General features: G+C 63.5%; 108 protein-coding genes (2 of these 108 only partly in view). 30 read left to right on the plus strand and 78 right to left on the minus strand.

The features are described from left to right. A protein-coding gene (locus tag D9V28_RS13290) for a Rossmann-fold NAD(P)-binding domain-containing protein (protein ID WP_229728123.1) crosses the window boundary here: on the plus strand, positions 1–57 show its end. Its footprint begins 531 nt before the window's first position; the window shows 57 of its 588 coding nt (coding positions 532–588); its start codon lies beyond the left edge, outside the window; its stop codon occupies positions 55–57. A gap of 130 nt (positions 58–187) precedes the next feature. Beyond that, on the plus strand, positions 188–616 hold the full coding sequence (locus D9V28_RS13295; RefSeq protein WP_121660241.1) for a VOC family protein: 429 nt from the start codon (positions 188–190) through the stop codon (positions 614–616). 105 nt (positions 617–721) lie between these two features. On the opposite strand, the gene D9V28_RS13300 is transcribed toward D9V28_RS13295, so the two are convergent. Together D9V28_RS13300 and D9V28_RS13305 are read right to left on the minus strand one after the other, a co-directional pair. Then, entirely contained in the window at positions 722–1,180 is a 459-nt protein-coding gene (locus D9V28_RS13300) for a PaaI family thioesterase (RefSeq protein WP_121660242.1), read from the minus strand. Continuing rightward, positions 1,177–2,067 (minus strand): LLM class flavin-dependent oxidoreductase, encoded by an 891-nt coding sequence (locus D9V28_RS13305; protein ID WP_121660243.1) that lies wholly within the window; start codon positions 2,065–2,067, stop codon positions 1,177–1,179. The genes D9V28_RS13300 and D9V28_RS13305 overlap by 4 nt, the downstream gene beginning before the upstream one ends. Positions 2,068–2,182: 115 nt before the next feature. Between D9V28_RS13305 and D9V28_RS13310 the strand changes: the two genes are divergently transcribed. Next, positions 2,183–3,289, plus strand: a complete 1,107-nt coding sequence (locus D9V28_RS13310; RefSeq protein WP_121660244.1) for a M4 family metallopeptidase — start codon at positions 2,183–2,185, stop codon at positions 3,287–3,289. A 10-nt stretch (positions 3,290–3,299) separates the two neighbouring features. Next, positions 3,300–3,644 carry a protealysin inhibitor emfourin gene (locus tag D9V28_RS13315; RefSeq protein WP_121660245.1) on the plus strand — a complete coding sequence of 115 codons (345 nt, stop codon included), beginning with the start codon at positions 3,300–3,302 and terminating at the stop codon, positions 3,642–3,644. Here the strand turns inward: D9V28_RS13315 and D9V28_RS13320 are convergent, their stop codons facing one another. From D9V28_RS13320 to D9V28_RS13330, 3 genes are read right to left on the minus strand one after another with little or no spacing between them, the layout of a single operon-like run. Beyond that, positions 3,645–5,063 (minus strand): MFS transporter, encoded by a 1,419-nt coding sequence (locus D9V28_RS13320; protein WP_121660246.1) that lies wholly within the window; start codon positions 5,061–5,063, stop codon positions 3,645–3,647. Positions 5,064–5,109: 46 nt separating this feature from the next. Then, positions 5,110–6,150, minus strand: coding sequence for an LLM class flavin-dependent oxidoreductase (locus D9V28_RS13325; RefSeq protein WP_229728122.1), 1,041 nt, complete (start codon positions 6,148–6,150; stop codon positions 5,110–5,112). Between the two features lie 53 nt (positions 6,151–6,203). Next, complete coding sequence (locus D9V28_RS13330; RefSeq protein ID WP_121660248.1) at positions 6,204–6,683, minus strand: Lrp/AsnC family transcriptional regulator; 480 nt, start codon at positions 6,681–6,683, stop codon at positions 6,204–6,206. A gap of 159 nt (positions 6,684–6,842) precedes the next feature. Between D9V28_RS13330 and D9V28_RS13335 the strand changes: the two genes are divergently transcribed. Next, complete coding sequence (locus D9V28_RS13335) at positions 6,843–7,238, plus strand: DUF1304 domain-containing protein (RefSeq protein ID WP_121660249.1); 396 nt, start codon at positions 6,843–6,845, stop codon at positions 7,236–7,238. Between the two features lie 52 nt (positions 7,239–7,290). On the opposite strand, the gene D9V28_RS13340 is transcribed toward D9V28_RS13335, so the two are convergent. The 3 genes from D9V28_RS13340 to D9V28_RS13350 all read right to left on the minus strand — a co-directional run bounded on the left by D9V28_RS13340 (position 7,291) and on the right by D9V28_RS13350 (position 9,748). Beyond that, positions 7,291–7,818, minus strand: a complete 528-nt coding sequence (locus tag D9V28_RS13340) for an adenine phosphoribosyltransferase (RefSeq protein WP_121660250.1) — start codon at positions 7,816–7,818, stop codon at positions 7,291–7,293. 4 nt (positions 7,819–7,822) lie between these two features. Beyond that, positions 7,823–8,197, minus strand: coding sequence for an FKBP-type peptidyl-prolyl cis-trans isomerase (locus D9V28_RS13345; RefSeq protein ID WP_121660251.1), 375 nt, complete (start codon positions 8,195–8,197; stop codon positions 7,823–7,825). A gap of 264 nt (positions 8,198–8,461) precedes the next feature. Then, positions 8,462–9,748 carry a PrsW family intramembrane metalloprotease gene (locus D9V28_RS13350; protein WP_121660252.1) on the minus strand — a complete coding sequence of 429 codons (1,287 nt, stop codon included), beginning with the start codon at positions 9,746–9,748 and terminating at the stop codon, positions 8,462–8,464. A 70-nt stretch (positions 9,749–9,818) separates the two neighbouring features. Between D9V28_RS13350 and D9V28_RS13355 the strand changes: the two genes are divergently transcribed. Further along, positions 9,819–10,712: a fumarylacetoacetate hydrolase family protein gene (locus tag D9V28_RS13355; RefSeq protein WP_121660253.1), complete on the plus strand. Its 894-nt coding sequence runs from the start codon at positions 9,819–9,821 to the stop codon at positions 10,710–10,712. 18 nt (positions 10,713–10,730) lie between these two features. On the opposite strand, the gene D9V28_RS13360 is transcribed toward D9V28_RS13355, so the two are convergent. The 4 genes from D9V28_RS13360 to D9V28_RS13375 all read right to left on the minus strand — a co-directional run bounded on the left by D9V28_RS13360 (position 10,731) and on the right by D9V28_RS13375 (position 15,403). Continuing rightward, positions 10,731–11,267, minus strand: a complete 537-nt coding sequence (locus D9V28_RS13360) for a hypothetical protein (protein WP_229728120.1) — start codon at positions 11,265–11,267, stop codon at positions 10,731–10,733. A 27-nt stretch (positions 11,268–11,294) separates the two neighbouring features. Beyond that, entirely contained in the window at positions 11,295–12,848 is a 1,554-nt protein-coding gene (locus D9V28_RS13365; protein WP_121660254.1) for an aspartate ammonia-lyase, read from the minus strand. A gap of 103 nt (positions 12,849–12,951) precedes the next feature. Next, on the minus strand, positions 12,952–13,845 hold the full coding sequence (locus D9V28_RS13370) for a phosphodiesterase (RefSeq protein ID WP_121660255.1): 894 nt from the start codon (positions 13,843–13,845) through the stop codon (positions 12,952–12,954). Between the two features lie 121 nt (positions 13,846–13,966). Next, entirely contained in the window at positions 13,967–15,403 is a 1,437-nt protein-coding gene (locus D9V28_RS13375; RefSeq protein ID WP_121660256.1) for an NCS2 family permease, read from the minus strand. A gap of 193 nt (positions 15,404–15,596) precedes the next feature. Here D9V28_RS13375 and D9V28_RS13380 point away from each other — a divergent pair, with 193 nt between their 5' ends. Continuing rightward, positions 15,597–16,874, plus strand: a complete 1,278-nt coding sequence (locus tag D9V28_RS13380; protein WP_121660257.1) for a uracil-xanthine permease family protein — start codon at positions 15,597–15,599, stop codon at positions 16,872–16,874. A 90-nt stretch (positions 16,875–16,964) separates the two neighbouring features. On the opposite strand, the gene D9V28_RS13385 is transcribed toward D9V28_RS13380, so the two are convergent. The 4 genes from D9V28_RS13385 to D9V28_RS13400 all read right to left on the minus strand — a co-directional run bounded on the left by D9V28_RS13385 (position 16,965) and on the right by D9V28_RS13400 (position 21,415). Next, positions 16,965–17,285 (minus strand): peptidase, encoded by a 321-nt coding sequence (locus tag D9V28_RS13385; protein WP_121660420.1) that lies wholly within the window; start codon positions 17,283–17,285, stop codon positions 16,965–16,967. Positions 17,286–17,293: 8 nt separating this feature from the next. Further along, positions 17,294–18,469: an inorganic phosphate transporter gene (locus D9V28_RS13390; protein WP_121660419.1), complete on the minus strand. Its 1,176-nt coding sequence runs from the start codon at positions 18,467–18,469 to the stop codon at positions 17,294–17,296. Between the two features lie 180 nt (positions 18,470–18,649). Next, the gene (locus D9V28_RS13395) at positions 18,650–20,557 is read right to left on the minus strand and encodes a DUF2207 domain-containing protein (RefSeq protein ID WP_121660258.1); all 1,908 of its coding nucleotides are present in this window, start codon (positions 20,555–20,557) and stop codon (positions 18,650–18,652) included. 18 nt (positions 20,558–20,575) lie between these two features. After that, the gene (locus D9V28_RS13400) at positions 20,576–21,415 is read right to left on the minus strand and encodes an aldo/keto reductase (RefSeq protein ID WP_121660259.1); all 840 of its coding nucleotides are present in this window, start codon (positions 21,413–21,415) and stop codon (positions 20,576–20,578) included. Positions 21,416–21,446: 31 nt separating this feature from the next. Between D9V28_RS13400 and D9V28_RS13405 the strand changes: the two genes are divergently transcribed. Then, positions 21,447–23,564 (plus strand): S9 family peptidase, encoded by a 2,118-nt coding sequence (locus tag D9V28_RS13405; RefSeq protein ID WP_121660260.1) that lies wholly within the window; start codon positions 21,447–21,449, stop codon positions 23,562–23,564. 57 nt (positions 23,565–23,621) lie between these two features. Here the strand turns inward: D9V28_RS13405 and D9V28_RS13410 are convergent, their stop codons facing one another. After that, complete coding sequence (locus D9V28_RS13410) at positions 23,622–24,650, minus strand: 6-phosphofructokinase (protein WP_121660261.1); 1,029 nt, start codon at positions 24,648–24,650, stop codon at positions 23,622–23,624. Between the two features lie 162 nt (positions 24,651–24,812). Here D9V28_RS13410 and D9V28_RS13415 point away from each other — a divergent pair, with 162 nt between their 5' ends. Together D9V28_RS13415 and D9V28_RS13420 are read left to right on the plus strand one after the other, a co-directional pair. After that, complete coding sequence (locus D9V28_RS13415; protein ID WP_121660262.1) at positions 24,813–25,082, plus strand: mycoredoxin; 270 nt, start codon at positions 24,813–24,815, stop codon at positions 25,080–25,082. Between the two features lie 147 nt (positions 25,083–25,229). Next, entirely contained in the window at positions 25,230–25,577 is a 348-nt protein-coding gene (locus D9V28_RS13420) for a hypothetical protein (RefSeq protein ID WP_121660263.1), read from the plus strand. Between the two features lie 36 nt (positions 25,578–25,613). Here the strand turns inward: D9V28_RS13420 and D9V28_RS13425 are convergent, their stop codons facing one another. The 5 genes from D9V28_RS13425 to D9V28_RS13445 form a co-directional block, all read right to left on the minus strand. Further along, positions 25,614–25,967, minus strand: a complete 354-nt coding sequence (locus D9V28_RS13425; protein ID WP_121660264.1) for a DUF6804 family protein — start codon at positions 25,965–25,967, stop codon at positions 25,614–25,616. A 2-nt stretch (positions 25,968–25,969) separates the two neighbouring features. Continuing rightward, on the minus strand, positions 25,970–28,168 hold the full coding sequence (locus D9V28_RS13430) for a DEAD/DEAH box helicase (protein WP_121660265.1): 2,199 nt from the start codon (positions 28,166–28,168) through the stop codon (positions 25,970–25,972). A 145-nt stretch (positions 28,169–28,313) separates the two neighbouring features. Beyond that, positions 28,314–30,611, minus strand: a complete 2,298-nt coding sequence (locus D9V28_RS13435; RefSeq protein WP_121660266.1) for a heavy metal translocating P-type ATPase — start codon at positions 30,609–30,611, stop codon at positions 28,314–28,316. 11 nt (positions 30,612–30,622) lie between these two features. After that, a complete protein-coding gene (locus D9V28_RS13440; protein WP_121660267.1) occupies positions 30,623–31,510 on the minus strand; it encodes a glycerophosphodiester phosphodiesterase in 888 nt (295 codons plus the stop codon). Positions 31,511–31,567: 57 nt separating this feature from the next. Next, complete coding sequence (locus D9V28_RS13445) at positions 31,568–32,599, minus strand: helix-turn-helix transcriptional regulator (protein WP_121660268.1); 1,032 nt, start codon at positions 32,597–32,599, stop codon at positions 31,568–31,570. Between the two features lie 61 nt (positions 32,600–32,660). On the opposite strand from D9V28_RS13445, the gene D9V28_RS13450 reads away from it, so the two are divergent. Further along, complete coding sequence (locus D9V28_RS13450; protein WP_220700508.1) at positions 32,661–33,692, plus strand: ATP-binding cassette domain-containing protein; 1,032 nt, start codon at positions 32,661–32,663, stop codon at positions 33,690–33,692. Beyond that, complete coding sequence (locus D9V28_RS13455) at positions 33,689–34,483, plus strand: ABC transporter permease (RefSeq protein WP_121660269.1); 795 nt, start codon at positions 33,689–33,691, stop codon at positions 34,481–34,483. The genes D9V28_RS13450 and D9V28_RS13455 overlap by 4 nt, the downstream gene beginning before the upstream one ends. A gap of 99 nt (positions 34,484–34,582) precedes the next feature. Here the strand turns inward: D9V28_RS13455 and D9V28_RS13460 are convergent, their stop codons facing one another. From D9V28_RS13460 to D9V28_RS13480, 5 genes are all read right to left on the minus strand, one after another. Beyond that, the gene (locus D9V28_RS13460) at positions 34,583–35,443 is read right to left on the minus strand and encodes an aldehyde dehydrogenase family protein (protein ID WP_121660270.1); all 861 of its coding nucleotides are present in this window, start codon (positions 35,441–35,443) and stop codon (positions 34,583–34,585) included. Then, positions 35,440–37,011, minus strand: coding sequence for an aldehyde dehydrogenase family protein (locus tag D9V28_RS13465; protein ID WP_121660422.1), 1,572 nt, complete (start codon positions 37,009–37,011; stop codon positions 35,440–35,442). Before D9V28_RS13465 ends, D9V28_RS13460 begins: the two co-directional genes overlap by 4 nt. A gap of 8 nt (positions 37,012–37,019) precedes the next feature. Next, a complete protein-coding gene (gene deoC, locus D9V28_RS13470; protein ID WP_308472613.1) occupies positions 37,020–37,982 on the minus strand; it encodes a deoxyribose-phosphate aldolase in 963 nt (320 codons plus the stop codon). Between the two features lie 107 nt (positions 37,983–38,089). Then, complete coding sequence (locus D9V28_RS13475; protein WP_229728115.1) at positions 38,090–39,085, minus strand: sugar-binding transcriptional regulator; 996 nt, start codon at positions 39,083–39,085, stop codon at positions 38,090–38,092. 99 nt (positions 39,086–39,184) lie between these two features. Continuing rightward, positions 39,185–40,393, minus strand: coding sequence for an MFS transporter (locus D9V28_RS13480; protein ID WP_121660273.1), 1,209 nt, complete (start codon positions 40,391–40,393; stop codon positions 39,185–39,187). 74 nt (positions 40,394–40,467) lie between these two features. Between D9V28_RS13480 and D9V28_RS13485 the strand changes: the two genes are divergently transcribed. Next, positions 40,468–41,145 carry a maleylpyruvate isomerase family mycothiol-dependent enzyme gene (locus D9V28_RS13485; RefSeq protein ID WP_121660274.1) on the plus strand — a complete coding sequence of 226 codons (678 nt, stop codon included), beginning with the start codon at positions 40,468–40,470 and terminating at the stop codon, positions 41,143–41,145. A gap of 54 nt (positions 41,146–41,199) precedes the next feature. Here the strand turns inward: D9V28_RS13485 and D9V28_RS13490 are convergent, their stop codons facing one another. From D9V28_RS13490 to truB, 4 genes are read right to left on the minus strand one after another with little or no spacing between them, the layout of a single operon-like run. Beyond that, positions 41,200–42,129 carry a bifunctional riboflavin kinase/FAD synthetase gene (locus D9V28_RS13490; RefSeq protein ID WP_121660275.1) on the minus strand — a complete coding sequence of 310 codons (930 nt, stop codon included), beginning with the start codon at positions 42,127–42,129 and terminating at the stop codon, positions 41,200–41,202. Beyond that, positions 42,126–42,605, minus strand: coding sequence for a hypothetical protein (locus D9V28_RS13495; protein ID WP_121660276.1), 480 nt, complete (start codon positions 42,603–42,605; stop codon positions 42,126–42,128). Before D9V28_RS13495 ends, D9V28_RS13490 begins: the two co-directional genes overlap by 4 nt. A gap of 43 nt (positions 42,606–42,648) precedes the next feature. Next, the gene (locus D9V28_RS13500; RefSeq protein ID WP_121660277.1) at positions 42,649–43,017 is read right to left on the minus strand and encodes a hypothetical protein; all 369 of its coding nucleotides are present in this window, start codon (positions 43,015–43,017) and stop codon (positions 42,649–42,651) included. Next, a complete protein-coding gene (truB, locus tag D9V28_RS13505) occupies positions 43,014–43,964 on the minus strand; it encodes a tRNA pseudouridine(55) synthase TruB (protein ID WP_121660278.1) in 951 nt (316 codons plus the stop codon). The genes D9V28_RS13500 and truB overlap by 4 nt, the downstream gene beginning before the upstream one ends. Positions 43,965–43,995: 31 nt before the next feature. Between truB and D9V28_RS13510 the strand changes: the two genes are divergently transcribed. Then, positions 43,996–45,009, plus strand: coding sequence for a ketopantoate reductase family protein (locus D9V28_RS13510; RefSeq protein WP_121660279.1), 1,014 nt, complete (start codon positions 43,996–43,998; stop codon positions 45,007–45,009). Positions 45,010–45,012: 3 nt separating this feature from the next. Here the strand turns inward: D9V28_RS13510 and D9V28_RS13515 are convergent, their stop codons facing one another. Further along, the gene (locus tag D9V28_RS13515; RefSeq protein WP_121660280.1) at positions 45,013–45,687 is read right to left on the minus strand and encodes a nucleoside/nucleotide kinase family protein; all 675 of its coding nucleotides are present in this window, start codon (positions 45,685–45,687) and stop codon (positions 45,013–45,015) included. Positions 45,688–45,730: 43 nt separating this feature from the next. On the opposite strand from D9V28_RS13515, the gene D9V28_RS13520 reads away from it, so the two are divergent. Continuing rightward, positions 45,731–46,606 (plus strand): HhH-GPD family protein, encoded by an 876-nt coding sequence (locus D9V28_RS13520; protein ID WP_121660281.1) that lies wholly within the window; start codon positions 45,731–45,733, stop codon positions 46,604–46,606. Positions 46,607–46,641: 35 nt separating this feature from the next. Here D9V28_RS13520 and rbfA read toward each other — a convergent pair whose 3' ends face one another. From rbfA to D9V28_RS13560, 8 genes are all read right to left on the minus strand, one after another. Continuing rightward, positions 46,642–47,079, minus strand: a complete 438-nt coding sequence (rbfA, locus tag D9V28_RS13525) for a 30S ribosome-binding factor RbfA (RefSeq protein ID WP_121660282.1) — start codon at positions 47,077–47,079, stop codon at positions 46,642–46,644. Positions 47,080–47,182: 103 nt separating this feature from the next. Further along, complete coding sequence (infB, locus tag D9V28_RS13530) at positions 47,183–49,972, minus strand: translation initiation factor IF-2 (protein ID WP_121660283.1); 2,790 nt, start codon at positions 49,970–49,972, stop codon at positions 47,183–47,185. A gap of 83 nt (positions 49,973–50,055) precedes the next feature. Then, positions 50,056–50,316 carry a YlxR family protein gene (locus D9V28_RS13535; protein ID WP_121660284.1) on the minus strand — a complete coding sequence of 87 codons (261 nt, stop codon included), beginning with the start codon at positions 50,314–50,316 and terminating at the stop codon, positions 50,056–50,058. 40 nt (positions 50,317–50,356) lie between these two features. Beyond that, positions 50,357–51,343: a transcription termination factor NusA gene (gene nusA / locus D9V28_RS13540; RefSeq protein ID WP_121660285.1), complete on the minus strand. Its 987-nt coding sequence runs from the start codon at positions 51,341–51,343 to the stop codon at positions 50,357–50,359. A 193-nt stretch (positions 51,344–51,536) separates the two neighbouring features. Further along, positions 51,537–53,303 carry a proline--tRNA ligase gene (locus D9V28_RS13545; RefSeq protein ID WP_121660286.1) on the minus strand — a complete coding sequence of 589 codons (1,767 nt, stop codon included), beginning with the start codon at positions 53,301–53,303 and terminating at the stop codon, positions 51,537–51,539. Positions 53,304–53,346: 43 nt separating this feature from the next. Beyond that, a complete protein-coding gene (gene ispG / locus D9V28_RS13550; protein ID WP_183086538.1) occupies positions 53,347–54,501 on the minus strand; it encodes a flavodoxin-dependent (E)-4-hydroxy-3-methylbut-2-enyl-diphosphate synthase in 1,155 nt (384 codons plus the stop codon). Between the two features lie 68 nt (positions 54,502–54,569). After that, on the minus strand, positions 54,570–55,211 hold the full coding sequence (locus D9V28_RS13555) for a CoA transferase subunit B (protein WP_183086539.1): 642 nt from the start codon (positions 55,209–55,211) through the stop codon (positions 54,570–54,572). A gap of 3 nt (positions 55,212–55,214) precedes the next feature. Then, complete coding sequence (locus D9V28_RS13560) at positions 55,215–55,994, minus strand: CoA transferase subunit A (protein ID WP_121660288.1); 780 nt, start codon at positions 55,992–55,994, stop codon at positions 55,215–55,217. A 270-nt stretch (positions 55,995–56,264) separates the two neighbouring features. Between D9V28_RS13560 and D9V28_RS13565 the strand changes: the two genes are divergently transcribed. Further along, positions 56,265–57,449 (plus strand): acetyl-CoA C-acetyltransferase, encoded by a 1,185-nt coding sequence (locus D9V28_RS13565; protein WP_121660289.1) that lies wholly within the window; start codon positions 56,265–56,267, stop codon positions 57,447–57,449. Between the two features lie 30 nt (positions 57,450–57,479). On the opposite strand, the gene D9V28_RS13570 is transcribed toward D9V28_RS13565, so the two are convergent. The 4 genes from D9V28_RS13570 to D9V28_RS13585 all read right to left on the minus strand — a co-directional run bounded on the left by D9V28_RS13570 (position 57,480) and on the right by D9V28_RS13585 (position 63,931). Then, on the minus strand, positions 57,480–58,055 hold the full coding sequence (locus tag D9V28_RS13570; RefSeq protein ID WP_220700509.1) for a P-loop NTPase family protein: 576 nt from the start codon (positions 58,053–58,055) through the stop codon (positions 57,480–57,482). A 274-nt stretch (positions 58,056–58,329) separates the two neighbouring features. Then, positions 58,330–60,963 carry an HNH endonuclease signature motif containing protein gene (locus D9V28_RS13575; protein ID WP_183086540.1) on the minus strand — a complete coding sequence of 878 codons (2,634 nt, stop codon included), beginning with the start codon at positions 60,961–60,963 and terminating at the stop codon, positions 58,330–58,332. Positions 60,964–61,059: 96 nt separating this feature from the next. Next, positions 61,060–61,605: a hypothetical protein gene (locus tag D9V28_RS13580; protein ID WP_147441015.1), complete on the minus strand. Its 546-nt coding sequence runs from the start codon at positions 61,603–61,605 to the stop codon at positions 61,060–61,062. Positions 61,606–61,879: 274 nt separating this feature from the next. Continuing rightward, the gene (locus tag D9V28_RS13585; protein WP_229728105.1) at positions 61,880–63,931 is read right to left on the minus strand and encodes a prolyl oligopeptidase family serine peptidase; all 2,052 of its coding nucleotides are present in this window, start codon (positions 63,929–63,931) and stop codon (positions 61,880–61,882) included. A gap of 79 nt (positions 63,932–64,010) precedes the next feature. Between D9V28_RS13585 and D9V28_RS13590 the strand changes: the two genes are divergently transcribed. The 3 genes from D9V28_RS13590 to D9V28_RS13600 all read left to right on the plus strand — a co-directional run bounded on the left by D9V28_RS13590 (position 64,011) and on the right by D9V28_RS13600 (position 66,252). Continuing rightward, complete coding sequence (locus tag D9V28_RS13590) at positions 64,011–65,399, plus strand: pyridoxal phosphate-dependent decarboxylase family protein (RefSeq protein ID WP_121660293.1); 1,389 nt, start codon at positions 64,011–64,013, stop codon at positions 65,397–65,399. Positions 65,400–65,408: 9 nt separating this feature from the next. Further along, a complete protein-coding gene (locus D9V28_RS13595; RefSeq protein ID WP_121660294.1) occupies positions 65,409–65,876 on the plus strand; it encodes an NUDIX hydrolase in 468 nt (155 codons plus the stop codon). Positions 65,877–65,979: 103 nt separating this feature from the next. Beyond that, positions 65,980–66,252: a DUF2277 domain-containing protein gene (locus D9V28_RS13600; protein ID WP_121660295.1), complete on the plus strand. Its 273-nt coding sequence runs from the start codon at positions 65,980–65,982 to the stop codon at positions 66,250–66,252. Positions 66,253–66,375: 123 nt separating this feature from the next. On the opposite strand, the gene D9V28_RS13605 is transcribed toward D9V28_RS13600, so the two are convergent. From D9V28_RS13605 to D9V28_RS13620, 4 genes are all read right to left on the minus strand, one after another. Further along, the gene (locus D9V28_RS13605) at positions 66,376–66,687 is read right to left on the minus strand and encodes an SHOCT domain-containing protein (protein WP_121660296.1); all 312 of its coding nucleotides are present in this window, start codon (positions 66,685–66,687) and stop codon (positions 66,376–66,378) included. A gap of 129 nt (positions 66,688–66,816) precedes the next feature. Next, positions 66,817–67,485, minus strand: coding sequence for a response regulator transcription factor (locus tag D9V28_RS13610; protein WP_220700510.1), 669 nt, complete (start codon positions 67,483–67,485; stop codon positions 66,817–66,819). Further along, on the minus strand, positions 67,482–68,738 hold the full coding sequence (locus tag D9V28_RS13615; RefSeq protein ID WP_121660297.1) for a sensor histidine kinase: 1,257 nt from the start codon (positions 68,736–68,738) through the stop codon (positions 67,482–67,484). The genes D9V28_RS13610 and D9V28_RS13615 overlap by 4 nt, the downstream gene beginning before the upstream one ends. A 111-nt stretch (positions 68,739–68,849) precedes the next feature. Further along, positions 68,850–70,178: a M50 family metallopeptidase gene (locus D9V28_RS13620; RefSeq protein ID WP_121660298.1), complete on the minus strand. Its 1,329-nt coding sequence runs from the start codon at positions 70,176–70,178 to the stop codon at positions 68,850–68,852. Between the two features lie 105 nt (positions 70,179–70,283). On the opposite strand from D9V28_RS13620, the gene D9V28_RS13625 reads away from it, so the two are divergent. Next, entirely contained in the window at positions 70,284–71,810 is a 1,527-nt protein-coding gene (locus D9V28_RS13625) for a Mur ligase family protein (protein WP_229728102.1), read from the plus strand. 32 nt (positions 71,811–71,842) lie between these two features. On the opposite strand, the gene dxr is transcribed toward D9V28_RS13625, so the two are convergent. Together dxr and D9V28_RS13635 are read right to left on the minus strand one after the other, a co-directional pair. After that, the gene (dxr, locus tag D9V28_RS13630; RefSeq protein ID WP_121660300.1) at positions 71,843–72,928 is read right to left on the minus strand and encodes a 1-deoxy-D-xylulose-5-phosphate reductoisomerase; all 1,086 of its coding nucleotides are present in this window, start codon (positions 72,926–72,928) and stop codon (positions 71,843–71,845) included. 47 nt (positions 72,929–72,975) lie between these two features. Continuing rightward, complete coding sequence (locus tag D9V28_RS13635; RefSeq protein WP_121660301.1) at positions 72,976–73,944, minus strand: FKBP-type peptidyl-prolyl cis-trans isomerase; 969 nt, start codon at positions 73,942–73,944, stop codon at positions 72,976–72,978. Between the two features lie 221 nt (positions 73,945–74,165). Between D9V28_RS13635 and D9V28_RS13640 the strand changes: the two genes are divergently transcribed. Then, a complete protein-coding gene (locus D9V28_RS13640) occupies positions 74,166–74,876 on the plus strand; it encodes a lysophospholipid acyltransferase family protein (RefSeq protein ID WP_121660302.1) in 711 nt (236 codons plus the stop codon). An 18-nt stretch (positions 74,877–74,894) separates the two neighbouring features. On the opposite strand, the gene D9V28_RS13645 is transcribed toward D9V28_RS13640, so the two are convergent. Further along, the gene (locus D9V28_RS13645; protein WP_121660303.1) at positions 74,895–75,365 is read right to left on the minus strand and encodes an OsmC family protein; all 471 of its coding nucleotides are present in this window, start codon (positions 75,363–75,365) and stop codon (positions 74,895–74,897) included. 37 nt (positions 75,366–75,402) lie between these two features. On the opposite strand from D9V28_RS13645, the gene D9V28_RS13650 reads away from it, so the two are divergent. Both D9V28_RS13650 and ald read left to right on the plus strand, forming a co-directional pair. Next, positions 75,403–76,416 (plus strand): asparaginase, encoded by a 1,014-nt coding sequence (locus tag D9V28_RS13650; RefSeq protein WP_121660304.1) that lies wholly within the window; start codon positions 75,403–75,405, stop codon positions 76,414–76,416. A gap of 128 nt (positions 76,417–76,544) precedes the next feature. Then, complete coding sequence (ald, locus tag D9V28_RS13655) at positions 76,545–77,663, plus strand: alanine dehydrogenase (RefSeq protein WP_121660305.1); 1,119 nt, start codon at positions 76,545–76,547, stop codon at positions 77,661–77,663. An 11-nt stretch (positions 77,664–77,674) separates the two neighbouring features. Here the strand turns inward: ald and D9V28_RS13660 are convergent, their stop codons facing one another. From D9V28_RS13660 to D9V28_RS13685, 6 genes are all read right to left on the minus strand, one after another. Beyond that, positions 77,675–80,668 carry an FtsK/SpoIIIE domain-containing protein gene (locus tag D9V28_RS13660; protein WP_121660306.1) on the minus strand — a complete coding sequence of 998 codons (2,994 nt, stop codon included), beginning with the start codon at positions 80,666–80,668 and terminating at the stop codon, positions 77,675–77,677. Positions 80,669–80,759: 91 nt separating this feature from the next. After that, entirely contained in the window at positions 80,760–81,557 is a 798-nt protein-coding gene (locus D9V28_RS13665) for a PP2C family protein-serine/threonine phosphatase (protein ID WP_229728101.1), read from the minus strand. Between the two features lie 88 nt (positions 81,558–81,645). Beyond that, positions 81,646–82,794, minus strand: a complete 1,149-nt coding sequence (locus D9V28_RS13670) for a DUF4192 domain-containing protein (RefSeq protein WP_121660307.1) — start codon at positions 82,792–82,794, stop codon at positions 81,646–81,648. 92 nt (positions 82,795–82,886) lie between these two features. Continuing rightward, complete coding sequence (locus D9V28_RS13675) at positions 82,887–84,866, minus strand: ABC transporter ATP-binding protein (RefSeq protein WP_121660308.1); 1,980 nt, start codon at positions 84,864–84,866, stop codon at positions 82,887–82,889. Further along, positions 84,863–86,596: an ABC transporter ATP-binding protein gene (locus D9V28_RS13680; protein ID WP_121660309.1), complete on the minus strand. Its 1,734-nt coding sequence runs from the start codon at positions 86,594–86,596 to the stop codon at positions 84,863–84,865. Before D9V28_RS13680 ends, D9V28_RS13675 begins: the two co-directional genes overlap by 4 nt. 88 nt (positions 86,597–86,684) lie before the next feature. Beyond that, positions 86,685–87,668 (minus strand): aldo/keto reductase, encoded by a 984-nt coding sequence (locus tag D9V28_RS13685; protein WP_121660310.1) that lies wholly within the window; start codon positions 87,666–87,668, stop codon positions 86,685–86,687. Positions 87,669–87,779: 111 nt separating this feature from the next. Here D9V28_RS13685 and D9V28_RS13690 point away from each other — a divergent pair, with 111 nt between their 5' ends. Both D9V28_RS13690 and D9V28_RS13695 read left to right on the plus strand, forming a co-directional pair. Next, a complete protein-coding gene (locus tag D9V28_RS13690; RefSeq protein WP_121660427.1) occupies positions 87,780–88,346 on the plus strand; it encodes a methylated-DNA--[protein]-cysteine S-methyltransferase in 567 nt (188 codons plus the stop codon). Between the two features lie 20 nt (positions 88,347–88,366). After that, positions 88,367–88,969 (plus strand): DNA-3-methyladenine glycosylase I, encoded by a 603-nt coding sequence (locus tag D9V28_RS13695; protein WP_371870011.1) that lies wholly within the window; start codon positions 88,367–88,369, stop codon positions 88,967–88,969. 21 nt (positions 88,970–88,990) lie between these two features. Here the strand turns inward: D9V28_RS13695 and D9V28_RS13700 are convergent, their stop codons facing one another. From D9V28_RS13700 to D9V28_RS13765, 14 genes are all read right to left on the minus strand, one after another. Then, on the minus strand, positions 88,991–89,746 hold the full coding sequence (locus D9V28_RS13700) for a YaaA family protein (protein ID WP_121660311.1): 756 nt from the start codon (positions 89,744–89,746) through the stop codon (positions 88,991–88,993). A 29-nt stretch (positions 89,747–89,775) separates the two neighbouring features. Continuing rightward, positions 89,776–90,039: a F0F1 ATP synthase subunit epsilon gene (locus D9V28_RS13705; protein ID WP_121660312.1), complete on the minus strand. Its 264-nt coding sequence runs from the start codon at positions 90,037–90,039 to the stop codon at positions 89,776–89,778. 2 nt (positions 90,040–90,041) lie between these two features. Continuing rightward, a complete protein-coding gene (gene atpD / locus D9V28_RS13710; RefSeq protein WP_121660313.1) occupies positions 90,042–91,505 on the minus strand; it encodes a F0F1 ATP synthase subunit beta in 1,464 nt (487 codons plus the stop codon). An 18-nt stretch (positions 91,506–91,523) separates the two neighbouring features. After that, the gene (locus tag D9V28_RS13715; RefSeq protein ID WP_121660314.1) at positions 91,524–92,423 is read right to left on the minus strand and encodes a F0F1 ATP synthase subunit gamma; all 900 of its coding nucleotides are present in this window, start codon (positions 92,421–92,423) and stop codon (positions 91,524–91,526) included. A 3-nt stretch (positions 92,424–92,426) separates the two neighbouring features. Beyond that, the gene (atpA, locus tag D9V28_RS13720) at positions 92,427–94,064 is read right to left on the minus strand and encodes a F0F1 ATP synthase subunit alpha (RefSeq protein ID WP_121660315.1); all 1,638 of its coding nucleotides are present in this window, start codon (positions 94,062–94,064) and stop codon (positions 92,427–92,429) included. Positions 94,065–94,115: 51 nt separating this feature from the next. Continuing rightward, positions 94,116–94,904 (minus strand): F0F1 ATP synthase subunit delta, encoded by a 789-nt coding sequence (locus D9V28_RS13725; protein ID WP_121660316.1) that lies wholly within the window; start codon positions 94,902–94,904, stop codon positions 94,116–94,118. Further along, positions 94,904–95,467, minus strand: coding sequence for a F0F1 ATP synthase subunit B (locus D9V28_RS13730; RefSeq protein ID WP_121660317.1), 564 nt, complete (start codon positions 95,465–95,467; stop codon positions 94,904–94,906). Before D9V28_RS13730 ends, D9V28_RS13725 begins: the two co-directional genes overlap by 1 nt. Before the next feature lie 13 nt (positions 95,468–95,480). After that, the gene (atpE, locus tag D9V28_RS13735) at positions 95,481–95,708 is read right to left on the minus strand and encodes an ATP synthase F0 subunit C (RefSeq protein WP_121660318.1); all 228 of its coding nucleotides are present in this window, start codon (positions 95,706–95,708) and stop codon (positions 95,481–95,483) included. Positions 95,709–95,758: 50 nt separating this feature from the next. After that, positions 95,759–96,580, minus strand: coding sequence for a F0F1 ATP synthase subunit A (gene atpB, locus D9V28_RS13740; protein WP_229728097.1), 822 nt, complete (start codon positions 96,578–96,580; stop codon positions 95,759–95,761). 164 nt (positions 96,581–96,744) lie between these two features. Next, on the minus strand, positions 96,745–97,191 hold the full coding sequence (locus D9V28_RS13745) for a Cg1360 family ATP-synthase-associated protein (protein WP_121660320.1): 447 nt from the start codon (positions 97,189–97,191) through the stop codon (positions 96,745–96,747). After that, positions 97,188–98,465, minus strand: coding sequence for an MraY family glycosyltransferase (locus D9V28_RS13750; protein WP_121660321.1), 1,278 nt, complete (start codon positions 98,463–98,465; stop codon positions 97,188–97,190). Before D9V28_RS13750 ends, D9V28_RS13745 begins: the two co-directional genes overlap by 4 nt. Continuing rightward, positions 98,462–99,148 (minus strand): L-threonylcarbamoyladenylate synthase, encoded by a 687-nt coding sequence (locus D9V28_RS13755; protein ID WP_121660322.1) that lies wholly within the window; start codon positions 99,146–99,148, stop codon positions 98,462–98,464. The genes D9V28_RS13750 and D9V28_RS13755 overlap by 4 nt, the downstream gene beginning before the upstream one ends. A gap of 103 nt (positions 99,149–99,251) precedes the next feature. Further along, positions 99,252–100,037 carry an ABC transporter permease gene (locus D9V28_RS13760; RefSeq protein ID WP_121660323.1) on the minus strand — a complete coding sequence of 262 codons (786 nt, stop codon included), beginning with the start codon at positions 100,035–100,037 and terminating at the stop codon, positions 99,252–99,254. After that, on the minus strand, positions 100,034–100,921 hold the full coding sequence (locus D9V28_RS13765; protein ID WP_121660324.1) for an ATP-binding cassette domain-containing protein: 888 nt from the start codon (positions 100,919–100,921) through the stop codon (positions 100,034–100,036). The genes D9V28_RS13760 and D9V28_RS13765 overlap by 4 nt, the downstream gene beginning before the upstream one ends. A gap of 96 nt (positions 100,922–101,017) precedes the next feature. Between D9V28_RS13765 and D9V28_RS13770 the strand changes: the two genes are divergently transcribed. Beyond that, a complete protein-coding gene (locus D9V28_RS13770) occupies positions 101,018–101,962 on the plus strand; it encodes a TetR/AcrR family transcriptional regulator (protein ID WP_121660325.1) in 945 nt (314 codons plus the stop codon). On the opposite strand, the gene prmC is transcribed toward D9V28_RS13770, so the two are convergent. Next, positions 101,959–102,834, minus strand: a complete 876-nt coding sequence (gene prmC, locus D9V28_RS13775; protein ID WP_121660326.1) for a peptide chain release factor N(5)-glutamine methyltransferase — start codon at positions 102,832–102,834, stop codon at positions 101,959–101,961. The genes D9V28_RS13770 and prmC overlap by 4 nt on opposite strands. 166 nt (positions 102,835–103,000) lie before the next feature. On the opposite strand from prmC, the gene cysK reads away from it, so the two are divergent. Together cysK and epsC are read left to right on the plus strand one after the other, a co-directional pair. Further along, on the plus strand, positions 103,001–103,939 hold the full coding sequence (gene cysK / locus D9V28_RS13780; protein WP_229728095.1) for a cysteine synthase A: 939 nt from the start codon (positions 103,001–103,003) through the stop codon (positions 103,937–103,939). A gap of 5 nt (positions 103,940–103,944) precedes the next feature. Next, positions 103,945–104,514: a serine O-acetyltransferase EpsC gene (epsC, locus tag D9V28_RS13785; RefSeq protein WP_121660328.1), complete on the plus strand. Its 570-nt coding sequence runs from the start codon at positions 103,945–103,947 to the stop codon at positions 104,512–104,514. Between the two features lie 162 nt (positions 104,515–104,676). Here the strand turns inward: epsC and prfA are convergent, their stop codons facing one another. Both prfA and rho read right to left on the minus strand, forming a co-directional pair. After that, a complete protein-coding gene (prfA, locus tag D9V28_RS13790) occupies positions 104,677–105,756 on the minus strand; it encodes a peptide chain release factor 1 (protein ID WP_121660329.1) in 1,080 nt (359 codons plus the stop codon). Between the two features lie 117 nt (positions 105,757–105,873). Then, complete coding sequence (gene rho, locus D9V28_RS13795; protein ID WP_229728093.1) at positions 105,874–108,105, minus strand: transcription termination factor Rho; 2,232 nt, start codon at positions 108,103–108,105, stop codon at positions 105,874–105,876. A gap of 324 nt (positions 108,106–108,429) precedes the next feature. On the opposite strand from rho, the gene D9V28_RS13800 reads away from it, so the two are divergent. Then, positions 108,430–108,675 carry a hypothetical protein gene (locus D9V28_RS13800; protein ID WP_121660331.1) on the plus strand — a complete coding sequence of 82 codons (246 nt, stop codon included), beginning with the start codon at positions 108,430–108,432 and terminating at the stop codon, positions 108,673–108,675. Beyond that, positions 108,672–109,664 (plus strand): SRPBCC family protein, encoded by a 993-nt coding sequence (locus D9V28_RS13805; RefSeq protein ID WP_229728091.1) that lies wholly within the window; start codon positions 108,672–108,674, stop codon positions 109,662–109,664. Before D9V28_RS13800 ends, D9V28_RS13805 begins: the two co-directional genes overlap by 4 nt. Before the next feature lie 45 nt (positions 109,665–109,709). Here D9V28_RS13805 and thrB read toward each other — a convergent pair whose 3' ends face one another. The 4 genes in view from thrB to lysA are tightly spaced (at most 3 nt apart) and all read right to left on the minus strand, a layout consistent with a single transcriptional unit that may run on beyond the window. Further along, a complete protein-coding gene (thrB, locus tag D9V28_RS13810; RefSeq protein WP_121660332.1) occupies positions 109,710–110,621 on the minus strand; it encodes a homoserine kinase in 912 nt (303 codons plus the stop codon). Further along, positions 110,618–111,700, minus strand: a complete 1,083-nt coding sequence (gene thrC / locus D9V28_RS13815; RefSeq protein WP_121660333.1) for a threonine synthase — start codon at positions 111,698–111,700, stop codon at positions 110,618–110,620. The genes thrB and thrC overlap by 4 nt, the downstream gene beginning before the upstream one ends. Before the next feature lie 3 nt (positions 111,701–111,703). Beyond that, entirely contained in the window at positions 111,704–113,014 is a 1,311-nt protein-coding gene (locus D9V28_RS13820) for a homoserine dehydrogenase (protein WP_121660334.1), read from the minus strand. After that, positions 113,011–114,282, minus strand: partial view of a diaminopimelate decarboxylase gene (gene lysA / locus D9V28_RS13825; RefSeq protein ID WP_121660335.1) — the 3' portion only. Its footprint extends 129 nt past the window's final position; only the last 1,272 of its 1,401 coding nucleotides appear in the window; the start codon falls outside the window, past its right edge; its stop codon occupies positions 113,011–113,013. The genes D9V28_RS13820 and lysA overlap by 4 nt, the downstream gene beginning before the upstream one ends.

Raw genomic sequence — 114,282 nt, forward strand, 5'->3', positions numbered from 1 at the left:
ACGACGCCAACGAGCCTGCGCGCATGGGTGCGGGACGAGCTCATCCCGATGCTCTAGCCACCCCGACAGCCTCTGCCCCGACACCGCACGCAGCGACCGGCCGCTGTCTCCCACTGGCCCACAACCGCCGGTCAGTACAGCGGAATGTGGTCTTCCCGTACATTCCCACCGATGGCATGCTGACAACATGGACCCCCGTCTGCACTTCCTCACCATCGCCACAGCCGATCTCGACGCGGCCCGCAGCTTCTACAGCGAGGCCCTCGGCTGGGAACCGCTCGTCGACGTACCGAACGAGATCATCTTCTTCCAGGTCGGGCCTGGCCTCGCGCTTGGCCTGTACGACGCTCGCGCGTTCAATGACGATCTCCACCGCCCAGGAACGGCGCAGCCGTCAGGCCTCACCCTGTCGCACAACGTTGACAGCCCCGCTCTCGTCGACGAAACGATCGAGTCCCTCCTGAGCGCTGGCGCGACACCCCTCACCACACCGCAGTTCGCTGCATTCGGTGGCTACCACGGCCACGTCACAGACCCGAACGGCGTCATCTGGGAGATCGCGCACAACCCGGCCTGGAGTATCGACGAGACAGGCGCCGTTCTTCTCGGCGAGTGAGGGAAATTACTTCAAACGGATGCCATCACTCGCGTTCACCTGGACCACTCCCCTCAAGCCGACTAGCGCGACCCAGACGAACGACCGGCGCCCCGAGCGAACGACCTATGCCGACCGCTCGAACACCAGCAGGCTCGACGTCGCCGTCGCGAGAACGCGACCGTCGACATCCGTCAGCGCAGCCGACGCGAAAGCGGCGCGCCGTCCGAACGAGATGAGGTTCGCCTCAGCGCGCACCAGACCCGTGTCGACACTCATCGGCCGGTGATACGAGGTCTTGAGCTCAAGCATCGTGTACCCCTGCGTTGGCGAAAGCCGGGTGTGCACAGCGGTGCCGCAGGCTGAGTCGAGCAGCGCAGCAGCGAACCCGCCGTGCACAGAGCCGATCGGATTGAGAACGTGCGGGCCAGGTGTGCCCTCAAACACAGCACTCCCCCTGCCCACCTCAACGAGAGCGAACCCGAGTGTTTCGCAGATCGACGGCATCTGCCCCGCAGCAAGCATGGCCTGCAACTGCTCAAGTCCGTTCAGACCGGCGGACTCGGGTGCGTCGAGAATATTCATCCCCTCAGCTTAGGCAACAGCGCTGCGACCTCATCGAGCACCGACTCGTCCCCGGCATAGATGCCGTTCGCCCGCGGCCAGTGGGTGAGCACCTCGGTGAACCCAAGCTCGGCGGCCCGGCCGACGGTGTCTTCGAAGCGTGCGACACTGTCAAGCGCGAAAGAGCCGCCCGAGTCGATCATCAGGTATCTCTCCACAGACAATGGGTCGGTGCCGACCGACCACGCGGCATCCTCAAATCGGGAACCGAGCGACGCCACCGATTTCCACCAGTTGTCACCCACCTCACCGTCGACGCCAGTGGTCACCCAGCCTGCGCCGTACTCCGCAGCGACGCGCATGCCCTTCGGCCCGTTCGCGGCGACCACGAACGGCACCCTCGGTTGCTGTGCCGGCTCGCCGACCATGCGAGCACCCACCGCCGTGTACCAGTCCCCAGAGAAGCTGACACCGCCGCTTCCCGGCAGCTCAAACCGCAGCAAGGCGTCAAGATCAGAAACGAATTCCGCGAACCTGTCGTGCCGCTCACGCGGAGTCAGCTCGGCGTCGCCAAGCACGAACGCGTCGAAACCGGTGCCACCAGCACCGATGCCGAGCACGAACCGGCCGCCGGAGATCTCGTCGACCGTTGCAATATCCTTCGCAAACGGCACGGGATGCCGGAAGTTCGGCGAGGCGACAATCGTGCCAAGTCGAATGTGATTTGTGACAACGGATGCCGCGGTGAGCGTTGGTATTGTCGCCTGCCACGGCTCATCGGCGAGGCTTCGCCAGGAGAGGTGGTCATAGGTCCACGCCGAGTCGAACCCCAACTCTTCAGCGCCCTGCCACTTTCGCTTCGCCTCTGGCCACTGGTCCTGGGGAAGGATGATGATTCCACAACGCATGACCGCAGTCTAGGGAACGCCAGCCGCTGCTCGTTGCGCCTCTGGGTGGCGCCGGAACTCGAAAACGCCTGTCAAGGGTGACCCGGATGTCGGCGGCCAGTGCCACACTTTCGCCATGAGCACGCACACCGACTTGGGCACCGCCAGCGCACGCTGCTTCATCGTGCCTCCGTATCTTCTCGACCACATAGCCAATCTCAACAACCCGCGACTCGAACACGCGTCGAATGCCGCCAAGCGGGCCCTCACCTCCGGGCCCCCGTTCCGCTCGGTACGAAGGGGAGAGCCCGCTCCCCCGCAGCGAACTATGCGTTCGGGCGGCGAGGCTGCACAGCGGCAGGGCGAGCCTGGCCAACCGACCCGCTTCATTTCGGATGCCGGAAATACGGAGGAGCTGCCGGGCCGCCTGGTGCGGTCAGAGGGTGAACCGGCGACGGGTGATGAGACCGTCACAGAGGCGTACGACGGGCTTGGCGACACATACGCGCTCTTCTGGGAGGCCTTCACTCGGGACTCCATCGACGGCAACGGCATTCCGCTTGCCGCCACGGTCCACTTCGGTGAGGCGTACGACAACGCGTTCTGGGACGGCACCCAGATGGTGTTCGGTGACGGTGATGGCCAGATCTTCGTGGGCTTCACCAACTCGTTGAGCGTCATCGGCCACGAACTTGCCCACGGGGTCACCCAGTACACCGCAAACCTGGTCTACTCCGGCCAGCCAGGTGCACTGAACGAATCAGTCTCCGATGTGTTCGGTGCGCTCGTCGAGCAGCATTCCCGAGGCCAGAGCGCGAACGAGGCCAGCTGGCTCATCGGCGAGGGCATCTTCTCCGACGAGGTCGAGGGCCAGGCGCTCCGGTCGATGAAGGCACCGGGAACCGCATACGACGATGACGTCCTCGGCAAAGACCCTCAGCCCGCAGACATGAGCGGGTACATCGAAACCGACGACGACAATGGCGGGGTTCACCTCAATTCAGGCATCCCCAACCGCGCGTTCTACCTTGCCGCCACCGCCATCGGCGGCAACGCCTGGGAGGCGCCCGGGCAGATCTGGTACGAGACACTCACCACCGAGATCAAGGCGAACACAGACTTCCGCCAGTTCGCCGAGGCGACGATCACCGTGGCGTCACGCCTCTTCGGCAACGAGTCCCGCGAAACCGAAGCCGTGCGTTCCGGCTGGCAAACTGTAGGAGTCATCGCGCAACCGGAGTAGCATTCCCGGCATGAAGGTGACCGTGACCCGAAGCGGCGGCTTTGCCGGGCTGTCGACGCGCTGGGAAGTCCGCGTCGACGAACAACCCGACGAGGACTCGTGGCTTCTGCTGCTGCGCGACCTGCCCTGGGACGCACAGCGGCAGGTGCCACCGCAGCCCGACCGCTACATCTACCGCATTCGGTGCGAGCCGGTTCCGGCTGCGCGGCCGGAGCCGAGGGAGGCGGTCATCCCCGAGCAGTCGCTCACCGGCGGCTGGCGTGAGCTTGTCGATCGTGTCCGCCACCTCGACACGACGCCCGAGCGCCCCACACCGTCGAGCCGCACCAGGAAGCGCGGTTCGACGGGCTTCTGATCAGGCCGACTGGTCGGCGAGAGGAGCAAACTCCTCGAGCGCCTTGCCTCGCTTGTCGGCGAGCGTGAGCGCTGCACCGGCCGCGACCAGGAAGAACGCGGCAAACACGCTGAACAAGAGCACGCTTCCACCGATGCCTGTGAGGATCGGCACGAGCAGCGGCGCGATAATCGACGCGATGCGGCCGATGCCTGCTGCCCACCCCGACCCGGTCGCACGCAGTTCGGTCGGATACAGCTCCGGCGTCACTGCGTACAGGGCACCCCACGCTCCAAGGTTGAAGAATGAGAGCAGCATGCCAGCTCCGATCACCTGCCACTCGAGTTCAGCCATGCCGAACGCAACCGCAGACAACGCCGAGCCGGTGAGGAAAACGGCCAGGGTTTTGTTCCGCCCCCACTTCTCAACGAGGTAGGCCGCCACGAGGTAGCCCGGCAATTGCGCAAGCGTGATGATGAGCGTGTACTCGAAGGACTTCACAAGCGAGAAACCGGATGCCACGAGGAGCGACGGGAGCCACACGAACGCTCCGTAGTAGGAGAAGTTGACGCAGAACCAGACCACCCAGAGGGCGAGAGTCTGCGTGCGGTGCGAAGCCGCCCAGAGCGCGGCGACCTGCTGTCGTGCGGTCAGGCGAGGGTGTGCGGCCGGAACGGCCGAGGACACGTTCCCCGTGCGGGAATCGGCCGCCTCATCAACCTGAGCGGTTTCGCTGACGGGAGCGACAGCATCCGCTCGCCCCGCAGACTCCTCAAACAACCGCACCGTCGCTTCGGCCTCGGCGGTGCGCCCACGTGCCTCGAGGAAGCGAACGGACTCGGGCATGGCGAATCGCACGATCACCGCGTAGATCGCCGGCACGGCACCGATGGCCAGGGCCCAGCGCCACCCGTTGTCGCTCAGGGGCACGATGAAGTACCCGATCAGGGCAGCGACGGTCCAGCCGACCGCCCAGAACGCCTCGAGCAGCACGATGACGCGTCCGCGGATGCGTGGCGGCGCGAACTCCGACATGTACGTCGACGCGACCGGAAGCTCGGCGCCCAGGCCGAGCCCGACGATGAAGCGCAACACGATGAGCACGCCGAGCGACCACGACAGGGCGGCCGCTCCGGTTGCGATGCCGAACACCAGCAGCGTGATCGCGAAGACCTGGCGGCGGCCGAGCCGGTCGGCCAGCAGTCCGCCGAGGCTGGCGCCCACGGCCATGCCGACGAACCCAGCCGACGCGATCCAGCTCAGCTCGGTGCTTCCGAGCTGCCAGGTGACGGCGAGCTGCGCCAGGACGAACGAGATGAGTCCGACGTCCATGGCGTCCAGCGCCCAACCGACGCCGGAACCGACGAGGAGTTTCCTGTGCTTCTTCGTGAATGGCAGGGCGTCAAGTCTCGCCAGCCGCGAGCTCTGAGGTAACGTCATCTGCCTATTCTGGCGGGTTCAGCACGCTCGAGTGATCAGGTTGCGATCAGGACGGAAGCAACTGCTCGGCAAGCAACCGCAACGTCTGCACTCGGCCGGGCGTCTCGGACAAGCTCTCGGCCTCGTACGCTGACGCCCCTGGCGACACCATGACCTCGTCGACGTCGAAACGCTTCGCGAGTTCACGCACGCGCTCAGCCGCTGCCACAGGTTCGTCGATGATCCATGAGCCGAGCGAACCGGCGATGAACTCGTCCTGCAGCGGTGTCATTGTGGTGTTCGCGGCTTCCTCGACGGTGGCAAGCCTGCCGAGCTTTTCGTTGCTGCGCAGTCGCGCCATGTGCTGCAGGTTCGGGAGAGCAAGCGAATACGCTTCGGATGCCGTCGGTGCGGCCACGACGTTTGCTGTCACGAAGGTGCGTGGTGCTGAAAGGAACTCAGACGGCCGGAACTGCCCACGGTAGATCTCGAGGGCACGTTCGGCGCCGTGTCCTGCGAAGTGGTGTGCGAACACGTAAGGAAGTCCGAGCGAAGCGGCGAGCGCCGCCGAGTAGTCGCTCGACCCGAGCAGCCACACGTCGGGGGTGCTCGTTGCCGCAGGCGTCGCGCGCAGTTCGTACTCGGTTCCGCTGGTCAGCCTGACCGTCGCACCCTCGTCGCCGAGCAGCGCGACAATGTCGCTGACGTAATTCGGAAACTGGTTGACATCGCTCGTCGCACCCGACCGGTTGAGCACGGCCGTGACGACCGGGTCGCTCCCAGGGGCCCGGCCAATGCCGAGGTCGATACGGCCGGGAGCGCTCGCCTCGAGCAGCGCGAACTGCTCGGCCACAACGAGCGGGGCGTGGTTCGGGAGCATGACGCCACCGGAACCGACACGGATGTTGTCGGTGTGTGCTGCGAGGATCCCGATGATGACAGCGGGGTTCGTCGACGCCACTGACGGCATGTTGTGGTGTTCGGCCACCCAGTAACGGGTGTAGCCGAGGGCATCAGCCGCCTTGGCCAGGTCAACCGATGCGGCAAGCGCATTGGCGGAGGACTGCCGTGAGCGCACGGGCACGAGATCAAGTACAGAGAGTTTCACAAACACAACCTTTCGAGAGGTCCAAGGCGTCGGACGCCTCTCGCATTCCCGAACTAGGCGAGAAGTTGCTGCCAGCCCGTTCCTGCGGCGTGCTCGAAGACGAGGTTGGTTTCCGTGTGTGCGACGGCGGGGTGACCTGTGAGGTACTGCACCACAAACTCCCGCAGGTCAGCCGTACTTCGTGCCGCGACGTGCATCAGGTAGTCGTCCCTGCCGCCCATGTGGAACATCGAGAGCACGCCAGGCCAGGTCGGCGCTTCCTTTCGGAACTTCTGGATGTCGGCACGGTTGTGCTGGGCGAGCTGCACGGCGATGAGGGCCTGCAGCGGTGCGCCGAGAACGGCCAAATCGATGTCTGCGTGATAGCCGGTGATGTGTCCTGACTGGTGCAGGCGGCGCAGCCGCAGAGACACCGTCGATTCGGCCAGGCCGAGATCCGCCGCGAGCTGAGACCCGGAGGCCCGGGCGTTGCTGGAGAGCGCACGCAGGAGTGCACGATCCGTGCTGTCGAGTTGTGGTTTCTTCGATTCCATGGCGTGTTCCCCGTCGGCGCGTGCATGATCTTCGGTTTTTGTGCGCTTTGTTCATACTACTTCCCGGAACCGTGTACCCGCGCCGCACCAACGGGTCCAGCGGTTCCACCTGCAACCGAACGCTGGCCACCGGGACAACACGGGCAATAGGCTCACCCCATGGTCATCCTCATCACGATCGCCGCCACACTCTCAGCCGCGGTCCACGTGCTCATCTTCTATTGGGAATCCCTCGCGTGGACGCGTCCCGCCGTGTGGAAGCGTTTCGGCCTGGCGAGTGCTGAGGAGGCCCAGACGACGAGAGTGCTCGCCTATAACCAGGGCTTCTACAACCTGTTCCTCGGCATCGGTGCCCTGATCGGGTCGATCATGTACGGCATCGGCTGGACAGACGCCGGTTTCGCGCTGGGGATTTTCGCCGTTGGATGCATGCTTGCCGCCGCTATCGTGCTTGCGACAAGCGGCAAGGGCCGACTGCGCGCAGCCTTCGTGCAGGGGTTCTTTCCCCTTCTCACGGTCGTTCTCTACCTCGCCAGCTGGAGCATCGAGCATTAAACCGATTTCGCCCCGTCCGGAACACCCAAACGGGGCGAAATTGACAGGGAGTTTAAGCGCGTTCAGCGACGATCGAGTAGACATCGTATGCACCGAGGCGCTCTCGACCGCCGAGTCCGTCGAGCTCGAGGACGAGCCCGATGCCTGCGACCGAATAGCCTGAGCGCTCGACCAGCCGAGCTGCGGCCGACGAGCTTCCACCCGTTGCGAGCACGTCGTCAACGATGAGCACCCGGCTGCCCTGGGCCAGCTGGCCCGGCCGGATTTCAAGCGTGGCGGTTCCGTATTCGAGGGCGTAGTCCTCGGCGAGCACCTCGCCGGGCAGTTTGCCTGCCTTACGCACGGCAACAAGCGGAACATGCTCGGCGTATGCAATGGCCGCCGCCAGGAGGAACCCTCGAGCCTCGACGCCGACGACCGCATCAAACCGGCCATGAAATCGTGCTGCCAGGTCATCGATAACCGCTGTGAAGGCATCCGCGTCCGCGAAGACAGGCGTCAGGTCACGAAACACGATCCCCGACTTCGGAAAGTCGGGGATCGTGTCACTCAGCTCAAGAACGAGCTCTGAGACGTTCAATTTTCTACTTCACGCCCAGGAGGTCGATGACGAAGATGAGGGTCTGGCCGCTGAGCGGGTGTCCGCTGCCCGCTGGCCCGTATGCAAGCGCGGGCGGGCAGGTGATCTTGCGACGTCCGCCGACCTTCATGCCGGGGATACCCTCTTGCCAGCCACGGATGAGGTTGGAGAGCGGGAAGTTGATCGGCTCGCCGCGGCTCCATGACGAGTCGAACTCGTCACCGGTGTCGTAGCTGACGCCGAGGTAGTGCACGTTGACGGTGGAGGATGCCTGTGCTTCGTCTCCCTCACCGACGGTGATGTCGACGACCTCGAGTTCCGACGGTGCTGGACCCTCTGGGGCGTCGATTTCGGGCTTGGTGTTCTGCGATTGGGTCATGTGACAATACAACCGCCTTCATGAGCGCGCGTCAAAAGTGAGCGTCCGGTGCGGTATCCTTCCTCCGCCACGTAACGACTGCTCGATCGCCCAGGAAACGGGAGCCTGTCCCACCGAAAAACTCTTGCATTCCGGGCGGAGCGGGTGCATCCTGATAACGAGTAACTCATCGCCCAGTCGACTTGCCGGCATTGCCGCAGCACCGGGCGATGAGTTCTTAACGTGGGGCCGAGAATAGTTCGGCGACGGCTGCAGCGAAGAACGTCAGGGACCGAGCAGCACCTGGCGATCGTTCGCAACAGCCGCGAGCAGCTCCTGCTCAGTCTCGCGGTGAACGAGGTCATTGCGTCCGGTGATGATGCGTTGGCGGGTGAACGCGAGACGCGTGGCATCCTGTGCAAATTGTTTCATAACGCCGGCCTTATTGCCCGGAAGGGTGCGCGCCCAAGAAATCGCCTGGCGACGCCCGGACCACGATGCAAGCATCTGCACCTCGGCCGGGACGAACCACCCGGCGGCGGCGTATTCGCTCAGCCGAGCATGGGTCAGCCGGATCTCGTGCCTGCGGACGAGAATCGTCATGACGATGAGGGCGACGAAGATCGGCACCTGGATCAGGCCGTAGTACAGCGCGTACGACTCGAGCGAAGAGATGAAGAAGAGCGATCCGTTCCACAGTGCGTGCAGCAGGATGGCTCCGATCAGCCCAAGGCTGAACCAGCCGATCAGTCCCCTGCCGTTCCGGAGGGCGGCAACGCCGATCGCGAGACCAATGAGTGCCGTGAACGTGACGTGGGCGAACGGCGCGAGGATGGCGCGCATGAAGAAGGTCGCGGAGAGTTCGCCAATTCCACCTTCGACGAGGGCGATGGCGAAGTACTGGATGTTCTCGGTGAAGGCGAAGCCAGCCGCGACGATCGCCGCGTAGACGAGACCGTCAACCGGCCCTGTGAAGTGTTTTCGCGTCGCGAAGAAGAGAATGAGCACGCCGATACCCTTCGCGGTCTCCTCGACGATCGGCGCCTGAAGAGCTGCCTGGAGGAACGTCGCAGTGCTCTCCCCCGTCGTTGCGATTGCGGCGATTTCGATGGTGAGTCCCACGAGAAGCGCGATGGCGATGGAGGCGGCGGCGCCCCAGAGGAAACCAAAAAGCAGGGCGAGCCGGGGTTCAGGCTCCCACCTGTCGATCCACCGAACCGCTGCGAGCACGACGCCGAGCGGGAGAAGCGCGATGAGAAAGCCGACGAGCGTTGCTGCTGGTCCAAGGAAAAGCACAAAGTAACCGAGCACACACAGCAGCACGAGCGACAGAAGAGCGACGCCGATGATGCCGAGGATGGCCCCGGTGGGCGTCCGTGACACGGGCTGAGTCCAGACCGGCTGCACCCAGGCGTGCGGGGCGACCGGCTGAGTGTAGACGGGCTGACCGAAGCCTGCCGGGTTCGAGTACGCGGCGCCCGTATAGACCTGGAGCGGCTGATGGACGCCGTGCCCGCCTGAAGCGCTGTTGTGCGGAGTGGACGGATAACCACCAGGAAACTCGTTCGCCATTGGAATAGCGTACTGGTTCCTGCATCAGCACTGCGCCCGCTCTGGCTGCACCGTCGGCTAGCCTGAAGGAGTGAGATTTGCACACCTGATCGATGACGCCCACCCGACCGCTCCCGGCATCTCCCCCGCTCGTCTTGCGGTGGTTTTTGGCGAAGGGGCCGTCTTCCTCGATGAAATCCTCGACGACGCGCCTGCCGACCTGCAGGAGCTGCTCGAACGGGGTGACGACGAGCTGGCCCGTGTGACGGCGCTGTCGCAGGCAGCGGTTGCGCAGGGCGTCGAACCAACGCCGCTGTCACAGCTCACTCATGCGTCTGCGGTGCTTCGCCCGCCGCAGATCATTGCCATCGGACTCAACTATTCAGCGCACTCCTCCGAGTTGAACGTCAAAGCCGACGCCGCTCCCACCGTGTTCTCGCTCTGGCCAAACTCGCTCGCCGGTCACGGTGGCACAACCGCCTGGCCCCGGTCGCTCAGCGAATCAATTGACTACGAAGCCGAATTGGGCGTCATCATCGGCAAGCCCGCGAAGGACGTCTCCGAAGCGGATGCCCTCGATTACGTTTTCGGGTACACGGTCGTCAACGACATCACAGCGCGTGACATCCAGTTCTCGGAGACGCAGTGGAGCAGGTGCAAGTCTTTCGACGGCTTCACCCCCACAGGCCCCACAGTTGTGACTCGGGATGAAATCGCTGATCCGCAGGCGCTGCACGTCACAACCATGCTCGACGGGCACCTGATGCAGGACTCGACGACCGGTTTGATGGTGCGCAGCGTGGCCAAGCTCATCGCGCACCTGTCTCGCTCGGCGACACTGCTGCCTGGCACCCTGATCTCAACGGGAAGCCCAGGCGGAGCGGGTTACTCGCGTGAGCCGCAGGTCTTCCTGCGGGACTGGTCGACGGTGACGGTTGCGGTTGAGGGCGTCGGTTCGCTCACCACTCACTGCCGGATGAGCTAACGGGGCCTTTCCCTGGACCTATCCGGTCATCGGTGTGGTGACCATGTCGACGGAGCCGAAGGGGAACGGGTAGACGAACGTGCCGGTGCCATCCCACTCGGTGATCGGCAGCATCGCGAACCACACCTGGCTGATAACGACGCATGCCACGACGGTGGCCATGACGAGGAGGGCTGCGCGATCGAGGATTCGGCGCGCTGAGTGCTCGTCTTCGGCCGTGCGGAGCACGCGACCGAGCGCGAAGAGCACGATTCCGGCCACCGCGAGGTAGACAACGACGCTGGGGCGGAGAGTGAGCTGCACGCACAACGGCGCCGCATCCACAGCGGCCCCGCTCGCGTCGAGGAACCCACCGTCAGAGTTGACGCCGCCAGGGCAGAAGCCGGAACTCGCCGACGCGAGCACCGAGTACCCGAGGAGGGCGCCGACCGCGACGATCAATAACCGACGGACCCGCGCCACAATCGCCGCTCCCGGGAGCGAACCGGCCTCGCGGTTCTGGTCCGAACGGCTGGGTGCCACGACGAGCGGCCTGGCCGCCTGACGATCACTCATCGTGCCAGTATGTTGGCTGCCGGACGCTCAGTCCAGGTTCGATCCCTCAACCGACGTCGTCACTTCGTCGCCGACCGCGTGCGGTCGTTCTGCTCCATCGATGATGGGAATCGCTGTCGTCGCTGCCTCAAGTCCGGAGAGCCGGGCTGGGGAAAGCTGGCGAGTGACTTCCTCGCGCGTCATCAGTTCGGACTCAACGACGAGGTCGGCAATGTTCCTCCGCGTCAGGAGGGCTGTCTTCGCCAGAGCGGCTGCCGCCGAGTACCCGATGAACGGCGTCAGGGCTGTGATCACACCAACCGAGGAGCCCACCATGGTCTCGAGTCGTTCCAGGTTGGCCGTGATGCCGTCGATGCAGTTGACGCGCAGGGTGTGGCACGCCTGAGTCATCCAGGTGATGCTCTGCAGCAGCGAATGGGCGATCACCGGTTCGAAGGCGTTGAGCTGGAGCTGCCCGGCCTCCGCTGCCATCGTCACAGTCATGTCTGCACCCACAACCGAGAAGGCGACCTGGTTGACGACCTCGGGGATCACCGGGTTTACCTTGCCTGGCATGATGCTTGACCCAGCCTGCACCGGCGGGAGGTTGATCTCGCCGAAGCCCGCTTGCGGTCCGCTCGACAACAGCCGGAGGTCGTTGCAGATTTTGGAGAGCTTGATGGCTGACCGCTTGAGGGTTCCGCTGAACGACATGAAACCACCCGCGTCGCTCGTCGCCTCGATGAGGTCAGGTGCTGTCTCGAGGGTTAGACCTGTGATGCGGTTGAGGTGTTTGACGACGGCAGATGCGTATCGCGGATCGGCCGTGATGCCGGTGCCGATGGCCGTAGCGCCAAGGTTGATCTCGGCAAGCAGCCAGCGCGCTTCGTTGAGCCGGGCATGATCCTCGCCGAGCGTCGTCGCAAATCCGTGGAACTCCTGGCCGAGCGTCATCGGTACGGCATCCTGCAGCTGGGTGCGTCCGACCTTGAGGACATGGCGGAATTCAGCAGACTTTCGTGTAAACGATTCCTTGAGGTATTCGAGTTCGTCGAGCAGCGTCTGCAACGAGAACGACAGGGCGATCTTGATAGCTGTCGGGTAAACGTCGTTCGTCGACTGGCTGCGGTTGGTGTGGTCGATGGGTGACAGGTAGGAATAGTCGCCCTTGGGCCTTCCGGCCAGCTCGAGCGCAATGTTGGTGATGACCTCGTTGGCGTTCATGTTGGTCGAGGTACCAGCGCCGCCCTGGATGACCCCGACGACGAACTGATCGTGGAAGTCTCCGTCGATGACGCGCTGGCACGCCTGGTCGATGAAAGCGCCCTTTTCGCGGCTCAACGCTCCGAGCTCCATGTTCGTGCGCGCGGCCGCCTGTTTGACGCTGGCCAGGGCGCTCACCAGGTCGGGGTAAACCGAGATCGGGCGTTTTGAGATGGGGAAGTTTTCGAGGGCGCGAGCCGTGTGGATTCCCCAATATGCTTCGGCCGGGATCTCTAGAGATCCGAGCGAATCCGTTTCGGTCCGAGTCTGTCCGGATGAATTCACTCTGAACCTCACTGCGCTTTCTTCGTCGATGATAATTCCGCTCGTGGCGGGCATGGTGTTTCTCACTGTGGCTCCGTTGCCTGTTGTGTCGTGTGCTTGTGGCAGGACACTTCCGACTGTACCCCTTTCATCAGGGCACCAACCGGCCCGGACTCGGTCAGGGCTTGCGCGAGAAAGCTTCGATGCGCTCTTCGGGCGAGAGCGCCTCCATTTCGGCGATGAACTCGGCTGAGAAGGTGTCGGCCGTTGCAAAATCGCCGATGGGCACGACCGAGTGTGTGATTTGTTCGTCATACACATGAACGAGGTTGAACGACTGGCCGCCATTCATTCCGTTCGTCGCCCGTGGTGAATTCGACAGGTTCATCGTGTAACAGCTGGCCGCTGCAACGGACACGGGTACATCGGCGAAGGTGGAGTTCAGGGCGTAATGGAGATGCCCCGCGAGGATGGCCCGAACGTCGCGCCCAGCGAGCACCTCGGCAAACGGGCGCTGCTCGCGCAGCTCGAGAAGATCAAACAGCGGCTGAGGAGCCGGGACCGGCGGGTGGTGCATGCCGATCACTGTGCCGTACCGTGACGGGGAGTCGAGGACACTGTCCAGCCAGTCGAGCTGAGCATCGGACAGCTCGCCGTGGTGAAAGCCGGGCACGCTGGTGTCGAGGCCGATGAAGCGCAGCCCGCCGAGGTCCCAGACCGTGTCGATTGGCCCGTCAGTTGGCTCCTGGTCGAGCAGTGCCGAGCGCATCGGCGCCCGTTCGTCGTGGTTACCCATGAGCCAGATGATCTGGGCGCCGAGGCGCTCAGCAACCGGCTCGACGCGCTCGCGAAGGCGAGCGTAAGCATCCGTCTCTCCAAGATCTGTGAGGTCACCGGTGAAGACGAGAGCCGAGGGGCGGATGCCCATGAGCTCGACCTGTTCGAGCGCGCGTTCGAGGTTCGACTCTGCCGGGAGGTCGCCGTGGAGAGGGGCTCCACCGGCGAGGAAATGGGTGTCGCTGAGGTGAACGAGCACCTGGCGTGCTGGGGGATATTGACCGAGCTGAACCATGCGCCCAGCCTAGTTCCGGGTACAGACAGAGCGCTGGCTCATGACCGTGCATGTCGCGCGTCACAACACAGAGCGGGCCACCGGTGTGCACCGGCGGCCCGCTTTGGTCAGGATGTCAAGGTTAGGCGAAAAGCATTTCGATAGGTCCGCGTGCGAAGTAGACGAGGAAGCCGAGCGCAACAACCCACAGCAGCGGGCTGATTTCGCGAGCCTTGCCGCTGAACGCTCGGAGAATAACCCAGGCGATGAAGCCTGCGCCGATGCCGTTTGCGATCGAGAAGGTGAACGGCATGACAGCGATGGTGATGAAGACAGGGAAGCTGACCGAGAAGTCGGTCCAGACGATGTCCTTGATCTGGGCCATCATCATTGCGCCGACGAGGACGAGGGCAGCGGATGCCACTTCGCTCGGCACGATGCTCGTCAGCGGGGTCAGGAACATGGCCAGGAGGAAGAGCACACCGGTGACGATGTTGGCGAGCCCAGTTCGAGCGCCCTCGCCGATTCCGGCGCCGGACTCGACGAAGACCGTGTTGGATGAGGCAGACGCAGCGCCACCGGCGACAGCCCCGACACCCTCGACGATGAGCGCCGACTTGATCCGTGGGAAGTTCCCCTTCTCATCGGCGACGTCGGCTTCCTTGCTCAGCCCGGTCATCGTTCCCATGGCGTCGAAGAAGTTCGTGAAGACCAGAGTGAAGACGAGCATGAGTGCCGCGAGGACACCGATGCGCTCGAACGCACCGAAGTTGAACGCACCGAGAAGGCCCAGGTCGGGAACGCTGAAGATCTGTGTCGGAAGCGCGGGAACCGAGAGGCTCCAGCCGCCGGGGTTCTCGCCTCCGTTGGAAGCGCCGACCTTCCAGATGAGTTCGGCGATCACGGCGAGCACAGTGCCAGAGAGGATGGCGATAAGCAGCGCACCCTTAACTCTGCGGGCGACAAGAACACCGCCGAGCAGCACGGTGATCACGAAGATCACGGTCGGCAGCGTGGCGACTGAGCCGTCGAGCCCGAGCCCGATCGGAGGCGACGGCTGTTTCGTCGTCGTGACGAAACCTGCGTTCACGAGTCCGATGAAGGCGATGAAAAGGCCGATACCGACGGTGATGCCGATTTTCAGCTGGATCGGAACCGCTTCGAAGATGAGTCGTCGCAGGCCTGTCGCGGCGAGGAGCACGATGAACAGACCGTTGATGACAACGAGCCCCATCGCCTCGGCCCAGGTGACCTGGCCGACGACGCTGAATGCGAGGAACGAGTTGATTCCGAGGCCTGCCGCGAAAGCGAATGGCAGTCGTGCCACCAGCCCGAACAGGATCGTCATCACTCCGGCGGTCAGCGCAGTGACAGCGGACAGTTGGGCGAAGCCAAGCGACTCACCGTCGACGTCCACGCCGCCAGACAGGATGATCGGGTTGAGGACGACGATGTACGCCATCGCCACGAACGTGACGAGTCCTCCTCGGAGCTCACCGCCGAACGTGGATCCTCGCTTCGTGATTTCGAAGAATCCGTCGATGCGATCTTTGATGGTTGGCGCAGATGTGGATGCCACTCAGGGGCCTTTCCGAAAAAGGAGATGGGATTGTTCCGGCCAGCGAGACGGGAACACGCACCGTGTGTGACGGCGGCTCCACGCGCTGCGCGCAGACTTCCAGTTTATTGCCAGCTCGATGCTCCTTCGCGCACCCGGTCGGTTTGCCGGTACGGTAACGGAGGACCACGCCCCCTGAACGAGAAGAGACCGAATGGCGCTGCCCTGGAAACTGCATGGCGACGGAAAGAACGTTGGAGCCCTTGAGGTCGTTGGACCTGCCGAACGACTGACATGGCCTCGCATGATCGGACTCGGGGCGCAACACGTCGTCGCCATGTTCGGAGCGACGTTCCTCGTCCCCATCCTCACGGGCTTCCCGCCCTCAACAACGCTGCTGTTCTCGGGACTCGGGACGCTGCTATTCCTGCTGATCACGAAGAACCGGCTCCCCAGCTACCTGGGCTCGTCGTTCGCCTTCATCGCTCCCATTACCGTCGCGACAACCGCTGAAGGAATGGGTAGCGCCCTGTTCGGCATCGTCATCGTCGGAATCCTCCTCGCCCTCGTCGGGCTGCTCGTTCAGCTCACCGGAATCGGCTGGATCAACGCGCTCATGCCTCCCGTTGTAGCGGGCGCCATCGTTGCGTTGATCGGCTTCAACCTGGGCCCTGCGGCGTGGAACAACTTCCAGCAGGCACCGCTCACTGCGACCATCACCCTGTCGGCCGTGGTTCTGGCTTCTGTGCTGTTCAAGGGCATCCTCGGACGGATGTCGATCCTCGTCGGTGTTGTCGTCGGTTACATCGCCGCGGTCCTGCTCGGTGAGGTGAACTTCGACAGCGTCGGAAAGGCGGCGTGGATCGGCCTGCCGGAGTTCAACAGTCCGGCTAACCCGTTCACCAACCCTGAGTTGTGGGCAATTCTGCCCGCGTTCCTGCCCGTTGTGCTTGTGCTCATCGCCGAGAACGTCGGCCACATCCGTGGCGTCGCGCAGATGGTTGATGACCAGTCGATCAACAAGCTCACGGGGCGCGGGCTCTTCGCCGATGGCTTCGCCACCATCATCGCCGGTATGGGCGGCGGGTCGGCAACCACGACATATGGCGAGAACATCGGCGTCATGGCGGCCACCCGTGTCTACTCGACTGCGGCGTACTGGGTCGCGGGGATCGTCGCCATCCTGCTCGGCCTGTCGCCGAAGGTTGGCGCGGTCATCAACACGATTCCCGCCGGCGTACTCGGCGGGGTGACCACGGCGTTGTACGGACTCATCGGCATCATCGGTGTGAAGATCTGGCTGGACAACAAGGTCGATTTCTCGAAGCCGAAGAACCAGTTCACTGCTGCGACCGCACTCATCATCGGCATTGCCAACTACACCTGGCAGTTCGGCGACGTGATCTTCAACGGCATCGCGCTCGGCACCATAGCGGCGATCGTGATCTACCACGTCATGAATACGCTTGGGCGGCTGCGCGGCACCGACTGACCCAGGGATCCCCGGCACAACAAAGGCCGCACTGCTTTGCAGTGCGGCCTTTGTGCGTTGATGAAAAGCCCTCCCTGAGAGCTGTCCCGATCAGCCGTGAAGGGCGGGGACGATCAGGTAGATTCCGAACAGGACGGCCGCTCCGCACAGTGTGAAGCAGGCATACGCGGCGAACTGCGCGATCTTCTTCTGCAGCGGAGACAGTGGGTTCTTCCGTGCTGCCTTCGCGGCCTTCTTCGCGGCTGACTTGATTTCTGCCGGCGTCAGGACGGTGATGGCGTCTGTGAACTCGGCCGGGCTGACCACCGGCACCCGACCGGCACGCACGAGCATCTTCAGGCCGAGGGAGTAGAAGCCAACGACCGCGACCGTGCCGGCGAGGGCCGCCGCGAGAACAATGACGAATGCCATCCAGTCGATCACTTTGCAACCTTCTTCGACTCGGGCTCTGGAGCGATGACGACGGCCTCGCCTGAGGCTGCCACGTCACTGACGACGTTGTGGTGTCCGACCTGGTCCCGCCGCGATCGCAGGAAGATGAAGAGAATGGTTCCGACGCCGACAACGGCGTCGAAGATGACGCCCCAGGTGCCGAGGTGCGCGATGACCGCGGCGATCGCTCCGACGATTCCCGCGGCAGGCAATGTCAGGAGCCAGCCGATGCCGATCCGTCCCGCGGTTTTCCAGCGCACTGTCGAGCCCCGGCGTCCGAGCCCCGATCCGATCACGGACCCTGAGGCGACCTGCGTCGTCGACAAGGCGAAGCCTAGGTGGCTTGACGCCAGGATGGTTGCAGCAGTGCTAGTTTCGGCCGCGAAACCCTGCGCGGGCTTGACGTCGGTGAGACCCGTGCCGAGGGTCTTGATGATGCGCCAGCCACCAACGTAGGTGCCGAGCGCGATAGCGAACGCGCAGACGACAACAACCCAGGTCTGCACACCTTCCGACGGCGACTGCAGGTTCACGGAGATGAGGGCGAGGGTGATGACACCCATCGTCTTCTGCGCATCGTTGGTTCCGTGCGCGAGAGCGACGAGCGAGGAAGAGAAGACCTGTCCGTAGCGGAAGCCCGAACGTCCGTCAGGCTTTCCGTCGTAGCGACGCGTGACACCGTAGGCCAGCTTGGTTGCGATGAACGCGATCAGCCCGGCTGTGAGCGGGGCGAGGATCGCCGGAAGGAGAACCTTGGAGGTGAGCACCCCGAAGTCGATGGCGCCGATCCCCGCACCAACGAGGGCCGCTCCGATGAGTCCACCGAACAGAGCGTGCGATGAGCTCGACGGCAGCCCAAGCAGCCAGGTCAGCATGTTCCACACGATGGCACCGATCAAACCGGCAAAGATCAGCTCGGGCGTGATCATCACACCGCCCTCACCCTCCTTGATGATTCCACCGGAGATGGTCTTGGCGACTTCAGTCGACAGGAATGCGCCAATGAGGTTCAGGATCGCCGCGAGCGTGACCGCCGTCTTGGGCTTGAGCGCACCGGTCGCGATCGGCGTTGCCATCGCATTCGCCGTGTCGTGGAATCCGTTGGTGAAGTCGAAGAAAAGGGCTAGTGCTATGACAAGCACGATGATGAGGGAGATGTCCAACGGCATAATTCTCTGAGTAGGGACTCCCCCGGACGCACGTGTTCCCGGATAAGAATTTGCCGGGAGTTTGTGTAAGCGAGGTTGCCAGTTGAAGGGCCGTAAACGATGATTACACCCCTCGGTGCGGGCGTCAACTTGACACCCGCATTTAGGCGAATGCTCAGCGATCGCGGCGCGGCCTCAACGCCCTCCTCCGCCGCCCCCGCCTCCGCCGCCTCCAGAGAACCCACCGCCGCCGGACCCGCCCGAACTGCTGGACGTTGCACTGGCAGACCACGGCGTCGATGACCCCGATGATGTGGAGAAAGCGCCGACCCCCGCCGAGAATGCGACCGGATTGAAGCCGGACCGGCTTGAGTACCAGTCCGGGTCGCTCGCAGACTGCTGGTAGTACCTGGCCAGCTCCGTGGCCCACTGTTCGTCGACGCCCCACAGCACAGCAAACGGCAACAGTTTCTCGTAGAACTTCACCATGGTCACGCTGTCGCCTGGATCGACCGGGTTCTCGACGTTCACTCTCTGGGCGCCGGTCGGACTCTGCAGCATCGCGATCCGGTCCGCTTCGGCGAGCGCGAGATAGTCTCGCAGCCCGAGAAGATACTCACGCACCTCTGCACCGCTCGGGGTCAAAGCGTTTCTGGACGTCACGACCACGAAGGTACAAATGGACGCGATCATCACGACGACCAGGGCGATCGTCACCCAGGCATTGATGCCGTACAACACAGCGGCGGCGATCAGAAGCCCGATCATGGCTACAGCCACCGCGGCGGCCACGGCAACCAACGGTCCTCGACCGCTCACAATCTTTTTCACGCGGAATCCCGCTTTCACCGACGCCTGTGGCGCGGCAGCGACAAGCGCCTGCACTTCCTTGGCCAGGGCGGTGTCCGTCGCGCTCAGGTCCTTGATCGCGCCCGGCTGCCGCCTCGCACCGAAGAGCGCCTCAAGCACCTCCAGGTCCGCGGCGGAGGCACCGGCATCCGAGAGGTACTGCAGCCGGTACTCACGCTTGGAGCTGAGGAACGACGTCGACTCACCGTCGTCGACGATGCGCAGGTTGTGCCTCACGGCGAGGCTGATCAGGAGCGCAGGCATCGCCTGTGTTGTTCGGCCGATCAGGTCGGCAGCCACAAAGATGTCGAGTCCCCGAGGCACCGTGTACTGCGGCACGATGATTCCGCGACCGGGAGCGTCCGCTGTGCTCCGCCTGCGCAGCAGAAGCGCCGCTGCGAGAGTTCCGACGCTGAGCACGGCAATGCCGGCTGGCACCACGGTGAATATCGGCCAGGTCGACGGAATCTCCGGCGTGACAAAGGTGCCTTTCTCGAAGGCAATCGCCATCGAGTAATTCTCCCTCGGGCCGAGTTCTGAGTTCGGGGAGCTGAGAACCGTCGCACCGTCCTCCCGCGACGTCGCAACGTCGCACTGGTCGTCCGAGCCCTGCTGCCCCACGTAACATGCTGACTCCCCCGTAAGCGCGTCAGCCAGGTCGGCGGGCACAACCACCCGCATCTGCGCCTCATCGAACGGCTGGTCCCAGCCCGTGCCTGGCGCATCCCAGTGGAACTCATCGACGTTGGTGTCGGCGAACGCACGAACAGCGTCCTTCTGCGTGTACTCGATCACGTACGTCTGCGTGCCACGGACGTAATCGTCGGTGCCGAGCGCAAGCAGAATGAAGCCGTCTTCGGTGTCGCCGTCGTCGTACGCGACCGGGTTACCGTTCCCGTCCGTCACAGACACGATCTCGGTTCGCAGGTTCACACCCTGGTAGCCCTCTGGGATCGCCCTGACGATGCCCTTGTTCTGGTCGAACTCCGGAAACTCGGCAACGAACGTCTCGACGACTCGCAGCGTGGAATTGCCGTCGGCGTCCCTTCCCAGGGTGTATTCGCCCTCGAAGGAGCTGAATGTGAAGTCCGAAACATCCGAACGGATGCCTGTGCGCAGCTCCCCAGCGATGGCCGGCGCCGCCTGCATCCCACCAAACATCAGCGCTACGCCGAGAACGGCGACAAATGCAGCTGCTCGAGCCAACAGGGGGCGGACAAACTCTCGGGAAACGGTTTCCGGCTGCTGCGTCATGACACCAGCCTAGGAGACCTACATTTCTTCGTGTGTGTTCGGGTCGCCGCCGAACAGGCGCCCGTTCTCGCGACCGAGCGCTGTGATCGCCGACAGTTCCTCGGCAGACAGTTCGCCGCCGGGCAGCGAGAAGTTCGCCAGTTGGCGTTCCGGGTTGCCTGACTTCGGCAGCGGAACGATTCCCCGTTGCAGGTGCCAGCGCAACACGACCTGGGTTGGTGTGACCCCGTGTGCCTTGGCGATGTCGCCGATCACCTGCTCCTGATACGGAGCGGCCCTCTTGCCGAGCGGACTCCACGCCTCGGTCACGATGCCCTGCTCACGGTGGTACTCGACGAGCGCCTCCTGCGGGAAGTACGGGTGCACCTCGACCTGATTCACGGCCGGAAGCACTCCGGTCTCGGCGCCGAGCCGCTCGAGGAACGCCTGGGTGAAGTTCGACACACCAATCGAGCGAACCCTGTGGTCTTTCTGCAGCTGCACCATGGCCTTCCAGCTCTCCGGGAACTTGCCAACCGACGGGTTCGGCCAGTGGATGAGATAGAGATCGATGGTGTCCACTCCGAGCGCGGCAGCGGAGGCGTCGAATGAGCGAAGCGTCTCGTCATAGCCGTGGTCCCGGCCGGGAAGCTTCGTGGTCACAACGATCTCGGAGCGCGGAACCTCACTCTGGGCGATGGCGCGACCGACAGCATCCTCATTGCCGTAATTCACGGCGGTATCGATCAACCGGTAGCCGATCTCGAGAGCCGAGAGAACGGCGTCCGTCCCCTCCTGGTCCCGCAGCGGGTACGTTCCGAACCCGATCGCCGGGAGCTGGGTGCCATCGTTGAGCGTGTGCGTTCCGAGGGAGGTCATGCTTCGACCCTAGTCCCGGTAGCGTGAAGTCATGCCTGAATTTTCCGTACCGATTGCCCAGAAGCGCCCGACCGAGCGGACCCACCACGGCGACACCGTCGTCGACAATTACGAGTGGTTGCGCTCCAAGGACAACCCGGAGGTGATCGAGCACCTCGAAGCGGAAAACGCGTACACCGAGGCGAGCAACGCGGCGCTCGCACCGCTGCGCCAGACGATCTTTGAGGAGATCAAGGGCAGGACACTCGAGACGGACCTCAGCGTGCCGGTGCGCGAGGGCAACTGGTGGTACTACTCACGCAGCGTCGAGGGCAGCGAGTATGCGCTGCACTGCCGCGCCCCGATCTCCGACGCGAACGACTGGGCTCCGCCGGCGCTTGAACCGGGTGTCGATGTGGTCGGCGAGCAGATTCTCCTCGACGGCAACGTCGAAGCCGACGGCCACGACTTCTTCTCGCTCGGCTCGTTCGACGTGTCGCTCGACGGCGAACTGCTGGCCTGGGCGGTCGACACCGACGGTGATGAACGATTCACCCTCCGTGTGCGCAACCTGGTGACGGGCGAAGACCTGCCTGACGAGATCCCGAACACCGCACACGGAGCGACGTTCTCACCGGACGGCAGGTACATCTTTTACACGACCGTCGATGAGTCGTGGCGGCCGGACACCCTGTGGCGGCACGAGGTCGGAACACCGGCTCGGGCCGATGTTGTTGTGCTCACAGAACCCGACGAACGATTCTGGGTCGGCGTCGGTGTCACCCGAAGCGCGAAGTACATAGTGGTTGTCGTCTCATCGAGTGTCACGAGCGAGTGGCTGGTTCTCGACGGCCACGACGCGACCGCCGAGCCGCGACTGGTCTGGCCCCGCCGCGACAACGTCGAGTATTCGGTCGAGCACGCGGTGATCGGCGGTGAGGACTGGTTCCTCGTGCTGCACAACGATCAGGCGCCGAACTTCGAGCTTGTTGCTCTTCGACCGGATGCTCCTGGCACAGGCCCGCAGGACGCTCTCGTCGTTCGCGCACACAGTGGCGACGTTCGACTGGAGGATGTTGAGGCCTTCGCCGACCACCTCGTTCTGAGTTACCGCAGGGCCGGGCTCAGCCAGCTGGGAATCGCGAACCTTCAGGGGGTGGACTCCCCCGGCGCGTTCGACGTCACCGAGGTGGAGTTCGGCGAACCGCTGTACACGGTGGGTTCGAGCAGCAATCCGGAGTGGACGCAGCCAACGGTCCGCCTCGCATACGGCTCGCTCGTCACACCGGCGACGGTGTTCGACCTCGACGTTGCGACGCGCACGCTGACCCAGCTCAAGCAGCAACCCGTCCTCGGTGGGTATAAACCGGAGGAGTACGAGCAAAAGCGGGAGTGGGCTGTCGCCGACGACGGCACCCGCGTGCCCATCTCACTGGTCTGGAAAAAAGGCGCCGCTCGGCCGGGACCGCTCGAGCTGTACGGTTACGGCTCGTACGAGGCCAGCATGGATCCGGCATTCTCGGTCGCCCGGTTGAGCCTTCTCGACCGAGGAGTCACCTTCGCCATCGCGCACGTTCGCGGCGGTGGTGAGCTCGGCCGGTCGTGGTACGAAAACGGCAAGACGCTCACCAAGAAGAACACGTTCACCGACTTTGTGGCGTGCGCCCGTCACCTGGTCGCCGAGGGTTACACGACACCCGAGCGGATGGTCGCAGAGGGCGGAAGCGCTGGAGGCCTGCTCATGGGCGCCGTAGCCAACCTCGCGCCCGAGCTCTTCGCGGGGATCCTCGCCGCTGTTCCGTTTGTCGACCCGCTCACCAGCATCCTCGATCCGAACCTGCCCCTCACCGTCATCGAGTGGGACGAGTGGGGAAACCCATTGGAGAACGCCGAGGTCTACGCATACATGAAGTCGTACTCACCGTATGAGAACGTGCGAAAGGACGTGGACTACCCGTCGATCCTCGCGGTGACGAGCCTCAACGACACCCGGGTGCTCTACGTTGAGCCATCGAAGTGGGTTGCGCGGCTCCGTGAGGTCGGCGCCCCTGCGCAACTCAAGATCGAGATGAGCGCCGGGCACGGCGGAGTCAGCGGCAGGTACAACGCCTGGCACGAGCGCGCCTACGAACTCGCCTGGCTGCTGAAGGTGCTCGGGCTGGCCGACTAGGAGTTCAACAACAAATCCCCAGCCATCATGAGAATGGCTGGGGATTCGTGTCGTGTTCTAACCGAAGAGGATCGAGGCCTCGTCGTATCGCTCCTGCGTCACAGTCTTGAGACCACCGAGCGCGTCGGCGAATGGCACGTTGACGATGTCGGTTCCACGAAGGGCAACCATGGTGCCCCACTCCTTGTTCATCACGGAGTCGATGGCCGCCATACCGAGCCGGGTCGCGAGCACCCTGTCGAACGCGCTTGGGACTCCTCCGCGCTGCAGGTGCCCGAGCACGGTTGCCCGCGACTCGATGCCCGTGCGCTCCTCGATGATCGGGGCGAGCACATCGGCGATACCGCCAAGCCGAGGACGGTTGAACGCGTCGAGTCCCTTCTCGGAGTGTGCGCTTTCCATTGTGTCGAGGGTGAACCCCTCTGACACGACGATGACAGGCGCACGACCGCGGTCGCCGACGCTCTTCGCCCACTCACAGATCTGGTCGATCGACTGCGGCTGTTCAGGAATGAGGATGGCGTGCGCGCCCGCTGCCATACCCGAGTGCAGGGCGATCCAGCCGACGTGGCGGCCCATCACCTCGACAACCATGCAGCGGCGGTGCGATTCTCCTGTGGTGCGGAGACGGTCGATGGCCTCGGTGGCGATCTCAACCGCCGTGTCGAAGCCGAACGAGTAGTCGGTGGCGTCGAGGTCGTTGTCGATGGTCTTGGGCACACCGACGATGTTGAGTCCGGCGTCGGTCAGCCGCTTTGCTGCGGCGAGCGTGCCCTCTCCACCGATCGCGATGAGCGCGTCGACGCCGAGCCGGTCGAGCGTCGCCTGCACATTCTCCGGGCCGCCGTGCGGCCCGTCGAACGGGTTGGTGCGGCTGGTACCGAGGATGGTTCCCCCCTGCTTGCCGAGACCACGAACACTGTGCCGGTCGAGCGGCATGGTCAGTCCCTCGACCACACCCCTCCAGCCGTCGCGAATTCCGACGAACTCCTGGTTGTGGATCTTGGTGCCCTTGAGCACGGCTCCTCGAATGACAGCGTTGAGTCCGGGGCAGTCGCCGCCGCTGGTGAGCACACCAATTCTCATAGGGATACGTTCCTCATACAGTGTGGGAATGAAACAGTGGGGAATGAAAAGAGCAGCGTCGTTGCTGCATCGAGAATAGCGTGAAGCGTGGGCGACCCTCTAACCAGCGGGGGTCCAGCCCGCTAAGCCTGCAGAAATCCCACAACAGGAAGAGTAAAATCGATGAGCACAGAACCAAGCTACGTCCCCGAAAACGGCACAATCACAATGTTCTCGACGGAATGGTGCGGCTACTGCTCGCGGCTCAAGGGCCAGCTCGACAAGGCCGGAATCGGCTACACCGAGGTCAACATTGAAGAGGTCGCAGGCACGGCCGAGCTGGTCGCCAGCCTCAACGGCGGCAACCAGACAGTTCCGACGGTGATCTACCCCGATGGTACGAGCGCAACCAACCCGTCGCTGATGGCCGTCAAGGCCGCACTCGGCGTGTAGTTCCCCCTGGCCCCGGTTTCTTCGATCCCGAGATTTACAAGAACGGATGCTGTCGCGCACGTCGTGCGTGACAGCATCCGTTTTTCTTATCCATCGGAAAAGTGCAAGGGGTAGCCCGTTTTATCGGGCCGGACGTAGCCTCGACCCATGACCGATGCGCAGAACACCCCAGAAACCGGCCCGAACACCGAGGGCACCGAGAACACCGCGACGTCGAACGATCCGCTGACCGATTTTTCAGTGCCACAGGACGCCGACATCGTCGCAGACGATGCAGCTGGCGACCCTGAGTCGCACGAATCGGGTTCGGGTTCGACCGAAAACAATGCCGCGGGCAACGATGCTGCGGAAGACAACACTCCCGGCAGCGGCACGACGTCGGACAACACGGCAAGCGACAATCCGAGCGGACAGTCCGACCGGGTCGCCGAGAACCCGGCCGTTGACGCGGCAACGCCAGCCGAAGCGGAAGAACTCGCACCCGACCCGGGCTAAGCCCTGCTGTCAAGCGGCCCAGGACCGCCGTCGGCGTCAGCGCCGGTGGCGGTCTTCTGGTTCGACGGGAACCCTGATCATAACTCCAGCTGCGACGAACGGGATGGCCGCGATCAGCTGGGCCGCGAACCAGCCGTCTCCCGCGAGCGGGAGCGGCAAAACGGGGTTCCACAGCACGATGATCGGTATCAGCGCAACCAGCCACCAGTACTGTTTTGCCTGAATTGCGAACCATCCGATGATCACAGCGAGGATCGTCACGACGAAGTGCACCGCGATGAACCACGAGTTGTCCATAAACCCGACGCCGGCCATCAGGACGATGGCTGCGAGGATGCCAGGCGCGAGTGCCGGCCTGCTGAAGGTCGGTTCGGCCTGTCGTTTGGCCACGACTATGCCACCAGGGCGTCGCGGAGCAGTGCGATCAGAGCGTTGAGCTGCACCGAGTCGCTCGTGGTGATCTCCTGGTCGCTTCCGTCGAGCGCTCGGGCCGCGAGGCCCTGCTTGCTGTCGATGAGTTCGGCGATCTTCGCGTCGATGGTGTGTGCAGCGATGATCCGCCACGCAGTGACGGGTTCGTCCTGGCCGATGCGGTGCACCCGGTCGATGGCTTGCGTCTGCTCGGCAGCGGTCCAGCTCAGTTCAGCAAGTACAACGTTGGACGCGGCCTGCAGGTTGAGGCCGACACCCGCAGCGGTGAGCGAACACACGGCGACGGCGACATCCGGGTCATTGTTGAACGCGTCGATCGCGGCCTGGCGTGCCGGTGTTGACTGGTCACCACGGATCGAGACCGTGCGGATGCCACGGCCAGCGAACACCTGTTCGGCGGTGTCCATGACGTCGATGTGTTTGGCGAAGAAGACGACCTTGCCAACCGAGTGAGCCAGTTGCGCCGTGTAGTCGGCGGCGAGCACCGACTTGGCCTGACCGATCTTGCGCACCATGGTGAAGACGTTCTCGGCTCCACCTGAGGCCTTGGACTCGTCGAGCTCACCCTGCGCAACGAGGCGCATGATGTCGGTGTCCGGTTCGCCCTTGAACGACGCACGTTCTCCGCGAGCCTCGAGAATGCGACGGTACTTCGCGAGCAGACGCTGACCGAGCTCACGTTCGGCGTCGCGGATCGAACGACCGAGGTCGTCGTCGAGCTCGACCGGGAGGTCGGCGATCATCTTCGACGGCAGGTCCTTGGCGACGTCGATCTTGCGGCGGCGCACAATTCCCATGTCGATGACGGCGCTGCGTGCTTCGGGGTAAAAGTCGCGGTCGGCCGGCGTCAGGCCGGTTTCCTCGAGCTTCGCCATCAGCTCTGGTGCCGGTTTGTCGCCCTGCACCCAACCGAGGAACTGCCAGATGGCGTTGAAGTCTTCGACGTCGTTGATCAGAGGCGTTCCGGTCAGGGCCAACAGGAGCGGGTCGCCGCCTGGCGTGAGCTTACGGATGCGTGAAGCGAGGCTCAGCACGTGCTGTGACCGCTGCGAGTGCAGGTTCTTGATGAAGTGTGCTTCGTCGACGACCATGCCCTTAAAGCCGAGGGTGCCAAGCCAGGCCAGGTGGCGGTCGAGCACCTCGTAGTTGACGATGACAACGTCGGCGAAAGCGTCGAGGTCGCGGCCATCACCGTGAATGACCGTTGCGCGGCGGTTCGGTGCCCAGCGCTCGACCTCGCGAGCCCAGTTCATCTTGACGACGTTGGGGACGACGGCGAGAAGCGGCCAGGCGTCTGCGACGCTCGCGGCCAGGATCGACTGGGCGGTCTTGCCTAGCCCGGGCTCGTCTGCGAGCAGGAAGGTGCGGTGGCCCTCACGGACAGACTCGACGAATCGCGCCTGGTGGCGCATGATCTCGCGACCTTTGGGCGAGAGTCTGTCGATCCGTGGCGCTTCTGGAAGTTCCATGCTGGCTGCGCGGCCGCCAGAACCCTGCTCGAACGCCTTGTACAGCGGGTTCATCAGTTCCCAGTTAGAGAGCCGGCCGCGGACGGGCGGCTTCGCTTCTGGCTGGTCAAGAACCGGCGCCAGGAAAGGGTTCGCAAGCAGGCGGGACTTGACCGACTGCGGAATGACCTGTTTCTCGGCAAGCTCAGCAGGCACGACGGGCTCGAGCACAGGTTTTGAGGACGTGGTGATGATGAGTTCGTCTGGGCTCAATTCGGCACCGGACTCCAGCAGCCAGTCGCGACGCAACTTTTGTGCAACCGGTGTGGTGGCGGCATCCGCTTCAAGAAGGGTGATGAGAGATGTGTCGCGCGCCGCGGTCTTCGCCAGGATGGTTGCGACGCCGTCGAGTCGCTTGAGCAGCTCGGCGCGGGTGCTGTCACTCAGCGTGGTGTCTGCCTTGACCTTGGCGCGCTCTTCGCGAACCAGGAAGGCGATTACCTGAAACTTGGTGCGGTTGGTCGGACCAACCTTGCCCTTCTGGGCCTTCGCTTCGACCTCGCGCACCTTACGGGCGAGGATCGGAATGATTGGTGCGTCCTCGTCGTGGCGCGACGAGCCGCGTGACGATGAGCCGCGTGACGAACCGCGGGTTGACGTTGCACGGGTGGCCTGTCGGCCAGAACTACGGCGTGTACCGGTGTACGGCATGCTCCTCCTGAGCAGTCGAATGGCCAGGCGGATGCCGGTGGCCGAGACAGCGGGCGCCGTTTACGAGACCGATCAACGCGTTGGATTTCTTGCGGATCGATACAGCCCAGACGGCGGGCGCACGCTCATTCTACGCTATTGGAGCTCAGCGTGGTGTGAATGAGCGCAGGCGGAGGCTGTTGAGCACCACGAAGACGCTGGAGAACGCCATGGCCGCCCCAGCGACCATGGGGTTGAGCAATCCGAGTGCTGCGAGCGGGAGAGCGGCGACGTTGTACGCGAATGCCCAGAACAGGTTGCCGCGGATGGTGCCGAGGGTTCGCCCTGACAGTTCGACAGCGTCTGCCACTCCGCCCAGCTCGGACCGGACCAGGGTGATGTCGGCCGCCGAAATGGCCGCATCCGTTCCTGACCCCATGGCAATGCCGAGGTCAGCCGTGGCGAGCGCCGCTGCATCGTTCACACCGTCGCCGACCATCGCCACGCGAGAACCGGCAGCTTGAAGCCGACGAATCTCTTCCACTTTCTGCTCAGGCAGGACGCCGGCCACCACGCGCTCGATGCCGACCTCGGCCGCGACGGCGTTCGCTGCGCGTGCATTGTCGCCGGTGAGGAGGACGGGGGTCAGGCCCAACCGGCGGAGCCGATCGATCGCGGCACTCGCACCGGGTTTCACGGAATCGGCAATCGCGAACACCCCACGAACCCGTCCCTCCCAACCCACAACGACCGCGGTCGCTCCGGCGGACTCGGCCGCGTTCACGGCGTCGGCGAGGGTCTGGTCGATGGCGCAGCCATGCTCGGCCGCGAAGCGCGGTCGACCGACGACGACACGCAGGCCGTCCACGGTCCCGGTGACGCCGAGCCCTGACGTCGAGACGAACTCGGTCACCGGCGACAGCGGGGAGTCGTCAGCACCGGCGACAGCGCCAGCGACAGCGCCAGCGACAATGGCGCGGGCGATCGGATGCTCCGACGCGGCTTCGAGGGACGCCGCGATGTGCAGCGCGGCCTGATCGGTCGTGGTGACCGTGCCGAGCGTCATCGTGCCCGTTGTGACGGTGCCCGTCTTGTCCAGCACAACGACGTCGATGCCGTGCGCGTGTTCGAGCGCCTCGGGGCCCGTGATGAGGATGCCGAACTGTGCGCCCCTGCTCGTTCCGACGAGGAGGGCGACGGGTGTGGCCAGGCCGAGCGCGCACGGGCACGCAATGATCAGCACGGCGACCGCCGCTGTGAACCCAGAGGAGAGCGGGTTGCCTGTGAGCACCCACGCGACGAGCACGATCACAGCCAGGACGATGACGAGGGGGACGAATACCGCGGAGATTTGATCGGCCAGGCGCTGGGCACGCCCTTTGCCGAGCTGCGCCGACTCGACCAGCCGGGCCATCTGGGCCAGCTTGGTGTCGGTGCCGACCCGGGTGGCGCGCACGACGAGGCGCCCGCCGCCCGCGATTGTTGCACCGGTGACGCTGTCGCCTTCGCGGACGTCGACCGGCACGGATTCACCGGTCAGCATGCTGACGTCAACCGATGCGGAGCCGGATTCGACGATGCCGTCCGTGGCGATCGTTCCTCCCGGGCGAACCAGGAACCGGTCCCCCACCGCGAGCTCGTCGATCGGAATGGTGACCTGCACCGCATCAGCGCCCTTCCCTTCGCGGAGCACCGTGACGTCTTTCGCGCCGAGCTCGAGCAGCGCGCGGAGCGCCCGCCCCGCTGACCGCTTGGAACGCTGCTCGATGTACCGACCGAGCAGAAGGAATACGGTCACTCCGGCGGCGACCTCGAGGTAAATGGCACCGGTTGGGTCAGCGTTGGGAGTGAACAGGCTGAACTCGTGTGTGAGGCCTGGCATCCCGGCCATGCCAAAGAACAGCGCCCACAGTGACCACAGGAAGGCGGCACCGGTTCCCATAGTGATGAGTGTGTCCATGGTGAGCGAACCGTGGCGGAGGTTCAGCCAGGTTGCGCGGTGGAACGGGTACCCGCCCCACACAACAACGGGAGCAGCGAGAGTCAGTGAGAGCCACTGCCAGTTGGCAAACTGCCAGGCCGGAACCATGGCGAGCACAACGACGGGGATGGCCAGAAGCGTGCTGACAATCAGGCGGAATACCAGTGGGGTGGAACCGGCGGAGTCATCATGGTCGTGCATCGTCGACTCGGGAACCGGGATTCGGCGCTCCGGGACTACCGCGGCCGAATACCCGGCCGATTCGACAGCGGCGATGAGCTGGTCGGGGCTGACGGCATCCGGATAGCTCACCCGTGCCCGCTCGGTGGCGAGATTCACTTCGGCCGTCACACCGTCCAGGCGCTGGAGCCTTTTCTCAACACGAGCAACACAACTGGCGCAGGTCATTCCCGCGATGTCGAGTGTCGCTGTGTTCTCTGATGCGTCTGCCACCCGATCGATGATACCCCCAGGGGGTATCATTTGGCAAGCGATCAGGTGCCAGGTGCGGTCTCAGCGAGCCATTGATCAAGATGTGACGGCCTGTCCGTGATGATGCCGTCTACACCGAGGGCGCGGGCCTCAGCCCAGGTCTCGACAGAGTTGAGCGTGTAGACCATGACACCAAGACCTGCGGTGTGCATATCGTCCACGAGTTCGGGCCGATCCCGCAGCAGTCGGGACTCGGTGACGACACCGATCACACCGAACGATCGAGCAAACCCAATGACATCCTCCGGCAGCGTTCGGAGGATCGCCACCCGGGGTATCCCCGGCGCAAGAGCCGCCGCGCTTGAGAGTGATCCCAGGTTGAAGCTCATAAAGATCACCCGGTCAGCGACGCCAGCCTTCTCGATCAGTTCGGTGACGATGGCGAGATCTTCCGGCGTCCAATACCCCTTGAGCTCAAGAAGTGCCTTTTTCTCGCTCGGTGCGAAAATCGCGAGGAACTCTTCCAGTGTGGGGATGCGCTCCCCCGTGAACTCGGAGGAGTACCACGAACCGGCATCGAGGGTCTTGAGCTCAGCCAGCGTCCGAGCGGCCAGGGGTCCGACGCCGTTCGTCGTACGCTTCAGTGTTCGGTCGTGGAACAGGACGGGCACACCATCGCTCGACCGGGCGATGTCTGTTTCGACGAATTCGAGCGGTGACTCGATCGCACGCTGGAGCGCGGGCAGCGTATTTTCCGGAGCGCCCGAGCGGTCCCCTCGGTGTCCGGCCACAAACGAAGCGTCGCCTGGTTGTCGCAGGTCGCCGAACACGTCAGTTGCGTACACAGGAGTGGTGCCCGGGTTGAGAACAAGAAGCAGAATGATGGCGACGGCCGCACAGAAGCTGGCTCCAAGCGAATACGCACCCTTGTGCGTGTGTGCAGTCGTCATTGACCACCTGTTTCCTGTTCGGGCAGAAGTACGGTGGCTACACTCTAGGGGCTGTTGTTACCGTTTCGTTATATCGTCGGCACCCGATCCGCGCCCCACTCCGGGGGGATCCGAACGTTCGCTTCCTCCTGACGCCGCTCGCAGCATCCGTCTCGACGTCTCTTCCAGATAGTCCACAAACCCCGGGTTTCCCTCGATCCGGTAGTTGACTCCCGGCTCGATCCAGGCGAGCGACGCGATCAGGGCCTCGAAGGACTCACCGCCGATTGGCCAGCGAGTGTGGGTCTCGTCGACAGCTTCGGCTCCTGCGGCCCATGGGCCGAACCACGCGCGCATGGCCGTGAGCGGCTGATCCAGAATGACGTCGGCGTGCTGGCGCACAGCAGCCAGTTGCGAGACAGCGACCGTAATGAATTCGGCGGCGTCCTCGGCGGGGAGCTCTCGCGGCGAAAACCGGACCCGAGTGTTGAAGTAGCGGCTGATCCGATCGATGCGAAATGTGCGCCAGTCGGCTCGGGTGACATCCCAGGCCACAAGGAACCAGTGCCGGGAAGAGGAGACGATTGAGTGCGGTTCCACCAGACGCTCTGAGGCCGTTCCATCGCGAGATTCATAGTGGAATCGGATGCGATCCCGATCGCGGCAGACGAGTGCGAGGTGTCCGAGAAGCTCAGCGGACACTTGCGGGGAGTCCCGGCGCATTGGCTGGACGTGGGCAGAGAGGGCATTGACCTGCCTGCGGAGTTCAGAAGGAAGCAAGTGCTCCAACTTGGCGAGGGCGGTGAGTGCCGTGACTTCTCCCCCGGCGATGCCCTCCGTCGCGTATGCACGAAGCCCGATGGCCATCGCAACCGCTTCCTCGTCGTCGAGCAACAGCGGGGGCAGCTCAGATCCGGCCTCCAGTTGATAGCCACCGATGGAGCCTCGCGTCGCCGTCACCCGGTACCCAAGGGAGCGAAGGCGGTCGACGTCACGCCGAAGTGTCCGGGCGGTGACATCGAGCCGCGAGGCCAGCTCGCGGCTCGGCCAGTGCCGATGGGTCTGAAGCAACGCGAGGAGCTCAAGAGTGCGCGACGTGGTTTCTGACATGAACTCATTTTTACGCGTTATGAGGACAGAAAGTGACCTCATTCGTTTTTACCCTCGAACCATGACGAACAACCACATGATTAGCGCGCGGGGACTCAGTAAAGAGTTCACGGTGAAACGAAAGGTCACCCACGCTGTGACCGACTTGAACATCGACGTCGAACGCGGAGAACTCGTGGCGTTTCTCGGGCCGAATGGCGCGGGAAAATCAACGAGCCTACGGATGCTCACAACACTTCTGCCACCAACAAGCGGACAGGCGACTGTCGCCGGCTATGACATTGCCACCGGGAGTGCGGCTGTGCGGTCGCGTATTGGATATATCGGCCAGGGGAACAGTGCGGGTCACAACCACCGCGTTCGCGATGAACTCCTCAGTCAGGGCGCGTTTTATGGGATGAGCCGCACTGCCACGGCACAACGCGCGGACGAACTCATCGAGTCGCTTGGCCTCGGCGGCCTGGAGAAGAGGCCAGTGCTCGGCCTTTCCGGTGGGCAGAAGCGACGCCTGGACATCGCACTCGGACTTGTACACTCCCCCGAACTGCTCTTTCTTGACGAGCCATCGACGGGACTCGACCCGCAGAGCCGAGCGAACCTGTGGCAGCACATTCTCACCCTCCGGCGCCAGCACGGGACGACGATATTCGTCACTACCCACTACCTCGAGGAGGCCGACCAGTTCGCTGAGCGAGTGATGGTGATGGACTCGGGACGGATGATCGCCGACGACACCGCCCCGGCGCTCAAGACCCGCCTGGCGGGCGACGTGATCAGCATCGGACTTGGCTCGATGTCTGAGGCATCGCGAGCAGCCGAGCTGGTTGCAACCGCACTTCCCTCCTGCCGCGTGAACCGGTCAGCGCACGACGAGACGGTGTTGGAGATCACTCTTGAACGCGGGAACACCGAGCTCCCACGGCTGCTCCGACACCTTGATGCTGCTGGCGTGCCGGTGCGTACCGCGGCCCTTCGGCAGCCGACCCTCGACGATGTCTTTTTGGCACTGACCGGTCGGAGCCTGCGGGACGACAGCGCAGCCGAACCGAATTCGTCCTCAGCTGAAATCGAAAACACAGGAGTTCGATCATGACCGCCCTCACCGCTCCGACCGTCAGTTCCGATCGCGATTCGCATCTGCTTCGCGACACCTGGAATGTGTTCCGCCGTGAACTGCAGCCGTTGCTGCATGATCCTTTTTCGCTGATCTTCAGCCTGCTGCAGCCAATCGTCTTTCTCGGGTTGTTCGGGCCGTTGCTGATAGGTTCCTCCGGCCAGTCAACGCCAGAGGTCCTGGCCTGGTTCGTCCCTGGCATCCTCGTCATGATTGCGCTCTTCGGCACGAGCGCGACCGGCTCGAACCTCCTGTACGAGATGCAGACCGGGTCGCATGAACGCACACTGGTCGCACCGATCGCTCGGTCGTCCCTCCTGGTCGGGCGAGCCCTCAAGGAAATGGTGCCCATCATCGTCCAGGCCGCGGTCATCGCTCTTGTGACCATCCCGTTCGGCTTCCGGCCGAACCTGGCTGGCATGGCGGCCTCGCTCGTGCTGCTGGCTATCTTCGGTATGGGGCTTGGCGCACTCAGCTACGCTCTGGCGCTCGCCAGTCGCAAGAAGGACTGGATGTTCTGGGCGGTCCAGCAGGCGCTGATCTTCCCGCTCATGATCCTGTCTGGGATGCTGCTACCCATCGAAGACGGACCGGAATGGATGCGCGTCGCCGCGTCGATCAATCCGATCAGCCACGTGGTCGGAGCGACACGGGCACTGTTCGCCGGGGACTTCGGCGCCCCGGTCGTGCTTGGCGGATTTGTTGCTGCGAGTGCGCTCGCAGCTGTGGGCCTGTGGGTGGGTATCACCGCGATGCGAAAGAGTTCCTGATCGCGGACCACCCACACGCACTCGGACCGGGCGGATCGCTTCCCGCAGGAATCGACCCGCCCGGCCCGATGTCTCCTCGATGTGCGAGGAACTACCTGTTTAGATGAGGCTCTTGGTGTGCCAGACGGTCTTCGTCTCGGTCAGCGCCGTGATGCGGTCGAGGCTCGGCGCTGCAAGATCGGCACCGCCCCCTGGGCGAAGCACACGCTTGAGCGTTTCGGCCGCCGCGATTTCCAGGTCGATCCAGTCGAGGTCACCCGCACCGGTCAGGTCGAGCGCGTTGACGTCTGCGTGCGACGCCAGCCACGGCGTGATCTCAGCGGGTGAACCGGTGAGAATGTTCACCACTCCGCCTGGTACGTCGCTTGTGGCGAGCACTTCGGAGAGGCTGATCGCCGAAAGCGGGAGAGCCTCGGACGCAATCACGACGACCGTGTTGCCGGCAACAAGGGCTGGGGCAACCACGCTGACCAGTCCAAGTAGGGACGACTTCTGCGGAGCGACGATCGCCACAACTCCGGTCGGCTCGGGAACCGAGAGGTTGAAGTATGGACCGGAAACCGGGTTGGCGTTTCCGGCAACCTGCACGTACTTGTCGGCCCAGCCGGCGTACCAGACCCAGCGGTCGATGGCCTCGTCCACCTGCGCGGTTGCCGCCTCGATGGAGATACCTTCGGACTGCTCGATCTCGCTGATGAACTGCACGCGGCGTCCCTCGAGCAGTTCGGCGATGCGGTAAAGCACCTGACCGCGGTTGTACGGCGTCGCACCGGACCAGCCCGAAACCGCGCTGCGTGCAGCGACGACGGCGTCTCGAGCATCCTTGCGGGATGCCTTCGCGGCGTTCGCGAGGAACTCACCGGATCGAGTGGTCACCTCATACGTGCGACCGGACTCGGACCGAGGGAACTTGCCTCCGATGTAGAGCTTGTAGGTCTTGGGAACGGCAAGGCGGCTCATTTGGTCCCCTTCTTCTTCGTCGTGGCCGCTTCGGTTGCGGCTGGTGCGGCAACTTCGGTTGCAGCGAGTTCTGCCGGAGCAGCGGATGTGGTGAGGTCAGCGGCGGGAGCGGACGGGACCTGGCGAACCGAGCCGGCCGGCTTCAGGTACGCACCAAGTCCGTGTCGACCGCCCTCGCGGCCGTAACCGGACTCCTTGTACCCGCCAAACGGGCTTGCCGGGTCGAACTTGTTGAAGGTGTTCGCCCAGATAACTCCGGCGCGGAGTTTGTCGGCAACGGCGAGGATGCGGCTGCCCTTGTCACTCCAAATGCCTGCGGACAGTCCGTACGGCGTGTTGTTCGCCTTGGCGATGGCTTCGGCCGGGGTGCGGAAGGTCAGAACGCTCAGCACGGGTCCGAAGATTTCCTCGCGAGCGATCCGGTGGCTCGTCGACACGTTGGTGAAGATGGTGGGAGCGAACCAGAATCCCTCGGAGGGCAGAACGCAGTCAGGGCTCCATCGTTCAGCGCCCTCAGCCTCGCCGATGTCGCTGAGCGTGCGGATCCGCTCAAGCTGCGCAGCCGAGTTGACGGCACCGATGTCGGTGTTCTTGTCGAGAGGGTCGCCGAGCCGCAGCGTCGACAGCCGCTGCTTGAGCCGGTCAACAACCTCATCGTGGATGTTCTCCTGCACCAGCAGACGCGATCCGGCACAGCAGACGTGGCCCTGGTTGAAGAAGATTCCGTTGACGATTCCTTCGATGGCCTGGTCGATCGGCGCGTCATCGAAAACGATGTTCGCGGCCTTTCCACCGAGTTCGAGGGTGACACGCTTGTCGGTCCCCGCGATTGCCCTGGCGATCCCACGGCCGACGTTGGTCGACCCGGTGAATGCGATCTTGTTGACGTCACCGTGGTTGACCAGTGCTGAACCGGTCGCGCCTGCACCGGTGAGAATGTTCACCACACCGGCGGGCAGGTCGGCCTGCTGCAGGATCTCGGCGAACAGCAGGGCAGTGAGCGACGTTGTCTCCGCCGGCTTGAGCACGACAGTGTTTCCGGCGGCGAGAGCCGGGGCGATCTTCCACGCGAGCATGAGCAGCGGGAAGTTCCACGGGATGATCTGACCGGCCACGCCGAGCGAAGCGGGGTTGGGTCCGACACCGGCGTGATCGAGCTTGTCGGCCCAGCCGGCGTAGTAGAAGAACCATGCGGCAACGAGCGGCACGTCGACGTCGCGGCTCTCCTTGATCGGCTTGCCGTTGTCGAGGCTTTCGGCAACGGCGAGTTCACGAGCGCGTTCCTGAACGAGCCTGGCGATACGGAAGAGGTACTTGCCGCGGTCCGAGCCGGACATGCGGGACCAGACGTTGTCATATGCGGCGCGCGCCGCTGCGACGGCGCGATCCACGTCCGCTTCGTTCGCCGAAGAGATCATGGCGATCTTCTTCTCGGTCGCTGGCGAAATGGTGGCGAACGGTGTGCCGTTGCCGTCGACGAATTCGCCGTTGATGAACAGGCCGTATTCGTTCTTCAGCGAGAGGATCGCCGTCGACTCGGGAGCCGGGGCATAGTCCAGAAAACTCATTGTCATCCTTAATCGATCGTGACGTAGTCGGCGCCGGAGTAGTGCCCCGTTGTCATTTTTTGTCGCTGCAGCAGCACATCGTTGAGAAGGCTTGACGCACCGAATCTGAACAGGTGCGGTTGCAGCCAGTCCTCACCGACCGTTTCCGCGACGGTGACGAGGTACTTGATGGCGTCTTTTGAGGTACGGATGCCTCCTGCCGGCTTCACACCGATTTTCTCGCCTGTGAGCCGGTGCCAGTCTCGAACAACCTCGAGCATCAGAAGCGTTACTGGGAGTGTTGCGGCTGGTGACACCTTGCCGGTGGAGGTCTTGATGAAGTCGCCTCCGGCCAGGATGGACAGCCACGACGCACGGCGAACGTTGTCGTAGGTGTTGAGCTCGCCGGTCTCGAGGATCACCTTGAGGTGCGCGTATGTGCCGTCTGCCCGGCGGCAGGCTTCCTTGACGGCGACGATCTCGTCGAAGACCTGGCCGTAGCGCCCGGCCAGGAAGGCACCGCGGTCGATGACCATGTCGATTTCGTCTGCGCCTGACTGGACGGCATCTGCCGTGTCGCTCAGCTTGACGGCAAGCGAAGCACGACCGGAAGGGAATGCTGTGGCGACAGCGGCGACGTTGATGCCTGAGTCCGTTCCCCTGGAGTGGTGCGAGCCGAGCGCCTGGACGGCGTACGGGACCATGTCGCCGTAGACACAGACGGCGGCGACGCGGGGAGTCGATGGGTCGGAAGCGTCTGGGGTGATCGCCTTGGCGACGAGCGAGCGCACCTTGCCTGGGGTGTCAGCACCCTCGAGCGTTGTGAGGTCGATGAGCTCGATGATGGTGTCGAGCGCCCATTTTTTTGACGTGGTCTTGATCGATCGAGTGCCGAGCCCTGCTGCGCGCTGCTCGAGGCCGACGGCGTCGACACCGGGAATTCCTTCGAGGTAGCGACGGAGATTCGCATCGGTCACCGGCCCGTCGAACATCTCGAGGGCGGTTGCTCGGGGAACAACAGCCTTGGTGGTTTCGGTCATACGTGGATCCTCCTGCGTGGATGTGTTCAGGTCGGTAGAAAGTGGATGGACTCGGGCGCTCAGGCGTCCGAGTCGAGAAGCGCGAGTGCGGTTGCCTCATCGGTGACGAGCACCGTGCAGAGCCCGCTCGTGACGACGGCACGTGCGACCGCGATCTTTCCGGCCCCAGCGATGACCGCGATACTCGTGCTGGCTCGGCGCAGCGTGTCGAGGCTGAGGCCGACGGTGCGCTCGTCGAGTGAGGGATCAACGATCATGCCTGCCGCATCGATGTATCGACCGACGACATCACCAACCGCACCGCGTCGCACCAGTTCGTCGACATCGTTCGGCGTGAGGTAGCCGCTCTCAACGAGTGCGGAGTCGTGGCCTGCCACTCCGGCGCTGTAGAGATACGCCGAAGCCTCAGCCGCCATACTGAGCACCCCGCCAACTGTGCGGTCGGCCTCAATGGAGCGCTTGGTTTCGAGTCGTTCGAGGATGGCCGGGCTCGGCAGCAGTGTCGCCTGTCCCGATGCCTTGCGCGCGATCTCGAACGCGGTTGCGGCCGCTGTGCCTGCGCGCTGGTTGACGCTCACTCCCCCGTTGATCTGCACGACGTTGACTCCGGTCGCCCAGCCGTCGCTGAGGTGTTCGGCGACATCGTGGAGTGTGCGGCCCCAGCTCACGCCGAGGGTGCGCGGAACGGGGCGGAGGCTGGCCAGGTAGTCAGCGGCTGCCTGTGCGGCCCGAGCACGAAGGTCATCCGCGCCGTTTGTGCCCGCGGCGGGGACAACGATGGCGTCGCGAATGGCGAAGCGTTCGCGGAGGGTTCGCTCGAGTGTCAGCTTCCTGGCGCGCGGGTGCACGATTTCGATGCGAATGAAGCCTTTCTCCTTCGCTGAGGCGAGGAGCCTCCCGACCTTCCAGCGAGTGAGTTTGAGAATGGCGCCGACCTCATCCTGGGTCTTGTTCTCGTCGTAATAGAGTTCGGCGGCGCGAATGGAGAGCAATTCGTCGTTGTCGATGGTTTCCAACGCTTCCCCCGGATGTGTTCGGTGGCGCCGCGTGCGCACATCTCAACCCTAGGTCGGGTGCCTGCTCATAACAACACTCGTGGCCCTTTCTGCTCATATGAGCAGACGAGCGAAAATTCGCCGTCGAATGTGGGTGCCTCAGGCGCCGTCCTCGATCATGCGATCTCGGGACACAACTGCTCCGGCGAAGACACCGACGAATGCGACACCGATCAAAACGATCAGCGGAACCGTCCACCCTCCTGTCGCGTCGTGGGTGAGCCCGACAACGAGCGGGCCCATCGCTCCGATCACGTAGCCGACACTCTGCGCGAAGCTCGAGAGTGCGATGGCGCCGACGTGGCTGCGTGAACGCAGGTTGATCAGTACGAGAGCGAGGGGAAACAGGAGCGTCCCGAGTCCGCTCAGCACCACCCAGAGCACCGGCGCTGAGGTGGGAGCAAGAAGGAGTCCCGCATAACCGGCAACGAGGCATCCGATCGCCACATAGATCAGAAGCGCGACATTCCTCATCCGCACGGCGAGGATCGGAATCAAGAGCCCCGCGGGGATTCCCATGAAGGCGTAAATCGACAGCAGGACACCCGCGGTGGTGTCGCTCACCCCGACCGTGTCCCGGACGAGGCTCGGCAGCCAGGCGAACATCGCGTATGCGTTGAGGGAGGAGAGCCCGAACACGACGGCGAGCGAGATCGCCAGTGGAGATCGCCACAGAGTGCCAACCACGTCGGAGTTGGCCGCTTCCAGCGTGGGAGCCGCGGGGGAACGGCGGTCCCGGGCGAGGAGCGCCAGCCAGGGAATCAGGGCGATCACGCTGAGGCCCGCCCACATGGCCAGTGAGATGCGCCAGCTCGCCGCGTCGGCAACCGGCACAGCCACGAGCGGAGGTATGAGCGTTGAAACCGAAAGCATCGTCACGTAGATCGTGGTGAGCAAGGCGATGCGGTCGGGGAAATACTTCTTGACGACCGGGGGCAGGAGCACGTTTCCGAGGCCGAGCCCCGCGAAGGTGATAGCGCTGCCCAGAACGAGCACGAGCACGTCGGCTGCGAGCCCTCGAAGCAGGTGCCCGGCAAAAATCGCAAGCAGAGCAGCGATCAGCACCACTTCGAGCCTGGAGCGACGAACGAGAGCGGGTGTGAGGATGCCGAAGAGCGCGAAGCAGACCGGCGGCATCGAGCCGAGCAGACCGACGATGACGGGGCTCAGCGCCAGGTCAGTCGAGATCCGGCCGACGATAGGAGACAGGGCTCCGACAGCGGTTCGGAGGTTCGCGGCAACGAGGATGATTCCGACGAAAGCGAGCACCCGGCCCGCAAGAACCGGGCGGCGTGCATTCGTTGTCACTGTGCAAGTGTATGGCGGGAATGTGAAAGGAAGGCGGCTCGACCGACCGCTGAAACGGCGCGTAGTGTGTATTTATGTTCGCCTCCCGAAAGCGCCAGCCCGCGTCGTCGCCTGCGCGCGGAACCCAGATCGCCGACGCGCTGAACATCGTCGGGAACGGCCTGGACACCCTCACAGCGGTTCAGTGGGCGAGCCCGAGCCTGTGCGAGGGCTGGAGTGTGAAGGACACCATCGCCCACCTGGTCTGGCGGATCGGCACTCCGTCTGTTCGTCTCGCGACCGACATTGTTCGGGCCTCCATCGCCGGCCGTCATGCCAACCCGATGGAGTCGTTCGACGACATCGCCCGCGGAATCGCCGATTCGGGTGGGACAGATGAGCTGCGTCGCGAGCTCCGCGCGATTGCGGTCGAGAAGGCCGAAGGGCACGGTCGATCGAACTCAGGCGAACTGGTCGAGGCCGTTGTGCACGGTTATGACGCGCTGCATCCGCTCGGCATCGTGCTGCCGTTCTCCTCCGAGACGACACACCAGGTTGCGATGACAAGCGCACTGACGGCGTCACGCGAAGTGCGCTCCCTGCTGCGTCACCGCACGCTGGTCGCCGCGGACGCCGGCTGGCGGATCGGGCACGGATCGGAGATCATGGCCGATGCGGCGAGTGTCATCCTGTTTCTCAACGGCCGGAAGGCCATGCAGCCGCCGAGCCGTGTGCGGCTTCTTGCTCCCGCTCCGACCCCTGGGCTCGCCTGAACAGCTGAGCAGAGCCGATCAACTGAGCAGAGCCGATCAACTGAGCAGAGCCGATCAGTTGAGGAGTTGGCGTACCCGCTCGACGTCGTCCGCCATCTGCACGATAAGCGGTTCGATCCCCGTGAATGCCACCATTCCGCGAATCCGCTCGACGAATTGCACCTCAACCACCTGGTCGTAGAGGTCGATTTCCCGGTCGAGCACAAACGCCTCGACCTGCTTCTGTGGCACTCCGTCGAATGTGGGGTTGTTGCCGACCGAGATCGCGGCTGGAAGGCGCTCGGAGCCCACCCGAAGCCAGCCGGCGTACACACCGTCCGCAGGGATGAGCCCGTCAGAGTCGGGTGACAGGTTCGCCGTCGGGTAGCCGAGTTCGCGCCCTCGCTTCGCGCCGTGCACGACGACACCGCGCACGGATGGATCGTGGCCGAGCAGCTGTGATGCTTCGGAAACGCGCCCTTCTGCGAGGAGTTCCCGAATCCAGGTCGACGAGACCCGCCTGCCGTCCTGAGGCGTGACATCCGGAATGATCTCGACGTCGAAACCGTGTTCTACACCCAGAGAGCGCAAGAGCTCGACGTTACCTGCGCCTCGGTGACCGAAGCGGAAGTCAGTACCGACGAGCACAAGCCGCGCGTTGAGCGCGCCCGACAGCATCGTCGTGACGAAGTCCTCGGGTGGAAGCTGCGAGAGCTCGCGGTCGAAGGGAATCAGCAGTGCCGCGTCGATTCCGGTCTCGGCGAGCAGGTCGAGTTTCTGCTCGTTTCCGACGAGCGCCGGCGGACATTTTTCTGGCGCGAGAAGGGCAAGCGGGTTCCGGTCGAACGTCACGACGACGGACTTCAAGCCGCGTTCTTTCGCAGCGTCCCGGAGTCGCGTGATCACAGCGCGATGCCCTGCGTGGACACCATCGAACTTGCCGATGGTGACAGCGGTGCCCCCGAAGCCCTCAGGAACGTCTCCGACCCGTCTGAACGTGATCACGCTGTCGTGCCTGTGAGGTCGCGGGTCGGGCGGTGCCGTGCAAGCCACCACATCCCGAGGGGCGGGAGAACAAGCGGAATGAAGAGGTATCCGGCGCCGAAGTATGACCACACGGTTGCCTCGGGGAACAGCTGTGGCTCGAGAATGCTGAGCGTGCCGATGGTAAGCACACCCAGAAGCTCGAACGAGATGGTGGCCCAGGCGATGCGGTACCAGCCGGATCCGCTTCGAACCAGTGCGAGAGTCGCGACGATATAGACGACGGCTGCGAGCGCTGACAGCGAGTACGCCAACGGCGCCTCGTCGAACCGCTCGGCGATTTGAACAAACGATCGGCCGGTCGCGCCGAGTGCGAGGATGCCGTAGACAACAACAAGCACCCTGCCGATGCCAGAGATACTCCGTCGAGGTGCGGCGGTCGCCGGTGAAGCGGTCGACGGTGCCGTTTCCTCGAGGCGTTCGCGATGTGATGTCATGACGAATTCCAGTGTATTCGCGTTTGTCGGGGCCCTTCGCCTGTTACAGGGGCAGGGTCGTCCAGATCTGTTGCATCCGGTACACCATCACCGCGATGGCCAGACCGACAACACCAAGGATGACTGTGCTCCATTTGCTGCGATCGACGAGCGCCCAGAACGCTGCGGCCACCGGAAGCAGGATCGCCGAGACGAGGTAGGTGTAAAACTCGAGAACACTGCCGACAGCTGTGTTGCCTGTGAACGGGGCGACGATCGCGATCACGAGCTGAACGACAAGGAGCACCTCCACGAGGGCGAGGGACCCGAGAGTGAGGTCACTCGGCTTTTTGCCGAGGAAACCGAGGGTCACGCAGAGAAGTCCGGCAACAACGGCGACAGCCACCTGGAGCCAGGTGAACCACTCGATCATGCGTCAGCCGCATCGGCCGGGAAGTTGACGGCGCTCTTGGCGACGTCTCCGCTGATCTTCACCAGACCGATGAGACGGCCGTTCGGAGCGATACCTGCGGCCAGTTCAGCCGCGCCGAGCGGACCGGAAAGGTCGAGTTCGACCGCGGCGACCTTCTTGCCGTGTCCGAGGTCGATGGCCTGCTGTTCGGTGAGGGAGATTCGGGGAAAGAGAACCGATGCGGCGTCTGCCGGTCCGATGAGGCTCTCCCCCACATTGAGGTTCTCGAGGGTCGGAGCGGAATCGACGGTGAACGGACCGATCCGTGTCCGTCGGAGACGGGTCAGGTGCCCGCCGACGCCGAGCGCGGATCCGAGGTCGCGGGCGAGCGCCCGGATGTAGGTTCCCGATGAGCACTCCACGCGCACATCGAGGTCGACGAAACCGTCCAGCTCGCGGCGTTCGATCACGTCGAAGCGCGAAACCGTGACCGGGCGCGATTTCAGTTCGACGGTCTCCCCAGCACGAACGAGCGCGTACGCGCGTTTCCCGTCGACCTTGATCGCACTGACGCTGGAGGGAACCTGTGAAATGTTGCCGGTGAGGTTCGCAATGGCTGAGGCGATTGCGCCGTCGGAAACTCGCGAGATGGCATCCGCTGATGCGTGTTCAACCGCCTCACCTTCGGCGTCGTCAGTTGTCGTAGTGAGGCCGAGTCGGATGGTGGCCAGGTATTCCTTGTCTTGGCCGACCAGGTAGGTGAGCAGGCGAGTGGACGAGTTGACGCCGAGGATTAACAATCCGGTCGCCATCGGATCGAGGGTGCCCGCGTGGCCCACCCTGCGGGTGCCGGCGAGCTTCCGAGTGCGCGCGACGACGTCGTGGCTTGTGATGGACTGAGGCTTGTCGACGAGGAGGATGCCGGAGTGCACAGATGATCCTTTCGTGCCGAACTGGCGACGAACCATTCTCCCACATGCCGCGCCGTAGGCTGGGGGCATGCGTGTTGCGGTCATCGGAGCTGGAGCCCTCGGTTCGACTTTCGCGGCACTTCTCGACCGGGCTGGGCACGAGGTGACCCTTGTCGCCCGGGGCGAGCAGCTGAAGGCTGTGCGTGAACACGGCATTCGGCTCGGCGGTGGCTTCGGCGACTGGCGAACGACGCGACTGGTCGCTGTGCCGCGTCTTGAGGCTGGCAGCCGGGTCGATCTGGTGCTGTTCGCTGTGAAGGCGCAGGACACCGCTGCGGCCCTGGACGAGCACGGAGACACGATCGGCGGAGCGCCGGTCCTTGTCATCCAGAACGGGCTCGAGGGTGTGGACACGGTCTCCTCGGCGTTGCCGGACTCCTCGTGTATCGGAGCGTTGTCGATCGTCGCCGCGTCATACCTCGAGCCGGGCTCTGTCACAGTGACCACACCGGCGACGACATACATTGGAAGGGGCACAGGGTCGCCAGACGCCGAAGTGCGAAAGCTCGAGGCGGAACTCGGTGAGGCGCTGAAGCTGTCAGCGATCGGCAACTTCGTCGGCGCCCAGTGGACGAAGCTTCTCGTCAATCAGCTCAACGCGCTGCCTGCGATAACAGGGGAAAGTGTTCAGGCGGTGATTGCCGACCGGCCTCTGCGAAGAATCATGGCGAGGAGCATGCGCGAGACCGTCCGTACGGGAATTGCCGCAGGCATCCGTTTTGGATCGCTGCAGGGTCTCGGCAACCTGCGACTTCGGTTCTTTGCCCTGCTGCCAGTCACGCTTGGGCAGGCGCTTCCTCTGCTCTTCGCCCTGCGCATGGGATCGGTACCCAACCCGGGGTCGACGCTGCAGTCGCTCAAGCGGGGCCAGCGTACGGAGATCGATTTTCTCAACGGTGCTGTTGTGCGCCAGGCTCGGTCGCTCGGACGGACGGCGCCTGTGAACGAAACGCTGACTGAGCTGGTGCACAAAGTGGAGGAGTCGGGGGTGTTTCTCACCCCGGGGGATGTTGGCCACGCGGTGGAAACCGCTCGGCACTGACCGTCAGCAGCTGTCGAGGAACACCCGCAGAGGGTGCGCTTCGTCCTCGTTGGTGATCACAGCGGATGCTCGAGTGCGAGGACCCGATTCGCGCTGGTAGAGCTCCTGGCCACCGACGTATCTGGCGTTCGATGGCGCGAACGGGTCGGCGTCGACACCGAGCGACGAGCTCAATCGTGAGTATGCCTCCGCGGCGGTGACGTCGAGCCACAGGGAGTAGTGCCAGAGTCCGCGAAGCTCCGGGCGATGCAGGAAGACACCGTCGACGATGAGGGTGGCGTCCTTGGGCCCTGTGACCCAACGCAGCTCTTCGCCGGTGTCGCGTTTTTCGTCGAAGCCGACGAGCTGGAAGCCTGTGCTCCCCGCCATTCGGAACGGCTCAATGAGTGCCCGACGAAACAGTGAATAGTCGAACGAGTCTGAGTAGTATCCCTCTGGCGAGTTTCTCCCGCGCGCGTAGCGCTCCTCGCGTGGTCGGTGGAAGTCGTCGATCGACGCCCGGAACACGGCTCGGTCGTCTTCGGCGAACACCTCGGCGAGGCCGTCCGCGAAGGCTGCTGTCCCAGATCCGCTGATACCGTCGACAGCGACGATCGTTCGGCCGACGCCGTAGTTGTGGGTGATTTCGCTTCTCACTTCACGCAACAATTCCACCCGTGGAGTAGTGACAAGTCTCATGTGTGAAGACTACCCGCGCCAGAGCGCATACGCTGGGAAACGTATGTCTCACAGCCCTGACCTTTCCACGCGGATCATCAACTGGTTCGCGGAGAACCGCCGCGACCTGCCCTGGCGTGAACCCGGCTTTCCGGCATGGGGCACGCTCGTTTCTGAGTTCATGCTGCAGCAGACACCGGTCGCTCGGGTGATCCCGCGGCTGGCTGAGTGGCTCGAGCGCTGGCCGACTCCCGCAGCGCTCGCGAGTGTTCCGTCCGGTGAGGCCGTGCGGGCCTGGGCAAACCTGGGTTATCCGAGGCGTGCGCTCTGGTTGCATGCCGCGGCGGTGCAGATCACCGAACGCCACGGTGGTGTCGTTCCGCACGATGTCGATGACCTCCTCGCCCTCACAGGGGTCGGCGACTACACAGCACGGGCGGTTGCTGCTTTCGCCTATGGCCACAGGCATCCGGTCGTCGATACAAACACTCGGCGGGTGATCGCGCGTGCCGTGAACGGCAACGCAGAGCCTGCTCCCCCGTCGAATGCCCGCGACCTGGCAGCGATGGAGAGCCTCCTCCCGACCGGCTCAGACGACGCACACACGTTCAACGCCGGAATGATGGAGCTCGGCGCGATCGTTTGCACGGCTAGGTCACCGCGGTGCGATGCCTGCCCGATCGCCGACCTGTGCGCGTGGCGGCTCTCCGGTTATCCCGAGTACCTGGGCAAGCGCAAAGCGGTGCAAAAAAAGTACGAGGGCAGCGATCGGCACGTTCGTGGGCTGATCATGGCCGAGTTGCGTGCGGCGCACGTTCCGGTGACCACTGTCGAGATTGAAACCCTATGGTCGGATGCCACGCAGCGCGACCGCGCTTTGGCAGGCCTGGTATCCGATGGCTTGGCCGTCTACGAAGAAACGGGCTATGTACTGCCCTGAGGCGGCACACAGCCCGTTTCTTGCAGAACTGAGATCTACTCGTCGTCGTTGATAACCCGTGGTTTGACGTACGGGTCAGCATCGCCGGCGTATGTCGCGTTGGACTTGAGCGCTTCGATGGACTCGTCGCGTTCGCGTGCCTGAGCGAGGAGCTCGTCGAGGTGCTTGGCGTTCTCCGGAAGCGCGTCGTGAATGAACTCGAGGCTCGGTGTGAGCCGGGCTGTGATGTTCTTTCCGACTTCGCTTCGCAGCATTCCCTTTGCGGCCTCAAGCGCGGCTGCAGAGTCTGCCCGTTCCTCGTCCGAACCGTAGACCGTGTAGAACACGCTGGCGTGCTGCAGGTCTCCGGTGACGCGGACATCGGTGATCGTGACAAAGCCCAACCGGGGGTCACGCATTCCACGCTCGATGCGTTTGGCGATGACTTCCTGGATGCGGTCGGCCAGTTTACGTGCTCTTGGGTTTTCGCCCATGATCTTCTCCTTCAGCCAGGGACTCGGTCGAGCCGATGGCAAATTCAGAACAGGGAGCCGGAAGCGGCAGCCTCATTGTGAGACTGCCGCAACCGACGAGAGCCTAAACGCGCGGCTTCTCTTTCATCTCTGTGGTCTCGATCTCGTCCCCGATCTGGATGTCGTTGAACTTGCCGAGGCCGATACCAGCCTCGAAGTCCGTCCGAACCTCGGTGACGTCGTCCTTGAAACGACGCAGCGACTCGATGGCCAGGTTGTCGCCGAGCACGACACCGTCGCGGATAACGCGAGCCTTCGCGTTCCTCGTGATGGTTCCCGAGCGCACGATAACACCGGCGATGTTGCCGAACTTGGAGGAGCGGAACACCTCGCGGATCTCGGCCACACCGGACTGGACTTCTTCGTACTCGGGCTTGAGCATGCCGGTGAGGCTTGCTTCCACATCGTCGATCGCGTTGTAGATGACCGAGTAGAACCGAATGTCGACACCCTCGCGAGCGGCACGTTCCCGAGCCTTCGGGTCGGGGCGCACGTTGAAGCCGATGATGATCGCGTTGTCGATGGTCGCCAGGTTGACGTCCGACTCGGTGATCGCACCGACACCACGGTGAATGATGCGCAGCTGGACGCTGTCGTCGATCTCAATCTTGAGCAGCGATTCTTCGAGTGCCTCAACGGCGCCGGAGACGTCACCCTTGATGATGAGGTTGAGCGATTCGACTTTGCCCTCTTCGAGTGCACGGGTGAAGTCCTCAAGGCTGATGCGCTTGCGGGACTTGGCCAGCTGGGCGTTGCGCTCAGCAGCTTCACGCTTCTCGGCGATCTGGCGGGCCGTGCGGTCATCGTCTGTGACCAGGAACGTGTCACCGGCGCGAGGCACCGATGAAAGTCCCTGAACCTGGACTGGGCGTGACGGCGTAGCGAACTCGACGGCGTCGCCGTTCTCGTCTGCCATTGCACGGACACGTCCGTATGCGGTACCGGCGACGATGGGGTCTCCGACCTTGAGCGTTCCCGACTGGATGAGCACTGTCGCAACAGCACCGCGACCCTTGTCGAGCTTCGCCTCGATGGCGACACCGCGTGCGTCCTTGTTCGGGTTGGCGCGCATGTCGAGGCCGGCGTCAGCGGTCAACAGCACAGCGTCAAGGAGTTCCTTGATGTTGATGTTGTTGCGTGCCGACACGTCGACGAACATGACGTCTCCACCGTATTCTTCGGCGACGAGTCCGTATTCGGTGAGCTGCTGGCGCACCTTCTGCGGGTTGGCGTCTTCCTTGTCGATCTTGTTCACCGCAACGACGATCGGCACGTTTGCTGCCTGAGCGTGGTTGAGTGCCTCAATCGTCTGGGGCATGATGCCGTCGTCCGCCGCGACCACGAGGATCGCGATGTCGGTGACCTGCGCACCACGGGCACGCATGGCGGTGAACGCCTCGTGACCCGGTGTGTCGATGAAGGTGATGGCGCGTTCGACGCCTTCGTGCTCTGCGACGACCTGGTATGCACCGATGTGCTGGGTGATGCCACCGGCTTCGCCTGCGACGACGTTCGCGTTGCGGATCGCGTCGAGGAGTCGGGTCTTACCGTGGTCGACGTGTCCCATGACCGTGACGACGGGCGGGCGGATTTCAAGTTCCTCGTCCGTTTCGTCTGCGAGTTCCTGATCGAGGTCGATCGAGAAGCCTTCGAGAAGCTCACGATCCTCTTCCTCAGGAGAAACGATGAGGATGCGGTAGCCGAGCTCTTCACCGAGGATGCCGAACGTGGCCTCATCGAGCGACTCGGTTGCTGTCGCCATTTCACCGAGGTGGAACAGAACAGTGACCAGGTTTCCCGGGCTGGCGTCGATCTTGTCGGCGAAGTCCGAGATGGATGCTCCACGACGAAGACGCACGATTGTGGTGCCGTCACCGCGGGGAACACTCACGCCACCAAGCGACGGGGCTTCCCTGAGTTCGAATTCCTGCCTCTTGGCCCGCTTCGACTTACGGGACTTGCTCTTGCCGCCACCGCGACCGAATGCACCTGCCGTTCCACCGCCTGGTCCGCGACCACGACCGCCGCCGCCTGCTGGACGGTTCGGGCCGAAGTTCGAGCCGGGAGTTCCAGGAGCGCCACCGGGGCGCTGGAAGCCGCCACCGGCCGGAGCACCCGGACGCTGGAAGCCGCCACCTGCGGGGCGAGCCCCACCTGGGCGCTGGAATCCGCCAGGACGCTGTCCGGCACCAGCCGGACGCGGAGCGCCTGGACGAGGTGAACCCGGACGGGGTGCCTGTGGGCGAGGAATGTTGCTGGGGGTCGGGCGCTGGCCCATTCCCTGTGCGCTCGCGAACGGGTTGTTACCCGGGCGAGGCGTTGCAGGTCGCTGACCCATTCCCTGAGCGCTTGCGAATGGGTTGTTACCCGGTCGCGGTGCACCTGGACGCGGGCCGCCTGGTGATGCTGGCTTCTCGGCTGAAGCGGGAGTTGCTGCCGCTTCAGCTGCCGGAGCCTGAGTTGCAGGTGCTTCTGCTGCGGGGGCCGGTGTTGCAGCGGGAGCTGCTGGACCGGGTGCCGGAGCAGCAGCTGTCGGCTTCTCAGCTGCCGCAGGAGCGGGAGCAGGAGCCGGAGCTTCGACCTTCGGCGCGGGGGCCGGAGCCGGTGCTGGTGCCGGAGTCGGGCGTGACCCGGGTTTTGCAGCGCTCTTGGCAGCGGGTGCCTTTGCCGTGTCAGTGGAGGGCTTGGCGCCATCCGCTTCGAGGGCAGCACGAAGCTTGCGCGCTACGGGGGGTTCAATTGTTGATGAGGGCGATTTTACAAATTCGCCCAGTTCCTTCAGTTTCGCAAGGGCTACCTTGCTGTCGACACCGAGCTCGGAAGCGATCTCGTGTACGCGTGGTTTTCCAGCCACTATTCTCCTGTCTGGGTCCACCCAGACAGGGCGGACCTTTATTTGCGGACGGGTCTCATTTCGAGCCGCTCATTAGTTGTCCATTAGCCGTTCAGCCTGTTCTCTCGTACTGAATTTTCAAGTGCTGCCGTGTCGAGGGGTCTCGGCTCACGAAGTGCGCGCCCGAAGGCCCGCCGCTTCACTGCGAGTTGGTAACACTGGATTTGCGGATGCAGCCACGCGCCTCGGCCTGGCAGTGACGTGGTGGTGTCCACCACGAGCTGTGTGTTCCTGGCCACGATCCTCACGAGGGAGGACCTATCGGCACGCACGCGGCATCCGACGCACGTTCTAACGGGTTCCATCCTAGCACTCCCCAATTCGAAGGTCTTCGGGAGCGACCGGTCAGTCTTCGAGGATCGAATCCGGCTGAATGTCGATCTTCGCTCCGGTGAGCTTTGCGGCCAGTCGGGCGTTCTGCCCTTCCTTGCCGATCGCGAGCGACAACTGGTAGTCGGGCACGAGGGCGCGAACAGCCTTCGTAGCCTCGTCGATCATGAATGTGCTTGTGACCTTTGCAGGCGAGAGCGCATTCGCGACGAACGTTGCAAGGTTCGGTGAGTAGTCAACGATGTCGATCTTCTCCGAGCCGAGCTCTTCGGTGACGGCGCGCACACGACGTCCGAGTTCACCGATGCACGCACCCTTGGCGTTGACGCTCGGGTCTGTCGCGCGAACGGCGATCTTGGTACGGTGTCCTGCCTCGCGGGCGAGGGACACGATCTCGACGACACCGGATGCGATTTCGGGCACCTCGAGTGCGAAAAGTTTGCGTACAAGCGAGGGGTGGGTGCGCGAGACGGTGATCTGCGGGCCCTTCATGCCGCGAGCGACACTGGTTACGTACACACGAACACGGGCGCCGTGCTTGTACTCTTCGCCCGGAACCTGCTCCTCGGGAGGCATGATCGCCTCGATGGTTCCGAGGTCGACGTGGATCATGCGCGGGTTTGGGCCCTGCTGCACAACACCGGCGACGATGTCACCCTCGCGGCCCTTGAACTCGCCGAGGATGGCGTCGTCTGCGAGGTCGCGCAGTCGCTGGTTGATGACCTGCTTTGCAGCAAAGGCGGCGATACGACCGAAGTCTTCCGGAGTCGACTCTGCCTCACCGATGACATTGCCCTCGTCGTCAGTTTCCGGAACCAGGACGGCAACGTGACCCGTCTTGCGGTTCAGCTCGACGCGAACTTCTGGTTCGGCCTCGCCCGGAACGGTCTGGCTCTTCAGGTAAGCGGTGCGGATGGCTTGTTCAATGATGCCGATGAGCTCGTCGAGGGGGATTTCCTTCTCCCGCTCCATCATCTTCAGCACGTTGAGATCGATGTCCACCGGGGTACTCCTCTATTCAGCTGCCACCGCCACTTCTGCACTGGCGGATCGATCTACTAACTTACCCGACCTCACAGACATCCGTCACCACCGGGAGCCCACAGTTCCGAAAGCTGGCGTCATCACAGACGCCTCACACATGAGAACCCCGGTCAGAGTTCCCTCTGACCGGGGTTTCAATCCGAATGTGTTGTTATCCCCTGAGCCGGGAGGCGGCATCCGCTATGGCGACCGGGGTTCGTTCGTTGCTCCGTCGGTCCCAGAGCTCAACGACGCCATCGGCGACGCCGCGCCCGACGATGACGATCTTCGGGATGCCGATGAGTTCGGCGTCACCGAACTTCACTCCGGGTGACACCTTGGGGCGGTCGTCGAAGAGCACGTCAAAACCGGCAGCCTCAAGGTCGGCGACGACGGTCTCAGCCGCATCGAAGACGGCGGGGTCTTTACCGGTCGCGACGACGTGAACGTCGAACGGGGCGACCGTCTCCGGCCAGATCAGGCCGTTGTCGTCGTTGTTGAGTTCGGCGATGATCGCGAGGATTCGGGTGACACCGATGCCGTACGAGCCCATGGTGACCGTGACGAGCTTGCCGTTTTCGTCGAGAACCTTGAGTCCGAGCGATTCGGCATACTTACGTCCGAGCTGGAAGACGTGACCGATCTCCATACCGCGAGCCAGTTCAACAGGCCCCGAGCCGTCAGGTGCGGGGTCTCCTGCGCGAACGTCAGCAACCTCGGCCACGCCGTCTCCGACGAAGTCGCGACCGGCGACGAGACCGAAGACGTGCTTGCCATCCACGTTGGCGCCGGTGATCCAACTGGTTCCCGCGACGACGCGAGGATCAAGAAGATAACGGATGCCTGTGGCCGATTTCTCGCCAAGCACAGGTCCATTTTCACTCCACGGCCCGATGTATCCCTTGACGAGTCCTGGGTGCTTAGCGAAATCAGCTTCTGTCGCCGCTTCAATTTCAGCCGGAGCAAAGGCAACCTCTGCGCGTTTGAGGTCAACGTCACGGTCGCCAGGAAGACCGACGATCACCAGTTCGCGGGTGCCGTCGAGGTGTTTGAGCGCCAGAACGACGTTCTTCAGCGTGTCCGCCGCCGTCCACGCTTCCCCGTTCGAACGCGGGTGCTCAGCGTTGGCAACGTCGACGAGCGTCTGGATCGTCGGGGTGTTCGGGGTGTCGAACACTTCGGCGGCGGCGAGACCCTCGATGTCAAGTGTGGGTGGAACGAGAGTGGTCCACGCCTCAACGTTCGCTTCGTAACCACCGGCTGAGCGCACGAAGGTGTCTTCACCGACAGGGGTCGGGTGAAGGAACTCTTCGCTTCGCGAGCCACCCATCGCGCCGGCGTCTGCCTTCACGATCGCGTACTCCAGGCCGAGGCGCGTGAAGATGCGTTCGTAGGCGTCGCGCTGGCTCATGTAGCTGGCGTCGAGACCGGCGTCCGTGTAGTCGAACGAGTACGCGTCCTTCATAGTGAATTCACGGCCGCGCAGGAGCCCGGCACGGGGCCGAGCCTCGTCGCGGTACTTGTCCTGGATCTGATAGATCGACAGGGGAAGATCCTTGTACGACGAGTACAGGTCCTTGACGAGCAGGGTGAACACTTCCTCGTGGGTGGGCGCAAGAAGCATGTCGCTGCCCTTACGGTCCTTCAGACGGAAGAGCCCGTCGCCGTACTCGTCCCAGCGTCCGGTGACCTCGTAGGGCTCACGCGGGAGGAGAGCAGGGAAGTGAACTTCGTGTGCACCGGCGCGGGTCATTTCCTCGCGGATGATCTGTTCGATCTTGCCCTTGACCTTGAGGCCGAGCGGGAGCCACGCAAAGACGCCTGGCGCCTGGCGTCGGATGTATCCGGCCCGGACGAGAAGGCGGTGACTGATCACCTCGGCATCTGACGGGTCTTCGCGGAGAGTTTTGAGGAAATAGTTAGTTAGCCGAGTTACCACCCGTCCATGCTAGTCCTCGGCCGGGAGCCGCCAGGAACCGGTGTTAGCTGACGCTGACCGTGGGTGAGCCGATGCTGGTCTCGCTTGCCGGCATTTCGGCCGCAATACGGTTGGCTTCTTCGATCAGTGTTGCGACGATTTCCGACTCTGGGACCGTTTTGATGACCTGTCCCTTGACGAAGATCTGGCCCTTGCCGTTTCCTGAGGCGACTCCGAGGTCTGCTTCGCGCGCCTCGCCTGGTCCGTTGACGACACAACCCATCACGGCGACGCGGAGCGGGACCGTCATGCCCTCGAGCCCGTCGGTGACATCGTTGGCCAGTTTGTAGACGTCAACCTGGGCGCGGCCGCAGCTCGGGCAGGAGACGATTTCCAGCTTGCGCTCACGGAGGTTGAGCGATTGCAGGATCTGGAGTCCGACCTTGATTTCCTCGGCGGGAGGCGCACTCAGCGAGACACGGATCGTGTCGCCGATGCCCTCGGAGAGGAGGATGCCGAACGCCGTTGCACTCTTGATCGTTCCCTGGAACGCAGGGCCAGCCTCGGTGACTCCGAGGTGCAGCGGCCAGTCGCCGCGTTCAGCGAGCAGACGGTACGCCTTCACCATGACCACCGGGTCATTGTGCTTGACCGAGATCTTGAAGTCGTGGAAGTCGTGCTCTTCGAAAAGGCTGGCTTCCCAGACGGCACTCTCAACGAGGGCTTCGGGGGTCGCCTTGCCGTATTTCTGCAGAAGGCGGGGGTCGAGCGATCCAGCGTTGACACCGATGCGCAGTGAGACGTCTGCAGCTTTGGCTCGGCGAGCGATCTCACCGATCTGGTCGTCGAACTTGCGGATGTTGCCCGGGTTCACGCGCACGGCAGCGCAGCCGGCGTCGATGGCTGCGTAAACGTAGTTCGGCTGGAAGTGAATGTCGGCGATGACCGGGATCTGGCTCTTCTTCGCGATGATCGGAAGCGCTTCCGCATCGTCGCGGCTGGGCACTGCAACGCGCACGATGTCGCAACCGGATGCTGTCAGCTCGGCGATCTGCTGAAGGGTCGCGTTGATATTGGTGGTTGGCGTTGTCGTCATGGACTGAACGCTGACCTGGGCGTCACCACCGACGAGGACTTTGCCTACCTTGATCTGACGGGACTTGCGTCGCGGAGCGAGGATCTCGGGGACCTTGGGCATTCCCAAATTAACTGCTGGCACCGTGCCATCCTACGCCGGGCCTGCTGAACGGCAGCCGATTGGCGATCGTCCGAAAGATGGATTCCACGTTAATCCCGAATTGCAACGGTCAACGGCGGTTCGGTTGCTGCGATGACCTCATCGACTGTCACCCCGGGTGCCGTCTCCACGAGGACGAGCCCGTGGTCGGTCACGTCGATGACCGCGAGGTCGGTGATGATCCGGTCGACAACACCCCGTCCTGTGAGTGGGAGTGAGCAATCGTTCACGATCTTTGCGCTGCCGTCTCGCGCAACGTGCTCCATGAGGACGATAACTCGACCTGCCCCGTGCACCAGGTCCATTGCACCACCCGGACCCTTGACGACCTTGCCAGGGATCATCCAGTTGGCGAGATCTCCACGAGCGGACACTTGCATGGCACCGAGGATGGCGGCGTCGATTTTGCCGCCGCGGATCATGGCGAAGCTCAGCGCCGAGTCGAAGAAAGCGGTTCCCGGAAGCGTTGTCACCGTTTCCTTGCCCGCGTTGATCAGGTCTGGGTCGACGGCGTCTTCCGTTGGGTACGGGCCGACACCGAGGATTCCGTTCTCAGACTGGAGCGTCACGGTGATCGATTCGGGCACGTAGTTCGGCACGAGGGTAGGAAGGCCAATGCCAAGGTTCACGTAAGCGCCGTCCTCGAGTTCAAGAGCGGCGCGCGCGGCCATCTGGTTGCGTGTGAGGGCCATGGCTTAGGCACCTTCCGACTGGCGAACGGTGCGTCGTTCGATGCGTTTTTCGATGTTCGTTCCGACTTCAAGCACCCGGTGAACGAATACGCCGGGCAGGTGGACCGCGTCGGGGTCGATCTCACCTGGCTCGACGAGTTCCTCGACCTGCGCAATGCAGATTTCGCCGGCCATCGCGGCAAGGGGCGAGAAGTTTCTTGCGGACTTGTCAAAGACAAGATTGCCGTGCCTGTCGCCCTTTTTCGCGTGAACAAGCGAGAAATCGGTGGTGATTGCTTCCTCGAGGACGAAGGGCTTGTCGTGACCACGCACCGAGAAGGTCTGCACGGTTTTCGGTTGCGAGGCGATGGCCACTCCCCCGCTGCCGTCGTATCGGCGGGGTAGTCCGCCTTCCGCAACCTGGGTGCCGACTCCGGTCTGGGTGAAGAATGCGGCGATGCCCGATCCTCCTGCGCGGAGCTTTTCGGCAAGGGTGCCTTGCGGCGTAAGTTCGACCTCGAGTTCCCCTGACAGGAACTGACGCTCAAATTCCTTGTTCTCGCCGACGTAGGACGAGGTCATTTTGCGAATGCGTCGATGAGCCAGAAGGATGCCGAGCCCCCAGTCGTCGACTCCGCAGTTGTTGCTGACGATTGAGAGGTCGTCGCTCCCGAGCTCGAGCAGAGCTTCAATGAGAATCATCGGGTTACCGCAGAGTCCGAAGCCGCCAACGGCCAGCGATGATCCGCTTCGAATGTCTGCCACCGCCTCCGCCGCGGTCGACACTGTCTTGTCCATCGTCATCGTGCACCTCCGTCGCTGCCCGCGCCGCTTCACTGCGGCTGATGTGGCTGGTGGCCCGTGAAGGACGATCAGCCAGTTGTACCAACCTATCGGGTTCACCGAGCCATCGATCGTGGTCGGCGGCCCGGCGTTGCGGCGCAGTCGTCATGACTCGATCCGCGCATGCATGAGTGCCGCCGAACCGCTCTGAGAGCAAAATCGTGGCAAGCTGGAAGAGCATCATCACCGCGCGTGCAGTGCCGCGGCCAGCGACAAAGGAGTCGGTAGTACATGAGCCAGAACGACGTAGTAATTCTTGCGGGAGCACGGACACCACAGGGCCGCCTTCTGGGTCAGCTTGCGGGGTTCAGTGCTGTTGAGCTCGGCACGATCGCCCTGAAGGCCGCAATTGAGCGCTCGGGGATCAATGTCGCCGATGTGGACTCGGTGATCTTCGGCCAGGTGCTCCAGGCGGGCGCAGGCCAGAATCCCGCACGGCAAACGTCTCGGGCGGCGGGTATCGGCTGGGATGTTCCCGCTGTGACCGTCAACAAGGTGTGCCTGTCTGGGATTCAAGCGGTGATCGACGCGGCTCGTCTTATTCGTTGTGGCGAGGCATCCGTTGTCGTTGCTGGAGGTCAGGAGTCGATGACAAATGCGCCTCACGTGCTGCCGTCTTCGCGGGGAGGCTACAAGTATGGCGAAGTCACGCTGATCGACACGGCCGCGTTTGACGGTCTGACCGATGCATTCGACGGTGACTCGATGGGCGTTTCGACCGAGCGCCATAACGGTCCGCTGAAAATCGATCGGGAACAGCAGGACAGGGTCGCTCTTGATTCACATACCCGGGCCGCTCAAGCACAGACCAGTGGAATCTTCGACGAGGAAATCACGCCTGTCGAGGTGCCGTCACGGCGGGGTGCACCCACGATCCTCCGCACCGACGAGGGTGTTCGGGGGGAATCGACACTCGAATCACTTGGCGCGTTGCGCCCAGCGTTCGACAAGGACGGCACGATCACCGCTGGCAATTCATCTCCGCTCAGTGATGGTGCGTGTGCGCTTGTGCTTGCCAGTCGTTCGTATGCCGAAGAGCATGAGCTGAGCTGGCTTGCTGTGGTCGGTGCGTCTGGTTCGGTTGCGGGGCCCGATAACTCGCTGCATTCGCAGCCGTCTCGAGCGATAGCGGATGCTGTCGCGAAAGCCGGTTGGAAGGCATCAGATCTCGATGTGATTGAGATCAACGAAGCGTTTGCTGCGGTGAGTGTGCAGTCGATGCGTGATCTCGAGCTCGATGCCGAGAAGGTCAACATTCACGGAGGAGCGATTGCGCTTGGGCATCCCATCGGGGCGTCCGGAGCTCGGCTCATTTTGCATGCGGCGCTGGAGCTGTCGCGTCGAGGTTCCGGCAAGGCAGCAGCGGCACTGTGCGGTGGCGGCGGTCAGGGCGACGCGCTGCTGCTTTCGCTCTAGCGTTTACGGACGCTGTCGGACTGGCCGATCTCAGAGCGGTTGTGCCAGGGTGTCGAACAACGGGCCGGCGAGCCATTCCTCGACCTCGCGCTGTGACTGTAGCCGAACCACAATCAGGTGCGGCTGCCTGGCCTCGAGGGTTGGTACGAGATGACGGTACTTGTGCCGAGTCTGAAATCCCCAGCGCACGATGTGTTCAGAGTTCGTGAAGAACGTGTTTAGAGGCGGCTCGACGTTGCCGTTCCACAGCTCCTCGCGCGCATATCGTCGCCGGATGGTGCGCCGAAGCAATCGTGGAAGTGTGACGCGCGCGAATGGCAGATCCAGCCAAACGAGCAGGTCGGCTCTTTCGAACAGCAAAGGGCGTGCTGAGCCGTATTGCCACTCGGTCGTCCAGGTGTCGGTTGCGATAAATGAGCGGACGTCAGCGAGGAAGTCTGGTCGAGGTGTCCAATTCGGTCCATGAAAAAGCGCGTCGAGCTCGACGTGGGTGCTGTTGAGCAGTTCGGCGATTCGCTTTGCGAGAGTGGTCTTGCCGGTTCCCGATACGCCAGCGACCAGAATTCTTCGAGGCGGTCGAGGCAGAGGATCACGGGAGTTGAGCACCCACCGAGTTTAGGTATTGCACCGTACGCGTGCGCGTTCTTACCTCTCGGTGGCGCCATTCCCCTGCCGGCGTTCATCCGGAGGCGCCACACTGATGGAATAAGGACACGATGTGACGGTTGGCGCATTGGCACGATGTGACGGTTGGCGCATCGGCACGACGTGGTTGGCGCATTGGCACGACGTGACGGTTGGCGCATTGGCACGATGTGACGGTTGGCGCATTGGCACGATGTGACGGTTTGAACAAGGGAAAGATGTGGCATAGCGCTCCCTAGAACGGTGGCGTGTTCGGGTCCACGGGGCCTGCCGGGTCAACACCGTCCTGATTGCTGTCGCTGTCGCCGTCGCCGCGGCCGTTGCTGTGCGTGTCGTTCTTCTTTTTCAGTCGTTCGACGAATTGTTTGTAGATGTCTTGGCGGCGGGCTTCGTCTTCGGCGGCTTGGGACAGCGGTTTGCCTGTCGTGCTCGATGCGCCGGTCGCGCTCGATGCACCGGTCGTGCTCGATGCACCGGTCGTGCCCGTCTTTCTCGATGCGTCGGTCGCGCCGGTCGCGCTCGCGTCACCCGTCGGGTCCGGGGTGGTGTCCGGGTCAAAGCCCGTTGGGCGTGCCTTCGCGGGTGGGACGGGCCCTCGGACCGGATTTTCTGGGTGGGTGAGGTAGCTGCGGCCTTGGGGTGAGGTCCATTCCAGAACCCCGTCACCGAGTTGTTGGACGTGCCAGTCGGTTTCGTGTTTCATTTTGTGGTGCTTCGGGCAGAGGCTGGCGAGGTTGTCGAAGTCGGTGCCACCGCCGGTGCTGAACGGGTCGGTGTGATCGATATCGCAGGTCACGGCTTTGCGGGTGCAGCCGGGGAATCGGCAGTAACCGTCGCGGTAGCGGAGGAACCGTTTCATCGCGTTCGACGGTTTGTACTTTGTTTGCCCTAACGACAGTGCGACCCCGTTTTCGGGATGGGTCAGGATTCGGCTGAACTCCGGCGCCTGGGAGGCCAGGTCGCGGGCGGTTGCCGGGTCGATCGGCCCGTACCCGTCCAGGTTGCCGGGTTCATCACTTCTGCCGAGCAGGGTTAGTACCGGGACGGTGATCATCACGGTTGGCACGATCTTCCTGAAGGCTTCGACCGGGTCCGCGCCGGGACCGGTGCACCGGATCCGGTACACACCCGGCACCACGACAGACCCGGTGCGTCGCATCTTCGCCGTCGTCGTGATTCCCGTGATTCCCTTGGTCGCCGTGTCGATCGGCGCATTCACATCCGTGCCAACGCCACTACCGGTCCAGGTGTCGAGGTCTGTGTTGGTGTCGTGTGGGGGTTCGGTGGTGTAGCGGTAGGTGCCCAGTCCGGTGCCGAAGATTCGGGTGCCGGTCGGGTCGGCGGTGCCGGTCGGGTCGGGTGTGGAGAACTCGCCGGTGAAGGATTCGAACATCGCCCCGACGACCACATCAGCATCCAGTTGGGACAGGGTGCGCGGGTCGACCGGTGACTGTAACCGCATGGACTGTGCTCGGATGGTGGAGAACAACGCTTCGGCGAGGGGTGCGGTGGTGAACAGGCTGATCCATGCCATCCCGTCCGCCGCCGGCAGAATTTCCACCCGGCGGTCGCGCACCGATTTGATGCACCGGTCGACGGCGGAGTCCGGGTGTAACCGTTCCCGCAGCATCCGGGTCTTCTGCCGAAATCTCGCCACGGTCATCGTTTTCGCGAACGGTAACGCTGTTTCTTCCAGTTCGGCGGCGGCGGCGTCGGACAGGGTCGAGCTTTGATCGACAAGTTGCTGGGCGTGCCGGTAACTGATCTCCCCTTCCCGGAGAGCTTGCAGGGTGAGTGGTAGTCGGTGCATCAACGCGGCGCTGTCTTCGATCAGACCGGTCGCGGTGCGCTCCGACACCCGCAACGTGCAGGCCAGTTCGGAGACGAAGGACCGCAACGCCAAATCCTGACGCTGCGAGGCGGTGCGGGGGTGCTCGGTCGGGGTGATGCCTTCCTCGTCCGTGAGGGCGAGGGTCCTCGCCCGGTCAATGAACTCGACCTTCCACGCCGCCTGTTTTGCCTCGAGCTTCTCGACCTCAGCGACCGCGTCGATCAGGGTGCTGCAGACATCCGCGACCCGGGCGTACTCCGTCGGCGGCGCCGGAGGCGACGGGGGTGGTTCGACAGCCCAATCCTCACCGACGTCGTCAGGGTTCGGATCCGGCGGCACATCGGCCTCCCAACCCGGACCAGGCTCACAGTCGGGAGTGTCGGGATCGAAAGGGTCGGGCCCGCAATCGTCGAGCTCGCACCCGTCCGACTCGGAATCCTCGAAAGGCACACACTCCCAACGCGGATCTCCCATGCCTGGCGCCGGTGGAAGATCGATCGCTTCAGGGAACGGATCAACCTGAGCATCATCGTCTGCGCGGAGTGCGGGGTCGGGAACGAAATCACCACCGAAATCAGGATCAAAATTAACCCGGGGAAACAGCTCGATACCGCGATCAGGATCAGGATAAGCAACGCCAACAGCATAAGCACGAGCAGCAGCGTCAGCCGCGTCAGCAGCATCGGCAGCGGCAGCGGCGTCGGCAGCAGTAGCGGCAGCGGCATCAGAGGCGACAGTGGCATTGGCTACTGCAGCCGCGGCGTCAGCAGCGGCAACGGCAACGGCGACGGAAGCGGCGGCTGCGGTAACCGCGTCGTCGTCGGCTGATGCAGGTGCGGGTGAAGATGCATCGTCAGGGGCAGGTGCGGGCGAAGTCGCATCGACAGTTGGAGGTGCCGGCGCAGATGGATGTTCGTGTAGTGGCTTCGCAGACGCATCTCCACCGCCATCAATCGCAGCGCCCGGGCGGACGATGTCAGCCTCAGGTGGATCGTGGTTCTCGTCGCCGGAGGGCCCGACTTCCCTGTCGTTTTCCATACCTCAATTCAACACCCCACCACCGACACTCATTCTAATCTGACGAGAAGATGTGGAAAGAAAAACCGAATCTGTGTCCGATGAGTGAACAGGGCTTCAGCGAATGTCGATCTCCACAGGACCCGCTTCCATAGGACCGCCACACTGCGCACTCCCACCGACGCGCTTCCAATCGAGCGTCAGCGAGGTCTCGCCCGCCACCATTCCATCGACGCGATAGGCCGTTACGACTACATCGTCTGGAACACCAAACGGCATCTCAACCGACCAGGAGTTGTCATTCACCTTCGTCGCGAAATAGAGCACCTCCACACGCGTCGGCATCGGTGACGGCTCCACCTGCTGCTCCGTGCGTGGGTCTACCTGCTGCTCCGCGGGCGACTTCGCCTGCTGCTCCGCGAGTTGCTCCGCGAGCTGATCAGGCTCAATCACTTCGAGAGGGGCTTCTTCGACCGGCGTCAGATCCAGTCTCGGTGCAGAACAGGTGCCATCGTCATCACACAACCGCACCTCGACAACATCGTCAGCGTTCCCACCCAGCTCGATTTTCACCGAACTGATGTAGCCGACCGCCGGACACGCAAAACCAAAACCGCCGAAGCCCCCACCGCCACCACAGCCGGTCAGGGCAAGACAGAGCACAGCAGCCGAGATCAGCCGTCTCGCCCGTGCCTGTCCACTCATGATTCGACCGTGCCACAGCAGCGCCCATGGCCGCACCACCCGCCACTGATCTGTTGCCGATTGGTTATCTGAGGCCACAAGCCAGGGCAGCGTCCTGAGCCGACCGCTTGCGCATTACCCAAACCCAACCGCTCAGCTCGGGTCCATCGCAGCGCCCTGACCCAACAGCTCAGCCTGGATCCAGAGCCAGCGCCCTAACCCAACCGCTCAGCCTGGGTCCAGAGCGAGTGCCCTAACCCAACCGCTCAGCCAGGAAGCGGTACGCCAACGCCGACATGTGCGCCGCCTGAGCGTTCGTCGCCGCTCCCCCGTGCCCACCCTCAATGTTCTCGAAGTAGGTCACATCCTTGCCCGCGTCGATCATCCGCGCCGCGAGCTTGCGAGCATGACCGGGATGTACCCGATCGTCACGCGTCGATGTGGTGAACAGCACAGGCGGATACTCCCGCTTCGGATCGAACAGGTGATACGGCGAAAAGGTTCGCAAAAACTCCCAGTCGGCCGGATCGTCCGGATCGCCATACTCCGCAATCCACGACGCACCAGCAAGCAGATACGAATACCGCTTCATATCGAGCAACGGCACCTGAATGATCACAGCACCAAACAGCTCCGGATACTGCGCGAGCATGTTTCCGGTGAGCAGACCGCCGTTCGATCCACCCTGAATTCCCAAATGCGAAGCGGATGTCACGCCACGCGTAACGAGATCGCGAGCGACTGCAGCGAAATCCTCAAATGCCCGATGCCGATTCTCCCTGAGCGCCGCCTGGTGCCAGATCGGCCCATACTCTCCACCACCGCGGATATTGGCAACAACATAGACACCACCCTGCTTCAGCCACGCCAAACCGAGCGAACCCGAATAACCGGGCGTAAGCGAGACCTCAAACCCGCCATAGCCATACAGGAGTGTGCGCGCTGTGCCGTCGAACGGCAGGTCCTCCCTGCGCACAACGAAGTACGGAACACGAGTGCCGTCATCCGACCGGGCAAAGTACTGCTCGATGGTGAGACCAGCCGCATCAAAAAACGCCGGCTGGCTCTTGAGCTCCTCGGGTTGCCCGGCCGCCGCGCCGACCGCTGCTCCGACCACCGCTAGGGACAGGGTGGTCGGCGTGAGATAGTCGGTCGCGATCAGCCAGACCAGGTCACTCTCGTCGGTGTCGACCGCAGCGACCTGAACCGTACCAAATTCGGGAGCGCCAGCGAATTCGTTTCGCTGCCACGTGGCATCCGCTCGCTCTAAGACGTGGATACGACTCTTCACGTCCTCAAGAACTGTGATCACCAGGTGGTTGCGCGTCCACGTCGCACCGGCAAGGGAGGTCGTCGGCGTCGGCTCGAACACCACCTCGACCCTCCGGTCACCGGCAACAAAGGCATCAAAATTGGCCGAGAGGAGCGATCCGGCCGCATATGTTGCGCCGTTCAGTTCCCAGTCGTTCCGCAGCTCGATGAGGAGCCATTCGCGAGAGAACCCGATTTCAGCGGATGCCGGCACATCGATTTTCGTCAGCGTCCCGTCGACGTCGACCCACGTGTCAGACGTGTAGAAGGTGGTCGCCCGATGGACGAAGTCACGGAGATACCCCGGTGTGTGACTGCGGAACGCACCGACCGAAACGTCAGTCGTCTTCCCCTCGAAAACCACCTCGGCAGAGTCGATCGGTGTGCCCCTCCTCCACCGCTTCGCGATACGAGGGTAACCGGAGGAGGTCGCTGACCCCTCACCCTGAGCAGAGCACAGGTAGACGGTGTCGTCATCGATCCAGCCGAGGCTCCCCTTCGACTCGGGCCGGAAGAACCCGCCGTCCTCCGGTTCGACAAAGCTCAAGGTCTCCAGGTCAAACTCACGTGTCACATCGGCATCTGACCCACCGTGTGAGAGGTCAATGAGTGCTTTGCGGTATCCCGGTCGCAACACAGAGGCACCGTGCCACACCCAGTTTTCTCCCTCGGCAGCGTTGAGCGCATCGAGATCGAGCACCGTCTGCCACTCGGGGTCGACCGCGCGGTATTGCTCAAGCGTCGTCCGCCGCCACAGTCCACGCTCGTGCTCGGCGTCTCGCCAGAAGTTGTAGTAGAACTCGCCGATCTTCTGCACCATGGGAATCTTCGCGTCAGAGTCGAGGACCGAAAGCACCGCCGCCTCGGTTTGAGCGAACTCAGGCGTTGCCGCAAGGGTGGCTTCGGTGACCGCATTTCGAGCGCGTACCCAGTCGAGAGCGGCTCCCCCGTCCACATTCTCGAGCCAGGAATACGGATCGGGGGCTTCAGTCACGGATCCCAGCCTAAACGGACCTGGACCACCGTCGATGGAGGGCTGTTGCTCTCCCACGTGACGGGTCTACCCTCGGAGCGTGGCAGCGAATCCGGACGCCTATCGCGAACCGCTCGACCGTGCACTGATGCACACACGTGAGTGGCTCGACTCTATGCCGACGCGCCAGGTCCGGCCACGCCAGAGTGCCGACGAGGTTGCCGAGCACTTCTCGGTTCCGCTGCCAGACGGGCCGACCGATCCGGCCGACGTGGTTGACGAACTGGCAACATTTGCCGAACCAGGCCTCATGGCCATGCCATCCGGCCGCTTCTTCGGTTGGGTGATCGGCGGCACCCTGCCAGCGGCACTGGCATCGGACTGGCTCGTCAGCGCCTGGGACCAAAACAGCGCCCTGCGCTACGCCTCACCGTCAACCGCTGCCATCGAACAGGCAGCAGGCGACTGGCTGCTCGACCTGCTCGGTCTCCCAACCGGCTGCGACGTCGGCTTCACCACAGGCGCGACCATGGCGAACTTCGTCGGCCTCGCCGCCGGCCGCACGGCGGTCCTCGATGCGGCCGGGTGGAACCTAGACGCCGACGGGCTCTCCGGATCCCCGCGCATCACAGTTCTCGTCGGTGAGGAGCGTCACGCGTCCCTCGACCTCGCTCTTCGTTATCTGGGACTCGGAACCCCGACAGCGGTGGCTGCGGACAGTCAGGGCCGTCTCTCCGAATCGGCGCTGACGGATGCCCTCGGTCAGGTTGACGGTCCGACAATCGTCTGCCTGCAGGCAGGCAACCTGCACTCGGGTGCATTCGACCCGCTGCGGGAAACTATTCGGCGAGCGCACGAACACGGCGCCTGGGTGCACGTCGACGGCGCATTCGGGCTGTGGGCCGCCGCGAGCCCCAGGTACAGGGATCGGCTCGACGGCATCGAGACAGCCGATTCCTGGGCAACCGACGCCCATAAGACGCTCAACGTGCCATACGACTGTGGAATCGCCATCATTGCCCGCCCCGAGGTGTCCAGACCAACCTTCGGAGTACACACCGACTACCTCATCCACGACAGCACAGGACCTGGCGATCCGTGGGAGAAGGTGCCTGAGTTGTCGCGTCGGGCTCGCGGCGTTCCGGTCTGGGCCGCCCTGCGGTCCCTTGGCCGTTCAGGCACCATCGACCTGGTCGAACGGCTCGTCGACACCGCACAACAACTCGCAACCGGCCTCGCGCCCATACCGGGTGTTGAGGTTGTGAACGATGTCGTCTTCACCCAGGTCTGTCTTGCCTTCGGTTCGGACGAGCTCACCCGCAAGGTGACTCAGCAACTCATCTCGGACGGCACCGTCTGGATGTCCGGTTCACACTGGCAGGGCCGTGACATCCTGCGCATCTCGGTGAGCAACTGGTCGACGGACGCAGCCGACATCCGCACCTCGATCGAGGCCGTCCGGCACGCACTCGAGGTCGCGATGTCCTAGAGTTCCCTCATGCCAACGCCCGATTTTGTCCTTGCCCTCCGCGAAAAGATCGGAACAGCCCCACTGTGGTTGTCCGGAGTGACAGCGGTCGTTGTCAAAGGCAACCACATTCTCCTCGTCCGCCGCACCGACACCGGCGAGTGGACACCGGTGACGGGCATCATCGACCCAGGTGAGCAACCGGCAACAGCTGCATTGCGTGAGGTCGAAGAAGAAGCGGATGTCATTGCCACCGTCGAGCGCCTCGTCCGGGTGAGCGTCACGAACCCTGTGATCTACCCGAACGGTGACGAGAGCCAGTACCTCGACCTCGTCTTCCGGCTGCGTTATGAGTCAGGCATCCCCTCACCAGCCGACGGTGAGAACACCCACGCCGAATGGTTCGCGATCGAGAACCTGCCCGCCATGTCGGACGACATGCGCGAACGGGTCCGAGCCGCCCTCGACAACAAGCCCGAGGCTGAATTTTTGGTTTGAGCGGGTCACTAACCCTCGCCTTTTGACCCGCACAGGTCGATAATCTCAGGCAACACAACCAACCGGGTGGGCACGGGCTGCCCGAATCTGAATGAGGTTTCCCATGTGCAGGAACATTCACCAGCTCCACAACTTTGAACCGGAAGCGACAGAAGACGAGGTGCACGCCGCTGCCCTGCAGTTTGTGCGGAAGGTGAGCGGGTCGACCAAGCCGTCCAAGGCGAACGCCGAGGTCTTCGATCGCGCCGTTCTCGAGATCGCCCACGCTACAAGGCACCTCCTCGAAGACCTCGTGACGACAGCACCCCCGAAAGACCGTGACATCGAGGCGGCAAAGGCCAGGGAGCGGTCGGCCAAACGATTCGCAACGGCCTGACCTCGCCGCTTTCTGCGTTCAGCACGTCCCGGTTCAGTGCATCCCAGTTCAGTGCGCCCCGGTTCAGTGCATCCCGGTTCAGTGCTGCCCGGTTCAGTGCATCCCGGTTCAGTGCTGCCCGGTTCAGTGCTGCCGCGGATCCGGATTGTTCGTTCGGATCACCTCGAGCCGCGCACGGTACTCGGTCTCGTCGATGTCACCGTGAGCGAACCGCTGCGCGAGGGTGGCTTCAGCGCTTCGGCCTGCGGACTGCGCCATCACCCACGGCGGTGATGACCGCCGCCAGCGGCGCCCGAGAACGACGAACAGCAGCACGAAGACCGTGATCCAGAACAGCGGAATCAGAACGAACAACCAGCCGAAGCCAGGACCCCCGCCCCAGCCAGGGTGCAACTGGAGCGCGGTGCTTGCGGTCGAGGTGAGTGTGGAAAGCATAAGTGCGTCTCTTTCGTTTGGCGGTTCCGGCTGAACCGGGTACACCAACTCTCCCGGAGCGCATCGTCGGGCGAATCTGCCAGCACGACGAATCCGCCGTACTTCCCGCGGACGACAACGCCGCCCCCGTTAGGCCGTAAAGCCCGGTGTCACCAGCCCGCTCTCGTACGCAAGCACAACCAATTGCACCCGATCACGCGCGCCCAGCTTGGTGAGGATCCGGGACACGTGCGTCTTTGCGGTCAACGGACTAAGAAACAGCCGCGCCCCGATCTCATCGTTACTGAGCCCGGCCGCAACAAGAACCATCACCTCGCGTTCCCGATCGGTGAGTTCGACGAGCCCGGCGACCGGTTGCGGCGCCACCAGCCCGTTGGAGATGCGCTCAAGCAGCCGCCGCGTCACACTCGGAGACAGCAACGCGTCGCCAGCAGCAGCCACCCGCACCGACCGAATCAGCTCAACCGGCTCGGTGTCCTTCACCAGGAAACCGCTCGCCCCAGCGGCGATCGCCTGCGCCACGTACTCGTCCAGCTCGAACGTCGTCACCACAACGATGTGGGTCTCCGCAAGTTCGGGTGCCGCGGTGATCTGCTCGGTCGCCCAGAGCCCGTCCCCTCCTGGCATTCGAATGTCCATCAACACGACATCGGGACGTTCCTCGCGAACTGAGGCGACAGCATCCGCCCCCGTCGCAGCCTCACCGACAACCCCGATGTCAGCTTCAGCCTCGAGGAGTGCCCGGAATCCCGCTCGAATCAGCTGCTGGTCATCGGCAAGGACGACCCGGATCGTCACGGCTGTTCCCTCGGCACAACGACGGTGACCGCAAAACCGCCTGTCGGAGAGTCGCCGAGCTCAAATGTGCCGCCGAGCAGCGTCGCGCGCTCAGCCATTCCGAGCAGACCGCTGCCGTTCACCTGTGCGTGAGCGGTGGATTGCATGCCCGTCCCGTTGTCTGTCACACGCAAACGGATGCTGTCGCTCACGTCCTCGAGGACAACTGCCGCTTTCGAGGCATTCGCGTGACGCAAAACGTTCGTCAGGCTCTCCTGGACGATCCGATAGAGCGCGAGCTGCACCCGCGCCGAGGGAAGCTCGGACACCGAACTGTCGAACGCAACGTCGATGCCCTGTGCACGGAACGAATCGAGAAGTTTCGGCAGCGCAGACAGGTCAGGCTCGGGTACGCGGCTCGCCGCGTCGGTGTCCAACCGGAGAAACGCCAGAACGCCCCGCACCTCATCCAACGCGGTCTTGCTCGAGGTTTTGATATTCGCGAGCGACTCGCGGGTTTTCTCCGGCTGGGTGTCCATCAGGTGGAGGCCCATTCCGGCCTGCACGTAGATCTGCGAGAGCGAGTGAGCGAGCACGTCGTGCAATTCGCGAGCGATGCGCATGCGCTCGGCCTGCTCAACCGTTGCCCGGTGCTGCAGTGAACGCTGCCTGGCCTCCTGCAGGTGTTGGCGGCGAGAACGAGCACCTTCGGCGAGCGCCAGCAGGAAAGCGAGCCCGGCAGTGACGAACGCGATCCGCACCGGATGCCAGTCCATACCGAGCATCGACCCCGCAAAGACGGCGACGAGCCATCCGCTCACAACAGAGGCATATACCCAGATCCGCGCTCCACGGAAGATGCCTGAGAGGATCGCGAAACCGAGCGCGATGGTCGGTGGGCCGAAATACGGCACCAGGAGCAGATCGGCCAGGGCGACAACTGTGACGCACGCGACAACGGGCCCGGGGAACCGGCGTGCGCCGATGAGAAGGAGCGGAGTCGCGACAGCGAGAGCCGCCGCGACGAGGATTTCGACTGGGTTGTACGGGCCCGTGCGAAACAGGATGAACAGTGTCGGTGGAACCTGAACGAGGAACGACAGGATCACCGGGAACCACAGGCGGACGCCCGGAGGCAGTCCGCGAAACCCGGCGGCCGGCCCATAACCGTGATCAGGTCCGGACTCCCTATCCGTTCCACGACCGCTGCTGACTCGACCGCCAGCCGTACTGTCGCTGCCCGCGTGGACAGGGTCCGTTCGCGTGATGTCCATCGTTCGAGCGTAATGCCGAACGGGAGGGGAGGTCATCGTCCGAGCGGTCGCTCCCGACTACTCCGCACGGAGTATGGTCTGCATCGACGCGAGGTCCGCCGCGTGCTCGGGTCAGCCGAACAGGTTCACGGGCTTGACTATGTCGGCGAAGATCAGCAACGCACTCATGCCACCGAGAAGAATCACGACAACGAAGGTGAGGGGCATGAGTTTCGCGGCATCGACCGGCCCCGGATCCTTGCGAGCGAACAGCTTCGCGAATCCGCGGCGGATCGCTTCCCACAGCGCGGCAGCGACGTGACCACCGTCGAGGGGCAGAAGTGGCACGAGGTTGAAGACGAACAGGGCAATGTTCAGTGAAGCGAGCAGCCCGATCATGGTCTGCACCTTGGCCGACACCGGAACCTCGTCGAGGCTGACCAGTTCACCGGCGATGCGGCCAACTCCGACAACACTGATCGGACCGTTGGGGTCCCGCTCCCCCGGACCGAACGCGGCGTTGGCGATTCCGACGAGGCGGTCAGGCAGGTTGAGGATCATCTGCGCAACCTGGGCGACATTCTCACCAACGGCCGGAAGAACCGCGGTCACCGGCTGTGGCACGAGTTCGGATTGGGAGCCGATTCCTACAAAACCGACTTCCTCGGTGACCGGCGTGCCCGAGGCATCCGTCACTGGGTTGTTTGTCTCATCGAGTACGTAACGTTCGGTGAGGAGCGGAGTGAGCGTCACCGACAGGGACTCTCCCCCACGCACGAGGACGACGTCGAGGTCCTTGCCAGGCGAGGCGCGGATGATCTCGGTGGCTTCGGTCCAGCTCTCGACCTTCTGCCCTGACACCGAGATGAGTTCATCGCCAGGTTTCAGGCCGGCTGCCGCACCAGGCGACAGGGGGTCGTCGGCCGCGCAGCGTGTTTTCTCAGTGCCAGCGGGCAAAACGCACTCATTGACTGTCGCGATGGTCGTCGACAGTTGCGGTGCTCCGAACCCGACCAGAACGATGGCGAACAACACGATGGCGAGGAGGAGGTTCATGGTCGGCCCGCCGAGCATGATGATGATGCGCTTCCACACTGGCAGGCGATAGAACGTGCGATCCTCTTCGCCGTCCCCGACCGTTTCGGCGCTCGCGCTGCGCGCGTCCTGCACGAGGGTCTGGAAGAAACCGGTCGACGCTGTACGAGACTTGCCGTCCCGGGCTGGCGGATACATTCCGATCATCGAGATGTAGCCGCCGAGCGGAATGGCTTTGACGCCGTATTCGGTGTCGCCCTTCTTTTTCGACCAGATCGTCTTGCCGAACCCGATCATGTATTGCGTGACCTTGACGCCAAACAGCTTGGCCGGAACAAGGTGGCCGATTTCGTGCAGGCCGATCGACACGGCGACGCCAACCAGAATGATCAGGATGCCGAGGATATAGAGAAGGACAGATTCCACGCCAGAACATTACAGCCCCGCACTGTGCGCCCGCTGTCGGCGGCCTGTGAGAAGAGGCCGGATCGTCGCCGAGGGCTCCCGCAGGGGGCTGTGAGAACATGGGCTGTGCGTCCTTCTTCCCCTTCCCCCACCCGCCTGATCGATCTGGCCGAGCACTTCAACCTGGCGCTGCACAGCGAAACACCGAACGTGCTCCTCACCGGAATCACCATGAACTCGAGGGACGTCGAGCCGGGTGACCTCTACCTGGGGCTGCCCGGAGCACGCTTCCACGGCGCGACGTTCTCGAAAGACGCTGTCGCGCGCGGCGCTGTCGCCATATTGACGGATGCCAGTGGTGCTGTGGACGCGACGGCCGCCGGTGTTCCGGTTCTCCTGACCCCGAACTCACCCCGGGATATCGCCGGACACCTCGCCGCGTGGATTTATGGCACTGTCACGGGCGGCCCGCTTACCCTCGGCGTGACTGGTACAAACGGAAAAACGTCGACTGTGCATTTCCTCGACGCGCTCCTCACACAGCTCGGCAGGAAGACCGGCCTGAGCTCGACCGCACAGCGGCGCATCGGAGCCGAGGTCGTCGTGAGTTCGCTCACCACCCCCGAGGCCCCCGAGTTGCACGGCCTGCTCGCGCGAATGCACGAGGCCGGCGTGGACGCCGCTCTTCTCGAGGTCAGCGCTCACGCGCTCACGAGGCACCGCGTCGACGGTGTTATGTTCCACGTCGCTGCCTTCACGAACCTCAGCCACGACCACCTCGACGATTACGCCGACATGGACGAGTACTTCGAGGCGAAGCTTCAACTCTTCACACCTGAACACTCGCGGAAGGCGGTCGTCAGCCTCGACACGCCCGCAGGTTTCGCTGTCGTGGACCGAGCCGGAGTCGATGTCGTGACGATCTCGTCAACGCCAGGCGTGGCATCCGACTGGGTGGTCACCGTCGCAGACGAACAGCCAGACTCCACGGCGTTCACCCTGAGTTCAGCTCACGGCACCGTGTCGACGCGGGTGCCGGTCATCGGCAGGCACATGGCAGCGAACGGCGGACTGGCCATCGCCATGCTGGTCGAGGCCGGAATCGACTTCGGCGAGATCCGCGCTGTGCTCGACCGTGACGGCGCCATCACCGCCTCCCTTCCCGGACGTGCTGTGCACGTTCCCGTGACAGACGGCCCGAACGTCTACGTCGACTCAGGTCACAGCCCTGACGCGTTCGCGAAGACTCTCGAGTCGGTGCGCTCGCTCACCCGCGGACGGGTCATCATGATTGCCGGGGCAAACGGCGACCGTGATGCGCTCAAGCGACCCGAGATGGGGAGGGAAGCGGCGCTCGGCAGCGATGTGCTCATCATCACCGACCACCAGCCGCGCTCGGAGGACCCGGCGCTCATCCGCGAGGCGGTGCTCGCCGGTGCACGGAAGGCGAAGCCCGAGGGAGACATCCGCGAGATCGCGGCGCCGGAGGCGGCCATTCGCGCTGCGGTTGCTGAGGCGACTCCGACAGACACCATCCTCTGGGCAGGCCTCGCTGAGAAGGAATACCGCGAAGTGGCCGGTGTCAAGATTCCGTTCTCTGTGCTCGGTGAGACCCGGGCGGCCCTCGCGGAGGCCGGCTGGGTATCCGCCTGACGACGTCGCTCGCGCGTTATCGCCCGGTGGGCTCAGCCGAGGTCGGCGATGACTCGATCTGCTCGCTCCCGTGCCCAGGTCTCAGCGGCGTCGAGCGATTCGAGGGTGAGTTCGTCCTCGGGACGGTGAGCGTCGACAACTCGCGAGATGATGTCGACGATGTCCAGGAATCCGATGGCGCCGGCGTGGAATGCCGCAACGGCCTGCTCGTTGGAGGCGTTGAAGACGGCCGGGTAGGTTCCACCCGCGCGACCGACGGTTTTCGCCAGTTCGACAGCGGGGAACGCCGCAGAGTCCAGCGGTTCGAAGTTCCAGGTGGATGCCGTCGTCCAGTCGAGCGGACGGCCAACGCCCGACACACGATTCGGCCAGTCGAGCCCCAGCGAGATCGGCAGCCGCATGTCGGGCGGTGACGCCTGAGCGATGGTCGAACCGTCGATGAACTCGACCATGGAGTGCACGATCGACTGCGGGTGAACGACGACAGCGATGCGCTCGTACGGCACATCGAAGAGCAGGTGCGCCTCGATCACCTCGAGGCCCTTGTTGACCAGGGTGGAGGAGTTTGTGGTGACAACGAGCCCCATGTCCCAGGTCGGGTGGGCAAGCGCCTCGGCCGGCGTCACCTTTCCGAGCGACGCCCGCGTACGACCGCGGAATGGCCCGCCTGACGCGGTCAGCACAAGGCGGCGTACTTCGGCGTCTGTTCCCGAGCGGAGGGCCTGTGCAATGGCGGAGTGCTCTGAGTCGACCGGAACGATCTGGCCGGGTTTCGCCAGCCGTTTCACCAGGTCGCCACCGACGATGAGTGATTCCTTGTTGGCGAGCGCGAGCGTGCGTCCGGTCTCGAGCGCCGCGAGGGTGGGACCGAGCCCGACCGAACCGGTGATTCCGTTGAGAACCACGTCGCAGTCCACGGAACGCACGAGTTGCTCGGCGTCACGAGCACCGAACGCAACGTCGTCGACCGAGAACTCCTCAGCCTGGGCGTGCACCTCGTCGCGATTGCTGTTCGCTGTGAGACCAACCACCTCGAACCTGGTTGGGTTGGCCCGGATGACGTCGAGAGCCTGGGTACCGATCGATCCGGTCGAACCGAGAATAAGAACGCGTCGCATGGTCACAGCCTAGCCAGCGGTACCACCCGGCGCCGCTGGCGTGACCGCTACCTCGTTGTGGCGAGGATGTCGACGACGAAGACGAGGGTGTCAGTTCCTTCGATTCCGGCGCTGGGTTGGCCGGCTTCGCCGTAACCCTCCGCGGGTGGAAGAACGGCGAGCACCTGGGAACCGACTGTTGCACCTTCGAGAGCTGCGGCGAAGCCGGGAACCACTCCGGTGGTGGCGAAGCTGGCTGGACCGTTGCCCCAGCTCTGATCGAAGACTTCACCTGTACGCCAGTTCACGCCCTGGTAGTGGACTGTGACTGTGTCGCCCTGCTGCACAACCTCACCGTCACCGAGCTTCAGCGGGGCGATCTGCAGTTCGGCGGAGGGGTCACCCTCAGGAATTTCAACAGTCGGCTGGCCGTCCTTCGCGAGAGTGACGGTCGGCATACCATCAACTGGGGCCTGGTCAGCGCCGGTGGCCTTGTCGGGAGTGATGCTCAGGACATCGGCGACCAGCAGAAGCGAGTCGGTCGCCGCGACGCTGCCGTCCGAGGCGCCGACGTCACCAAAACCATCGTCAGGGCTGATCACCGAGGCGACGCGGGATCCGGCCGGAACACACTCGATGGTGCGAACAATTCCTGGGAGGATGCCTGTCTCGTCGCTGACGACGATCTGCTGGGTGCCCAGGTTGTCGTAGCGTGTCTGGGCGAGGGTGTCCCCGCTTGTCGCGTTGTAGAGCGTCAACTCGACAGCCACCCGATCGCCGATCGCCGTCTCGGCACCGTCTCCGGCGATGAGAACCTCGCGCTCGGTCTTCTTCACGCTCAGCGGACCCTCGAAGTCGACCGTCGGAACCGCGCCGAATTCGCCTGAAACGTCGATCGACTTGACGGCGTTTCCCGACTTTGTGTCCTGGCAGCTCTCTGACGCCTGTGTCGCCTTCGGCGATGCTTCGCCGCCGGCGCAACCGGTGAGGACGAGGGCAGATGCCGCTGCTGCGGCAAGAAGAACGGGAATTCGCACGGGAAACGTCGCTTTCTGAACGGAGGGTGATTCGTTCAGTCTGCCGTAATCGATTCGGAATTAGCTGCGAACCCACCCCAAGCGCGATCGTGCACGCCGAACTGCCGCCATTGTCCTTCGAGGAGCCGCATACGTTTGGAAGAATACGACAACGGGTACGCTCCTTGCTTGTGTCAGACGAACAGGCCGTATCCCCAGACTCGGAACCCGCAGCACCTGGGATGGTCTACCTGCTCGGGCGCGCCGTGTTGATGCCGATCGTGCGGCTCATCTACCGACCCAAAATCATCGGCAGGAAGAACGTTCCTCAATCAGGTCGAGTGATCTTGGCGAGCAACCACCTTTCCTTCATCGACAGCATCGCCATTCCTGTCGTCGCTCCGCGTCGTGTGCAGTTCCTCGCCAAGTCGTCGTACTTCGACGGAACCGGCTTCAAGGGCTGGGCGTCACGCACCTTCTTCACATCGATCGGCGCTGTGGGCGTGCGGCGAGGGGCGGGGCAGGCAGCGCAGGAAGCGCTCGATGCCGGGAAGCGGATCCTGGAGACCGAGAGCGCATTCGCCATCTACCCTGAGGGCACACGCTCGCTCGACGGTCGACTCTACAAGGGCAGGACTGGCGTTGCCTGGCTCGCACTCTCAACCGGTGCTCCGGTTGTTCCTGTCGGCCTGATCGGCACTGACAAGCTCATGCCCGTTGGCAGCAAGGTCCCCCGACTGCGTAAGGTCACGGTAATTTTCGGCGAACCGATCGATGTCACGGTGCACGGTCCGGCGACGAGCGGGAAGGCTCGGCGCCAGGCCACCGATGACATCATGGCAGCGATCCATACGTTGACCGGGCAGGAACTGGCTCACGCCTACAACGAGTCTCCTCCGGCTGACACGATCGAGAAGTTCAAGCGCGCCGTTCTTCGCCGCGAGCGACTCTAAGCTGCCAAACCGGTATCGTCAGGCGACGATGATCTCGGGTTCGTGCAGCACGGGAAAGTTCACGCTGCGCGCGATAAAGCACAGTTCGTTTGCCTTCCTGTGTGCGCGCATCGCGGCATCCGTCATCGAAGAATCCGCGACGGTGACGCGCGGTCGAAGGAGAACCTGGGTGAACGCTCCCCCACCTTTTCCGTCTTCGACCATCGTGCCGGTCGCTGAATCGGAGTAGTCAGTGACCACGACGCCCTCCGTGACCGCGACATAGAGGTAGGACAGCAGGTGACACTGGGCGAGGGCGGCGAGGAGGAGCTCCTCCGGGTTCCAGCGCGAGAGGTCACCTCGGAACGGTTTGTCTGCTGAGCCCTCGATCGGATGTTTGCCAGCGGCTGACACGGTGAGTTCACGACTGTACTCCCGGTATCCGCTCGTGCCCGAGCCCAAATTGCCCTGCCAGACTATGCCGATGTGATAGCTGTGTTCACTCCCCATGGCTTCAGTCTGTCATCATCCCGGCTAACCTTGACCGGTGACCAGTACAGCGAATCCTGCCGAAACTTTCTCAACGACGAGCGCGGTGGAACTGGCCGTTGTCGAACGAAGCGGGTTCATTGAGTCTCGTCATTCGGGATCGGCGATTGTGATCGACCAGCACGCGGATGTTTTACGTTCGCTCGGGGACCCCGCAGCGCCTGTATTCCTCAGGTCGACCATGAAACCGTTCCAGGCTATTGCCGTGATGAACGCCGGAGTTGGCCTGCGCGGCGCAGCGGCGGTTCTCGCGACGGCGAGTCACTCAGGAACCCAGCGTCACGTTTCTGTCGTGCGCAGCATCCTGGCCCAGGCCGGACTCACCGAGACCGCGCTGCAGTGCCCGGCGGACTGGCCGGCAGATGGCGCCGCACGCGATGAGCTGCTGAAGGATAACGGCGACAAGTCGCCGATCTACATGAACTGCTCGGGCAAGCACGCCGCGATGCTGCTGGCCTGCGTCACAAACAACTGGCCGATCGAGAGCTACCTGGATCCGGAACACCCGCTTCAGCAGGCCGTTTTAGACGTCGTCGAACGGTTCACCGGTGAACGCCCCGTCGCCTCAGGAATCGACGGCTGCGGTGCGCCGGTTCACGCGCTCTCCCTCTCCGGACTGGCGCGAGGCATCAGCCGCATACGCACGTCGAGCCCCTCCTCCCCCTTCGCTATCTACCGCAACGCGGGCATCCTTTGCCAGGCGGTCCTCGAGGATGGGTGGGCTCTCGACGGCCCCGGCCGCGCAAACACCATCGTGATCGACAAACTCGGCGTCTTCGCGAAGCTCGGCGCAGAAGGAGTCATGGTTATGGCTGCGCCGGACGGAACGACTGTCGCGCTGAAGATGCTCGACGGGAGCCTCCGCGCCGCCACGCTCGTTGGCCTCTCACTCCTTGCCGACGCCGGGGCGCTCAGCCGCGACGCCGTCGACGAGGTCCTGCCCGAACTTCACCTCGACGTTCTGGGCGGCTCCTCCGTCGTTGGACAGATTCGGCTCTCACCGACCCTCTGACACCCGCGTCCTCGATAGGCTGTGGTCACGGCCGGACCTGGCCGATACCGACAGCGACGTCGGACTCAACACTGAGTGCGACGTCCTGCGATGCCGAACCCCACCTGGGTCGGCAGCCAAGGAGCACAATGAGAGTCGCCGTTCCCCGAGAGCTCAAGAACAACGAGTTCCGTGTCGCCATCACACCAGCCGGAGTTCACGAACTCGTCCTTTCGGGCCATGAGGTCTATATCGAGACCGGCGCCGGCGTAGGGTCGTCCATTTCCGATGCGGCGTTCGAAGCTGCCGGCGCAACGATCCTGCCGGACGCAGCAACCACCTGGGAGCGGGCCGACCTGCTGCTCAAGGTGAAGGAGCCGATCGCGAGCGAGTACGTCTACTTCAGGAAGGGTCTCGTCCTCTTCACCTATCTGCACCTCGCGGCCGAGGCCGAACTGACCCGCGCGCTCGTCTCCTCGGGGATCACAGCAATCGCCTACGAAACGGTGCAGCTGCCCAACCGGTCCCTTCCGCTGCTCGCACCGATGAGCGAAGTGGCCGGCAGGCTCTCAACCATCGTCGGCGCGAACACAATGCTCAAGCCGAATGGCGGGCCTGGACTCCTCGTTCCCGGCGTTCCCGGAACCTCGCCTGCCCGCGTCATTGTGCTCGGCGGTGGAGTCGCCGGCACGAACGCCGCGGCTGTCGCTGTTGGACTCGGCGCAGACGTCACCATCCTCGACACGAACATCGCCAGGCTTCGCGAGCTGGATGCGCACTACGCAGGACGGGTGAAAACCATCGCGAGCAACGCCTTCGAAATCGAACACGCGCTCGTAACCGCTGACCTCGTCATCGGGTCTGTCCTGATTCCGGGCGCGCAGACTCCGAAACTCGTCAGCAATGCGCTCGTGGCGAAGATGAAGCCGGGGAGCGTCCTCGTGGACATCTCCGTTGACCAGGGCGGATGCTTCGAGGACTCGCACCCCACAACCCACGCTGACCCCACCTTCACAGTGCACGGCTCCGTCTTCTACTGCGTCGGGAACATGCCGGGAGCTGTGCCGCACACCTCGACGTACGCGCTCACCAACGCGACCCTGCCGTACACCCGTGCTCTCGCCAACCTGGGCTGGTCGAACGCCCTCGCTGCGGACAACGCGCTCGCCCAGGGCCTCAACGTGCACGAGGGTACCGTGTACAACGCCCAGGTCGCCGCTGCCCACGGGCTGGAATCGCGCGGGCTCGACAGCCTGCTCGACGCCTGACGACCGCCGGGTCAGTCGAGACGAACGCGCATGGGCCGCCCTCCGGGCGGCAGATGCCAGGCGTGCCCGGGAACCGCCAACAGCGGAGGCAGTTCGCGGCGTTTGGTGAGCGCGCGGTATTCGGACACCGAGCACCCCTCGAGAACGAGATCCGCACTCTGCCGCAAAGCCGAGAACAGCGCCCACTGGGCCTGCCAGTCCTCGCTGTCTCCGATCAACACCACAGGGCCTGGCAGATCGAGCGCCAGGTCGGCGACGGAGAGCCGGGCGGCACCGTCGAGGGAGGCCACCCGGAGCTTTCCCCGTTCCATTGCCTCGGGATTGCCGGCGAGAAGAAGTTCGGTTCGACGTTGCGGGAATGGGCACACCACGAGAGTGATGGCGTGCGCGTGAAAGTCATAGTGTGGCGCTGTCGTGTTCCGACCATGACGACTTCGGCGCGGAACCCGACCCAACGAATCGCCGTCTGAATCGACACTGTTCCCCGGGAGGGCGATCTGCACGGTTGCACCCCGCCAGGTGGCGTTGCCCGGCCCCCTGTTCGCCACCCACGTTGCGCTCTCCCCTCCCGTCATCAGATGTTCCTGCCTGTTCGCCACACGAAGGACCAGGAGCGCTCCAGCGAAACCAGACAGCGCACCGAGGGATCCGGTGAGCCGCTGGGCGGTGAGCATCGACCAGAGCGACAGGCGAGGACCGTCCCTCAGAATTTCAACGACAGCATCCCGCAGCTTCGTCCCATACTCGTCGTCCATCCGCGCGAAGATCGAGTCGAGGTCGTCGATGAGCAGCAGAGTTCTCTGACCGGGGTCGAGCCCGGTTCGAAGTCGAGCGGCAAGACCGGTCACAACATCCCAGGTCTCTTCATCGTCGGTGCCGACGCGCACGAACGTCCACGGCGCGTGCCCCGATCGGGCCGTCGTGACCTCGGCGGTCACCACATCGAGGAGTGTCGTCTTCCCTGACCGCGCCGTCCCGACCACCAGAACACTTCCGTCCACCTCGGGGCGCCAGACGGCGGTGTCCTGACGTTGCATCCCTGGTAGGTCTGCAAGTCCCAGACGGATGCCATCGGCTGGCTCCAGATCCTCCAGTGCGATCCGCGAAGGAAGGGGATCGAGCCACGGCCTCCGGACCGGAACGGTCACTGGAGTGGAATGCGTGATCTGGTCGATCTCGGGCTGCGTCACCGTCGCGACCTGTACCCGACTCACGACGCCACCCGAGGCGAGAATGAGGCGTCCGGGCTGGTCGGGCTGGAGCTGAGCAGCCGCGTCGGTGCCAACGACCGCAACACTGTCGCTTCGATCATGCACGCGCAACGACAGTCGCAGCCCGCAGTTCGCCAGCAATGAGTCCTTCATCACTCCGACCGGTCGTTGTGTGCAGAGGATGAGGTGCATTCCGAGAGAGCGTCCCCTCGCGGCGATGTCGACAAACAGCGCAGAAAGTTCGCTGAACCCGTCGAGCATGGCAGCGAATTCGTCCACAACGATGACGAGTCGCGGAAAAGCGCCACGGGCCTCAGCGATGTCTCGGCAGCCGAGTTCGCTGAGCATCCGTTCCCTGTAACGGACCTCAGCGCTCAGGCTGGCAAGTGCACGGGTCGCGGCGACCTCGTCCAGGTCGGTGAGCACGCCGACAACGTGCGGCAGCGACTGCAGAGGAGCGAAAGCACTTCCTCCCTTGAAGTCGACGAGCAGGAAGTTGACCTCGTCCGTCGAATGCTGAAGCGCCACACTGGCCACCCAGGTTGCGAGCAATTCACTCTTCCCGCTGCCCGTCGTTCCTCCGACGATGGCGTGTGGACCATCGCGAACGATGTCGACAGTGGCCGGCCCTGATGCGCCGAGCCCGATCACAGCGAGCAACGATGTCCCGGCCCCCGCGCCCCGGATCTGTTTGGTCGTTGCTGATTCGTGGGCCTCGCGAAAACTCACTGTGCCTGGCAGGTCCGCTGGGGCGTGCATCACACCGCGACGCTGGGCAAGCTCGGCCAGTGACCGCGCGTACTGGCCGCACTCGGCTGAGGTCACCAACTCGACATCAATCGATTGCGTTCGAGGCGTGCCTGTTCTGGAGCCCGATGGAACGTCTGGGGCGAGCCGGTGCAGGAGCGCGGTGCCGATGCTGGAAATCTCAAGAACCACGCCGCATGAGGTGGGGACGCTGTCGATGGCGTCGGCAACCACGAGGAGAATTGCCGTGTCACCCGCGTGTGGTCCACGGTCGGACTCGGAGGCGTTCCGTTCATCGAGCAGACTCGAGGTGAGATCACGGACCTGGATCGTCACTTCGGCGGATTCGGTCTGCGTGTGCGGGAGTACCGATGCCCAATCCCAGCCGTCACCGTCAACACGGACGGCAGCGGTATCAGGTGGCATCGCGTTGCACAGCTGGAGCAGGATTCCCCTGGCACAGGCGCGGGCGAGGGTCGGCGGACCGACGACACCGAGCCCGCGCGTCGCGTCGACGGGAACGGGCACACCCGTAACGTGCCTGGCTTTCTGACGGAGCGCCAGGGTGTCATCCGAATCGACCGCCCCCTCCAGTCGAAGTTCGCTCGGCAGCGTTCCGGTTCCGAGCACCACGCGCGAGCGCAGCGCCCCCGAAGCGCGCCAGCGGCTGAAGCGAGCGTTTCCGGCCGGGTCTGTGGCGTCCAGGAGAACGCGGGCGCTCGGCTGGGCAGCCTTTCTTTCCGCACGCTCGGTGTCCAACCGGGACTCGATGAGATCCGCTATGTGGTTCATTTTCCTGGCGTGGGCCGTGAGGTCTTTCTTCAGCCGCCTACCGGTGGACCATCGTGAGTCGAGAACACTGGCGATGGCGATGACAGGACCGAGCGCCGCGAAAATGAGCGCAAACGGAGAGCGGGTGACCAGCCAAATGAGAACGGAGACGATCACGGGGGCCAGGGCTGCCATCAGCGGGAACGGGGACGGCGGAGCTCGAACCGGGCGCTGCGGAAGAACGATGTGGTCGTCTGCCGGCGCTGGAACGCTCATGGGTCCAGAACAGCACGCGGTACAGCCGACCTGTCAGCTCGCGACGAAACTGCGAGATCCGGAGCCGCCGAACCGTGCTGTGAAGGAGGTGCTAGGAGTTCGCAATCAGCAGTTCATCGAGAACGATGGCGCTGATGTTGTCGCGCCCGCCGTTCTCAAGGGCTGCATCGACGAGCGACCGAACCGCGTCCTCCGGTGTCGGAGCCTGAAGGAGGAAGTGGCGAAGACCGAAGTCCGTGAGCTCTTTGGTCAGTCCGTCTGAGCAGACGAGCCAGCGCGCCTTGTCCTGGGCCGGAACATCCGTGTAGTCAGGAAGCGGCTCGTCTGAGAAGCCGACGGCGCGGGTGATGACATTCCCGTGGGGGTGTGATTCCGCTTCGTCAGGGGTGATCGCGCCGATGGAAATAAGTTCCTGCACCACCGAATGATCGAGTGTCACCTGGACCAGCTCATCACCGAAGAGCCGATACACCCGGGAATCTCCGATGTTGAAGACCGTCCATGACGGAACGTCGTTGTTTTCACCGGACAGCCCGAAGACGATTCCCGTCACGGTTGTGCCGGTGCCGAGGTCGGATTTACCGACCTGCTCGAGCATGTCGCTGACGGCGGCACGAAGTGCGTTCTCGACGGCCTCCCGATCGACGGTCTCGCCTGACGCCACACGTTCGGCCAGACGCGCGATGACCGCGGCGCTGGCAACCTCGCCTGCCTCGTGGCCGCCCATGCCGTCTGCAACGGCGAAGATGGGGTAGTCAACGATGAGTGCGTCCTGGTTGACCTGACGTTTTCGACCTGTGTCGGTCACGCTCGCCCATGACAGCGTCAGGGACTGTCCGGTCGGTACGTCGACGACATACGAATCGGTACGTACGTCGATCTCAGTCACGCAGTCGTCCTCTCACGGTGCCAGAGCGCGTCGCCCCTCTCGTCGATAATACCGGCGGAATGCGTGACTATGTTGCTTCAGCCCCCGTTCACTGCTCAATTGCTGCTTCAGGGAGCGCTTCAGGTGGAACATCGAACGCCCAATCGGGAAGGTGCCCCGTGCGCAGCATGGTGTTGAGCAGGTCGGCGAGGCCGTAGTCAGGGTCGATCGCCTGTGCCTGCTGTATCCACATGCCGGCGATTGAGCCGGCGCCGAGCGCCCAATGCAGCCACCCGATCATTGTGAGCAGCGGCGGATTTGTGGATTGCGACAACCGGGCAGCTGCGTGTTTCAGCACGGCGAGTGCCCGCCGGATGCGCTCCGGCTCAGGCCGGGGCATGTCCCATCCGCCGAGCGCGCCAGCTCCCGGCATTGCGCTGATATCTTCTCCCGCTGTGAACATCCGCTGGGTGAGCGCGCACTCATCACCCGCCGACGTACCCCACCCCCACGTGATGAGGAAGATATCCCTCACGGCGGGGCTCTGCACCAAATACGCGAGGAGCGCGGCGTCCTTCTCCGCCTCGACACCGGTAGCCGGGGCGGTCACCAAATCGTCGGCAAAAGCAACGATGTCGCCGTCGAAGCCGTACTCCCAGTAAAGGACAGGGGCGAGCTCAGCACTCTCGCGAAGAAGTTCCAGTTCGCGAAAGCGCCTCGACACTTCTTCGCGGCTTCCCTCGTCGGCGACCTCGAGGGTCGCCTGGTCATTCACGAGTGTGCGCGCCGGCGGTTCGGGCGCGCCTGATCGGTTCTGACGGGCGGCAGCTTGCGTGATGAGGTCGAGCGGGAGCCCGCCTCTGGGACAGTCGCCGAGGTAACTCCCCCAGCCGTCTGACGCAACACAGAGCGCGTCCCTCACCAGGAAGCCGTGGTATCGAGCCCTGGTGGTCAGGTTCGTCACCAGCGCTCGACGCGGGAGTCCTGAATACCGCTCGAAGGTGTCATCCGTGTAGATGACAGGCACCATCGCGTCGACACCGGGGATCTTGCAGACCATGCCAAGCATGGTGGTCGCGAACGATTTACGAACCGATGCCGGTGCGTCCTCAGGCGGAAGGTCGATGCGCAGCGCACCGCACGTGCGGTTGCCGCGGAAAGCAACGAGCACGATGCTTTCGTGGGGTTGGAACCCGGCCAGTGTCGGCACGAGGGCGAGAAAGTCGGAAGCATCGTGAGCTTGAATGATCGTGGTCATGACGGCAGTCTTGTCCGCAGGAAACGCTGCGGCTGCTCGGACCGGCGTTCTGTGGACAACCAGAAATCAGCTGAGACTGTGGAAACTGCCGGTCAGGCCTCGTCGACAGCTGTGGCCTGTGCGAACTGCGAGTTGTACAGCGAGTAGTACGCTCCACCGGAAGCGAGCAGTTCTGTGTGCGTTCCCTGCTCGACAATCGCGCCAGATTCCATCACGAGGATCAGGTCGGCGTCACGGATCGTCGACAGGCGGTGAGCGATGACAAAGCTCGTCCGGTCCTGCCGCAGTGTCGACATCGCCTTTTGAACGAGCAGTTCGGTGCGCGTGTCAACTGAACTGGTCGCCTCATCCAGGATGAGCACGCTCGGCTTCGCCAGGAACGCACGCGCGATGGTCAGCAACTGCTTCTCACCTGCAGACACGTTCGACGCCTCGTCATCCAGAACCGTGTCGTACCCGTTTGGAAGGGAATGCACGAAACGGTCGACGTATGTGGCTTTCGCGGCGTCGAGTATTTCTGCTTCAGTGGCATCCGGCCGGCCGTAGGCAATGTTGTCGCGGATTGTGCCGCCGAAGAGCCAGGTGTCCTGGAGCACCATGCCGGTTCGCGCACGCAGGTCTCGGCGCGTCATGTCTCGAATGTTCACACCGTCAAGGGTGATGCGCCCGGAGTCCAGTTCGTAGAAACGCATGATGAGGTTCACGAGAGTGGTCTTGCCCGCACCCGTCGGGCCGACGATCGCAATGGTCTGCCCCGGCTCGGCAACGAGATGAAGGTTCGAGATAAGCGGCTTGTCGGCTGAGTAGCTGAACGACACATCCTCGAAAACCAGCCGACCTCGACCGGCTGGAGGGGTCACCGGCTGGGCCGGGTCCGTCGACTGTTCCTCGGCGTCGAACAGTTCAAAGACACGTTCAGCGGATGCAACGCCAGACTGCAGCAGGTTGGCCATCGACCCGAGCTGTGTCAGCGGTTGAGTGAACTGCCGGGAGTACTGGATGAACGCCTGCACGCTGCCGAGGCTGATCGCCCCTGTCGCCACCTGAAGTCCGCCGACGACCGCGATTCCGACGTAGACGAGGTTTCCGACGAACATCATCGACGGCATGATGATGCCCGAGATGAACTGGGCGCCGAAACTGGTCTCGTAGAGTTCCTCATTCTTGGCCCGGAACTTCGAGCCGACCTCTCGAGAGCGCCCGAACACCTTCACGATCGCGTGGCCCGAGTACATCTCTTCGATCTGCGCGTTGAGTTGCCCCGTGTGCGCCCACTGATCGACGAACTTTTTTTGCGAGCGCTTGGCGATGACAGCTGTGATGAAAACGGTTGCGGGGATCGTGATCAGGGCGATGCAGGCGAGCAAGGGCGAGATCGAGAACATGGCGAGAAGCACGCCGATCACGGTCAGCAGCGAAACGAGCACCTGGCTGAGGGTCTGCTGCAGTGTTTGGGAGATGTTGTCGATGTCGTTCGTCACCCGGCTGAGAAGTTCGCCGCGCTGCATCTTGTCGAAGTATTTCAGCGGCAGCCGGTTGATCTTCGACTCGACGTCTTCACGAAGCCGATACATCGTGCGTTGCACAACAGTGTTGAGCACGAGCGCCTGAATCCATCCGAAGAGGAAGGCACCGACGTAGATAGCCAGGACGAGCAACAGGACACGGGAGAGCGCGGCGAAGTCGATGCCGCTTCCCGGGTCGAGGTTCATGCCGCTGAGCATGTCCGCCCGCTCGGTGTCGCCGGAGAGCCGGAGCCCGTCGACAACCTGCTCCTGGGTGACACCTGCAGGCAGGCTTTTGGACACCACTCCTTCGAAAAGGATGTTCGTGGCGTCGCCAAGAATCTTGGGCCCGATCACCGAGAGGGTGACACTGACCACGGCAAGCAGGGTCACAAGGACGAGTTTCGCCCGCTCCGGCCGGAGACGACCGAGCAGTCGTTTGGCGCTCGGGCCGAAGTTCATGCTCTTTTCTGCGGGCATCCCTGCGCCGCCGAACGGTCCGCCACCGCGTGGTGGACGCGCAGGAACGCGGGTCTCTGCCGAATCGTCGACGTCGGTGTCGCTCATGCCGCCTCCTCAACCGTCAGTTGCGATTCGACGATCTCGCGGTAGGTGTCGCTCGAATCGAGCAGTTCGGTGTGGGTGCCGCTCCCGACGATGACGCCGTCCTCGAGCACGAGGATCTGGTCGGCGTCGCGGATGGTTGTCACCCTCTGGGCGACGATGACCTGCGTTGCTCCGGCCACGTCGCGGTCAAGCGCAGCACGAAGGCGCGCGTCTGTGGCCAGGTCGAGCGCCGAGAACGAGTCGTCAAACACGTACACCTCGGGACGTTTGACGAGCGCCCGGGCGATGGCTAGCCGTTGCCGCTGCCCCCCAGACACATTCGTGCCGCCCTGCGTGATCGGCGCTTCCAGTTTCTCGGGCAATGCCTCAACGAAATCACGCGCCTGCGCTGTGTCGAGAGCCGCCCAGAGTTCGTCGTCAGTGGCATCCGGTTTTCCATACCGAAGATTGGATGCGACGGTGCCGGTGAACAGGTACGGCCGCTGCGGGACGATACCGATTTTGGACCAGAGCAGGTCCTGGTCGGTGTCATCGACGGGAACACCGTCGACGAGCACCCGCCCGCCTGTCGCGTCGAAGAGACGCGGGAGCAGGTTGACGAGAGTGGTCTTGCCCGATCCTGTCGATCCGATGATGGCGGTCTTCGTTCCCGGCTCGACCGTGAAGGTGAGGTCATGAAGCACCGGCTGTTCGGCGCCGGGGTACGAGAACTCGACCTGCTGGAAGTCGATGCGCCCGGCCGCATCCAGGGTGGTCACCGGGTTCGCTGGCTGACGCACTGTTGAATCCGTTCCGAGCACCTCCCCGATCCGATCCGCACTGACAGCAGCACGTGGAATCATCACGGCCATGAACGTCGCCATCATCACGGCCATCAGGATCTGCATCAGGTATTGCAGGAACGCCATCACAGTGCCCACCTGCATCGAGCCGTCTTCGATGCGGAACGCACCGAACCACAGCACGGCGATGCTCGACACGTTGAGGATGAGCATCACGATCGGGAACATGAGCGCCATCAGGCGACCGACGCGAAGCCCAACATCCGTCAATTCGTCATTTGCTCTTTCGAACCGCGCCGTTTCCTCGTTCTCGCGCACGAACGCCCGAACCACCCGGATGCCGGTGAGCTGCTCACGCATGACCTGGTTGACGCGGTCGATCCGACGCTGCATGGACTGGAACAACGGCACCATCCGCACGATGATGAGGCCGACGCAAATCAACAGCACCGGAATGGCGACGGCCATCAGCCACGACAGCTCGAGGTCAAGCCTGAGGGCCATCACCACACCACCGATCGCCAGAATCGGCGCGGACACCATCAGCGTGCAGGTCATCAGCACGAGCATCTGCACCTGCTGCACGTCGTTGGTGCTGCGCGTGATGAGCGACGGCGCGCCGAACTTCGACACCTCACGCTCGGAGAAATCGGCGACCTGCGTGAACACCGACTCGCGAATGTCACGACCGAGCCGCATCGCCGCTTTCGCACCGAAGTACACGGCTGCAATGGCGCAGGCAACCTGAAGCAGGGTGATGCCAAGCATCATCGCCCCCACGCGCAGGATGTACTCGGTGTCCCCCTGCGCAATACCGTTGTCGATGATGTCGGCGTTGAGGGTCGGCAGGTAGAGCGATGCGATCGACTGCGCCAGTTGAAAAATGACGACACCGACGAGAAGTGGCCAGTGCGGCCTCAGGTAACGTCCGACCAGTTTTGCGAGCATGAGAATCCTTGTCCGGGACGCCGGCACGGCATCAGCGCCGACGTCACGCAGGCGAGCCTAGTCGAGCGCGACTGCTCTCAGCAGGCCGTCACGCGTTCTGATCTTCGCGGGGAGCGAACAGGTCGCCGATCGTGAACAGTTCTTCGAGAGACGGATGCCACGACGCGGCTGCGGTCGCGTTCTGGACTATCTGCTCTGGACGGGTGGCACCGGCGATGACACTTGTAAGGTTCGGTTGGGCGAGCAGCCAGGCGAACGTCGCTTCCAGCATGGTGATGCCGCGGTTCTCACAGAACTTTTCGTACTTCTCGATCGCGTCCCACGGTGCGCTGTCGAGGAGGTAGCTGCGCTGGCGCACGATGCGGCTGTCTGACGGTCCGCCGTTCCTGCTGAACTTGCCGGTGAAGAGCCCGTTGTAGAGCGGAAAGTACGGCAGGAAGCCTATGTTGTATTTGCTCAGCACCGGGAACAGTTCGCGTTCCGCGTCGCGAACGATGAGGCTGAACTCGTTCTGCGATGAGATGAACTTCGGGTGGGAGGTCAGCTCGGCCGTGAGTTCTGCCTCGACCACTTGCCAGGCGGCGAGGTTTGAGTGGCCGATGTATCGGACCTTGCCCTCGGTGATGAGGTCGTCGAGAGCCGCGAGGGTCTCCTCGATCGGGGTGAGTGGGTCTGGCGTGTGCAGCTGGTACAGGTCGATCCAGTCCGTCTGCAGGCGGCGAAGTGACGCTTCCACGGCGAGCCTCACGTAGCGCCTTGACCCCTTTGCTCCCCAGCCCGGCAAGCCGACGTCGGCGCCTGAATGGCCAAATTTGGTGGCGAGAACGACGTTGTCGCGGTGCCCGAGGAGCGCGTTGCCCATCAGGGTTTCGCTGAGCCCCGGCTCCTTGCCGTACATGTCGGCCGTGTCGAACAGGGTGACGCCGGCATCGATCGCCGCGGAGACGACAGCGTTCGTGCCCTCCTGCGTTTCACTTGCTGTGCCGAGCCGTCCGAAGTTGTTACACCCGAGTCCGATCGTTGACACCCTGAGGCCACTGTTTCCGAGGTTGCGGTATTCGATGTCTGCCATGGAATCAGGCTACCGGCCGGTATTCCTCCACAGCGAGTGCGTGCAGAGATTGCGTCCACCGGGCAGAGAAATGCTGTCGAACCTGCACTGCGTGACCATACGGTCGTCGTCATGACACCACGACGCCAGGCAGTTGATCCTCTCCCCTCCCTGTTCGACCGACCGGTCGGTCTGATTCGTTCCTCGTGCCCGCTCGGCCGGATCGAGCTGACAAGCGACGGAACCTCGGTCACGACCCTCGCACTCGAACGCCGAGCCGAGCTCCCCCACGATGGCTTCCGCGAATCATCGCTCGACGTGCTGGTGACAGCGCTGGAACAGATCGCGGAGTACTTCGATGGCACCCGACGAAGCTTCGACGTTCCACTTTCGCCCGTCGGCACGCCATTCCAATTGGCCGTGTGGACCGGCCTCGCCGGAATCGGCTTCGGCGAAGCGAAAACATACGGCCAGCTCGGTCACGAAATCGGTGCCGGCCCGGCAGGACGCGCCATCGGAAGCGCCGTTCGCGCCAACAAGCTGCCCCTGCTTGTCCCCTGCCACCGGGTGCTGGCCGCCGGCGGACGAATCACCGGCTACACCCAGGGCAGCGGTGTTCCAACCAAACAGTGGCTGCTTGAGCACGAGGGAATCGACTACAGGGCACCCGCTCGACCGAGCACACTTCAGATCGCGTGAGCCGCGCTCCGGCCGCGTCGGTGCTCGCCGCTAATGTGGTGCTCGTGCCCCTCTCCACCTCGCTCATCACAGGCCCTGATGGCCGAAACCGCTGTGCCTGGTCTGGCACCGACAGCGAGTACATGCGTTACCACGATGAGGAATGGGGCACCCCTCTCATCGGTGACCACCCGGTATTCGAGAAAATCAGCCTCGAGGGGTTTCAGGCGGGCCTGAGCTGGATCACGATTCTTCGACGACGCCCGGCCTTTCGCCAGGCCTTCGCGGATTTCGACATCGAGGCGGTCGCTGCTTTCACCGACGCTGACGTGGAAGAGCTGGTCGGAAACGCGGCCATCATCCGGCACCGAGGCAAGATCAGCGCGGTCATTTCCAACGCGCGCGCCACCCTTGCCCTCGACGACAGCCTCTCAGACCTTGTCTGGAGCTTCCAGCCGAAACCGCTTCACCGTCGACCGAAGACCCTGGCGGAGATCCCCGCGATCACTGCCGAGTCAGCGGCGCTGAGCGTGGCACTGAAAAAGCGGGGATTCCGGTTCGTCGGACCGACCACGATGTATGCACTCATGCAATCAGCCGGCCTCGTCGACGACCACGTGGAGGGGTGTTGGCGAGCCGGTTGACGGCATCCGTTTGACTGTTGATCAGACGAGAAGCGCCAACTCCTGCTTTCCGGATGCCGGGTAAAGGCGTTCGAGCCGGAACCCCGCCTTCGGCGCCCAGGCGCAGAGTTCATCTGCGGTGGCGAACGGGACGCGAGCCTCGAGTAAAGCACGGGTGAACTCGCCCTTGGCCTTCTTGTTGAAGTGGTTGAGGGCGCGACGTGAACCGTCAGGTCCGTCGGTCAGAACCCGCAAGTAGAACGAGTACGGCGTCGCCGGAGCTGGCCCAAGGGCGACGTAGGCCTCAGAACGCATGTCGAGGAGCAAGCCATCGTGCGCGGCGAGGGCTTCTCTGATCGGCGACGCCCAGTGGCGCTTCATCGGCCGTCCGGGGACGCGGGAATCGTGCGACAGTCGGTATGCGGGAATGGGATCCAACGCGCCAATCGGGCCGAACAAGGCGGCATGCACGAGAACGTGTCGTGCCGCGAACTCTCGAGCCTCGGCGTCCAGGGTGCTCGCATCAAGCGCGTCGAAGAGCACTCCGGTGTACCTGTCGATCGCAGGCATCGTCGGGGACTGCCAGAGTTCTCTGTTGACGCTGACTTCAGCGTGTTGTTTCGGCCCGAGCTTGAGCGCGGCGATGGTCGCGTCGGGATCGGCCGCAAGCTCAACAACGTCGTTCGTGAGTTGACGACGCGCCTCGGTGAGTTCTGGGAACCGCAGGTCCGCCAGCGACAGCGAACGCCCCGTGCCACCCGCTCGCTTCGTCTCAGACGGAGGGAGCAGGATAAGCACGGGGCGTTGCGGGGAGCCTTGCGGCGGTGTTACTTGACCAGGCTGGCGTTGCCAGCCACGATCGTCACTGTGTTGTTCTCAACGGAGAGGAACCCGTCGGCAGCCATAGCGGTGACTTTGTCGCCGTTCTCGGCCGTGACGCGAACTTCACCCTCAGCGAGGATGGCAAGCATCGGTTCGTGGCCGGGAAGAATACCGATCTCTCCCTCGACAGTCCGAGCGATGACCATAGAAGCGGTCCCTGACCATACTTCCGAGTCTGCCCCGACAACACTGACCTTGAGCGAAGCCATGACTAGCCGTTCTCCTTCTGGATACGAGCCCAGGCCTCTTCGACGTCGTTGATTCCACCGACGTTGAAGAACGCCTGCTCAGCAACGTGGTCGAACTCACCATCGGCGATAGCCGAGAAGGATTCGATGGTCTCCTTGAGCGGAACCGTGGAACCCTCAACACCGGTGAACTTCTTCGCCATGTAGGTGTTCTGCGAGAGGAACTGCTGGATGCGACGAGCACGGGCAACCGTGATCTTGTCTTCTTCGCTCAGCTCGTCAACACCGAGGATCGCGATGATTTCCTGGAGTTCCTTGTTCTTCTGCAGGATCGCCTTGACGCGAACGGCGGTGTTGTAGTGGTCATCACCGATGTAGCGCGGGTCGAGGATACGGCTGGTCGAGGTCAGCGGGTCGATCGCGGGGTACAGACCCTTTGATGCGATCTCACGAGACAGCTCTGTGGTGGCGTCGAGGTGCGCGAACGTCGTTGCCGGGGCCGGGTCGGTGTAGTCGTCAGCCGGCACGTAGATTGCCTGCAGAGACGTGATCGAGTGGCCACGGGTCGAGGTGATGCGCTCCTGGAGGATACCCATCTCGTCGGCGAGGTTCGGCTGGTAACCCACTGCGGACGGCATACGTCCGAGAAGGGTGGAGACCTCGGAACCGGCCTGCGTGAAGCGGAAGATGTTGTCGATGAACAACAGCACATCCTGCTTCTGCACGTCGCGGAAGTACTCAGCCATGGTGAGTGCCGAAAGCGCGACGCGGAGTCGCGTTCCTGGCGGCTCGTCCATCTGGCCGAAGACAAGCGCGGTCTTGTCGAAGACGCCTGCTTCTTCCATTTCGGCGATGAGGTCGTTACCTTCACGGGTACGCTCACCGACACCGGCGAACACCGACACACCACCGTGGTCCTGCGCAACGCGCTGGATCATTTCCTGGATGAGGACTGTCTTACCGACACCAGCACCACCGAACAGACCGATCTTTCCACCCTGCACGTACGGGGTGAGGAGGTCGATCGACTTGATGCCGGTTTCGAAGAGTTCCGTCTTCGACTCAAGCTGGTCGAATGCCGGTGGCTTGCGGTGGATCGGCCAGCGCTCGGTGATCTCGATCTTTTCGCCTGGTTCGGCGTTGAGAACGTCACCGATGACGTTGAAGACCTTGCCCTTGGTGATGTCGCCGACCGGAACCGTGATCGGCTCTCCGGTGTCGGTCACTTCCTGGCCTCGGACGAGTCCGTCCGTCGGGTTCAGCGCGATGGCGCGGATCAGGTCGTCGCCGAGGTGCTGTGCAACCTCGAGCGTCAGGGTCTGGGTCACGCCGGCCATGTTGACCGTGGTCTTCAGCGCGTTGTAGATACCGGGGATCGCATCGTGCGGGAACTCGATGTCAACAACCGGACCCGTCACGCGGGCGACACGACCGATGGAACCGGCCTTCACCTCGCCTGTGTCCTGAGCGGTGGCAATGTCTGTCATGCTCTTCTTCTCTCTTGGTTACTTGGCGGACGACAGTGCGTCTGCGCCGCCGACAATCTCGGAAATCTGCTGGGTGATCTCGGCCTGACGAGCGTTATTACGCAGACGGGTGTAGTCCGTGATCAGCTTGTCTGCGTTGTCACTTGCCGAGCTCATCGCCTTCTGCGTCGCCGCGTGCTTCGCAGCAGCGGACTGAAGCAGAGCGTTGAAGATGCGGCTCTCGATGTAGACAGGCAACAGCGCGTCAAGAACATCGCCCGCATCCGGCTCGAACTCGTAGAGCGGCAGAATGGCGTTGTCTTCGATCTCGTCGACGCCCTCAACCACCTCAAGTGGCAGCAAACGCACGACCTCGGGAACCTGACTCATCATGCTGACCAGACGGTTGTAAACGATGTGGATTTCGTCCACTCCGCCCTCAGACGCGTCAAGCACGAATTTCTCGAGCAGCGCCGCGCTGATTTCCTGCGCGGTGGCAAAGGTGGGGTTTTCGCTTTCGCCGACCCACTGGCCCTCTGAGGCACGCTTGCGGAACGTGAAGTATCCGACTGCCTTGCGCCCGATGAGGTAGAAGACAACGTCCTTGCCCTGGCTGCGCAGCAGCTCGGCCAGCTCGTTGGCTTCACGCAGCACCTGCGAGTTGAACGCACCGGCGAGGCCGCGGTCGGATGCAAAGATCACGACAGCGGCTCGCTCGATGGTTTCAGGCTCGGTGGTGAGCACGTGGTCGACGTTTGAGTACGTCGCCACGGCGCTCACCGCACGTGTTATCGCTCGAGAGTATGGCCCTGAGGCTGCGACGCGCGCCTGCGCTTTTGCAATGCGCGAGGCGGCGATGAGCTCCATCGCCTTTGTGATCTTCTTAGTCGTCTGCGCAGAGCGAATCTTCTGCGTATAGACCCGAAGTTGAGCACCCATTGTTTAGCGACGTCCCTTGACGATCTTTTCCTGGTTGACGTCTTCAGCCGGCAGTTCGGTGAACTGCTCAGAACCCGGTCCGTTGAGGGGCTTGCCCTCGCCGGTCTGGAATTCCTTCTTGAAGGCATCGACGGCAGCATCGAGCTCGTCGACGATGTCGTCGGTGAGCACGTTGGTGTCGCGCAGCTTCGTCAACACCTGGGTGTTGCGACCGAGGTAGTCGTGGAGTTCGCTCTCGAACCGCAGGATGTCCTCAACCGGTACTTCGTCGAGCTTGCCCTTGGTGCCGGCCCAGATGGAAACCACCTGGTTCTCGACGGGGAACGGCGAGTACTGCGGCTGGCGAAGCAGCTCGGTGAGCCGGGCTCCACGAGCGAGCTGACGACGGCTAGCCGGGTCAAGGTCGGATGCGAACATCGCGAATGCTTCGAGTGACCGGTACTGAGCCAGTTCAAGCTTCAGCGTTCCTGAGACCTTCTTGATGCTCTTGACCTGAGCGTCACCACCAACACGCGACACCGAGATTCCTACGTCAACAGCTGGACGCTGGTTGGCGTTGAACAGGTCGGACTGAAGGAAGATCTGGCCGTCGGTGATCGAGATCACGTTGGTGGGGATGTATGCCGAGACGTCGTTGGCCTTGGTCTCGATGAGCGGAAGACCGGTCATTGAGCCAGCACCCAGTTCATCGGAGAGTTTGGCGCAACGCTCGAGCAGGCGGGAGTGCAGGTAGAACACGTCACCGGGGTATGCCTCGCGTCCTGGCGGACGGCGGAGAAGCAGCGATACGGCGCGGTAGGCCTCAGCCTGCTTCGACAGGTCATCGAAGACGATGAGGACGTGCTTGCCGCCGTACATCCAGTGCTGGCCGATGGCCGATCCGGTGTAGGGAGCGAGGTACTTGAAACCTGCGGGGTCAGACGCGGGAGCAGCAACGATCGTCGTGTACTCCATAGCGCCGGCTTCTTCGAGCGATGCCTTGATGGCAGCGATCGTTGAGCCCTTCTGGCCGATGGCGACGTAGATGCAACGAACCTGCTTGTTGACGTCGCCGGATTCCCAGTTCGCCTTCTGGTTGATGATCGTGTCGATGGCGATCGCCGACTTTCCAGTCTGGCGGTCACCAATGATCAACTGACGCTGGCCGCGGCCGATCGGAATCATGGCGTCGATTGCCTTGATACCGGTCTGCATCGGCTCGTGCACGCTCTTGCGCTGCATGACGCCAGGCGCCTGAAGCTCGAGAGCGCGGCGCGTTTCAGCCTTGATCTCACCGAGACCGTCGATCGGAGCACCGAGCGGGTCGACGACACGGCCGAGGAACGCGTCTCCGACCGGAGTCGACAGCACCTCTCCGGTGCGAGTGACCTCCATGCCTTCGACGATTCCGTTGAACTCGCCGAGCACAACGACACCGATTTCGTTCTCGTCGAGGTTCTGTGCGAGTCCGAGCGTGCCATCCGAGAAGCGGATGAGCTCATTTGCCATGACGCCTGGCAGGCCCTCGACGTGGGCGATTCCGTCGCCTGCGTCGACGACACGACCGACCTCGGTGCTCGAAAGCTGGCCGGGATCATAGGACTTGACGAAGTCCTTGAGCGCGTCGCGGATCTCATCCGGGCTGATCGATAGTTCTGCCATTCTCTTCCCTTTACGGTTAACGGGCGACTGAACCGCCCGAATAATTTCTCGCTAGCTCGCTAGCTGAAGTCTCAGATCGTTGATCCTGCTTGCAACACTGCCGTCGATGACGTCATCCGCGATCTGTACGCGGAACCCGCCGATGACGTCGGCGTCGATCACCTGGTTGATGCGTACGCCGCGATCGTACTTCTCCGACAGTGCGCGCTCAAGACGAGCGACCTGCGGAGCGTTCAGCTGGTGGGCCGTGTATACGGTGGCGACGGCGAAACCGGACTGGTCCGCGACGACTGAGCGTGCGTAGTCGAGGGACTCCCGGATGCTCCGGTCACCTGGGGTTCGCACAAAGTGCTCGACGATCGCAATCGTCTGGGCAGATGCCTTACCGCGGAGCAGACGCTGAACCAGTTCAACCTTGCTGGCCGAGGCGCCGGTACGGCTCCCGAGCGCAAACTCGAGAGACGCGTCGGACTGAACAGTCAGCCCGAACTGGAACAGTTCGCTCGCGAGGTCGGCGTCAGCCGAGGAGGCTGCTGCGCGCAGTGCCAGCTGCTCGATTCCAGCGATCAGGTCGTCTTGCGACGACCAACGGGCCGACACAGCAGCGAGGATGAGGTTCAAAGCTGAATCAGTCAGCTTTGAGCCAAACACTTTCCGAGCGACCTGTGCCTTCTCGTCCACGCTCCGACCAGAGTCGGTGAGGATCGAACGCAGCTGCATGGAACCGGCGAGCGACGCCGCAGCGCCGAACAGGCCCTCCGCGGTGGCGAAATCGACCCCAGGCATTTCAGCGAGAACGTTCCTCGCCGAAACCACGGCCCCGCGCGTAGCGCTACCCATCAGCGAACGCCTTTACCGGCAGCTTCGCTTGACTCCAGGTCTGCGAGGAAACGATCAACAAGCTCTGTCGCCCGCTGGTCATCGGAGAGGTTCGCCTTCACGACACCCGATGCGAGGTCGATAGCGAGTGACCCTACTTCGGAGCGCAGGGAAACCAGAGCAGCCTGACGCTCGGCTTCGATCTGCAGGTGAGCGTTCGCCGTGATCCGTGCGGACTCGGCAGACGCCTGTTCCTTGAACTCGGCGAGAATCTGGGCACCCTCAGCGCGTGCCTGTTCGCGAATGCGAGCCGCCTCAGCGCGCCCTTCGGCAAGCTGTGCTTCGTACTGCTCGAGAGCAGCGTCGGCCTGCGCCTGAACGCTTTGGGCCTTAGCGATTCCGCCCTCGATCGCTTCGGTTCGCTCGTTGATGATCTTGCTGAACGCCGGAATGATGAGCTTCCAGAACAGGAGCATGATCAGCGCGAACGGGATCAGCGACCAAACGATGTCATAGACGGCAGGAATGAACAGGCCAATACCTGAGGGCACTTCACCCCCGGCAGCCAATGTGATTTCGGGCATTGACACGCCGGCCCTAGCCCAGGAAGAAGAGCGCTACGCCGATGAAGGCAAGCAGCTCGGTGAAAGCGATACCGAGGAACATGGTCACCTGGAGACGACCGGCGAGCTCAGGCTGGCGAGCCATTGCTTCAACCGTCTTACCAGCAACGATACCGATACCGATACCGGGGCCAATCGCGGCGAGGCCGTAGCCGACCGTGTTCAGGTTGCCGGTGACCTCGGCGAGAATGATGGGGTCCACAGTGGTTTTCCTTTCATTGGGCGGCGCGGCGGGTAGCCGAGCCGTCGTGTCTAGTGTTCGTCTGCGACCGACTGCTGAATGTAGACGGCCGTGAGCAAGGTGAAGATGTATGCCTGAAGGACAGCCACAGCGAGTTCGATACCCGTCATGGCGATTCCACCGACCAGCGTCGCAACTCCGAAGAGGCTAAGCAGACCGAGATCCTGACCCGTGATGAAGAAGAAGTGCGTCGCAGAGAAGCAGAGCACGAGGAGGAGGTGTCCAACCATCATGTTCAGCAGGAGTCGCAGTGAGAGCGAGATCGGGCGAACGATGAAGATGTTGAGCAGCTCAACCGGGGTGAGGATGATGTAGATCGGCCACGGCACACCAGGCAGGAAGAGCTGGTTCTTGAAGTACTTCCATCCGCCGTGCTGCTTGATGCCCGCATAAACGAAAGCGATGTAAGCGGCTAGGGCAAACGTTGCCGGAACGATGAAGATCGAGGACCCGGCGATGTTCAGTCCCGGGATGATACCTGTGAGGTTCATGGCCAGGATTCCGAAGAACATTCCGGCGAGGAGCGGCAGGAACCGCTTCCCATCCTTGGCGCCAAGCACCTGGTCACCGATCTGGTCCTTGACGAAGCCGATCGCCATCTCCGCGACCGACTGGCCGCGACCGGGAACGCGGGTACCGCGACGCAGTGCGAGCCAGAACAGCAGCAGCATGACAAGCACCGCAAGCATGCGGACAAGCACAATCCGGTTCATTTCGAAGGGGGTGCCTTCGAAGAAGATTGCCGGTGGGAAGAATTCGGCTAGGGTCGGGGCGTGGAAGCCTCCGTCGTCTTCGGCCGCCGTCAATACGGAAACATTCGTGACGAGATTCACGGCGTTAACTAGCAGCGCTATCTCCTATTTCGGGGCGTGGAGCCAAGGCTCTCGCTTCGACGAGTAATGGCATGATCTCTCCGCGCACACCAAAAGAATTGCGTCTGCGGGGTTCTCTACAAACTGTAGCAAACCATCCCGGCTGCCACGAATCGAGCGGGGTTTTAGGACGCATTCTCAGTGCCGTCTCCTGCAACGCTCGGAGCGGTGTACGGCACCCGTCCCTTCATCACGATGATGGTGTCAACCACGAGCGTTGCAACGGCGGATGCGATGACACTCGTGAAGAGGATGAGCAGGTTGATCCAGGGCTGGTCACGCAGCACGATCGCGAGAACAAGGAAGAGCACGAACTTGAGCAGCCAGCCGCCGAGGACGACGCCGAAGAAGATCGTCACGTACATGTCAGAAGCGGCATATCGGTTAGCGAAGAGAATGCTGGCCGCGGTGATGCTGAGGAAGGCTGCCCCAACAACGGCACCGATCAGGGCGCTGGTCAACCCGACTGAGCCGTCGATGTTCCAGCCGATGATGGCTCCGACGACTCCGATGAGTACGGCGATCACGCCTCCCCAGATGAGGGCGGTGCGGAAAATCTTGTTCGCGGTCATTTGTCGTCTTTCTGAGTGGGTGCCTGGGACGCTGTTGCGCTCCCCGGAGTTGTGAGGCGGGGCTCGATGGAAGCCTCGTCCAGCGGGTCAGCTTCAGCGAGCACTTCGGCCTCGGTCGAACCCTCCGGCGCTATCTGGGCGGTGATTTCGGCGGCCTTACGTCGGCCAAGCGGCGCGAGGGTGAACACGGTGCAGACGGTCACGCCGACAATGAGGAAACCGAGAGCGAACCAGTACGGCTGGAAGACGAAGAACATCAGGCAGGACAGAGCGATGACGGCGGTCCATGCGTAGAACAGGAGCACGGCGTGGAGATGGGAGTGCCCCATGTCCAGTAGCCGGTGGTGCAGGTGCAGCCGGTCAGCGCTGAACGGGGATTTTCCTGCGCGCAGGCGCCGAACTACCGCGAGTGCGAAGTCGAGGAGCGGAACGATGAGAATTGCGAACGGCAGGATGATCGGGATGAACGCGCCGAGGAGTTGGCTCCTGCCGACGACGCCCGCATCGGCGGGATTCGCGCTCAAGGCCGAGGGGTCAATTTGTCCTGTGATCGCGACGGCGGACGTGGCCATCAACAGGCCAACGAGGAGTGCACCGGCGTCGCCCATGAACATTTTTGCCGGATGCCAGTTGAGCGGAAGGAAACCGGCGCAAGCTCCGACCAGAACAGCGGAGATGAGGAGCGAGAGGTTGAAGTAGCTGGACTGGCCCATTTCCCGAACCAGGAGGTACCCGTAGACCAGGAACACGCCGTTCGCGATGAGTCCCACTCCGGCGACGAGGCCGTCAAGCCCATCGATGAAGTTCACGGCGTTCATGACGAGCACGATGGCGAAAACGGTCAGGGCTGCGCTCATCCAGGAGGAGCCCACCGTGAGGCCGCCGATCGGCAGGGAGTAAATCTGCACACCCAACCAGGCGATGAGGCCGGCGGCCAGGAACTGGCCGGCCAGTTTAATCATCCAGTCGAGATCCCAGATGTCGTCAGCGACACCAATAAGGACGATGAGCAGGGATGCACCGAGGATAGCCAGGATCGGCCCTGGGGTGGCAAAGGTGTCTTTGAAGAAAGGGTTTTGCGATGCAATGGCGAAGGTGGCAACCACACCGACGAACATCGCGACTCCCCCGAGCCGCGGGGTCGGGCGGGTGTGCACGTCGCGATCCCGAATTGACGGGTACAACTTGAAACGCAACGCCACCTTGTACACGACGATCGACATGAGGAAGGTGATCAACGCTGTCACGGCAGCGATGATCGCGTAGAGCATCATGGGATGCTCACTCCGTCCGCCGGTGGCTCCTCCTCCAGGAGGTCGCCAACAACGTCACGAATCTGCTCCCGAGAGATCGCACCCTCGCGCAGAATCGTCAGTGTGCCGCCTGGCCCGGCGAGGCGTGTCGCGTCGACGATCGTCGAGGAGACCGACGTCGATTCTCCGCCATCGATGTACACATTCACGGAGTCGCCGAGCATGGCCTCGGCGTCGGCGGCCGTTGTCGCCGCTGGCTGCCCGGTGAGGTTCGCGCTCGAAACCGCGAGCGGACCGGTTTCGGAGAGAAGTTCGAGAGCGATGCGGTTGTTCGGCATCCGCACGGCAACGGTTCCGTCGGTGTCTCCGAGGTCCCAGGCGAGTGACGGCTGGGAGGGCAGGACGATAGTCAGCCCACCCGGCCAGAATTCGTCGACGAGCTTTCGGACGGCGTCCGGGATCACAGCGGCAAGAGCCTCGAGGGTGCCAACCGATGGCACGAGCACCGGCGGCGGTGATTGCCTCGTCCGCCCCTTCGCGTCGAGGAGGCGCTGGACGGCCTGAGGCGAGAAAGCGTCGGCCGCAATACCGTACACAGTGTCCGTGGGAATGACGACGAGCTCACCGCGGCGCAGCGCCGTTCGAGCCAGCCGCATACCTGTGAGGAGGTCGGATTCCACGGAGGAGTCAAAGAGACGGGACATTTCGCCGATTCTATCCGAGCCTGCGTGAGAGGATGCCGCGAGTGAACCCGTTGGCGCCCGATCGATATGACGGAAAACCACGCGCGCGTGCGCTCTCCTCGGGCTATCGGTGACCGGCCTTCCTCCGAAAGAGCCACGCGCCCCACGTCGCAGCGATCACGAGAATGAGGACACACCAGCCGACGGCGATGACCGCGTTGTTTCCCATGGACGTTCCCATGAGGAGGCTGCGGATGGCCTCGATCGTCGGCGTCACCGGCTGGTATTGAGCGATCGGCTGCAACCACGAAGGCAAGGTGCTCACCTCAACGAATGCACTCGACAGATAAGGCAGGAACAACAAGATGAATCCATAGCCACTTGCCGCCTCAGGAGAGCTGGACGCCAGTCCGATCGCCGCGAAGAGGTAGGTGATGGCGAGGATGTAGAGCGCAACAACAGAGATCGCTGCGAGCCAGTCCCCCGGTCCTCCCGTGGGCCGAAAGCCGACCGCGAGAGCGACGACTACGACAACTCCTGTGGCAACCAGGTTGCGCAGAAGACTCGCGACCACGTGCCCTGTCAGCACCGCGGTCGCCGGAATCGGGAGGCTACGGAAGCGATCGATGATTCCCGTCGTCATGTCTCCCGCCACGTCGACGGCTGTCGATGACGCGCCAAATCCCGCGCACAGAAGAATGATTCCTGGCACAACGTAGTTGACGTAGTTTCCCGATGGATCGATCGAGCCGCCGAAGACGAACGTGAAGAGGAACATCACGAGCACTGGCAGCATGATGGCCATCAGCAGGGCGTCGACATTCCGAACGGACCGGCGAAGGCTGCGTTCGATGAAGGTGAGTTCACTGACACCGACGGCAACCCGGCGCCGCGGAGAAAGTGCGGTCATGATTGCACCTCCTTCTGCTGCAATGCCGGACCGGTGAGTGAGAGGAACACGTCCTCGAGGCTTGGAGAGCGCAGAGACACTGTGGCGTCCGGCTGCGCCACTTCGGCCAGCTGAGTGATTGCCCGATGCAGCCCGTCGACGCTGCCGTCTGTGGCGACCGCGCCAAGCAGCTCGTCATCGGCGGAGCGAATTTCGACGACGTCCTCTCCAACCTGCGACTTGAGCTCGGCTGGGGTCCCGTCTGCGACGATCCGGCCGCCCGCAAGCACGGCGACTCGGTCCGCGAGTTGCTCCGCCTCCTCGAGGTACTGGGTTGTGAGAAATATCGTTGTTCCGGCGGAGCGCAGGTCGCGAATCTGAGCCCAGAGAGACCGTCGACTTCGTGTGTCCAGCCCGGTCGTCGGCTCGTCCAGGAACAGAACCTCCGGTCTCCGAATGAGGCTGAGCGCGAGGTCGAGCCGTCGTCTCATTCCGCCGGAGTACGTTTTCACCTGTCTCCTGGCGGCGTCGGCCAGGTCAAACTGCTCCAACAGTGCGCGGGCCCGCAAACGCGACTCGCGCCGGGACAGCCCCCAGAGCCTTGAGACCATGATCAGGTTTTCAGATCCGGTCAACACCTCGTCGACGGCGACCGACTGTCCCGTGAGGCTGAGCACGCCCTTCGCAGAGTCGCGAGCGGTTCTGACGTCGTAGCCCCCAACGCTCGCGGTGCCGGAGTCCGGAGCGACAAGCGTCGCAAGGATGTTCACCACCGTCGTCTTTCCGGCACCGTTAGGACCGAGCAGAGCAAACACCGAGCCCGCAGGGACCGAGAGGTCTATGTCATCGAGCACCCGCTGTGTTCCAAACGATTTGCGCACTCCGCGCAACTCGACCGCGATCATGTTTCTCCCATCAAACTGTTTATACCGCACACTTGAGGTTTAACATATACACAGTTCTAGAATGGCAGTCAAGCCTGAAATGAGAACGAGTCCCGAATGCAGACCGACAACGCCGAGCCCGAACTTGAGCTCCCCCGAGCAATCGCTCTCGCCTGGGGAGTCGCGACCAACCCGCAACGCGGCCCCAAACGGGAGCTGAGCATCGAGGGAATCGTCGAGACCGCCATCGACATCGCAGATGCCGGTGGGCTGGCCGCCGTTTCCATGTCCAGCGTTGCCTCTCGGCTCGGGTTCACCACCATGTCGCTCTACCGCTATGTGTCAGCGAAGGACGACCTCATCCTCCTGATGCTTGAGCACGGCATGGGCGTTCCGCCCGCTGTCGCGAACGAGCCCGAGGGGTGGCGCAAGCGCCTATCCACCTGGCACGCCAGTTCCCTCGCGTGTTATGCCGCGCACCCCTGGATGCTCGACATCCCGATCAACGGCATCCCGATGACCCCGAACAATCTCGCCTGGATGGACAGCGCCCTCGACGCGCTGGCCGACACATCACTGCAGGAGTCACAACGGCTCGCCGCAGCTCTCGCCGTCACCGGTCACGCCAGGTGGCAGGCAATGATCGAGCGGGGCTATCGAGATGCCAGCACACGCGCGGGCATGAACGGGACCGAATTTGATCGCCTGGAAGAGCGGGTCCTTGGCTCCCTCGCAACGCCCGAGCGGTTTCCTGCGGTACACCGGGTGGTCCAGGCAGGAGCGATCGGGCCGGACAGTTCCCTGAACCCGTTTGAGTTCGGCCTCAATGCGATCCTCGACGGGATCCAGGCGGCCATGGCCGCCCGGATCGTACCCGAGCACGAGTCCACCCGCGCGGAGCCAGCGCCTGCCCCGGAAGCCTTCCCGAAGGACAAGGCGGTTCGGGAAGCGTCACGACTGCGCCGTGACGCCGAAGTGCGACTGCGCGAAGCGCTGCGGCACGAGCGGGACGCGATCGCACAGGCGCGGGAAGCCGCCGAACGGATTGCGAAGTCGCGCTAGGCCCGAAGGGCCGTCGTCGTCCGGTCCCTTTGGGTGAGATCGCGGAACGTCGCGGCCGCCTTCCAGCCATCGTTGGTGAGGATGTCCCGGATCGCTTCACCCTGCAACTCGCCATGCTCGATGATGAGTGTGCCTCCCGGCCGAAGCAGTCGCGCGGCAGTTTCCGACAGCTGCCGAACAACGTCGAGGCCGTCCTCTCCCCCGTACAAAGCGGCATGGGGGTCATAGAGCCGCACCTCAGGGTCGCGCGGGATGGCTGCATCCGGAACGTACGGCGGGTTGGAGATGACAACGGATGCCTGACCGTCCAGTTCCGCAAGCGCGTGGGCCATGTCGTCAAAGATGAGTATCGCGTTCGAAGCACCAACCCGCGTGAAGTTCTGACGAGCCCAGATGAACGCGTCCACCGAGTTTTCGACGGCGAAGACGCGCGCGTGCGGGACCTCCGTTGCCATCGCCAGGGCGATAGCGCCAGACCCTGTGCCGAGGTCGATTCCAATCGGCTCGGGATCGGGAAGGGCACCGAGCGCGTCGATGGCGAACTGGGCGACCTGTTCGGTTTCGGGCCTTGGCACGAACACTCCCGGGCCGACGGCCAGCTCCAGGCTGCGGAACGGCGCGACACCGAGGATGTGCTGCAAGGGTTCGCGGGTTGCCCTGCGCTCGGCGATGGCGCTGATGTCGGCGAGCTGCTTCCCCGGAACCTGACGCCCCATCACGACGGCCGCCTGCAGTTCTCCCCTTCCCAGGCCGAGGACGTGGCCGATCAGCAGTTCGGCGTCGACATCGGGCTGTGGAACACCCGCCCTGTCGAGGGTGGCAATGATGAGGTCTCTGACCTCTCCGACGGACGTCGTTCGAATGGAAGTCATGCTCTCTCTTTGGAAGATCCCTGCGGCCGGGCCGCCGCAGGTCGAGCTTACCCGCTCACTTGTACACCGTCGCGGGAATGTGGCCAGTCGTAACCCGGTTGCACCCGGCAATAAGCTGGTACCCGAACGCGCACTGTCGCGCACCAATTACCCAAGGAGCATATTCGTGGCCGGAAAGATTTACGCCAATATCACCGAGGCGTTTGGCAACACCCCGCTTGTGCAGTTGAACCGCGTGACGGACAACGCCGGAGCGACAGTGCTCGCGAAGCTCGAATATTACAACCCGGGTTCGAGCGTGAAGGACCGCCTCGGCGTCGCCATCGTCGATGCCGCGGAAGCGTCAGGGGCGCTCAAGCCGGGTGGCACCATCGTCGAGGGAACAAGCGGAAACACCGGAATCGCCCTCGCTCTCGTCGGAGCTGCTCGCGGGTACCAGGTCATCCTCGCCATGCCTGCCTCGATGAGCAACGAGCGCCGCGTGCTGCTGCGCGCGTTCGGCGCCGAATTGGTTCTCACCGAGCCTGCTCTCGGCATGAAGGGTGCTGTCGCCAAGGCCGAGGAAATCGTTGCATCGACCGAGGGTGCCATCCTGGCCAAGCAGTTCGCCAACGAGGCCAACGTCGAGATCCACAAGAAGACCACAGCGGAAGAGATCTGGCGCGACACCGACGGTGACATCGACATCTTCGTCGCAGGAGTCGGCACCGGAGGAACCATCACCGGCGTCGGACAGGTGCTCAAGCAGCGCAAGCCAGACATCCAGGTCGTCGCTGTCGAACCGATCGACTCACCCATTCTCAACGGCGGCGCTCCCGGCCCGCACAAGATCCAGGGCATCGGGGCGAACTTCGTTCCGGACATCCTCGACACCACGATCTACGACGAGGTCATCGATGTGAGCTTCGAGGACTCCGTTCGGGTCTCCAAGCGTCTCGCCGCTGAAGAGGGCATCCTGGCCGGAATCTCGTCCGGCGCGATCATCTGGGCGGCAACCGAACTCGCGAAGCGCCCGGAGAACGCCGGAAAGCGCATCGTCGCTATCGTCTGCGACACCGGAGAGCGTTACATCTCGACACCGCTCTGGTCAGACCTGCTCGACTGAACGGAATGACAATCCTCACCCGCATCCGGGAAGACATCACCGCCGCACGCGTTCACGATCCAGCTGCCCGTGGCAGCGTCGAGATTTTCCTGACCTATTCAGGGCTGCACGCCGTGTGGGCGTACCGGTTGTCCTCCCGGATGTGGGCTCGGGGCGCCAAGATGCCCGCGCGCATCGTGTCCCAGCTGGCCCGGTTCTTCACGGGCATTGAGATCCACCCGGGCGCGGTCATCGGTCGCCGGTTCTTCATCGACCACGGAATGGGCGTCGTCATCGGCGAAACCGCCGAGATCGGCGACGACGTCATGCTGTACCACGGTGTCACACTCGGTGGAAAGAGCCGCGGACGTGAAAAACGACACCCGACGCTTGAGGACGGCGTGCAGGTCGGTGCTGGCGCGAAGATCATCGGGCCGGTCACGGTCGGCACCGGCAGCATCGTCGGAGCGAACGCGGTCGTCACGAAGGACGCTCCCCCGCTGTCACTGCTCGTCGGCGTCCCGGCCAAGGCGCGGCCGCGCGAGCCAGGCAAAACCTACGGCCTCACCGAGCCGGACCCGGAATACCACATCTAGCTCGCTTGCAGCGCGTGGTCCCGTCGCGCAGACGCACCGAATGAGCGCTCAAAACGTGAATTCGCGTTGCGGGAAGCGACGCAACAAACGGATGCCATGGCATCCGTTCGTGAAAAAAGGCCGGCCATGTCGAAATGGCCGGCCTTCGTACTCAGGCGATGGTTAGCTCTGATCACCGATGTCTGCGAGGCGCGCCTCTTCGTCGGCCTGAATGGCCGACTCGATCAGCGGGTCGAGAGCACCGTTGATGACGGCGTCGAGGTTGTATGCCTTGTATCCGGTGCGGTGGTCCGCGATCCGGTTCTCGGGGAAGTTGTAAGTGCGGATGCGCTCCGACCGGTCCATCGTGCGGATCTGCGTCTTGCGCTTGGCGCTGTCGAGCTCAGCCTGCTCCTCCTGCTTTTTCGCGAGGATGCGGGCGCGAAGGACACGCATTCCGGCCTCACGGTTCTGCAGCTGGCTCTTCTCGTTCTGCATGGCAACAACGATGCCGGTCGGAAGGTGCGTGATGCGCACGGCAGAGTCTGTCGTGTTGACCGACTGGCCGCCTGGACCACTCGACCGGTAGACGTCGATCTTGAGGTCGTTCTGGCTGATCTCGACCTCTTCAGGAGCATCGACCTCGGGGAAGACGAGGACACCGGTTGTCGAGGTGTGGATGCGTCCCTGTGACTCTGTCGCCGGAACGCGCTGCACGCGGTGAACTCCACCCTCGTACTTGAGATGAGCCCAGACGCCCTGCGACGGGTCGGTCGCATTCGACTTGATCGCGACCTGAACGTCCTTGTAACCGCCGAGGTCGCTCTCGGTTCGCTCAAGGAGCTCGGTCTTCCAGCCCTTGGATTCGGCGTAGTGCAGGTACATCCGGAGAAGGTCTGCGGCGAACAGTGCACTTTCGGCACCGCCCTCTCCGCCCTTGATCTCCATGATGACATCGCGACCGTCGTCGGGGTCGCGCGGGATGAGCAGGCGGCGGAGCTTCTCCTGCGCTGTGGCGAGTCCTTCTTCGAGCCCGGGGACCTCGGCGGCGAACGCGTCGTCCTCCTTGGCGAGCTCACGAGCGGCCGACAGGTCGTCCTGTGCCTCGAGCCACGCGTTGTGGGCCGCGATAATCTTGGACAACTCGGCGTAACGCCGGTTGATCTTCTTCGAGCGAGCCGGATCGGCGTGAACCGCTGGGTCAGCGAGTTGGTCCTGCAGATCCTTGTGCTCGTCGATCAGGGTCTGTACTGATTCAAACATGACTTGTTCCGTCCCTTGCGTTTTCTCCTGCCGGCTTGTTTCACGAGAAAACCCGCCTGCCTCAGGCAGCGACCCCAGAGGAGCCGCGCCTGAGAGCAAACGGGTTCGGAAACTCAGCTAGCGGTGGTCGCGGTCGTGCCCGGATCCGGACACCGGCTGCGGCATTGTCTTCTGCATCTGAACGAGGAATTCGACGTTCGAGGAGGTTTCCTTGAGCTTGCCGAGGACAACCTCGAGTGCCTGCTGCTGGTCGAGTCCGGCGAGGGCGCGACGCAGCTTCCAGGTGACCTTGACTTCGTCTGCACCGAGCAGCATTTCCTCACGGCGGGTGGACGACGCGTTGACATCGACGGCCGGGAAGATGCGCTTGTCAGCCAGCTGGCGTGACAGGCGAAGCTCGGAGTTACCCGTTCCCTTGAACTCTTCGAAGATGACCTCGTCCATCTTGGACCCGGTCTCGACGAGCGCGGTGGCGAGGATGGTGAGCGAGCCACCGTTCTCGATGTTGCGCGCTGCACCGAAGAAACGCTTGGGCGGGTACAGCGCCGAAGCGTCGACTCCGCCGGAGAGGATCCGGCCCGAGGTCGGTGCAGCGAGGTTGTACGCACGTCCGAGGCGGGTGATCGAGTCGAGGAGAACGACGACATCGTGACCGAGCTCAACGAGGCGTTTGGCGCGCTCGATGGCGAGTTCGGCGACCGTTGTGTGGTCTTCAGCTGGGCGGTCGAAGGTGGAGGCGATGACCTCACCCTTCACCGTGCGCTGCATGTCGGTGACCTCTTCAGGACGCTCGTCGACGAGAACAACCATGAGGTGAACCTCGGGGTTGTTGATCGAGATGGCGTTGGCGATTTGCTGAAGCACGATCGTCTTACCGGCCTTGGGCGGCGCGACGATGAGTCCACGCTGTCCCTTGCCGATCGGGGCGATCAGGTCGATGATGCGCTGCGTCAGCTTGCCCTGCTCGGTCTCGAGGCGCAGGCGCTCCTGCGGATAGAGCGGAGTGAGCTTGCCGAATTCGACACGGTTCGCTGCCTCGTCGACGCTCTGGCCGTTGACCGAATCCACCTTGACGATGGCGTTGTACTTCTGGCGAGCGTTGCTGTCGTTTTCACGCGGCTGGCGGATGGCTCCGACTACAGCGTCACCCTTGCGCAGGTTGTATTTCTTGACCTGGCCGAGCGAGACGTAAACGTCGTTCGAGCCGGGCAGGTAGCCGGTGGTGCGAACGAATGCGTAGTTGTCGAGAACGTCGAGGATACCGGCGACGGGCAGCAGCACGTCGTCGTCAGCGATTTCCGGCTCGAAGTCAGCTGAGTCGTTTCCGCCGCGGCGCTTGCGGTCCCGGTAACGGTTGCGGCCGTTGCGGCTACCCTCGTCATCACGGTCCGTCTGGCGGTTGCGGTCGTTGTCGTTCCGGTTGTCGCGGTCAGCGTTGCGGTTGTCGCGCTCAGCGCTGCGGTTGTCGCGCTCAGCGTTGCGGTCGTTTCCGTTGCGGTCGCCCTGCGCCTTGTCGGCGTTGCGGTCGTTGCCGTTGCGGTCGTTGTTGCGCTCGTCATCGCGAGCAGCGTTGTCGCCGCCACGGTTACGGTTACGGTTGCGGCTCCGGCCCGAACGCTCACCCTGCGACGACTCCTGCGCGGAGTCGGATGCGTCGTTCTCAGACTCGGTCGACGTTTCATCAGCGGATGCTCCGGCAACGTCAGCCTCGACTGTTGCGTTCTCGGAACGGTCGGTTTTGTTGCCGCGTCCGCGTCTGTTGTTCTTGCGTCCTGAGCGCTGAGAGCCACCCTCGCGTCCCTCGGCCTGCTCGGCAGGGGCATCCGCGGTGGGTGCAGCCTCTGGTGCCGATGCAGCCTCGGTAGCGATCGGTGTTTCGACGGCGGCGTCGGTGGATTCGGCGGCCGGCGAAGCGACATCCGTTACCGGGGTCTCTGGAATGAGTGGGGCGCCGTCAGAGTTGACGTGGCCAGCAGCCTGAACACGCTCGCCTGCCTTAGCGGACTGCGTGGTCGCACGTCGCGGTGCGCGCTTCTTGGCGACCGGGGCGACGGGCTCGTCGACCGCAGGCACGTCAGCAGCAGGCGTCGTAGCCTGCAGCGGAGCGTCCTGGACGACAGCGGCGTCCGGTGCAGGAACGTCTGCGACGGTTTCGGCTGGAGCTCCAGCGGAGTCCTCGGGGGCTGCAGCGGCCTGAGCCTCGGCGATTTTCTCCACGAGTTCCCCCTTGCGAAGTTTGGATGCGCCCTGGACGCCCCACTGGCTGGCAAGCAGCTGAAGGTCAGAGACCTTGAGGGACGACAGGTTTGCGCCTGATTCCGTATTCAAACGGATGTTGACGTTAGTCACTAAAAGTGGGTTCCTTCCCCCTGATCCACGGAACGTGTCAGGAGAGCTCATCTTCAGCTGTGGCGAGAGTCAGATCGACTGGCGCCCTGCCCGTTCTTCGAATCGAAGGGGACAGACACACTGCTGGTGGCGATGGCGTTGGGTTTGCAGAAATCACCCGCAGGCCAGATTTGCCTTATCGGCTTGCCTATCGGGATCTTTCTCACTCTAGCACTTGGCGTGTAGACCATGTCACTGGTGCAGCGTGTCGCCCGGTGTCCCCAGTTCGGGGAGGCTTAGCAACCGGAGTTGCTTAACCGGTGCTAAGCAACGTAGGTTGCTTACATGGAGCCAAACGCGCTGGCCGCTTCAGCGGCGAACACGGACGACCCGCGGGTCGGCTTGCGTGCGATCGTGTCCCTCCGCGCCCTGGCAGATGCCCTTGAACTCACGCAGGTCGAAGCGGCGCTGCGCGCGGGCATGAGCTGGCTGGAGATTGCCGATGCCCTTGGTGTCACCCGTCAGGCGGTCCATAAAAAATACGCCAAACGTGTGGATCCGACGATCCCGATTCCCAGGAGGACACAGTGACGTCGTTCACGACCGCAGCAGCGACCATGCAGATCCTGTCGCTGGCTGCTATGGAAGAAGCATCACGCACCGGGTCGCGAGACGCTGACCTTGAGCACCTGTTTTTGGCTCTCGCACTCAGCGACCAGGCCGCAGGGACGGCGCTTCGCGCCGCGGGAGTCACCCTGGCCCGCGCCCGCGAGGCCGTGCAGGCAATGCACTCGGAGCAGCTGAACAGTATTGGCATCTCACTGAGCGCGCCGCAGCCCGGTCGAATTGTTTTTCACGAAACCCGCGGATATGAATGGACGCCGCGCGCACTCGACGTGTTCAAGCGCGCCGGCGATCAGGGTTCTGGCGATGCCGCCGCCGTGTTGCGGGAGTTGCTCGTCGAGCCAGGCGGATTGATCGAGGACCTACTGGAGAGGCTCGACACGTCTGCCGCGGACATCACCTCGGCGTTGACGACCGTGACCACCAGCAGCACGGTCACAACACCTGCGCGGAGCACCGCCGCGTCAGGATCGATCAACGGCAGCACCGAGACGTTCGTTCCTGCCGAGGTCGACGTCGTGTGGGCACTGCTCAGCGATCCAACACGAATGCCGGAATGGAACCCAAGCGTCGGATCCGTCGAGTTTGCCGAGAACGGCGACGGCCAAGGCGCCACAACCTGGCTCGCTGTTGTTCCTGCCGTTCACCCCGACGGTAAGCCGGCCCGGGTGAAGGAGAAGTTCCGTCGGCGGCAAATGGAGTTGACCGAATCGGTTCCGCTCGAGCGGATCGCATGGCGGACCAGTTATCCGGCTATCAAGCGCGGGAACACGAATGTCCTCGCCATTGACCTCGCGCCGGCGCCGGGCGGAACGCGGCTTCAACTGACGGTGTCCTGGACGCGGCGCGGAGGCTGGCGGCGTCTGTTCAGCTGGGTCCTGCGGCCACTGCAACGGTTTCTGATGTGGCTTGGCCTGTTCCAGATCGGCGCTGGGATCAGCCGCGCCTTCCGCTAAACCTGCGGAAGGCGCAGCTGAGCACAGGTCACAGCTGAGCACAGGTCAGGAGAGCGTCGCTCCCTTGACGTCAACGGCCAGGTAGAGCGCATCCCACTCGGTGTCCGATTCACGGGCGACCAGTTCGGCCGCTTCGAGCCGCTCCCCCGGACCGTCAGCTAGAACGAGAATCGAGGGGCCAGCCCCTGAGACCACAGCGGCGAAACCGTGAGCGCGAAGCGCGAGAACCAGTCGGTGGGTCTCCGGCATCGCCGATGCGCGATAGTCCTGGTGCAGCTTGTCCTCGGTGCCAGCGAACAGCAGCTCGGGGCTCTGGGTCAGCGCCGCGATGAGCAGCGCCGACCTTGAGAGATTGAACACAGCGTCCGAATGCGGAACGTGTTCGGGCTGCAGGCTGCGCGCCAGCTTCGTCGACAGTGTGTGCTGCGGAACGAACACGAGCGGCGCGACACCGCGGTGCACGAGAAGCTTCTTGTGCTGCGGGCCGGTCGGCTCAACCCACGCGATGGTGAGCCCTCCGAACAGTGCGGGTGCGACGTTGTCCGGGTGCCCCTCGAGTTCGGTGGCGATCCGCAGAAGCGTTGAGCTGTCGACATCGACAACGCCGTCGAGCAGTCCCTTCGCAGCGACGATACCCGCGACAACGGCAGCCCCGGACGAACCGAGACCGCGGCCGTGCGGGATGACATTTCGTGCGACAACGTCCACACCGGGCACTGCCTGCCCAAGAGCGTGAAACGCGTACGCCATTGACGAGACGACGAGGTTGGTTTCGTCTGTTGCGACCTCGCCGTCGCCGACACCGATCACCTCGACAGTCGCGCCTGGTTCATCCCGAACGGTGACAGTGACCTCGTCATAGACGCTCAGCGCCAGACCGAGCGTGTCAAAACCGGGGCCGAGGTTGGCACTCGTCGCGGGTACCCGAACGGTGACCGATCGGCCGACCAGGCTCACGCCGAGGCCTTGGCCAGTCCGAGAACGCCCGCGACCTCGGTGACGTCGACAGGAACGATCGTCGGGGCGATCTCGCCGCCGTCGGCGTTGCGAAGCGCCCACTGCGGGTCCTTGAGTCCGTGTCCGGTGACGGTCAGAACGACGGTGGAGTCCGCCGGAACCTGCCCAGCCTCTGCACGCTCGAGCAGACCGGCAACACTGATCGCCGACGCCGGTTCGACGAAGATGCCGACCTCCTGCGAGAGGATGCGCTGCGCTTCGAGAATCTTGGCGTCCTCAATCGCGCCAAAGTACCCGTCGGTTGCCTCGCGAGCGGCGAGGGCAAGTTCCCAGGACGCCGGGTTTCCAATGCGAATGGCGCTCGCGACCGTCTCGGGGTGCTTCACGATCTCACCGGTGACCAGCGGAGCACTGCCAGCTGCCTGGAAGCCGAACATGCGGGGAAGCTTGGTGGAAATGCCACGCTCGAGCTCCTCGGTGTACCCGCGGGTGTACGCGGTGTAGTTACCGGCGTTTCCCACAGGGATGAAGTGGAAGTCAGGAGCGTCCTCGAGCACCTCGACGATTTCGAAGGCCGCGGTCTTCTGACCCTCGATCCGGTCATTGTTGACCGAGTTGACGAGGTGCACCGGGTAGTTGGCTGCGAGCTCGCGTGCCATGTCGAGGCAGTCGTCGAAGTTGCCCTGCACCTGGATGAGCTGCGCGTTGTGCGCGATCGCCTGCGCGAGCTTGCCCATGGCGATCTTGCCCTCGGGTACGAGCACGGCAGCGGTGATACCCGCGTGAGTGGCGTACGCGGCAGCCGACGCCGACGTGTTTCCGGTCGACGCACAAATGACAGCCTTGGCGCCGGCCTCGACGGCCTTGGAGACGGCCATGGTCATTCCGCGGTCCTTGAACGACCCTGTCGGGTTCATCCCCTCGTACTTCACCCAAACCTTGGCTCCGGTGCGCGCGGACAGCGCAGAAGCGAAAATGAGCGGCGTTCCACCCTCACCCAGGCTGATGATGGGGGTCTTGTCCGTTACATCAAGGCGGTCTGCATACTCGTGCAAAACTCCGCGCCACTGCTTCGCCATTTTCTAGGCTCCTTCAACTCGTAGAACACTGACAACTGAATCGACCACGCCAGACGCCTTAAGCGTCTCGACAGTGGACTTAAGTGCTTTTTCCCTCGACGCGTGTGTTCCGATGACGAGGAACGCGGTCGGGCTTGCCTCGGTCGGATCGATCGTCTGCTCGACGGTCTCCACGGAGACCCCGCCGTTGGCAAGAATCGAGGCGACCTCGGCGAGCACTCCCTGGCGATCGCTGACGCGAAGGGTGATCTGGTATTTGGTGACGATCTCGCCGATCGGCAGCAGCGGCAGGTCAGCGTGTGTCGACTCGCCGAGCCCCGGGCCACCTGCGACATGTCGCCGCGCCGCGGAGACGAGGTCGCCGAGCACAGCTGAGGCGGTCTGCACTCCCCCGGCTCCTGCGCCGTAGAACATGAGCGGTCCCGCAGCTTCCGCTTCGACGAAGACCGCGTTGTTTCCCCCGTGCACTGCGGCAAGCGGATGCTCACGGCTGACGAGGGCGGGATACACACGCGCAGAGACACCCGCTGTTCCGTCCTCGGCGGTGATTCGCTCGGTGATGGCGAGCAGCTTGATCACGTATCCGGCCTTACGCGCGGCATCGATCTGCTCGGCTGTGATGGTGTCGATGCCCTCTCGGTAGACACCATCGGGGTCGATGCTGCTGTGGAAGGCGAGGCTCGCGAGGATCGTCGCCTTCTGCGCTGCGTCATATCCGCCGACGTCAAGTGTCGGGTCGGCTTCGAGGAAGCCGAGTTCGAACGCCGTCTTCTGGGCGTCCTCCATGCTGTCGCCGAAGCGGTCCATCCGGTCGAGGATGAAGTTGGTCGATCCGTTGACGATCGCGAGGATCCGGTGGATGTTGTCACCGGCGAGACTGTCGCGGAGCGGTCGGATGATCGGGATCGCGGCCGCAACGGCTGCCTCGTAGTAGATTTCCGCGCCGACCTGCTCGGCCTGCGCAAACAGCTCTGGGCCGTGGGCGGCGAGCAGCGCCTTGTTGCCTGTGATGACGTCGGCACCCGAGTTCAGCGCGGAGAGGATGTGCGTGCGCGCGGGTTCGATACCGCCCATCAGTTCGATGACGATGTCCGCTCCGACGATGAGAGACTCAGCATCGGTGGTGAGCAGTTCGCGAGGCAGGTCGACATCGCGCTCTGCGTCGACGTTGCGCACGGCGATACCGGCGAGTTCGAGTTTGGCGCCGACACGCGCCGCCAGCTCATCACCATTGGCCAGCAGGAGCCTCGCAACCTGCGATCCTACGGAGCCAGCGCCAAGAAGCGCCACCCGAACCGTGCGGTAGTCGATCATCGTGCATCCAATCCGGCGTCTCGCGCCAGTAGGTCAGCCTCGGTCTCCCCGCGAACGATCACGCGGGCGACACCGTCTCGAACGGCGACGACCGGCGGGCGTCCCAGGTAGTTGTAGTTGCTCGCGAGCGACCAGCAGTATGCGCCGGTCGCCGGAACTCCGACGAGGTCGCCTGGTGCGACATCGCCGGGGAGGTAGTCGTCTGAAACGACTATGTCGCCTGACTCACAGTGTTTTCCGGCCAGGCGGATCAACACCGGTTCCGCTTCGCTGGTCCTGCTGGCGATCCGCACTGAGTAGTCGGCACCGTAGAGCGCCGGACGAGCATTGTCGCTCATTCCACCGTCGACGCTCACGTAGAGCCTCGACGCGATTCCCGTCTCCGTGTTCAGCTCGACTTCTTTGGTCGTTCCAACCTCGTAGAGCGTCAGGCCGGTCGGGCCGATGATGGCGCGCCCCGGCTCGAATGCGACGTTCGGAACGGGAGTGTCGAGGCGCGCACACTCGGTCGCGACGATGCGTGCGATCGCGGCCGCGAGGTTGTCGATCGACTCGGGGTCGTCTGCCGTCGTGTAGGCGATACCGAATCCGCCACCGAGGTTGAGTTCGGGGACTGGCCCGCGCTCGAGCAGTTCGCGGTGAACGGTGAGCAGGCGCGCTGCTGATTCGGCAAACCCGTCTGAACCGAAAATCTGCGAGCCGATGTGACAGTGCAGCCCCAGGAAATCCAGGGAGTCATAGGAACGGATGTTGGCGACAGCATCCGCGGCGCGCTCAAGCGGCAGGCCAAATTTCTGGTCCTCGTGCGCCGTTGCCAGGAAGTCATGCGTGTGCGCGTGCACTCCGCTGTTGACGCGCAGGCGAACGGCCTGCCTGCGGCCGTGGCGGTGAGCCGCCTCCGCGACCCGCGGAATCTCCTGGAGGCTGTCAATGACGATTGCGCCAATGCCAGCCGCAACCGAGCGGTCGATTTCGGCGAGCGACTTGTTATTGCCGTGGTGGCCGAGCCGTGATGCGTCGACTCCTGCGGCGAGGGCGACAGCCAGTTCGCCCGGTGAGCAGACGTCGATGTTGAGGCCAGCCTCGGTGACCCAGCGGGCGACCTCGGTGCACAGGAAGGCCTTGCCGGCGTAGTAGACCTTCGCACTCGAACCGATCGCCGCGAACTCGCGGGTGAAAGCAGAATGGACGTGCGCGGCCCGCTCGCGTGCATCCGCTTCATCCAGCACGTAAACGGGAGTTCCGAACGTCTCGGCGATCTCGGTTGC

Origin of the sequence: Mycetocola zhadangensis (assembly GCF_003668565.1) — a bacterium.
Lineage (GTDB): Bacteria > Actinomycetota > Actinomycetes > Actinomycetales > Microbacteriaceae > Mycetocola_A > Mycetocola_A zhadangensis.

What these genes read in the sequence shown, in the direction of transcription:
- D9V28_RS13295 (WP_121660241.1), top strand. Translation starts at nt 188, where the DNA reads ATGGACCCCCGTCTGCACTTCCTCACCATCGCCACAGCCGATCTCGAC.
- D9V28_RS13300 (WP_121660242.1), bottom strand. Translation starts at nt 1,180, where the DNA reads ATGAATATTCTCGACGCACCCGAGTCCGCCGGTCTGAACGGACTTGAG.
- D9V28_RS13305 (WP_121660243.1), bottom strand. Translation starts at nt 2,067, where the DNA reads ATGCGTTGTGGAATCATCATCCTTCCCCAGGACCAGTGGCCAGAGGCG.
- D9V28_RS13310 (WP_121660244.1), top strand. Translation starts at nt 2,183, where the DNA reads ATGAGCACGCACACCGACTTGGGCACCGCCAGCGCACGCTGCTTCATC.
- D9V28_RS13315 (WP_121660245.1), top strand. Translation starts at nt 3,300, where the DNA reads ATGAAGGTGACCGTGACCCGAAGCGGCGGCTTTGCCGGGCTGTCGACG.
- D9V28_RS13320 (WP_121660246.1), bottom strand. Translation starts at nt 5,063, where the DNA reads ATGACGTTACCTCAGAGCTCGCGGCTGGCGAGACTTGACGCCCTGCCA.
- D9V28_RS13330 (WP_121660248.1), bottom strand. Translation starts at nt 6,683, where the DNA reads ATGGAATCGAAGAAACCACAACTCGACAGCACGGATCGTGCACTCCTG.
- D9V28_RS13335 (WP_121660249.1), top strand. Translation starts at nt 6,843, where the DNA reads ATGGTCATCCTCATCACGATCGCCGCCACACTCTCAGCCGCGGTCCAC.
- D9V28_RS13345 (WP_121660251.1), bottom strand. Translation starts at nt 8,197, where the DNA reads ATGACCCAATCGCAGAACACCAAGCCCGAAATCGACGCCCCAGAGGGT.
- D9V28_RS13350 (WP_121660252.1), bottom strand. Translation starts at nt 9,748, where the DNA reads ATGGCGAACGAGTTTCCTGGTGGTTATCCGTCCACTCCGCACAACAGC.
- D9V28_RS13360 (WP_229728120.1), bottom strand. Translation starts at nt 11,267, where the DNA reads ATGAGTGATCGTCAGGCGGCCAGGCCGCTCGTCGTGGCACCCAGCCGT.
- D9V28_RS13365 (WP_121660254.1), bottom strand. Translation starts at nt 12,848, where the DNA reads ATGCCCGCCACGAGCGGAATTATCATCGACGAAGAAAGCGCAGTGAGG.
- D9V28_RS13370 (WP_121660255.1), bottom strand. Translation starts at nt 13,845, where the DNA reads ATGGTTCAGCTCGGTCAATATCCCCCAGCACGCCAGGTGCTCGTTCAC.
- D9V28_RS13380 (WP_121660257.1), top strand. Translation starts at nt 15,597, where the DNA reads ATGGCGCTGCCCTGGAAACTGCATGGCGACGGAAAGAACGTTGGAGCC.
- D9V28_RS13385 (WP_121660420.1), bottom strand. Translation starts at nt 17,285, where the DNA reads ATGGCATTCGTCATTGTTCTCGCGGCGGCCCTCGCCGGCACGGTCGCG.
- D9V28_RS13395 (WP_121660258.1), bottom strand. Translation starts at nt 20,557, where the DNA reads ATGACGCAGCAGCCGGAAACCGTTTCCCGAGAGTTTGTCCGCCCCCTG.
- D9V28_RS13400 (WP_121660259.1), bottom strand. Translation starts at nt 21,415, where the DNA reads ATGACCTCCCTCGGAACGCACACGCTCAACGATGGCACCCAGCTCCCG.
- D9V28_RS13405 (WP_121660260.1), top strand. Translation starts at nt 21,447, where the DNA reads ATGCCTGAATTTTCCGTACCGATTGCCCAGAAGCGCCCGACCGAGCGG.
- D9V28_RS13410 (WP_121660261.1), bottom strand. Translation starts at nt 24,650, where the DNA reads ATGAGAATTGGTGTGCTCACCAGCGGCGGCGACTGCCCCGGACTCAAC.
- D9V28_RS13415 (WP_121660262.1), top strand. Translation starts at nt 24,813, where the DNA reads ATGAGCACAGAACCAAGCTACGTCCCCGAAAACGGCACAATCACAATG.
- D9V28_RS13420 (WP_121660263.1), top strand. Translation starts at nt 25,230, where the DNA reads ATGACCGATGCGCAGAACACCCCAGAAACCGGCCCGAACACCGAGGGC.
- D9V28_RS13430 (WP_121660265.1), bottom strand. Translation starts at nt 28,168, where the DNA reads ATGCCGTACACCGGTACACGCCGTAGTTCTGGCCGACAGGCCACCCGT.
- D9V28_RS13435 (WP_121660266.1), bottom strand. Translation starts at nt 30,611, where the DNA reads ATGATACCCCCTGGGGGTATCATCGATCGGGTGGCAGACGCATCAGAG.
- D9V28_RS13440 (WP_121660267.1), bottom strand. Translation starts at nt 31,510, where the DNA reads ATGACGACTGCACACACGCACAAGGGTGCGTATTCGCTTGGAGCCAGC.
- D9V28_RS13445 (WP_121660268.1), bottom strand. Translation starts at nt 32,599, where the DNA reads ATGTCAGAAACCACGTCGCGCACTCTTGAGCTCCTCGCGTTGCTTCAG.
- D9V28_RS13450 (WP_220700508.1), top strand. Translation starts at nt 32,661, where the DNA reads ATGACGAACAACCACATGATTAGCGCGCGGGGACTCAGTAAAGAGTTC.
- D9V28_RS13455 (WP_121660269.1), top strand. Translation starts at nt 33,689, where the DNA reads ATGACCGCCCTCACCGCTCCGACCGTCAGTTCCGATCGCGATTCGCAT.
- D9V28_RS13460 (WP_121660270.1), bottom strand. Translation starts at nt 35,443, where the DNA reads ATGAGCCGCCTTGCCGTTCCCAAGACCTACAAGCTCTACATCGGAGGC.
- D9V28_RS13465 (WP_121660422.1), bottom strand. Translation starts at nt 37,011, where the DNA reads ATGAGTTTTCTGGACTATGCCCCGGCTCCCGAGTCGACGGCGATCCTC.
- deoC (WP_308472613.1), bottom strand. Translation starts at nt 37,982, where the DNA reads ATGTTCGACGGGCCGGTGACCGATGCGAATCTCCGTCGCTACCTCGAA.
- D9V28_RS13485 (WP_121660274.1), top strand. Translation starts at nt 40,468, where the DNA reads ATGTTCGCCTCCCGAAAGCGCCAGCCCGCGTCGTCGCCTGCGCGCGGA.
- D9V28_RS13495 (WP_121660276.1), bottom strand. Translation starts at nt 42,605, where the DNA reads ATGACATCACATCGCGAACGCCTCGAGGAAACGGCACCGTCGACCGCT.
- D9V28_RS13500 (WP_121660277.1), bottom strand. Translation starts at nt 43,017, where the DNA reads ATGATCGAGTGGTTCACCTGGCTCCAGGTGGCTGTCGCCGTTGTTGCC.
- truB (WP_121660278.1), bottom strand. Translation starts at nt 43,964, where the DNA reads ATGGTTCGTCGCCAGTTCGGCACGAAAGGATCATCTGTGCACTCCGGC.
- D9V28_RS13510 (WP_121660279.1), top strand. Translation starts at nt 43,996, where the DNA reads ATGCGTGTTGCGGTCATCGGAGCTGGAGCCCTCGGTTCGACTTTCGCG.
- D9V28_RS13515 (WP_121660280.1), bottom strand. Translation starts at nt 45,687, where the DNA reads ATGAGACTTGTCACTACTCCACGGGTGGAATTGTTGCGTGAAGTGAGA.
- D9V28_RS13520 (WP_121660281.1), top strand. Translation starts at nt 45,731, where the DNA reads ATGTCTCACAGCCCTGACCTTTCCACGCGGATCATCAACTGGTTCGCG.
- rbfA (WP_121660282.1), bottom strand. Translation starts at nt 47,079, where the DNA reads ATGGGCGAAAACCCAAGAGCACGTAAACTGGCCGACCGCATCCAGGAA.
- D9V28_RS13535 (WP_121660284.1), bottom strand. Translation starts at nt 50,316, where the DNA reads ATGGAACCCGTTAGAACGTGCGTCGGATGCCGCGTGCGTGCCGATAGG.
- D9V28_RS13555 (WP_183086539.1), bottom strand. Translation starts at nt 55,211, where the DNA reads ATGGCCCTCACACGCAACCAGATGGCCGCGCGCGCCGCTCTTGAACTC.
- D9V28_RS13560 (WP_121660288.1), bottom strand. Translation starts at nt 55,994, where the DNA reads ATGACGATGGACAAGACAGTGTCGACCGCGGCGGAGGCGGTGGCAGAC.
- D9V28_RS13565 (WP_121660289.1), top strand. Translation starts at nt 56,265, where the DNA reads ATGAGCCAGAACGACGTAGTAATTCTTGCGGGAGCACGGACACCACAG.
- D9V28_RS13575 (WP_183086540.1), bottom strand. Translation starts at nt 60,963, where the DNA reads ATGGAAAACGACAGGGAAGTCGGGCCCTCCGGCGACGAGAACCACGAT.
- D9V28_RS13595 (WP_121660294.1), top strand. Translation starts at nt 65,409, where the DNA reads ATGCCAACGCCCGATTTTGTCCTTGCCCTCCGCGAAAAGATCGGAACA.
- D9V28_RS13600 (WP_121660295.1), top strand. Translation starts at nt 65,980, where the DNA reads ATGTGCAGGAACATTCACCAGCTCCACAACTTTGAACCGGAAGCGACA.
- D9V28_RS13605 (WP_121660296.1), bottom strand. Translation starts at nt 66,687, where the DNA reads ATGCTTTCCACACTCACCTCGACCGCAAGCACCGCGCTCCAGTTGCAC.
- D9V28_RS13615 (WP_121660297.1), bottom strand. Translation starts at nt 68,738, where the DNA reads ATGGACATCACGCGAACGGACCCTGTCCACGCGGGCAGCGACAGTACG.
- dxr (WP_121660300.1), bottom strand. Translation starts at nt 72,928, where the DNA reads ATGCGACGCGTTCTTATTCTCGGTTCGACCGGATCGATCGGTACCCAG.
- D9V28_RS13640 (WP_121660302.1), top strand. Translation starts at nt 74,166, where the DNA reads ATGGTCTACCTGCTCGGGCGCGCCGTGTTGATGCCGATCGTGCGGCTC.
- D9V28_RS13645 (WP_121660303.1), bottom strand. Translation starts at nt 75,365, where the DNA reads ATGGGGAGTGAACACAGCTATCACATCGGCATAGTCTGGCAGGGCAAT.
- ald (WP_121660305.1), top strand. Translation starts at nt 76,545, where the DNA reads ATGAGAGTCGCCGTTCCCCGAGAGCTCAAGAACAACGAGTTCCGTGTC.
- D9V28_RS13660 (WP_121660306.1), bottom strand. Translation starts at nt 80,668, where the DNA reads ATGAGCGTTCCAGCGCCGGCAGACGACCACATCGTTCTTCCGCAGCGC.
- D9V28_RS13670 (WP_121660307.1), bottom strand. Translation starts at nt 82,794, where the DNA reads ATGACCACGATCATTCAAGCTCACGATGCTTCCGACTTTCTCGCCCTC.
- D9V28_RS13675 (WP_121660308.1), bottom strand. Translation starts at nt 84,866, where the DNA reads ATGAGCGACACCGACGTCGACGATTCGGCAGAGACCCGCGTTCCTGCG.
- D9V28_RS13680 (WP_121660309.1), bottom strand. Translation starts at nt 86,596, where the DNA reads ATGCTCGCAAAACTGGTCGGACGTTACCTGAGGCCGCACTGGCCACTT.
- D9V28_RS13685 (WP_121660310.1), bottom strand. Translation starts at nt 87,668, where the DNA reads ATGGCAGACATCGAATACCGCAACCTCGGAAACAGTGGCCTCAGGGTG.
- D9V28_RS13690 (WP_121660427.1), top strand. Translation starts at nt 87,780, where the DNA reads ATGACACCACGACGCCAGGCAGTTGATCCTCTCCCCTCCCTGTTCGAC.
- D9V28_RS13705 (WP_121660312.1), bottom strand. Translation starts at nt 90,039, where the DNA reads ATGGCTTCGCTCAAGGTCAGTGTTGTCGGGGCAGACTCGGAAGTATGG.
- atpD (WP_121660313.1), bottom strand. Translation starts at nt 91,505, where the DNA reads ATGACAGACATTGCCACCGCTCAGGACACAGGCGAGGTGAAGGCCGGT.
- D9V28_RS13715 (WP_121660314.1), bottom strand. Translation starts at nt 92,423, where the DNA reads ATGGGTGCTCAACTTCGGGTCTATACGCAGAAGATTCGCTCTGCGCAG.
- atpA (WP_121660315.1), bottom strand. Translation starts at nt 94,064, where the DNA reads ATGGCAGAACTATCGATCAGCCCGGATGAGATCCGCGACGCGCTCAAG.
- D9V28_RS13725 (WP_121660316.1), bottom strand. Translation starts at nt 94,904, where the DNA reads ATGGGTAGCGCTACGCGCGGGGCCGTGGTTTCGGCGAGGAACGTTCTC.
- D9V28_RS13730 (WP_121660317.1), bottom strand. Translation starts at nt 95,467, where the DNA reads ATGCCCGAAATCACATTGGCTGCCGGGGGTGAAGTGCCCTCAGGTATT.
- D9V28_RS13745 (WP_121660320.1), bottom strand. Translation starts at nt 97,191, where the DNA reads ATGACCGCGAACAAGATTTTCCGCACCGCCCTCATCTGGGGAGGCGTG.
- D9V28_RS13750 (WP_121660321.1), bottom strand. Translation starts at nt 98,465, where the DNA reads ATGATGCTCTACGCGATCATCGCTGCCGTGACAGCGTTGATCACCTTC.
- D9V28_RS13755 (WP_121660322.1), bottom strand. Translation starts at nt 99,148, where the DNA reads ATGTCCCGTCTCTTTGACTCCTCCGTGGAATCCGACCTCCTCACAGGT.
- D9V28_RS13760 (WP_121660323.1), bottom strand. Translation starts at nt 100,037, where the DNA reads ATGACCGCACTTTCTCCGCGGCGCCGGGTTGCCGTCGGTGTCAGTGAA.
- D9V28_RS13765 (WP_121660324.1), bottom strand. Translation starts at nt 100,921, where the DNA reads ATGATCGCGGTCGAGTTGCGCGGAGTGCGCAAATCGTTTGGAACACAG.
- D9V28_RS13770 (WP_121660325.1), top strand. Translation starts at nt 101,018, where the DNA reads ATGCAGACCGACAACGCCGAGCCCGAACTTGAGCTCCCCCGAGCAATC.
- prmC (WP_121660326.1), bottom strand. Translation starts at nt 102,834, where the DNA reads ATGACTTCCATTCGAACGACGTCCGTCGGAGAGGTCAGAGACCTCATC.
- epsC (WP_121660328.1), top strand. Translation starts at nt 103,945, where the DNA reads ATGACAATCCTCACCCGCATCCGGGAAGACATCACCGCCGCACGCGTT.
- prfA (WP_121660329.1), bottom strand. Translation starts at nt 105,756, where the DNA reads ATGTTTGAATCAGTACAGACCCTGATCGACGAGCACAAGGATCTGCAG.
- D9V28_RS13800 (WP_121660331.1), top strand. Translation starts at nt 108,430, where the DNA reads ATGGAGCCAAACGCGCTGGCCGCTTCAGCGGCGAACACGGACGACCCG.
- thrC (WP_121660333.1), bottom strand. Translation starts at nt 111,700, where the DNA reads ATGGCGAAGCAGTGGCGCGGAGTTTTGCACGAGTATGCAGACCGCCTT.
- D9V28_RS13820 (WP_121660334.1), bottom strand. Translation starts at nt 113,014, where the DNA reads ATGATCGACTACCGCACGGTTCGGGTGGCGCTTCTTGGCGCTGGCTCC.